Genomic DNA, 112692 nt, shown 5'->3' on the forward strand with positions numbered 1-112692 from the left:
GCGGTCATCAGGCCGTCCGCGTAGTAGCCCTGGTCCAGGACCAGGCGCTGGAAGACCGGTTCGCCGTTGAGCAGCAGCCGCTTGCCGTGGATCGCGACCGAGCGCAGACCGGCGTAGGAGCCGACGGAGTCGACCACCTCCCCGCCGGCGTCCAGTACCTCCAGGACGAGGTCGTACAGATGCGGGTCGGCGGGCGACCACACCCGGCGCCGGTCCTCGGGGACGGCCAGCACCAGGCGGGGGGCGAGCCCGAGGTCGGCCCGGGACTCGGCGGTGACGACGGGGCCGTCCGCGTCGCTCAGGGTGGCACGGACCCGGTGGCCGGGTGCGTTCGCGGTGAGCGGCAGCTCCACGTGGATGGAGCCGGAGGCCAGGTCGGGTGTGACGCGCGGGCGCCTGAGGGCGACCGAGCGGGGCACCGGCTCCATCCACACCGTCTGCCAGATGCCGGTCGTACGGGTGTAGTGGCAGTGCGAGTTGGCGTACCAGGTGGCCTGCTTGCCGCGGGCCTGGACGCCGTGCCGGCTGTCCCGGGCGCGCACCACGACGGTCAGCTCCCGGCCCGGGGCGGCCAGGTCGCCGAGGTCCGCGCTGAACGGGGTGAAGCCGCCCCGGTGCCGGGCCACCTCGGTGCCGTCCACCCACACCGTGGTGTCGTGGTCGACGGCCCCGAAGTGCAGCAGAACCCGGGCGTCGGTCCAGTCCTCCGGGACGCTCACTGTGCGCCGGTACCAGACCGCCTCGAGGAAGTCGGTCTCGCCGACGCCCGAGAGTTCCGACTCGGGGCAGAACGGGACGACGATGCGGCCGGTGAGCGCCCGGTCCCTCAGCCCGCGCTCCAGGCCGGTGTCGGACCGGTCGATCTCGAACTGCCACTCGCCGTTGAGATTCAGCCAGGCCGCACGGACGAACTGCGGCCTGGGGTACTCGGGTCGGGGCAGGTCCGTGGGATGCGGGACGGGCATGGTGCTCCTTGGCGTCCGGGGTGCTGTGCTGTGTGGTGCGAGCACATGGCACCATGAGATTTACATCGATGTAAATACCTGGGACGGAAGAGGACGGGACCGGGACCGTCCGCCCGGATCGGCTCGGACCGGGGTCGTGCCCGTCGGTATGATCCACGGCAGGCGGGAGGATGATCGGCGTGGCAGCCAGACCGAGGATCAAGGACGTGGCGGAGTACGCCGGGGTCTCACCCAAGACCGTCTCCAACGTGATCAACAACTTCGAGCACGTCTCGGACCGGACCAGGACCGCCGTGCAGGAGGCCATCGACGCCCTGGGCTACCGGGTCAACATCGCGGGACGCCAGCTCCGCCAGGGCCGTACCGGGATGATCACGCTGGCCGTTCCGGAACTGGACGTCGCCTACTTCTCCGAGCTGGCCAAGCACGTGACGGCCGAGGCGGACCGCCGCGGCCGCACCGTGCTGCTGCACCAGACCGGGGGAGCGCGGGAGCGTGAACTCGCCGCGCTGCACGGCTTCGACGCCCAGTTCTCCGACGGCGTCGTCCTCAGCCCGCTGTCCCTGCTGCCGCGCGACCTCGCCACCCGTGACCGGCGACTGCCCGTCGTCCTGCTCGGCGAGCGCTCCGCGGCCGGCACCACCGACCACGTGGGCATCGACAACGTCCGCGCCGCCCGCGAGGCCACCGAGCACCTGCTCTCCCGCGGGCGCCGGCGCATCGCGGTGATCGGCGGCTCGGTCCGCGGCCGGCAGGGCACCGACCGGCTGCGCACCGACGGCCACCGCGAGGCGCTGGCCGCCGCCGGGCTGCCCTTCGCGGAGGACCTCGTGGTGCCGGTGCGGGCGTACCACTGGCAGGACGGCGCCCGCGCGGCCACCGCACTGCTGGACCGGCCCGCACCACCGGACGCCCTGCTCTGCCTCAACGACCACCTGGCGCTGGGCGCGCTGCGCGCTCTGCACGAGGCGGGCCGGTCGGTGCCGGGCGACCTCGACGTCATGGGCTTCGACGACATCGAGGCGTCCCGCTTCAGCGTCCCCTCCCTGACCACCGTCGCCCCCGACAAGGAGGAGATCGCCCGCAGCGCCGTGTCCCTCCTGCTGGACCGCATCGACGACCCGGAGTCCGGCTCCCCCGAGGACCGGGTCGCGGGTCACCGGGTGATCGTGCGGGAGAGCACCGGCGGCTGAGGGGAGCCGCGGTGGGACGGCTGGGCGCCCGCGCGGCGGGCGACACCCGGGTCATCGGGGCCCCATGTCACTTCGGGGCCTGCCACCGTTCGTCACCCACGGGCGCGGCCGAGCACCGGCGTCACCCACAGGCGTACCCGAGCGCCGGCATCACCCAGGGCGTCTGTGAGCCTGTTGTCACTCGCGGGGCGTGCGCCGGGGCCGCGAACTCCCCGGTTTGTGAACCCGTTTGTCACTCGCGCGCCGAGCGGCCGGCCTCGCTGGGGGGCGTGTGAACCCAGTTGTCACCCACGGGTCGCGCACCGAGTCCGGTGTCGGCCACGGACACACGCTCCCGTCCTCGCTCACGGACGCGCGCGAGTCCGACGACGTGACCCGTAGACCCGCGGGCCCGGCCGGTGTTCACGGGCGCGCGGGCCTACGGGGGATCCGGCAAGCCCGACGTACGGGAGACCGGCAGGGCGCGACGTACCGGAAGACCGGCGGAGCCGCGAGTGGCGCCGGGGCCGCTGGTTCAGAGCACCCGACGCCTGCGTCCCAGCCACGTCTGGGCGATGACGACCACCGCCAGGAAGGCGCCGCTGACCACCTGCTGGTAGGCCGAGTCCAGGGAGCCGATCTGGTTGATGACGTTCTGGATGACCTTCAGCAGCGCCACGCCGACGAGCGAGCCGCTGATGAACCCGAACCCGCCGGTCAGCAGCGTGCCGCCGATGACCACGGCCGAGATCGCCTCCAGTTCCATGCCGGAACCGAGGATCGTCACCCCCGACAGCAGCCACGCCGCGTTCAGCGCGCCCGCGAGGCCCGCGCACAGCCCGGACAGCGTGTAGACGGCGACCTTGGTGCGGGCCACCGGCGCGCCCATCAGCGCCGACGCGTCCTCGTTGCCGCCGACCGCGTACACGTACTGACCGAAGCGCGTGCGCCGCAGCACCACCGCGCCCAGCACGAACAGCGCCAGCGTGATCCACACCGGCACGCCGACGCCGAGCAGCGAACCCTGCCCGAGCCTGGTGAAGAAGGCGCCCTTGTCCACGAGATACGTCCGCGAACCCTCGTCGGTCAGTGCCAGCAGGACACCGCGCGCACCGAGCATGGAGGCCAGGGTCACGATGAACGGGGCCAGCCCCGAACGCGCGATCAGCAGCCCGTTGAGCAGGCCGACGAGCCCGCACACCACGAGCGGCAGCAGCAGCGCCACCAGGGTCCCGTACTGCGAACCCCAAGCCGCGAGCACCCCACCGAGGGCGAACAGCGAGCCCACCGACAAATCGATGCCGCCGGTGACGATCACGAAGGTCATGCCGAGCGCCACGACGGCGAGGAACGCCGACGACAGCGCCATGTTCTCCAGGTTGTCACCGGTCAGGAAGGTGTCGAAGCTCAGCGAGGCGACCACCATCGCGAGCACCAGGGTGACCAGCGCGCCGTGCTGCTGGGCGAGCGCGCTCAGCCGCTCCGAGCGGCTCGCGCCCGGCGGCTCGTCGCCGGCATGGGGGGTGGGGGCGTCCTTCCGCATGGTGGCTTCCCCGGCGTCCGTGGTCATCGCTTCCCCCGTTCGCGTGCCGCGTACACGGCACCGACGATCACCACGGCCTGCGCGATCTGCGTCCACGACGGGGGCAGGTCGTGCTTGATGAGCGTGGTGGTGAGCAGTTGGATCAGTACGGCGCCCGCGACCGTGCCGCCGATGCGGACCCGGCCGCCGCTGAGCGGGGTGCCGCCGACCACCACCGCGGTGATGGCGGACAGTTCCATCAGGGTGCCCAGCGAGGTCGGGTCGCTCGCGGCGAGCCGGGCGGTCGCCAGCACGCCCGCGATCGCGGCCAGCGCGCCGGAGCACACGTACACCACGACCAGCACCCGGCGCACCGGCAGTCCCGCGAGACGGGCGGCCGGCCGGCTGTCGCCGATGGCCAGCAACTGCCGGCCGAACGTGGAGCGCCGCACGACGAACGCCACGAGCAGCGCCAGCGCCGCCGCGATCAGCACCAGATAGGGGACGCCCAGCACGTCCCCGGAGCCGAGGGACGCGAGGCCCGGGTCGTGGACGTCCTTGAGCTGGGGGAGGAGCACCAGGGCGAGCCCGCGGGCGGCGACCATCAGGGCGAGCGTGGCGACGATCGGCTGCACACCGACGAAGGCGACCAGCGCCCCGCTCGCGAGGCCGGCCACCACGCCGCCGACGACCGCGATCAGCGTGGCGATCCACGGTCCGTAACCGAGGTACAGCGACAGCAGTGAGGTGGACAGCGCCATCACCGAGCCCACCGACAGGTCGACGCCCTCGGTGCCGATGGCGAGCGCCATGCCGAGGGCCACGATCAGCACGGGCGCGACCTGCACGGCCTGGGTGCGGAAGTTCGCCGCGGAGGCGAAGTGCGGGGTGAAGACGAAGTTGAACAGCAGCAGGACCACCACACCGCCGTACACGCCGTAGTCCTGGAGCAGGCGCAGCGCCCGGTCCCGGTCCACCGTGCCCCGGGCGACGCTCAGTTCAGTCATCGTGGCCTCCGGCCGGTACGGCGGCGATGGCGCGCATCAGCTCGTCCTCGGTGACGGCGTCGCCGGTCAGCTCGCGTACCACCGCCCCGTCCTTGAGGACGATCACGCGGTCGCTGCCCTCGATCAGTTCCTCGGTGTCGGAGGAGATCAGCAGCACCGCCAGGCCGTCGTCGGCCAGTTCGTCGACGAGTGCCTGCACCTCCGCCTTGGCCCCCACGTCGATGCCCCGGGTCGGCTCGTCCAGCAGCAGCACCTTGGGCTGCAGGGCGAGCCACCGGGCGAGCAGCACCTTCTGCTGGTTCCCGCCGGACAGTTCGCCCACCTTCTGGTGCGGGCCGGCCGCCTTGATGCGCAGCCGCTTCATGAAGGTGTCGACGATCCGGTCGACGCGGGCGTCGTCGACCAGGCCGAACCGGGACAGCCCCGGCAGTGCGGCCAGCGCGATGTTCTCCCGCACCGACAGGCCCGGCACGATGCCCTCGGTCTTGCGGTCCTCCGGGAGCAGGCTGATGCCGGCCCGGATCGCCGCCGCGGTGGAGCCGGCGCGCACCGGCTCACCGGCCACCACGACCCTCCCGCCGTCGACGGGCAGGGCGCCCGCGATGGCCTTCGCGGTCTCGCTGCGTCCCGAACCGAGCAGCCCGCCGAGCCCGACCACCTCGCCCGGACGCAGGGACACCGACACGCCGTCCAGCTGATGACGGACGCTCAACCCCTCTGCTTCGAGCACCGGTTGGGCCGACGCGTCGTGGGAGCCGGAGAACTTGGTGAGCCCCTCCTCGCGCACCTCGCCGATCTCCCGCCCGAGCATGAGGGCGACCAGCCGCAGCCGGTCCAGCTCGGCGAGCCGGCCGGTGTGCACCACCCGGCCGTCCCGCAGCACGGTGACCGCGTCGCAGATCTCGTACAGCTCGTCCATGCGGTGACTGACGTAGATCACCGCGATGCCCCGCTCCCGCAGGGTGCGGATCACCCCGAACAGCGTGCGCACTTCGCGGGGTTCCAGCGAGGAGGTCGGCTCGTCCATGATCACGACCCGGGCGTCGATCGCCACCGCGCGTGCCAGCGCGACCATCTGCTGTGCGCCGACGCCCAGTTCACGCAGCGGGCGGCGGACGTCGACCCGGATGCCCATCCCGCGCAGGGTGTCCTCCGCCTCCCGGTGCATCCGGCGGAAGTCGATCAGGCCCAGCCGGCCGCGTGGCTCGCGGCCGAGGAACAGGTTGCGGGCCACGCTCATCAGCGGGACGAGGTTGACCTCCTGGTAGATGGTGGAGATCCCCGCCTGCTGCGCCTGGAGCGGCGTGGCGAAGCGGACCGGTGAGCCGTCGTAGGACATCTCGCCGGCGTCGGGCTGGTACACGCCGGTGAGCACCTTGATCAGGGTCGACTTGCCCGCGCCGTTCTCGCCCACCAGGGCGTGCACCTCCCCGGCGCGGGCGGTGAAGTCCACCTCGGACAACGCCCGTACGCCGGGGAAGGTCTTGCACAGTCCGGTGACGTCAAGCATCTCAGAAGGCCTTGCCCAGGTCGGACTTGGCGTTGGCCTCGGTGTAGGAGCTGTCCTGGATGACGATGTCCTGGGCGACCTTCTGGCCCTGGGTGAAGCTGTCCAGGGTCTGGAAGGCCAGCGGCCCGAAGCGCGGGTTGGACTCGATCACACCGGAGATCCAGCCGTCCACGATGCCCTGCACGGCGTTGCGGGTGCCGTCGATCGTCACGATCTTCACATCACCGGGCTTCTTGCCCGCGCTCTTGAGGGCGTTGACCGCGCCGAGGCCCATCTCGTCGTTCTCGGCGTAGATGCCCTTGATCCCCGGCTTGGACTGGATCAGGTTCTCGGTGACCGACTGGCCCTTCTCCCGGGCGAACTCGGCGGTCTGCCGGAACACGATCTTCAGACCCGGGGCCTTCTCCTTGACGCGGTCCTCGAAGCCCTTGGTGCGTTCGGTGGTGACGTTGTTGCCGGCCGCGCCGAGCAGGATGGCGATCTCGCCCTTGCCGCCGGTCGCCGCGATCATCTGGTCGGCCGCCCGCTTGCCCTGCTCGACGAAGTCGGAGCCGATGAAGCTCACGTAGTCCTTGCAGGCGGTGGCGTTGATCTTGCGGTCGACCGTGACGATCGGGATGTGCTTGGCGGCCGCCGTGCGCAGCACGGGCTCCCAGCCGTCCGAGTTGAGCGGCGCGATGACCAGGAGGTCGGCGCCCTTGGCGATGAGGTCCTGGACGTCGCTGATCTGCTTGGAGAACTGCGACTGGGCGTTGGCGGTGAGCAGTTTGACGCTCCGCTTCTGGGCCTCCGCCTTGATGGAGGCGGTCTCCGCGATCCGGAAGGGATTGGCCTCCTTCTCGGACTGGGAGAACCCGACGGTGGCGGACTTCAGGTCCAGCTTCTTGCCGCCGTAGGCGTCGATGGCGCAGGCCGGTCCTGAACCGCCGCTCGGGGAGGCGACGACCTGGCCGGCGTCCTTGTCCTGCGAGGCGGCCTTGTCGCCGCCGGAGTCGTCCTCCGACTTGGCGCATCCGGTCATGAGGGCCAGGCTCGTGACGAGTCCGGCGGCGATGAGGGTCCGCGTGCAGGTGCGGCGCAGTGGTGCTGTGGGCTTCATGGGAGTCCCCAAACGGCGTGGCCCCGGCGCGCCGTTGGCGCTCACGGGGGGTAGGACGGCTTGCGGTCAACTCGGCGTGCACGTCGTTCAGGGGAGGTTTTTACATCGTTGGAAGAGCGCTGTAAACCCTCCCGTCCGAAATCCCGGCCACGCGCCCGCCGTTCCGCCTCACCGCCGACCGAGCGTGCTCTCCCGCTCCACCAGCCGGAACTCGGCGACGAGTTCGCGTCCGCCGGGCTCCTCGCGCCCCGACAGACTGCGCAGCAGCGAGCCCACCGCCATGCGCGCGATGGCCTGTTTGTCCGGCGCGATCGTGGTGAGCGACACCGCGCCGAAACGGCCTTCGGCGATGTCGTCGAAGCCCACCACGGCGACGTCCCAGGGCACCCGCAGGCCCCGCTCGTGCAGCACCCGCATCGCACCGATCGCGATCAGGTCGTTCAGCGCGAACACCGCGTCCGGCCGCACGCCCGAGTCGAGCAGCTCGGCCATGGCCCGGGCGCCGTCGTCCCGGTCCCAGCCGCCGACCGGGACGACCAGGTCGTCCGGCGCCGGCACCCCGGCCGCCGCCAACTCCTCGCGCCAGCCCACGAGTCGCAGGTGGGCCGGGCGGTTGGCGGAGTCCGTGCGGGCGCCCAGGTAGGCGATCCGGGTGCGGCCCCGGCTCAGCAGATGGCGTACCGCGGCCCGGGCGGCGGCCACGTTGTCGATGGCGATGTGGTCGTGCGGGGCGTCGTACTCGCGCTCGCCGAGCAGCACCAGCGGAACGTCGTCGGACCGCCCCTGCAGGTCCTCGGCCTCCAGCTCCAGCGGGCTGAGGATGAGCCCGTCGATCACCCGGGCCCGGAAGCCCTGGCTGACCAGCACCTCCTGCTCGCGCCTGCCGCGGGTGTGGTCCAGCAGCACGGTGAACTCGTGTTCCGCCGCCGCGTCGACCACCGCGCCCGCCAGTTCGGCGAAGTACGGGTTGCCCAGCTCCGGCACGGCCAGCGCGATGATGCCCGTGCGGCCCTTGCGCAGGTGCCGGGCGGTCAGGTTCGGCCGGTAGCCGAGCTCGTCGATGGCCTGCTGCACCCGGGACCGCATCGCCGGTGTGACGTGCGGATAGTTGTTCACGACGTTGGACACGGTCTTGATCGAGACGCCGGCCCGCTCGGCCACGTCCTTCAGGCTGACCCGCAAGGGGATCTCCTCGGCATCGATGGGTGCTCCGAAGGGCGGAGCCATGTCATGACTCTGGACAGCGGCCGGGAGCCGTGCTCTCATGCCAACTGCCGTGCTTCCAACGTTGTACAGACTGAAGCAGAGAGCCGCCACCCTTCCTCAGCCATAGGGAGATCCGTGCGCACCAGATCACTCCGACATCGACTGTCACTCCTCCTAGCGGCCGCCCTCGGCGTGGCCGGACTGACCGCGGCACCCAGCGCCACCGCGGCGGACGACCCCGTCGAGGTCCACGGCCTCAAGGGCGAGTACTACACCCAGTCGGCCCCCGGAGCCTTCGACTTCGACCAGCTCAAGGCCACCGGATTCGACCCGAAACTCGACTTCGACTCCCTGGAGTCCCGCCTGAACTCGGCCACCGGCCGGTCGGACGACGTCAGCGTCCGCTGGACCGGCCGGGTCGTGCCCGAGAAGACCGGCGCCACCACCTTCTCGATCATCGGCGACAACGGATTCCGCCTCTGGGTCGACGGCAGACTCGTCATCGACCACTGGGTCGACGACTGGGACCGCGAACAGACCGGCACCCCGGTCGAGTTGACCGCCGGCAAGGCGTACGACATCAAGGTCGAGTACTTCGAGCACTACGGAGGCTCCAACCTCCACCTTCGCTGGACGCCGCCGGGCGGCACCAAGACCGCCGTACCGCAGTCGGCGTTCCTGCTGCCCGAGGGATACGCCTACGACGGCGCCATCGCCACCACCGTCCTCAAGGACGGCCGCACCCTGCGGCTCGACTTCGCCCAGGCGTTGGCCAAGCCCACCGCGGCGCTGACCAGCCACCTCGACGCCGTCATCGGCGGCGCCACCTGGCCGCTCGGCAGTGCCCGGCTGGACCCCGCCGACCCCAGATCCCTGCTGGTCTCCCTGAAGGAACCGGTCGTCGGCAACAAGACCGGCACGGCGCCCGGCCTGGCGGACGTCCGCTACGACGGCGAGGGCGGACTCACCGGCGAGAATGGCAACGTTGTCAGCGCGTTCTGGAGCAGTGGCGGCAACCACTCCACCTACGAACTGCGCACCAAGTGGGCCGACGACGTCACCCCGGCCAACGCCCACCGCGAGTACCCCCGGCCGCAGTTGACCCGGGACGCCTGGCAGAACCTCAACGGGAGCTGGCAGTTCGCCGCGGCCAAGCAGGGCGAGCAGCCGCCGGTCGGCCGCACCCTGGGTGAGCGGATCCTGGTCCCGTACCCCGTCGAGTCCCAGCTCTCGGGCATCGAACGGCACGAGGACCGCATGTGGTACCGGCGCACCTTCACCGTCCCGGCCGGCTGGAAGGTCGGCGACGCGAAACGGCTCCAGCTGAACTTCGGCGCCGTCGACTGGCAGGCCGAGGTCTACGTCAACGGCACCAAGGTCGCCGAACACAAAGGCGGCTACGACAAGTTCAGCGCCGACATCACCGACGCCCTGAAGCCCGGCCGCACCCAGGAACTGATCGTCGGCGTCTACGACCCGACGGACGCCTCGGGCGGCGAGAACCCGCCGATGGGCAAGCAGCGCCTGGGCCCGAGCGGCATCTGGTACACCCCGTCCTCCGGTATCTGGCAGACCGTGTGGCTGGAACCCGTCGCCTCCGACCACGTCGACCAGCTGAAGCTGACCCCGCACGTCGACACCGGCACGCTCACCGTCGAGCCGCAGGGCGTGCGCGACGGCGTACCGGTCACCGCGACCGCGTACGAGGGCAGGCGCCGGGTGGCCACGGTCACCGGCAGCACCGGCGGCCCCCTCACCCTGAAGATCCCGAAGGCCCGTCTGTGGTCGCCGGACGATCCGTTCCTCTACGACCTCAAGGTGAAGGTCGGCGAGGACCGGGTGGGCAGCTACTTCGGGATGCGCTCCATCGCCGTGGAGAAGGTGAACGGCGTGCCGCGCACGGTCCTCAACGGCAAGCCGGTCTTCATGATGGCCACCCTCGACCAGGGCTTCTGGCCCGACGGCCTGCACACCGCGCCCAGCGACGAGGCCCTGGCCTACGACCTGAAGACGCACAAGCGGATGGGCTTCAACTCCGTCCGCAAGCACATCAAGGTCGAACCCGACCGCTGGTTCTACTGGGCCGACCGGCTCGGCCTGCTGGTGTGGCAGGACATGCCGGCCATGACGGCCGGGGTGAACCCGTCGACCGCCGCCCGCGCCGAGTACGAGCGGGAGATGAAGCAGATGATCGACGAGCACATCAGCAGCCCGTCGGTCGTCATGTGGGTGGTCTTCAACGAGGGCTGGGGCCAGTACGACATCGGCCGCGTCGCCTCCCAGGCCAAGGCCTGGGACCCCACCCGCCTGGTGAACAACATGTCCGGCCTCAACCTGGGCGCGGACGGCGGAGCCGGCGACATCATGGACGAACACGGCTATCCGAGCCCGGCCCTGCCACCGCATCCGGACGGGCAGCGTGCCCTGGTCGCGGGCGAGTACGGCGGTCTCGGCCTCGCGGTGCCGGGCCACGCCTGGTCGGTGCAGCAGTCCTACGTGGACGTCGACCCCAGCACCTACACCGACGACTACCTGAAGAAGCTCGGCGAGGTGCACGCGCTGGCCTGCAAGGGCGGCAACGGCGCCGTCTACACGCAGATCTCGGACGTCGAGGGCGAGCTCAACGGCCTTGTGACGTACGACCGCAGGGTGACCAAGCCCGACGTGCGGCGCATGAAGGCGGCCCAGGACGCGCTGATCGACGACGCGTCCCGGGCGGTCGTGGCGGGCTGCGCCTGACCTCGGGGCCACGGCGGCCGTCGCCTCCCCGCGAACCGCCGTGGCCGCACCCGGGGTCGCCGCCGTGACCGTCCCCGGCCCGGTCCGTCCACCGCATCGACGGCGGGTGGACCGGGCCGGACGGGCCCGTACGGGCGAGGAATGGGCGGTTCCGCGCGCCTGCCCCGGCGTTCAGGGGGCAGACGGGGCAGGGAAGGAACCTTCCAGGAGAGGAATCCACCCATGCTCGGCATAGGCGCGGCAGTACTGTTCTTCATCTCATTCCTGATCAACGCGGCGGACCTCAGCACCAACGACACGTTCTCCTCGGTCAACGTCATGCTGCTGGGCCTGACCCTGCTGGCGCTGCACGTGGCGGGCATCGGCTCCACCTGGTCCCGCAGACGCTGAGCCCGACGTGGGAGCGGCCGGTGACGACCCGTCACCGGCCGCTCCGCGTTCTCAGGGCCGCCGCCCCCAGGCCATCACCATGCCGGGGCCCAGTTCGGCGAACCGGGGCGAGGCCAGGTAGTCCAGTGCCTCGTCGATGACGGCGCCGTCCACCCGGCCGGTGGCCTCCAGCTCGGGCCGCATCCGGCTCCACGTCTCGGACCAGAAGAGGGCGAGGGGGCTGCCCGCGACCATCGGCGGGCAGAAGAGCTCCGCCGCGACGTCGCACAGGCCCTCCTCCCGCAGGAAGCGCGGGTACGCCGGGACGGACGACGTGTCGGTGCCGATCGTCGATCTCAGCGCCTGCCACATGGCGTCCATGACCCGGCGGTAGGCCGACGAGGTGTCCAGCGGATCCGGTACCTCGACGGCATCGGCGAGCACCAGCCGGCCTCCGGGTTTCAGCCATCCCGCGAGCCGCGAGACGATCCCGCGCCGCCCGGGGAGGTGCATGAGCACGAACCGGGCGTGGATCAGGTCGAAGGCGCCGGGCCGGAGACTCCCGTCCGTGAGGTCGGCGGTGAGCACGCGCAGCCGAGGATCCGTCAGGGTGCTCAGACCGCTGGTGTCCCGGTCCAGCGCGACGACCTCCGCCGCTCCCGCCTCCTCCAGCAGCCAGCGGGTCACCGTGCCGGTCCCCGCCCCGACGTCCAGGCAGCGGGCTCCGGGGCCCACGCCGAGCGCCCGGAGCCGCCCGGTGGTGACGGGGTCGTACGCCAGGGCGGCGGCGTCGATGCGCTCGGCCTCCCGGGGATGTCCCGGCTCGAAGAGCGTCTCTCCGTAGTGGCCGTCGCCTGCCGCCCCGCCGGGCGGTGGCACACCGGTCACGGCCGGGCCTCCCGCCGCTCGGCCGAGCCGGCCTCGCACGGGGTGCCGAAGGTCCGGGTCGGGGTCCCCGGCCGTCCGGCGGGAGCGGTCTCACTCGGCATGCGGCGAGCGTCCGCCACGGTGCCGAGGCTGTCAATCGACACACCTGGCGGAATGCCGGACGTACCGCCGAACGGCTGTGTCGGTGCGCGGTCCGGGCGCGCACGGCCGACGAAGGTCCCGGCACCACGCGGCCGACGCCGGCCCGGGCGCGTACGGCGGCGGCGGTCCCGGTGCGCGCCCCGGCCGAGGCCAGGGGCGCGGACGCCGGTCGTCGGCCGCCTTCGCCCTCCTGATCGTCGAGGACCCGGCATCGGGCACGGGCCGGGGAATATCCCGACCGCGCGTGACCTTAGGCTGGACGAACGTAGAAGCAGCAGGGCGAGGGAGCGACCGATGACAGTGGGAACCCAGCGAGCCGTACTGGCCGGCGGTTGTTTCTGGGGCATGCAGGACCTGATCCGCAAGCAGCCCGGCGTCGTGTCCACGCGCGTCGGCTACTCCGGCGGTGACACGCCGAACGCCACCTACCGCGATCACGGCGACCACGCCGAGGCCATCGAGATCCTCTTCGATCCCGCGGCCACGAGCTACCGCGACATCCTGGAGTTCTTCTTCCAGATCCACGACCCGACCACGCGGGACCGCCAGGGCAACGACATCGGGCGCAGCTACCGGTCCGCGATCTACTACGCGGACGAGGAGCAGCACCGCGTCGCCGTGGACACGATCGCCGACGTCGAGGCGAGCGGACTGTGGCCGGGGAAGGTCGTCACCGAGGTCGAGCCCGTCGGTGACTTCTGGGAGGCCGAGCCCGAGCACCAGGACTACCTGGAGCGCTATCCGAACGGCTACACCTGCCACTTCCCGCGCCCCGGCTGGAAGCTGCCGCGCCGGGCCTCGTCCACGGCGAACTGAGGCAGGGGCACCGGCCGGGGGTCCCGCCGTCGGCCGGAAGTCCCTTCACCGGTGCCGGGGTCGGCTCGGCCGGCCGTGAGCCCGGACGGCGCCTTCACCGTCAGGCGGTGGGGGCCTGTTCACCGTCAGGCGGTGGGATCCTGCGTGTCGAAGTAGTGGCCCTTGCCGAGGTCGGCGAGGAGTCCGGGCTCGACCGGTTCCCAGCCGAGCAGTTCGCGGGTGAGGGTGTTCGACGCCGGGGCGTCGAGGCCGAGGAAGCCGCCCAGCCAGGTGAAGTGCCCGGCCGCCGCCTCCGGTGCCACGGAGGTCACGGGCACGCCCAGATGGCGGCCGATCACCTCGGCGACGTCCCGGATGGCGACACCCTCCTCCGCGACGCCGTGCAGCACCGATCCCGCCGGCGCCGCCTCGACCGCCAGGCGGAACAGCCGCGCGGCGTCGAGGCGGTGGACGGCGGGCCAGCGGTTGGCGCCGTCCCCGATGTATCCGGAGACCCCCTTGGCGCGGGCGATGCCGACCAGGGTGGCCACGAAGCCGTGGTCGCCGTCGCCGTGGCAGGTGGGGGAGAGCCGGACCACGCTGGAGCGAACGCCGCGCTCGGCGAGGCCGAGAACCGCCTGCGCTGTGGCCATCCGGGTCGAGACCGGGGACCCGTCGTCCACGGGCATGTCCCGCTCGGTCGCCACCCGTCCCGGCGCCAGTCCGGCCACCCCCGAGGCGATGACGAACGGCCGCCCGCTGCCGGCGAGCGCCTCACCGATCGTGTCGACCGCGCGCCGATCGGCCTCTGCGGCCCCCTTGAAGTCGCCGCTGAAGGCGATGTCGTGCTTGAAGGCCAGATGAATCACGCCGTCCGAGGCGGCGGCCGCGTCACGCAGCACACCGAGATCGTCGACGGTGCCGCGGACGACCTCCGCGCCGGCCGCCTCGAGCGCGGCGGCGGAGGCGTCGGAGCGGGCGAGGCCGACGACCCCGTGGCCCGCGTCGATGAGTTCGGGAACGACGGCGGAACCGATCCAGCCGGAAGCGCCGGTCACGAAAGTGCGCATGGGAGAACCCCAGACCTGTCGATGTCAGTGACTGACATCGACGTTAGCACTGATGTCAGTCACTGTCATCGCGTAGGATCCCGACCATGGGCAGATGGGAGCCGAACGGGCGGGAGCGCCTGGCGAAGGCGGCGCTGGAGCTGTACAGCGAGCACGGGTTCGAACAGACCACTGTGGCGGAGATCGCCAAGCGGGCCGGGCTCACCGAGCGCACCTTCTTCCGGCACTACGCCGACAAGCGCGAGGTGCTGTTCGCCGGCTCGGATGAGCTGGAGGAGCTGATGGTGCGGGCGGTCGCCGGGGCGCCCGCGACGGCGGCACCGGTCGAAGTGCTGGCGACGGCCCTCGACGCGCTCGCCGACGCCTTCGCCGACCGGCGCGAGCACGCGATGCGGCGGCAGGCCGTGATCGTGGCGAACCCGGAACTCCGGGAACGTGAGTTGATCAAACTCGCCTCCATGTCGGCCGCCCTCGCCGGTGCCCTGCGCGACCGCGGTGTCGCCGAGCCGGCCGCGAGCCTGACGGCGGAGGCGGGGATCGCCGTCTTCAAGGTCGGCTTCGAGCGCTGGATCGCGCCGGCCGAGGAGCGCGAGATGTCGCGGCTGCTGCGGGACTCGCTGGAGCAGTTGAAGGCCGTGACGGCGGGCGCCTGACGGGCGGCGCCCGGCGTCCGACCGGCTGGTGCGGCCGGCGCCGCGGGACGGCGGCCGCGGCCCCGGCGCTCGGCCTCAGAAGACCGGCAGTACCTCTCCCACCTCCCGGCCGCCGCCCAGCAGGGGCGCGCGGCCCACGCGGTCGATCACGGGTGCCGTGACACCGGCCAGGCGCAGGGCACGGGCCAGAACAGGTCCCAGGGCCCGGCCGCCGCCGTCCTCGATCTTGAGGGCCAGGGCGCGTCCGTCGGGCAGGGCGAGTCCCTGGACCGCTTCCGCGCCCACCTTCGCCAGCGTGCCCGGCAGTTCCCGCATCAGCCACGTGTCGTGACGGCGGGTGCCGGCGACGTACTCGGGGTGGGCGCGCATGGCGTCGGCGACCCGTCGCTCGGGCGTGCCGGGCTCGGCGAGGACGTAGGAGCGGAAGGCGCGGGCGAGGCCGGTCAGGCTGATCGCCATGAGCGGTGCCCCGCAGCCGTCCGTGCCGACCGCCGCCACCCGCTCCCCGGCCGCCTCCTCCACCGCCGTCCGGATGAGCCGCTGCAGCGGGTGCCCGGGGTCGAGGTAGGACTCCAGCGGCCACTCGCGCAACGCGGACGCCGCGAGCATCGCCGTGTGCTTGCCGGAGCAGTTCATGGCCACCGGATCACGCCGGGCGCCCGCCGCGAGGTACCTCTCCTGCTCCTCCTGGTCCAGGGGGAGGGCGGGCGGGCACCGCAGGTTCTCGGGGCTCAGCCCGTGCTCGTCGAGCATCGTGCGCACCAGGTCGCGGTGGAAGGCCTCGCCCGAGTGGCTGCCCGCCGCCAGGGCCAGCCGTTCGCCCGCGAGCCGCAGTCCCGCGCGCAGCATGCCCGCCGCCTGCATCGGCTTGTTGGCGGAGCGCGGGAAGACGGGGGACGTCACGTCACCGAGCGCCAGCTCCACCGAGCCGTCCGCCGCGAGCAGCACCAGGCTGCCCCGGTGCCGCCCCTCGACGAATCCGGAACGGACGACCTCGGCGAGGACCGGAGCGGTGCGGGGCTCGGCCACGGCTGTAGTGGCGGTGGCGGTGGCGGACTCGGACATGGGCGGTGACCTCCCGGACGCGGATCGGGGCGGCCCGCCCGCGTCCGGCCGCCCGGGATCGCCGGAGCCGCCGGCCGGCCGAGCGGGTCGTCCACGTGGGCTACCGCGTCACGGTACCGGCGAGTGATCTCCACGCAGCGGCCGGAGGTGCCGGGTGCCTCTCGGGTCGAGGTCGCGCAACGCCCGCCGTCCCCGCGCTCCGGTCGTGGCCGCGCCGCCCCTACCGTCCCCGCGCCCCCTACCGCGCCCGCGCTCCGGGCGCTCCGGTGCGCAGGCCGTCCATGACGAGGTCGAGGAGCCGGGCGGCGCGCGACCGCCAGTCGTCGTGCGGGTCGAGCTGCCAGAGGCCCGCGATGGCCAGAACGAAGTCGTCCGCCGTGATGCCGGGTCGGATCGTGCCGGCCTCCTCGTTGGCGCGCAGCAGCAACTCGGCCGCGGAGGTCACCGGAGTGTGCGTCGGCTTCGCCGGGCTGCCCGGCGCGCCCGTGACCTGGCGGATCGCGTCGGCCAGACCGGCCTTGGCCATGGCGAACTCGGCCAGCCGGTCCATCCAGGCGCGCAGGGCCTCCTCGGGCGGCCGGGTCCGCAGCAGTTGGGCCGCGCTGTCGGCGACCTGCTGTATCTCGTGCCGGTAGATCTCCAGGACGAGCGCCTCGCGATTGGGGAAGTTCCGGTAGAACGTGCCCTGCCCGACACCGGCCTTCTTGGCGATCGCGCTCAGCGGGGCGTCCGCGCAGCGCGTCAGCTCCCCGAGGGCCACCTCCAGGATGCGCTCACGGTTGCGCTGCGCGTCCGAGCGCCGGGGTGAGTCGTCTCGCGATGGCACTCGTCCTCCTCGCAGGCCCGTGGCCGAACCTCGCCCTTGCTAACCGGACAGCTGTCCGTTAGGTTTTCCAGGTAGCGGACAGCTGTCCGGTTGTCGCGTCCACGATAGCCGGGGCGGCGAACTCGCGGCAGTCCGCGTCCGTCCTTTCGGTCCAAGCGCCCCGCACCTCGCTTCGCCACCCTGCGGCAACGGCCCGCACCACGCACTCTCCGCACCGTCCGGCACTCCGTCGCCGGACCACCCCCCATCTTCCTGGAAATGCGAAAGAAGCTGCTCATGGCCTCATCGACGTCCAGTGTCATCACCTTGAAGATCAACGGCGAGAAGTACACACTGCCCGTCGACCACCGCACCACCCTGCTCGACGCCCTGCGCGAGCGCCTCGATCTCACCGGCACCAAGAAGGGCTGCGACCAGGGCCAGTGCGGTGCCTGCACCGTCCTGGTGGACGGGCGCCGGACCGTGGCCTGCCTGCAGCTGGCCGTGGCGGCCGAGGGCCGCGAGATCACCACCGTCGAAGGCCTGGCCGACGGCGATCAGCTCCATCCCGTGCAGCAGGCCTTCCTCGACCTGGACGGCTTCCAGTGCGGCTACTGCACACCGGGTCAGATCTGTTCGGCGATCGGGGTGATCCAGGAACACGCGGCGGGCTGGCCCAGCGCCGTCACCGGCGACATCAGTCCCGACTCGGGACCACCACCCCTGACCGCCGAGGAGATCCGGGAGCGGATGAGCGGCAACCTGTGCCGCTGCGGCGCCTACGTCTCGATCGTCCGGGCGGTGGCCCGCGCGGCCGGGGCCGACCCGGACACCGCCGCTCCCGCCGCCCCCGCTGCGGGTACGAAGGAGGCCGTGGCATGAGGGAGTTCGGCTATCAGCGGGCGTCCGACGTGGCCGGTGCCGTCGCGGTGCTCGGTGCCGACCCGGACGCGCGCTTCCTCGGCGGCGGAACCAACCTCGTCGACCTGATGAAGACAGGTGTGGAGCGGCCGGCCCGGCTCGTGGACATCCGCGAACTGCCGTTGGACGAGATCGAGTCGGCCGACGACGGCGGCCTGCGGATCGGCGCGACCGTCACCAACGGCGACCTGGCCGCCCACCCCGGGATCCGGCGCCGCTACCCGGTGCTCGCGCAGGCGGTGCTCGCCGGGGCCTCCGGGCAGCTGCGCAATATGGCCACCGTCGGCGGGAACCTGCTGCAGCGCACCCGGTGCGGCTACTTCACCGACATCACCAAGCCCTGCAACAAGCGTGTCCCCGGCAGCGGTTGCCCCGCCGTCCGGGGCCAGCACCACAACCACGCCATTCTCGGGGCGTCCGACCACTGCGTCGCCGTGCACCCCTCCGACATGGGTGTCGCGCTCACCGCGCTCGACGCCGTCGTCCACTTCGAAACAGCGGACGGACCGGGCGAGTCGCCGCTCACCGAGTTCTACCTGCCTGTAGGTGACACCCCGCACCACGAGACCGCTCTGCCGCCCGGCGCCCTGATCACCGGTGTCTCGCTGCCGCCCGCGCCGGTCGCCGCCCACTCCCGCTACCGCAAGGTGCGCGAGCGGGCCTCGTACGCCTTCGCCATCGGCTCGGTCGCCGCCGCGCTCGACATCCGGGACGGAGTCGTGCGGGACGCACGCCTGGCCCTGGGCGCGGTCGCCTCCCGCCCCTGGCGCGCCCACGCGGCCGAACGCGTCCTGACCGGTGCGCCCGCCGGCGCCGAGACCTTCGCCGCCGCCGCGGACGCCGAACTGACGGCGGCCCGGCCGCTGCCCCACAACGGATACAAGGTGACCCTGATGCGCAACCTCGTGGTGGCCGTCCTGACCGAACTCGCCGAGGAGGCCGACCGATGACCACCGTCACGACCGGCACCCCCGCGCGGGCGGCCTCCGTCGGCACCGCGCACACCCGCGTCGAAGGCAGGGACAAGGTCACCGGAGCCGCCCGCTACTCGGGAGAGATCCCCTTCACGGGCCTGGCGCACGGCTGGCTGGTGCTCTCCACGGTCGCCCGCGGCCGCATCAGCGCCCTCGACACCGACGCCGTGCTGGACATGCCGGGCGTCGTCGCCGTCCTGGACCACCGCAACGCCCCGCGCGTCAACACCGACTACGTCGGAATGCTGGGCACGCCCCCGGACCCCACCTGCGCCGTCTTCCAGCACGACCGGGTGCCGCACCTGGGCTGGCCGGTGGCACTGGTCGTCGCCGAGACGCCGGAACAGGCCAGGGAGGCCGCCGAGTCGCTCGTCGTGCACTACGAACAAGAGCCCCACGACGTCGACTTCGACGGCGAGCACCCCGACGCCTACCCGGTGGACGGCTTCATGCCGGCGGTGACGGAGAAGGGCGACCTCGAAGCCGAACTCGCCGCGTCCTTGCATGTCGTGGACGCCGAGTACACCACCCCCGAAGAGCACCACAGCATGATGGAGCCGCACGCCGCGACCGCCCGCTGGGACGGCGGCCGGCTCGAGGTCGTCGACTCCAACCAGGGCGCCACCTGGGTCGTCGGTGAACTCGCCAACCTCTTCTCGCTCGACCCGGCCTCGGTGCGGGTGCGCTCCGAGCACGTCGGCGGCGGCTTCGGCAGCAAGGGCGTTCGCGCCCACCAGGTCGCCGCCGTGATGGCGGCGACCGCCCTGCGGCGGCCCGTACGCGTGGTGCTGACCCGGCGTCAGATGTTCTCGCTGACCGGCTACCGCAGCCCCACCACGCAGCACGTCAGGCTGGGCGCCGACGCCACCGGCAGGCTGCGCGCCCTCGAGCACCGCTCGGTGAGCGTCACCTCCACCGTGCACGAGTTCGTCGAACCCAGCGCCGGCGTGGCACGCGTGATGTACGACGCCGACGCCCACCACACCGCCAACCGCGTGGTACGGCTCGACCTGCCGACCCCGACCTGGATGCGGGCCCCGGGCGAGGCACCCGGCTCGTTCGCGCTGGAGGCGGCGCTGGACGAACTCGCCGAGAAGTGCGGCCTCGACCCGATCGAACTGCGCCTGCGCAACGAACCGGAGCGGGGGCCGGTCTCCGGGCTGCCCTTCGCCGGCCGCAACCTGCCCGCCTGCTTCCAGGAGGGCGCCCGCAGGTTCGGCTGGGCGGACCGCGACCCGCGCCCCGGCCGGCGCCGCGACGGGCGCTGGCTGCTCGGTACCGGCACGGCCGCGGCCTCCTTCGGCGCCGGCGCCGCACCGTCCACCGCCACCGCGACCGCCCACCCGGACGGCACCTTCACGGTCCGTATCGCCGCGGCCGACATCGGTACCGGGGCCCGCACCGCGCTCACCCTCGTCGCCGCGGACGCGCTGGGCGCCGCCCCCGAGCGCGTCCGGGTCCGCATCGGCGACAGCGACTTCGGCCCGGCGATGATCGCCGGCGGCTCCATGGGCACCCGCTCCTGGTCCTGGGCGGTCACGACGGCCGCCGCCGAACTGCGCGAACGCCTTGCCCTGAGCACCGACATCCCGGCGGAGGGCATCACCGTACGGTCGGACACCACCGCCGCCATCGGCGCCCTCGCACCCGCCGAACGGCACTCCTACGGAGCCCAGTTCGCGGAGGTCGCCGTGGACGTCGCCACCGGCGAGGTACGCGTGCGCCGCATGCTCGGCATCTTCGCCGCCGGCCGGATCGTCAACCCGCTCACCGCACGCGGCCAGTTCCTGGGCGGCATGACCTGGGGCATCTCCATGGCCCTGCACGAGGAGGCCGTCCGGGACCGCGCCAGCGGCGGCCACGTCGGCGCCGACCTCGCCGGCTACCACGTGGCCACGCACGCCGACGTCCCGCGCATCGAGGCCGACTGGATCGAGGACACCGATCCCGACGACCCGGTCGGGATCAAGGGCATCGGCGAGATCGGCATCGTGGGCGCCGCGGCCGCCATCGCCAACGCCGTCTGGCACGCGACCGGCGTCCGCCACCGCAACCTCCCCATCCGGCCCGACCGCGTCCTCACGGCCCCCGGAGGAGCGCCGGATGCTTGATCTGGCCGAGGAGCTGAACCACTGGATCGAGGAGGGCCGGGAGTTCGCCGTCGCCACCGTGGTGGCCGTCGCGGGCAGCGCGCCCCGCGGACCCGGCGCCGCCCTCGCCGTCGACCGCGAGGGCACCGTCCTCGGCTCGGTCTCCGGGGGGTGCGTGGAGGGCGCCGTGTACGACCTGTGCCAGGAGGCGCTGGAGACCGGCGAGAGCGTCCTGGAGCGGTTCGGCTACAGCGACGAGGACGCCTTCGCCGTCGGCCTGACCTGCGGCGGCACCATCGACGTGCTGATCACGCCGGTGGGCGCGCCGGCGCCCGCCCGCAGCGCCCTGGCGACAGCTCTGTCGGCGGCCGCCCACGGTGAGCCGGCCGCTCTCGCCCGGGTCGTCCGGGGCCCGGCCGAACTCCTCGGCCACGCCCTGCTGGTGCGGCCCGACGGCACCCACGAGGGCGGTCTGGGCGGTCACCGGGAACTGGACCGGACGGCGGTGGCGGAGGCCGGGGCGCTGCTGGAGGCGGGGCGCACCGGCACGGTGGACATCGCCGAGGACGGCTCCCACTGCCCCGGCGGCCTCACCCTGCTGGTCGAGTCGAACGTGCCGCCGCCGCGCATGATCGTCTTCGGTGCGGTGGACTTCGCGTCCGCGCTGGCCAGGGCCGGCAAGTTCCTCGGCTACCACGTGACCGTCTGCGACGCCCGGCCCGTCTTCGCCACCCCGGCCCGCTTCCCGGACGCCGACGAGGTCGTCGTCGACTGGCCCCACCGCTATCTGCGGCGGACGGAGACCGATGCTCGTACGGTCCTGTGCGTCCTCACCCACGACGCCAAGTTCGACGTACCGCTGCTGAAGGCGGCGCTCGCGCTGCCGGTGGCGTTCATCGGCGCGCTCGGCTCGCGCCGCACCCACGAGGACCGTGAACGGCGGCTGCGCGAAGAGGGCGTGAGCGCACGGGAACTGGCCCGGCTGCGGTCCCCGATCGGACTCGACCTCGGCGCCCGCACCCCGCAGGAGACGGCCCTGTCGATCGTGGCGGAGATCGTCGCCGCCCGGCGGGGCGGGACCGGCGTCCCCCTCACCGGCACGGACACCCCGATCCACCGCGACCGCGCGGACCACGGCGGGGCGACGGCGGCCTGAACCGGAGCCCCGGCCCGCTCAGGCCGGTCCTGATGGCGCGCCGTCCGGGTTCCACCCCGGACGGCGCGCCCTCGACGGCCAGGCGGTCCCGCGCCCCGGCCGCGAGCCGCCGGCCGACAGCGGCGTCGCGCGGCGGCTACGGCAGCTTCACGAAGGGGGACAGGAACGCCCGGGCCCCAGGGGTGTCGAGGCGGTAGGTGACGTTCGTGGCGTAGCACGGGGTGTCGCCGGTGATGGTCGTGGAGGTGAGGATCCTCTTGCCGCCGAGCAGCGCGAAGTTGGGGCCGCCGGAGTCGCCGTAGCAGGCACCGCCGTTGCCCTGGGGCGCCGTCATGCCGAGGCGGACCCAGGCCTTGTCGAGGGCGTTGAAGCTCACGGGCGCCTTCATGCGGACCCCGCCGCCCGGATGTGTCTGGCCGCCCGGCCCCCGCGACGCCTCCTGTGTGCCGTATCCGGCGACGACCCAGTCGGTGGAGTCCAGCTCCTTCGACGTGAGGGTGTCCAGCTGGTTCGCGGCCGGGAGGGTGGCCGGGGTGAACGACCAGCGGGACGCGGCCTTCGCGGCGGGCAGTTCGATCACCGCGATGTCGTGCGGGTCGGAGGAGGGGCCCGGGTAGCCGGGGTGGGTGTGCGCGGTGCCCTCGACCGCGACGGCGTTCGCCTGGGCGGCCGGGTCACCGGGGTACCGCTTCGCGGCGGCGTCGAGCCCGGCCTGGACGTCCTGGTCGAGGGATACGTAGAACCTGACCCCGGCCGGCCAGTCGCTGGTGCAGTGGGCGGCGGTCAGGAAGGTGTTCGCGTCGATCATGGTGCCGGAGCACACCCAGTCGGCGCGGTCCGGGGTCGCAGGGTCGCCGTCGTCGTCCCAGGTGGCCACGAGGGCGCCGACCTCGGTGCGTTCGGGCGCGGGAGTGGCGTTGTACGAGTTGATCGCGGAGGACGGCAGCGCGGCGGCGAGGACGAGGGCGCAGGTGGCCGCGGTGACGGCGGTGGCGCGTATGGCGGTCAAGAAGAACCCCTTCACTGGGTGTGTGGGACAGGTGTTCTCCTGTGGGGAGGTAGAGAGCATTGAAGTGGCTGGGCCGCCCCGCCACAAGACGGCGCCGCGGCCGGCCTTGCGCGGCGGCCTGGACGACGAGGCCGGGGCCGCCGGTGTCAGCCGCTGTGCACGCCGACCTCGTACAGCGAGTAGCCCCATTGGGTCCCGCGCCCGGTGCCCGTGACGCGGACGTAGCGGGCCGGCGCGGGGGTGAAGCGTGCGGTGTCCAGTCCGCCGTCGCCGGTGGTGGTCGACCAGGCGGTCCGCCAGTCCACCCCGTCCGTCGAGAGCTCGATCCGGTACGACCTGCCGTACGCCCGCTCCCAGTCGAGCGTGACCCGTCCGACCAGGTGGGTCGAGCCCAGGTCGATCCGCAGCCACTGGCCGTCGCTCCAGTCACTGGCCCATCGGGTGTCCCGCCGGCCGTCCACCGCCCGGCCCGGCGCGTAGCTGGTGAACGGGTTCCACTCGGACGAACTCGCCGTGGCCGGGGCCCCGTCGGCCAGGTCGGCCGAGGCCTGGTGCCGTTCGGCCGCTCCCCAGGTGCCGAGATAGGACTCGGCTCCGCGGAACAGGTCGTTCACCGTGTCCTGGCCGCCCACCCGCCGGATGTCCTCGATCCAGTCCGGCACCAGGCCGTAGTGCGCGGCCCCGTCGGTGTTCAGGTCCCAGGTGCGCTCGCCCGTGGTCTGCCGGTCGATGAGGGAGCCGCCGTCGACGCTGCGGAAGGGGTAGACCACCTTGTCGGGGGCGTCGGCGCCACGGGGCCCGGGCCAGCCGCCGACGCCGTTCATGTCCGTGCCGTAGCCGTAGCCGACGCCGTACTTCTCCCGCAGCGCCTTCGTGCGGTTCGCCTCGGCGACGAACCCCTGCGAGCCGTTCATGTACTGGGCGACGAATCCGCCGAGACCGTAGACCCGCTCGGTCCAGTTCATGTCCATCCAGCTGTGCGAGGAGATCACGCCGGGGTAGGAGTCGGCCTCCAGGATGTCGAGCGCGCGGCCGGCGGCCTTGACGCTCATGTGGTCGATCTCCAGCATCATCTTGCGCTTCATCATGCCGCGCACGGCGTACTCGCCGAGGTCGGTGAGCCCGCGGACGTTGCACTGCGCGTCCGCGCCGTACGCGGGGACGCTCACCCCCGCCGGGAGCTTCGCCTCGGCCCCGGGCGCGGCCGCCGAGCCGATGGGGTTGTCGTGCTGCGGGCCGGCGCACTTCTCGGTCTTCCAGAACGTGCCCGTCGACAGGAACTGCCCCACGTTGATGGCCGTTCCGAGCCCGCCGGAGTCGAAGCGCACCCCGCACAGCGCGTTGTCGAACTTGTGGCAGAGGAACATGCTGCGCACCCCGAGCGCGTACAGCTCGTCCAGGCCCGCGTCGATGTCGTGCCGGTCGCACTGCGGGACGTCCAGGATCTGCTTGCAGCCGAACGGCTCGGAGGTCTCCACGCCCAGCACGACCGCGAGCTTGCCCTGCTCGATGACCTCGCGGGCCTGCGCGCTGTCGGTGACGATCCGGAACCAGCCCTTGCCGGGGCCGCCGTACATCCGGTCGATGTAGGACTGGAGGTCGTAGGTCAGCTTCGCCTGCAGCCGGATCGACGTCATCTCGTCGCAGCTGCGGTCCTTGAAGAAGTAGACCGAGCAGATCACGCCGTTGGTGACGAGGTCGTTGACGAGCACGCGCTGACCGCCGCGCCAGGCGCGCTCCACCCACGCGTAGTAGTTCTGCTGGTGGGTCAGCGAGTCATGGGCGGGCCAGTCCTTGAACGTCGGCCAGCCGACCGGGTCGTGCCTGCCGTCGCCGCCCCTGGTGATGAAGTCGAAGACGGCGAGTGAGCCGTCGGGGTAGTGCTCGGGGCAGTCCTTGAGCGCGTCGGCGATCCCGGCCTCGGAGAACACCTTGCCGCAGATGAGCCGGCCGCCGAAGGCCTCGTTGGCGAAGAGGTGGTCGTGGGCGTCGGCGAACCCCCGTACCCGGCCCTGGGCGTCGGTGCCCTTGAACGGCTCGCCGGTGACGTTGATCCGCGCGTCCGGAGCGGGTCGTGCCACGGGTGTCCACCAGTCGTTCCCGGCCGCCGCCGAACTCGGCGTGGGACTCAGGACGACGGCCAGCACCAGGAGCAGCACCGAAAGGACGCCCGCGTCCCTGCGATGGCGGTACGAGCCTCTGTGTACGGTCACGGCCCACGTCCCTCGGTCGGCGGGATGGCGCGGTGTTGTCCGGCAGGTATTGTCATGTACGACACAATCTGCCCCGAGGATCGCCACTGGCGCCCGGGACGTCAAGACGCCGGACGCACCCGCGAGCGCGGGCCGCGCCTGTCCAGCCGGTGCGCGAGCGCGGGCCGGGGCGAATAATCGACGGCATGGGGCGTCGACTCGCCGACGTGAGCGCTCCTGCCCGGCTGGCCGCGACGGACGAAGGCCTCGGGCAGGACGAACTGGCGCTGGCCGCCCGCAACCACGGCCTGCCGCTGGAGGCCCTGCGCTACGACCTGACCCCGCCGGGCCTGCACTACGTCCTCACCCACTACGACATCCCGTACGTGCCGGACGACACCGCCTGGCGGCTGACCCTGGGCGGACGCGTGCGGCGCGCCCTCACCCTCTCGGCCGCGGAGCTGCGCGCCCTTCCAGCGGTCACGACGCGCGTGACCCTCGAGTGCGCCGGAAACGGCAGAGCCCTGCTGTCGCCGAGGCCGGTGAGCCAGCCCTGGCTGCTGGAAGCGGTGGGCACGGCGGAGTGGACGGGCGTTCCGCTGCGCCTCCTCCTCGCCGAGGCCGGTGCCGCCCCCGACGCGGTCGACGTCGTCTTCACCGGCGCCGACCACGGAGTGGAACGCGGTGTCGAACAGGACTACGAGCGCGCCCTCCCGCTCGACGTCGCCACCGGCGCGGAGCCCGAGGTCCTGGTGGCCTACGCCATGAACGGCGCGCCCCTGCCGCCCCAGCACGGCAGGCCCCTGCGCCTGGTGGTGCCCGGCTGGTACGGCATGGCCCAGGTGAAGTGGCTGCGCGCCATCACCGTCACCGACCAGCCCTTCACCGGCTTCCAGCAGTCCGTCGCCTACCGGATCAGGCAGGAGCCGGAGGAACCGGGAGTGCCCGTCGCGTGCATCGCTCCCCGGGCGCTGCTGATACCGCCCGGCTTTCCCGACTTCATGTCCCGTACGCGGGTCGTCGCGCCGGGCCCGGTCCGCATCGAGGGACGGGCCTGGTCGGGGCGCGCCCCGGTGACGTCGGTGGAGGTCAGCACGGACGGCGGCGCGAGCAGCCACCCCGCCGATCTCGAACCGGACCGCGGACACCGCTGGGCGTGGCGCCGGTGGACCTACGAGTGGTTCGCCGAGCCCGGCGACCACGTGCTGAGCGTCCGCGCCCACGACGCCGCCGGGAACGGCCAGCCGCTGGAACAGTCCTGGAACCGGGGCGGCTTCGCCAACAACCTCGTCCAGCGGGTACCGGTGTTCTGCCCGGACCCCGCCGACACCGTATGACGGCCCTCGCACCTGATCGCCCGACGTATCACGGCCGCACCCCATCGCCCGGCGCAGCACGGCGACCTCCCGCTCGCCCCGCGCCCGGGCCCGTCACCCGCCGTGAAATCGCGTTCCCATGCGGGCGGCCAGGAAGGGGTATCCGGACGCGGCCCGAGCCGAGGAGGAGACAGCACCGATGAGCAGCACCTCGTTCCCGCTGCACGCACTGCACGACTACGCGCTGCCGGCGGACGGGGAACGCGGCGCACTGATCGGACCGGACGGCGCCGTCAACTGGCCGTGCGCGCCCGCTTGGCACGACGACGCCGTCTTCGCCTCCCTCATCGGGGGCGCGGGCGCTACGCCGTGACCCCGCGCGGCCGCTGGGTGCCCGGCGGCTACTACGAGGAGGGCACCAACGCCCGCGCACTCCCACACCTTGATCGGCTACACCACGACAAGGGACGCCACCCGGCCCGACCCCGTGTCCAGCGCGAGCGTTCCCGTGGTGGCGATGGCGAGGGCCACGGTCGTCACCACCGCTGAAGCTCGGTCAAGTTCGGCGACAGTCAGGCAGGGTGGGCGTCCGTCAGCACCCGCTCGGGGTGCGAGGTCGGCCGCCCGGTCCGCCTTCGAGCACCGTATGCATCGACCCTGGGGTGTGGTGTACCCCCGACGTGGTTGCGCTCGCCAACGTGTGATTCACCACAGTCAGTTATGTTGTGCACAATTTAATTGCTGGCTAGCGTCTGGAGTCGACACCACAGCACAGGGAGGCAACACCATGGATCCGGTCCGCTACGAGGATTACCGCCCCGCCGAACGTACGACCTACCAGCAGGAGTTGGATGCGGTGGTGGCACAGGTGGCGCAGCGCACCCGCACCTCGGTCGAGCGCGAGGCCGTCGGCCGCGCCGTCCGCACGGCCCACGGAAAGACCTACGGCCTTCTCAAGGCCACGGTCACGGTCGGTGACAACCGCGGCTTCTACGGTCAGGGCATCTTCGCCCGACCCACCGTGTACGACGCCGTCGTCCGCTACTCCAACGGCCTTGGTCATCAGCGCCCCGACCATCAGCTGGGCGCGGCGTGTGGGATGGGCATCAAGCTGTTCGGGGTCCCCGGCCCCTCACTGCTGGACGACGAACCGGACAGCGGTACTTTCGACCTCAACTTGATCAACAACGATGTCTTCTTCGCGAACACCGCCTACGACTACATGGTCATCGAGGACCTGTTCGCGGAGCTGCCGGAGGCCCTGGTGAACCCAGCCCGCCGCAAGACCTGGATGGCGGAGTTCCTGACCCGCCGGGGCACGCTCATCGGTCCCGACAGCTGGCTGTGGGACGAACTGTTCGCCATGCTGTCGTTCACCACCGTCCCGCGCAGGAACCTGCTGTCGTACACCTACAACAGCATGGGCGCCTTCCGGTACGGCGACCACATCGCCAAGATCCGGACCGTGCCCACGAACGAGTCCGTGGCCTCCCTGACGCACGAGATCGTGGACGTGCGCGCGGACAACGAGGCGTTCCGCCACACACTCGTTGCCGAGGCCGCGGAACGGGACCACTCCTTCGAACTCCAGGTGCAGCTCAACACCGATCTGGCCCGCATGCCGGTGGACAACACCTCCGTGAAGTGGCCCCAGGAACTGTCCCCGTGGGTGACCGTCGCCCGTGTGGCCCTCCCGCGCCAGGACATCGGCGGGGACGAGAACGTGGCGGCCGCCGACGCCACGTCGATCACACCGTGGCGCTCACGCGAGGAGCACCGGCCTGTCGGCGAGATCCAGCGGGTGCGGCAGGAGGTGTACCGGCGTTCGTCCATCGAACGGCACCGCATCAATGGACAGCAGCGGCGCGAACCGGTCAGCAGCGCGCAACTACTCGGATGAGCCGGCTCAGCGGCGTCCCGCGCCGCCTGCGCCGACCGCACGGGGACTGCGGCAGGGCGACAAGCGACCCGGCAACGGATTCTCGAGCCGCTCACGTGCTCTTCCCGGAGCGTGACGACGTGTAGCGGCGGGACCTCCCAAGTGGCGTGAACCGCCCGCACGGTGGGGCCCTGGGAGCGGCTGTGGGCGGCGTCGGCCCGGCTCGGTCGACGGCCTGCCTCCTTCAGGGGCGCGGCGGAGTCGTGCCATCGCCGTCGCATGACCGCAGCTGCGCCGCCCGCACACGCCAGACGGACTACCGCAACCACGCCAGTCGTTCTGGGGAGTGCGCCCTACCCCCTGCTCGGGAACGGCCATCTCGCCCAGCGGCGATCAGTCGTCCTGCGGAACGTTCGCGCTCATGATGCGGGGTGTTTCGACCGGATGGCGCCGGCAGCGTCTGCTGCACGGTCTTGAAGTGCGCCCAGCGCACGCTCGTAAGCGGGAAGGCCGCGGGTGCCCTGGCCACGTCCACGCCGGAACGGCGCACCCGTGCCAGGTCCTGCCCACGGCGCGGCGGGCGGAGCCGCTCGGTTTCGGCTGCGGAACCTGTTCCCCCGGAACCGGCTGCCCGAGGTCCTGCGGGGCGACGCGGCGGGATTCCCCGGGCCGCGCAAGAGGCGCAGGGCCTGCCGCGGGGGATCGGACGAGGCGGCCCTGCGCAGGAGGGTCAGCGGGTGGGGTCGAGAAGGATCTTGCGGACGCCGTCGGAGCGGCCTGCGAACAGTTCGTACGCCGCCGGGCCTTCGGAGAGGGCGAAGCGGTGGGAGACCACGACCTCTGGCTTGATCCGGCCGGCACGGGTGAGGGCGATCAGAGCGGGGAGTTCGTAGTGCACAGAGCACAGCCCGATGGCGAACTCCAGTTCCTTGATCTGCGCAAGTCCCATATGGAAGGGGAAGGCCTTGCTCTGGCTGACCCCGATGACGCTGACCCGGCCGGCCTGCCGGACGGCCTTGAGGGCGAGCTCGATGGTGGCGTCCGAACCCACGGCCTCCACCACGGCGTCCGGCCCGCGTCCGTCGGTCATGTCCCGTATGGCCGTCCGCGCGTGCTCGCCCTCGACCGGCTCGACACCCAGGGTGGCGGCGAAGGCGCGGCGCTCCGCGACCAGGTCCGCGCCCAGCACCCGCGCGGCGCCCATCGCGAAGGCGGACTGGGCGGCCATGAGGCCGACCGGGCCGAGGCCGATGACCAGGACGGTCTCGCCGGGCTGGATGCGGGCTCGGCGGCAGCCGTACCAGGCCGTGGGGGCGTTGTCCGTCAGGACGACGGCGGCCTCGTCGGAGATGCCCTCGGGCAAGTGCACCAGATTGACGTCGGCGTGTGGCACCGCCAGGGCCTGGGCCTGGCTGCCCGGGAGCTGCGGGCTCACTCCGTAGCAGAGGTCCGTGCTGGACGTGGCGCGCTCACACCGGGCGGTGAACCCGGCCGCGCACGACCGGCACTGGTCACAGCCGACAGAGGCGGGCACCAGAACCCGGTCGCCGGGCCTGAAGCGGGTCACCTGGCCGCCGGTGTCGACAACTACGCCGACGCACTCGTGCCCCGGCGTGTAGCCCAGTTCCGGGCTGAACGGGTTGCCGCGGTAGATGTGCAGGTCGCTGCCGCAGATGCCGGCCGCTGTCACCTGCACCACCGCGTCGGTAGGGCTGGTGACGGCCGGGTCGGAGACATCCCCGTAGCGGATGTCGTGACGGCCATGGTAGGTCAGTGCTTTCATCGTGTTTCTCCCCCTCAGGCCGGTCGGTCCGCGATCTTCAGCACCAGCTTGCCGTGGTTATCACCACGGAACAGTCGCATCAGGATCGCCTCCTCGACGGTGGGCCGCGGCTCTCCCACGGGACATGCGGCCAGGCGGACCTGGCCGTTGATTCCGCTCAACTCCGGCGGCTCCTTCGACGGTCGCGTCGGATCGGCGGCCGGCACGGTCGGCAGGACGGCGTCGGCGCGCACTGATGTTTGAACAGAGCATACCGGCCAGTCGGTACGGATGGTGAGCGTATGGGTGCCGTGCCGTCGGAGGCAAGAGGGAGCCCGGCGCGACATACGATTTATGCGCTCGGCCGCCTAGCTGGCCCAGAGCCCGTCAGTGCCGGTGGATCAGGTGGTGCGGCGGCGGCTCGGGGCGGCGCTCGCCGCTGGGCATGACCGGATGCCGGCCCAGCACGAAGACCCCGGTGAGCGCCGCCACCACCCCGGCCGCCTGCCAGGCCAGCGCGCCCGGCGTCGTCCGCAATTCGTCGTTGAGGAAGCCGATGCCGCAGGCGATGCCGCTCAGCGGCTCGGCGGCGCTCAGCGCGGGCAGGGACAGCCGCAGCGGCCCGGCCTCGAAGGCGCTCTGCACCAGCAGCAGCCCCACCACCGCCAGCGCCACCACGCCCCACGGCTGCCACGAGGCCAGCAGCCCGGTGAGCCCCTCGGCGCCGAAGATGCCGCCGCAGACCCGGGTGAGCGCGTCCTGCAGGCCGTACAGCGCGCCGGCCGCGGCGGCCAGGAGCGGCGGCCGGTGCAGCAGCCGCAGTCGCTGGGAGATGACGACGAGGATCCCGGCCACCCCCAGCACGCAGCCGATCACCACCCAGTGCCGCAACGCGCCGGCCTCGCCCTGACCGCTGTGCGGGCGCCCCGCCACCACGAAGGCGGCGACCCCGCCGCTGAGGGCCAGCGCCCCCAGCCACCCCGACCAGCCCAGCGGCTGGTCGCCCATCCACCGGGCCAGGGCCATCGCGAAGAGCAGGTTCATGGTGAGCAACGGCTCCACCTGGGCCAGGCTGCCCTGCGTCAGCGCCAGCGCGCCGAGGACCTGACCGAGCACCATGCAGCCGATGCCCGCCAGCCACAGCGGCACCCGCACCAGGTCCAGCAGCAGCCTGAACGACAACATCAGGGACAGCGGTTCGCGTTCGGCCGCGTGCTGCTGGAGCACGAAGCCGAAGCCCAGCAGACACGCGGCGGGAAGGCCGAAGAGGTACACCACGGCGTGCCATCCTCCCGCCCGGACCGGGCGAAGGCTCCGGACGGCGGGACGCAGGCCGGGACCGTCCCGGAAAGAACACCCGCATGGCTCATCGCCGTGCCGTCCGGCGCGCCGGTGCCGACGCATCAAAGCGCCGAACGGCCCGGGGCGGTCACCTCACCGGTTCGGCACGGGACGGACCCGACCGCGCCGCGCCCGGGCGTCTCCCGTGCCCGCGGGCCGGCGCCCGCGCACGTTTGAAAGCCGTGAGCTCCGGCTATCCCTCGATGGTCGTCGGCATCGACGGGCGCACGGCGCACGGACGCACGGGGACGGGCGGGGCGGAGAGCGTGCGCTCACGAGCGGCCGGCGGACCCCGTGATCCGCGCCGGGGCCATCACTCGAGGAGGTTCAGCTTGGGACGCGCCACGGCGGATCCGTACCCCGCCCCGTCCACCCTCCTGCCGGGCACCGCGCCCACCACGGGCGTGGCGCTCGTGACGGGCGCGTCCTCCGGGATCGGCGCGGCGGTCGCGCGGGCCCTGGCGGGGGAGCGGTGGACGCTGCTCCTCTCCGGACGCGACCGCGCCCGGCTGGACGCGGTGGCGCGCGAGACGTCCGGCGTCGCCATCCCCTGCGACCTGGGCGGCGCCGACGGCGCCCGGCAACTGGCCGAACACGCCCTGCGCCGGGCACCCGGCGTCGATCTCCTCGTCGCCGCGGCCGGAGTGGGCTGGGCCGGCCCGTTCACCTCGATGCCCAGCAGCGAGGTGGACCGGGTGCTCACCGTCGACCTGGCCTCGGTGGTGCACCTGGTCCGCCAGGTACTGCCGCACATGGTGGCGCGCGGCCGGGGCCGGCTGGTGCTCATCGGCTCCGTCGCCGGGTGCGTCGGGGTGCGCGAGGAAGCGGTGTACTCCGCGGCGAAGGCGGGCCTCGGCACCTTCGCCGACGCGCTGCGGTACGAGCTGAACGGCACCGGCGTCGGGGTGACCCATGTCGTACCGGGCGTGGTGAACACGCCGTTCTTCGCCCGGAGAGGGGTGCCCTACTCCCGCCGCCGCCCGCGGCCGGTCCCGCCCGAGCGGGTGGCCGCGGCGGTGGTCGAGGCCGTGCGCGGCGGACGCCACGAGGTGTTCGTGCCCGGCTGGCTCCGCCTCCCGGTCGCGGTCCGCGGCCTGGCACCGAAGCCGTACCGGCGCCTGGCGGCCCGGTTCGGCTGACGACCCGTACGGCGATCCGTCCCTGCCCGGTGACCGCCGGACGGACGGACGTGAAGGGAGACGCGTATGCGGGGCGGAGCCCGTCGTGGCCGGCTGCTCACCGCGGCCATCGCCGCCGTGCCCGTGCTGGCCGCCGCCCATGTCGTCCCGGCCGTCACCTGGCTCCCCGGACCGCGCCGCGCCTGGCTGCCCGCCCTCGCCGGCGCCGGCCGCACCGACCATGTGGCGCTGACCTTCGACGACGGCCCCGATCCCCGATCCACCCCCGCCTTCCTCGCCGCGCTGGACGACCTGGCGGTCCGCGCCACGTTCTTCGTGCTCGGCGAGCAGGTGCTGGCCCACCGGCGGCTCAGCCACGAGATCGTCCGGCGCGGTCATGAACTCGCCGTGCACGGCTGGACGCACGACCGCCCGTGGCGGCCCGCGCCGGTCAGGGAGACCCGGCGGCTGGCCCGGGCCGCGCGGGCCGTCGCGGAGGTGTCCGGCGCGAGCCCGCTGTGGTACCGGCCCCCGTACGGCATCCTGACCGGCGACCGGCTGCTGGCCGCGCGCCGCACCGGGCTGCGCCCGGTCCTGTGGACCGCCTGGGGCCGCGACTGGGCGGCCGGTGCCAGCGCTGACTCCGTGACGGCGACCGTCCTGCCGGACCTGCGGGGCGGCGGCACGGTGCTGCTGCACGACACCGACCGCCAGGCGGCACCGGACTGCTGGCGGGCGGCGCTGGCCGCGCTGCCCCGGCTCGTCGGCGCCTGCCGCGAGGCCGGTCTGACCGTCGGACCGCTGGGCGAACACGAGGTCGGGCATCCGGCGCGCACGGCCCGCGCCGGACGCTGATGAGGTCGCCCGGACGTCAGGAGCAGAGACGTTCCAGCGGGCCCACGACGTCACCCCGGAGCAGACCGCGGGCGGCCGAGGCGTGCCGGCCGGGCGCCGGGCCGCCGGAGGTGAGGCGGTCCAGGGACCGCACGAGCTGCCACGGGTCGGCGGCGTGCTCGGTCAGGCCGAGCGCCGCCATGCGGCGCACCCCCTCGGCGCCGTGGCCGGGGATCGGGCGGTATCCGACGACCGGCACGCCGACGGCCAGCGCTTCCAGCGACGTCTGCCCCGCCGCGTTGTCGACGACCGCCGCGCACGCCGAGAGCAGGCCCGGCATGTCGTCCACCCAGGACAGCGCGAGCGTCCCCGGCACCTTCGACAGCAGGCGGCGCAGACGCTCGTTGCGGCCGCACAGGACGACCGGCAGATAGCCCGCGCCGGACAGCAGCCGGGCCGTCCCGCCGAGCCGGCTGCCCGCCCCCCACGCGCCCGCGGACAGCAGCACGGGTGGGCGTCCGCCGCCCGTCGTGAGCCGCCGGCGCCAGGACGCCTCGCCGGTCGGGTGCGGACGGAAACGGTCCGCCAGCAGCGGACCGCAGGCGGTGGCAGGGCGCCCCAGACGGTGCCGCACCTCCCGGGCGATCTGCGGGGTGAGGCACAGATGCAGGTCGTTGCCCCGGTGCAGCCACTGCCGGTGGACGGCGAAGTCGGTGATGACCACCGCGCCGGGCACCGCCAGCCGCCCCCGAGCCCGCATCCCGCCGGTGAGCTGGGCGGCGAGGTGGAAGACCGACACGACCGCGTCGGCGCGCTCGCGCGCCACCTCCGCCCGCAGCCGGTCGCCGGCGAGCGCGGCGAGCGGCGCGCTGCCGGGCCGCGGCCCCCCGCCGCCGCGGAAGAAGGCGGCGTAGATGCCCCCGTAGAGGGCGGGGACATGCCGGATCGTCGCGCGGTAGAAGCCGCGCAGTCCGTCCCCGACACGGGCGGGCAGCAGCTCCAGCACGTCCCGGTGCACGGCCTCGTGCCCGCCCGCGCGCAGCCGCCGGGCCAGCTCGCGGGCCACCGCGTCATGGCCCGACCCCATGCTCGCGCTGACCACCAGCAGCCGGCTCACGGCAGCCGTCGCACCGGCGTGGCGGCCGCCGTCCGTCCGGCCGGGCGTACCCGCGGAGCGGGGCGGGCCGGAGGGCACGGGCACGGCCGGATGCGCGTATGCGGCATGGTCACCTCGGGGGAGCAGTGAGCGAAGGTACGACGGGTGTCCGGGACACCGGCCGCCGACGGGCGCCGACCGGTCTCCACCCTGCGCAGCCCTTCGCATGCGGGCGGTAGGGACAGGTTTATCACCGTGCACGGCGGATACGCCTTTGTTCGCTTTGGCCATCTTTGTCCGCCTACCGAGCGTGCGGTGGCCGCCCGCCGGGTTCCTCCCGCGAACGACAGGCAGTCGCATGAACGTGCTCACCGTCATCACGGCGCTGCTGTCCGCGCTGTCCAACGGGGCGGCGTCGGTCCTGCAGCGGCGGGCCGCGGTTGAGCCCGACGAGGTTTCCGGCCACGGAGCCCGCGCGGCGACGGCCCGTCTGGCGGGACTGCTGCGCCGCCCCTTCTGGTGGGCGGGAGCACTGGCCATGTCTGCGTCGGCGGTCTTCCAGGTGATCGCCCTCGACTCCGGGCAGCTCTCGTTGGTGCAGCCCCTGCTGGCCAGCGAACTGCTGTTCACCCTGCTCATCGGCGCGATCGTGTTCCGCCGCCGCCCCAGGGCGGCCACCTGGCGCTCCTTCGTGATGCTGGCCGGCGGACTGGCGCTCTTCCTGCTCAGCGCGTCCCCGGCGCCCGGCGGCGACCGCGCCTCCGACTGGCACTGGCTCGCCGTCGGAGGCGGGCTGACGTGCTGCGTCGCCGTCCTCCTGGCGGCCGCCCGGCGCATGCGCGGCCCCCTTCAGGCGGCCACCCTCGGCACCGCGACCGCCGCCTGCTTCGCGGTCACGGCTGCGCTGATCAAGGAGGTGACCGGCCGGTTCCCGGAGGGGGTCACCGCGGTCCTCACCACCTGGCACACCTACGCGGCCGCCCTCACCGGCCTGCTGAGTGTCCTGCTGCTGCAGTGGGCGCTGCGGGCCGGCACGCTGGCCGCCTCCCAGCCCGCCCTGACCCTCGGCGACGCCCTGATCAGCGTCATCCTCGGCGGTCTGCTTTTCGGGGAGAGCATCGCCCTGGGCTGGCGGATGCTGCCCGAGATCGCCGGCGTCCTCCTCATGGCGCTGGGCATCATCGGCCTGACCCGGTCGCCCGTGATGTCCTCCGGCCGCAGCTGGGACGCGGCGGAGCCGGAGCCCACACGGGCCCGGCGGGACGCCTGACCCGCGCGGCCGCTCTCGCCCGCGCGCGTGAGCGGCGACCGGCCGGACCGGGGGAGCGGTCGCCGCGCCGGCCGGGTGATCCGTGTCCCGGGGGCTCGCGCCGACGCGTGTCCCGGGCGGCGCCTCGAAGGACCGGACCGGTGCGAGGCGCCGTCGGCGCACGGCCGATTGTCAGTGCCGTCTGATTAATTCCGGCACAGCGAGATCGACATGGCCCGAAGTGGGTAATCGATCGTCAGTTCCTGCGGTAGGAGGCCGTTCTTGATGCAGATGATGCTCCCGCGTCACCAGAGGTCCCAGGGTGCCCGGCTCGGTCGCGGCGCCGCCGATCTCCTGCGCATCATCGCCGACCCGGGCACCACGGTCTTCCTGACGGTGCACGAGGGGGGACGCCGCAGGTACGCCTACTGGCAGCCGTTCGACCCGTCCACCGGCAGGGGCGGCGGATACGTGGCCCTGCCCGTGGCCGAGTGCGACGCGCTGCACGCCGCCGGCCGCATCGTCCTCGGCGACCCGCTCGTCGATCCCGGCAAGGTCACCTACCGCGTCAGATCCGCCCCGGCGCGGTCCGCTCGCGCGGGCGCCGTGCGTCAGGTGGTCCGGGCGGCCTGAGCGCCGGGCCGGCGCGCGGCGGATCCACCGGGTCGCCGTCGGGGCCCTGTCGCGGGTCGCTCGGCGGTGTGACATGTGCGACGGGCGTGGTTCCCGAGGCTCGCGCCAGGTGATAGACACAGCGGCGTCACAGTTCCTGTCCGCCAGCAGGAAGGTTGCTGCCGTATGTCCGCAACACGCCGTCAGGTACTGGCCCAGGCAAGTGCGGTGGGGGCGGGGATCGCCTTCACCGGGGCCCTGTCCGAGCTCTTCGCGGGCACCGCCGCCGCGCAGAGCCTGGGCGACACCGGCTACGGCCCGCTCGTGCCCGACCCCGACGGGCTGCTCGACCTGCCGAAAGGTTTCCGCTACACCGTGCTCTCCCGCGAAGGGGATCGGCTCCGTTCGGGAGAGGGACCGGTGCCCTCCAACCACGACGGCATGGCCGCCTTCGCCGGCCGGGGAGGCCGTACGCACCTCGTCCGCAACCACGAGAACCGGGTCACCGCGAAGATCCCCGTCCCGGCGGTCGGCGGTCTCACCTACGACCCGGCGGGCAAGGGCGGCTGTACGGCCCTGACGCTCGACGCCGGGCAGCGTGTGCTGTCCGAGCGGGTGGCCATCGCCGGTACGGCCGTCAACTGCGCCGGTGGCCGCACTCCCTGGGGTACCTGGCTGACCTGTGAGGAGACCGAGGACCGGGCCGGCACCAACGGCTACACCAAGGACCACGGCTTCATCTTCGAGGTCCACCCCACCGACCCGCACCGCACCGGCGCCGTCCCGCTCACCGCGATGGGCCGCTTCCAGCACGAGGCGATCGCCGTCGACCCGCGCCACGGCGTCGTCTACGAGACCGAGGACGCCTTCGACAAACCCTTCGGCCTCTTCTACCGCTTCCTGCCGGAGAAACCGCTGGGCGGTGTCGGCTCCCTGCGGGCGGGCGGCCGCCTCCAGGCGATGCGCGTACCCGGCGTCCCCGATCTGTCGACGATCCAGGAGACCGGCGCACGGTTCGACGGCATCGAATGGGCCGACGTGCCCGACCCGTTGGCCGCCGCCACCCCCACCCGGCTGCAGGACTACGGCCCCGGCGGCATCACCCACGCGCAGAAGCTGGAGGGCTGCTACTGGGGCGGCGGTTGCGTGTACTTCGTGTCGTCCTTCGCCCGCAGCGCGGACGGCTCGGCGGCCGACCACTACGGGCAGATCTGGCGCTACGACCCGGCGCTCCGCCGGCTGACCCTGGTCGTCGTGTTCGGCCCGGACACCGATGTGCGGCTGCCCGGCGAGTCCCCTGACAACATCTGCCTGGCCCCCAGCGGCGGCCTGATGGTCTGCGAGGACGGCAACGGCGCGCAGCACGTCTTCGGCGTGACCCGCGAGGGCGAGGTGTACGCGATGGCGCGTGGCCGCCAGAACGTCGGGACGGCACAGGAGCCCGAGTGGGGCGAGTTCGCCGGAGTCACCTTCGCCCCGGACGGCCGCACGATGTACGTCAACTGCTACACGCCCGGCACCACCTTCGCGGTGACCGGGCCGTGGCGCCGGCAGCAGCGGTAGGTCCGCCGTCATGGCGGGGCACTCGCCCCGCCATGACGCGGACGCCGGCACACCCCGTGGGCCGGCGCCGCTACCGCGCGATGCGGTGCCGCCGGCCGCCGCGGCGCAGGCGCACGGCGCCGTAGACGAGGTCCACGAGCAGTACGGCGGCTCCGATGATCAGCAGATAGAACAGGCCGTGGGCGGCGAACCCGATGATGCCCAGGACGAGGGCCACGAGGATCAGGAGCAGAAACAGACTCATCGACTCTCCAGGTGGCTGCGGCCGTTCGGCAGCGGCCAATTCGACGGCGGTGGCTCCACGGCGCGGTTGGGGGCGGGTGTTCAGCGGCGGCCGAGGCGGCGTTCGCCACCGGCACCCGGGGCGTAGTCGAGTTCGTAGTGCGCGAAGACGGCCGGCTCCTGCGACGCCGGCAGCTCTCCGTCGGTGTCGATGGCGGGAGCCTTCCTCACGGCGTCCTTCGGGAAGGCGACCCGCAGATACCCCGGACCGACGGTCGCGCCGGTGAGCGGCACGAACGCCAGCCGGCGGCGGGTGGGCAGCCCAACGGACACCGTGGCGAAGAACGGCTCGTCGGTGGCGGTGTCGACGTAGACCGACTCCAGGGCGCCGATCTTGCGCCCGCCGGGGTCTACCACGTCGTGCCCGCGCCACTCACGGATGTCGCCCGCCTCGAACATCATGTACCTCCACAGACCTGGTACCCGCGTAAGGGCGCCTGATGTCCCGCCGGCACGCGGGCCGACGTTACGTTTGTCCCAGCAGCCGCCGAACACCCTGGAGAGCAACGGTGCCCGTACCCCTCGGTGAGGACGTGGTGGCGCTGCTGCGCCGCCCCAGCACCTGCTACATCGCCACGACGATGCCCGACGGCTCGCCCCAGCTCACCCAGACCTGGGTCGACACGGACGGCGAGCACGTCCTGATCAACAGCGTGGAGTCGCACCAGAAGACCCGGAACATCGCCCGTGACCCGCGGGTGGCCGTCGCGGTCTCCGACCCCTCGGATCCGGCCTCCTACGTCCAGATCCGCGGCCGGGTGGTGCGGGTGACCACCGAAGGCGCGGTCGACCACATCGAGGCGCTCTCGCGGAAGTACCTCGGCGGCCCGTACCCGTGGTTCGGCGGCCGGGACCAGGTCCGGGTGATCTACGTGATCCGGCCCGAACGCGTCAGCGGCCCACGCGGCTGACCGCCGCGCCGGGTCCCCGGGCGCGGACCGGGCGTGTGCGCTGGTCAGCGGCCGTTCACGGGCCGACCGGGCCGAGTGCGGGCAGAATCGACGGTGTGGACGTGCAGCAGCCACCGGAGAAGACGCCCGACGGACACTTCGTCGTCATCGGCGGGTGGCGCCGGCGGGCGACCGACCCGTCCCTCCCCGAGGAGCCCGCCGCCCGCCTTCGACGCCATCTCATGGCGGCCCGCCGCGCGGTACGGCCCGCGACCTCCGCGGGCGACCGGCGTGCGGAAGAGTCGGCACGCGTACGCGTGCGACGCGCGAAGGTCGCCCTGGGCGAACGCGGCACACCCTGGTGGGAACAGTCCGGGGCCGAACGCCGCCGGCGCCGGCGGGACGGACCTCGCGCGGCTCGACGAGGACGGCCCGCGGTGACCCGCTCAGGCCTGGAGGCGCTCCCGGTCCCCCATCACCACGACGGGGTGGTCGCCGGGATCGAGGGTGCGCAGCAGGGTCCGCATGCCGGACTCCGGGACCGTGACACAGGCCGACGTACCGTCGCCGTGGTCCAGGTGCAGCCAGATGCCGCCGCCCTTCTCCACCCCTTCGGGCCGGGACCAGTCGTAGGGCGGGGCGCCCACCAGACGGTTGTAGTTGATGGCGATGACGTAGTCGAAGTCGTGGGCGTGGGCCTCGTCATCGGTGATCGTGGACGCGAAGGCGTGGTCGTCGTGCCAGTACGGCAGCCGGCTGCCCGGATTCCCGAGCGTGCCGCCCGCGTCCGTCAGGCCGAACACGCCGACGGGAGTGCGCTCGTCGTCCATGCGGTGGTCCGTCGTCCAGCCCAGCCTGCCGTTGTGCGCGGGCCAGGCCCCCGTCCGCTCCCAGTCCGTGGCCCGCCTCTCGTAGAGCACGAGGAGGCTGTCGGGCGAGTCCCGGCGCTCACCGTAGACGACGACGACCTGGCGGGAACCGGCCGGCACCTGCTGCCACATCAGGTCCCCGACCCCCGGGAGGCGAGAGCCCACGGACGCCGGGGGAGAGGCCGACATCGCCGGGTTGTTCGTTCCCGGCGCGCCACCCGGGCCCGTCGGCTCACCGGTGCCGCACGCGTCCGTCGCCGCCAGCAGGAGGCCGCAGGCCAGCGCCGCGCATATGGCGTGCCGCGCACCACCGTTCCGCAGCCGCCGAGCAGTGGACCCCGGGACGGACCCGGTAACAGTGGATTTCCGCATGATCAGGATCCTGGGGCGCGTGAACCCGGCACGCATCCACACAACGGCAACCGGCCTAACCCGGCACGCCCGGCGCCAGGGCGGTACCGACGGGCCGGGCCGCATCACCTTACGCTCATGTGAGAGGCGTGTGAGACAGATGTGCATACCGAATTGATTGACACCGACTGATCAGGGAACCCGGGCCACGTCAACCGGCCGGTGCGGACTGCACGTCAGCGCACCGGCGGCTGTGGTCCACTCGCAGGGGAGAAGTCGTGACACCACGCCTCGGAGCGGAAGAAGAGTTCCATGTACTGGACGTGGAGAGCGGCCGACTCGTACCACGCGCCGCAGAACTGATCGAGCGCCTCGGCAGACCTGGCTTCACCACGGAGCTGCAGCGGTCGGTCGTGGAGAGCAACAGCGGCGTGCACGGCACGCTCGAGGAGCTGTACGCCGACCTCTCCTCGACCCGGCTCCGCCTGGACTCGGCGGCCGCCGGGCTCGGCCTCGCCGTCGTGGCCGCGGGTACCGTGCCGCTGGCCCGCGTGCGCCCCCTGGACGTCACCGCCGACGCCCGCTACCAGCACATGGTCGACGACTACCGCATGGTCGCCGACGAACAGCTCATCTGCAGCGCGCAGATCCACGTCGACGTCCCCGACCGGGACACCGCCGTCCGCGCCATGTGCCTGGTCTCGCCCTGGCTGCCACCGCTGCTCGCGCTGTCGGGCAGCTCCCCGTACTGGCTCGGGTCCGACACCGGGTACGCCAGCTGGCGGACCATGCTGTGGCAGCGGTGGCCGACCGCCGGCCCGGCCGGCTGCCACCGGGACGCCGCCGACTACGACAGGTCGCTCGAGGAACTGATCCGGTCGGGCGTCATCAGCGACGCCGGCATGGCCTACCACGACGTCAGGCCGTCGGCCCACCAGCGCACGCTCGAACTGCGCATCTGCGACGCCTGCCCGCGGGTGGAGACCGTGGTGCTCGTCGCGGCCCTCTTCCGGGCCATGGTCCGCGACGCCTGCGACCGCCTGGCACAGGCGGACGGCCCCCTGTGCGACGGCCGCCACGACTGGCTGCGGGCCGCCGCCTGGCGGGCCGCGCGATCGGGCCTCGAAGGCCACCTCGTCGACCCCGTCAGCCGCCGACCGGTGCCGGCCGGCACCGTGCTGACCGGCATGCTGACCCGGCTGCGCCCGGCACTCGAGGCGTCCGGTGACTGGGACACCGCGCACGCGCTCCTGGAGGAGGCGCTGGCCCTCGGGAGCACCGCGCACCGGCTGCGCCGCGTCGCCCGGACCGGCGGCCTGCTCGCCGGCGTCGACATGCTGACGGCCGAGACCCGCGGCGAGCGGCCGACGGGCCGGCCGGCGGCGAGGCGGGCCCAGCCCGCCGCTTGGTGGGACCCCGTCGGAGCGCACGTCCCCGGCCACGGCACCGCCGCTCCGGCCCGCAGCGCCTGAGCCGCCCGTCCTCCGGCCGGCCCGCGCGCTCGGCCTCCGTGCCCGATCAGGAGCCCCGGCCGGTCAGGACGCCCCATCCCCCGACCCAGGAGAGTCAAGTCCCCATGCACACCTCGCAGCACCCCCCGGCCCCCGAACACCACCGCCCCGGGCGCACCGCACGCACGCGTGCGCCCGGGGCCCGGCACAGGCGTGGCACACGCCCGCCCGAGCCCGCCGGCCTCACGGGCAGGGGACGGAGGAACGGCTGATGTGCGGAATCAGCGGAGAGATACGCCTCGACGGCGAGCGGCCGGACGTCGCCGCGGTGGAGCGGATGACCGACCGGCTCGCGGCCCGCGGCCCTGACGGCCGCGGTATGTGGTCCCAGGGGGCCGTCGCGCTCGGCCACCGCAGGCTGAAGATCATCGACCTCTCCGACGACGGCGCCCAGCCCATGACGGACCCGCGCGCCAGGATTGCGGGTGTCTTCAACGGCTGTGTCTACAACTACCGCGAACTGCGCGACGAACTGAGGGCGCTCGGCCACCAGTTCTTCTCCGACTCCGACACCGAGGTCGTGCTCAAGGCCTACCGGCAGTGGGGCACCGACTGCGTCCGGCACTTCCACGGCATGTTCGCCTTCGCGCTCGTCGAACTGGACAGCGGACGGGTCGTCCTCGGCCGGGACCGGCTCGGCGTCAAACCCCTGTACCTGACGCAGACCGCCGACCGGCTGCGGTTCGCCTCCTCGCTGCCCGCCCTCCTGGCGGCCGGCGACGTCGACACCTCCCTCGACCCGGTGGCCCTGCACCAGTACTTCAGCTGGCACGCCACCGTGACCGCGCCCCACACCGTCCTCAACGGCGTACGCAAGCTGCCCCCGGCCACGGTGCGCGTCATCGAGGCCGACGGCACCCAGCACGACCACCGCTACTGGCAGCCGTCCCACACCCGCCGGCCCGAGTTCGCCGCCCTGGGCGCCGAGGACTGGACGGACGCCGTGCTGGACGCGCTGCGCACCGCCGTGCGCCGCCGGATGGTGGCCGACGTGCCCGTGGGCGTACTGCTGTCCGGCGGACTGGACTCCAGCCTCATCGTCGCCCTGCTGGCCGAGCAGGGACAGAACGATCTCGCGACCTTCAGCGTCGGGTTCGAGGCCGAGGGCGGCGAGGAGGGGGACGAGTTCCACTACTCCGACCTGGTCGCGCGCCACTTCGACACCGCCCACCGCCAGCTCCTGGTGGCGTCGGACCGCATCCCGGGGGCGCTGGAGTCGGCGGTGCTCGCGATGAGCGAACCGATGATGAGCCATGACGTGGTCGCCTTCCACCTGCTGTCCGAGCAGGTCGCCAAGGAGGTGAAGGTCGTCCAGAGCGGCCAGGGCGCCGACGAGGTGTTCGCGGGCTACCACTGGTACCCGGCGATGTCCGGCGTTTCCCGGCAGCAGGCCGCCCAGGCGTACATCGACGCCTACTTCGACCGGTCCCACGGCGAACTCGCCCGCATCCTCGAACCCGGAGTGCTGGCCGGGCGGGACGTCTCCGCCGAGTTCGTGCGCGCCCACATGGCGGCCGAGGGCGCGGAGACGGCGCTGGACGCCGACCTCCGGCTGGACACCCAGGTCATGATGGTCGACGATCCCGTCAAACGCGTGGACAACATGACGATGGACTGGGGCCTCGAGGCCCGCGTCCCGTTCCTCGACCACGAACTGGTCGAACTGGCCGCCGCCTGCCCGCCCGAGCTGAAGCTCGCCGACGGCGGGAAGGGGATACTCAAGGCCGCCGGACGCAAGGTCCTCCCGGCGGAGGTCGTCGACCGGCCCAAGGGCTACTTCCCGGTCCCGGCGATCAAGCACATGGCGGGCCCGGTGCTGCAACGGGTCCGCGAGGCCCTCACCGCCCCGGAGGCGAAGGAACGCGGCGTCTTCCGTCAGGAGTACGTCGCGGAACTGCTCGACGCACCCAACGCGCACCGCACCAGGCGAGGAGCGAACACACTGTGGCAGGTAGCGCTGCTGGAGATATGGCTGCAGACGCACGGAATCCGCTGACCGCGACCGGCCCGGACGCGTGGGTGCCGGTGCCGCCCGGCACGGGCACCGCCACCGCGCCCGAGTCCCGCGGCGGTGAACGGCGGCCCGCGGAGGCACCTCCGGCGGCCTCCGCGAGCATGCTCGCGGAGGCCGGGGCCGACCCGGCCGGGGGCGCCACGGCGGCGGCCCGTCCGGCGCCGGAGCCGGTGCTCCTCGCCGACGCCGCCGCCGCGCACGACGTACCGCAGCGGCTGACCGCGCACGGCTGCTGGTACCCCTCCGTGGATCCCGGTGGCCGCAACGTCGCCTTCATCTGCGACCGGACCGGGGTGCCGCAACTGTGGACCGGCCCGGTCGACGGCGAGGAGGCACGGCTGCTGGACGCCGACCCCGACCCGGTCACCGAGGTCTCCTGGTCGCCGGACGGCCGCTGGATCGCCTACACCACGGCCCCCGGCGGCGGTGAACTCACCCGGGTCCTGTGCGTACGCCCCGACGGCACCGGGCGCCGGCTGCTGGCCGGCGGCGAGCCCGGCGCCTCCGCCTACCTGGGCTGCTGGACGCACGACGGCTCGGCGATCGCCGTGACGCTCACCGAACCCGCGCCCGCCGGACAGAGCCGGCCCGCACCCGACGGTCCGGTCGCGGACCTCCCCGAACCCGCCCACACCGGCGGCTGGGCGGAACGTGACGGCCGCGCGGTCCTGCTGGGCGGAACGCCGCTCGGTGCCCCGCGGGGAGGCGACACGACCGTGCTCCAGGAGCCCGGCACGTCGCCGTCGCGGGAACCCGGTCCCAGGGCCCTGGCGGCCTACCTCGTGGACCCCGAGGGCGCGAGCGCGCCGGTGCTCGTGGCGAGCGAGGCGGGCGCACCGACCCTGCGCGTCTGCGCGCTCAGCCGGGACGGCAGGTTCGCCCTGCTGCGCCGGGGCCCGCGCGGCCGGCGCGAGGCGCTCGTGGTCCGCCGCCGGGACCGGGCCGTCACCTGCGCCGTCCGGGTCGCGGACGGCGATCCGTGGATCGGGGGCTTCGCCCCGGACGGCCGCACCGTGTGGCTGCGCAGCGACAGCGACCGGGAGTTCGCGGCGCTCCTGGCGGTACGGCTGGGCCGGCGGGGGCAGCGGCTGGCGCAGTGGCCGGTCGCCGCCCGCCCGGACTGCGACCTGGAACTGCTGAGCCTGCACCGGGACGGGCGGCACGCCGTCCTGTCGTGGAACGTGCGCGGGGTGAGCGAGCTGGAGATCACCAAGCTGCCCGCGAGCGTCCCCCAGGGGGACGGTCCGGCCGCCCTGCGGCGCGCCGCCGCGCCCTCGGCCTGGACCTCCCGCGGCATCCCGCTGCCCCACGAGGTGGTCACCCGGCTGGCGCCCGCCCCCGATCCCGACGGCCCCGTCGTGGCCCTGTCGGGATCGCGGCGGCGGCCCGGCGTGTGGTGGCTGCCGCACGCCTCGGCCCTGCGCACCCCCTGGTCCTCGCGCGACGAGGACGCGGTCCCCGACGCCGGCCACGCGCCCGTGCAGCCCTTTCCCGTCCGCCCCGTCGCCCGGGACGGGCTCGCCCTCGGCGGCTGGTACTACAGGGCGCCCGGCCGCTCCCCGGGCGAGGCGGCCCCTTGCGTCCTGCATCTGCACGGCGGCCCCGAGGAACAGGAGCGCCCCGTCCTGCAGCCCCTCTACCATGAGCTGCTCGGCCGTGGACTGGACGTCTTCGCCCCCGACGTACGCGGCTCGTCCGGTTACGGCCGTTCGTTCGTGGACGCGGATCTCGGCACCAGCCGGTTCGCCGCGATCGAGGACGTGGCCGCCTGCGCGGCCCACGTCGTCGTGGCGGGCCTGGCCGACCCCCGGCGTCTGGCGGTGATGGGCCGCTCCTACGGCGGCTATCTGACGATGGCCTCCCTGGTCTGGCATCCGGAGCTGTTCCGCACCGGCGTGGCGGTCTGCGGGATGTCCGACCTCACCACGTTCTTCGCCGGTACCGAACCGTGGATCGCCGAGTCGGCCGCCCACAAGTACGGGCACCCCGAACGCGACCACGAACTGCTGCGCTCCCTGTCACCGATGAGCCGTGTCGACGCCCTGCGCGTACCGGTGCTCGCCGTGCACGGCGAACACGACACCAACGTGCCGGTGGGGGAGTCGCGGCAGTTCGTGCGAGCGGCGAGGGAACGCGGCCTGGAGGCCGAGCTCCTGATGCTGCGTCAGGAGGGGCATGACTTCCGTCGGGCCGACAACCGGCGCCTCTTCCGCAGGTCCGCCGCCGACTGGATCCAGCGGCACCTGACGAGCCGGCCCGCCTGACCCGCCCCATCGCGACAGGCCGTCGCGTCGGGCCGCCGCCCGGCTCACGCGATCGACGGGTCGGACTCCTCCTCGACGGTCCAGGAGACACCCTCGGGAAGGGCCTGGGACGCCTGGCCGACTCCGCGCAGCGGGAACACGACGAGCGCGGCCGCCGCCAGCGCACACAGGAGCCAGTCGAGCGCCCAGGGCATCCCGTCGGGGCCGAAGTACAGGACGGGCGTGGTGATCAGGGCCGCGAGCAGGGCCCCGCCGAGGACGGGGCCGTGCACGGCCTTGGCGAACCCGGTGGTGCGGGGCAGGCGCCGGACCGGGCGCCCGGACACGACGGGCCGGTGGGAGCCGTGGAGATACGGGCGTGCCTCGTCCGGGTCCGCGAGACCCATGACCACCTCGCCGGTGTCGGCGACGAACGCGGCCGGCAACTCGTCCTCGATGAGCTTCCACCGCTCCGGCCAGCACAGCCAGCCCTCCTGCCCGCCGAGGCACAGGGCCGCGCGGCCCACCTCCTGGGGAGGGGCGGCGAGCTTCAGCTCGCGGCCGTCGGCCTCGAGGACGAGCCAGTGGTACTGCGTGACGTTCAACTCGCCCGGCTTGGAACCACGTTCGCTGTACCGCATCCTCACGGGCCGCCCGGCCCGGGCCCGGACGGCGTGCAGCTCTCCCCGGGCGGCGTCGTCCACCAGCACCCGCAACTTGCCCCGGACGGCGGCCTGGCTGACCTGGCGGCGCGCGAAGAGGAGCGTCTTCACCGTCAGCACGAGCACGAGGATGATCACCACTCCGGAGAGCACCCCGCCCGAACCGGCGGCCAGCCGGCTCAGCACCAGCGGAGTCACCAGGAGAAGGACGGCACCCGTCGTACGGCCCGGCCGGCGCGCGGGGAGGGGCAGCCGGCGGGGCAGCGGCGGCACCTGCTCCGGCGCCGCCGGCCCACCCGGGCTGAGCCTCGGCGCCGCGCGGCTGGTGAGCGCCCATCCGCCGGCTGTGACCAGGCCCGCCGCGAGGGCCGACAGGATGTCCCAGCGCGGCGCGGGAGCGTCGTAGCGTACGAAGACCAGGGACAGGGCCACGGTCGCACAGGCCAGGGCGGCGCCGCCGAGGGCGCGGGTGATCAGGGTGGAGCGTCGCATGGGCGTCCTTCACCGGGTACGTGGAGCCGGGGTGGGGGCACCGTCTCGCGAGGCCGAACAGGCGCGGGCGCACCAGTTTCTTACATGATCGGCAACGAAGTAAAGGCATGGCCGGCCGGGCGGTCCGGCCGGCTTCCGGTGCCGGGCCCGGCTCAGGGGCGGGGCGCGGCGCCCTCGTCGACGGGCAGCGGGACCGGCTCCTCCGCGAGCGGTGCCGCCGGGGCCGCGCCGACATGTGCCGTGTCCCGGCGGCCACTTCGCGAGCGGGTGCGGCGCAGTGCCAGCAGGAGCACCGGCATCAGCACGCAAGTGACCGCCGCACTGTGCCAGAGCAGCGCGTCGAGCCGCCCGGCCGCCAGATAGGCGCCCGCGGCGACCGCGGCGAGCGCGCACACGCCCCGGTCCACGATGCTCTCCACCGACAGCAGCGTGGCCCGCGGCGCGTCAGCCGGGATGGCGTCGTTGACGAGCTTGCGCTGCACCGGATAGACGAACCCGGTGATCGCCGCGAACGCGCACAACAGCGCCACCACGGCCCAGGGGCCGCCGACGGTGGTGCCCGCGAGCGTCGCGGCGAGCGCCACGCTCAGCAGGGACACCCAGACCACCGGCGGCAGCCGGCGGCCCAGCCACTGGGGCCGGGCCGAGGTCACCGCCTCCGCGACCGTCATCGCCGCGAGCACCCCGCCGTGCGCGCTCTCCCCGATGCCGTGCTCCAGAAGCACCGGCTGGAACAGGTTCACCTGGCAGATCCGGGACAGCGTGAAGACGGCCACGCCCTGCACCATGAGCAGGGCCAGCCACGGTGACGACCGCAGGGCGCGCAGGGCGGCCCGAGTGTCGCGCAGGAGGCTGCCGTCACGCCCCGCCCGGGCGCCCGGGCGGACCTGGCCGCCCCCGGACGCGGCGAGCCGTGGCAGGGCGAGCGCGCAGCCGAGGGAACCGGCCGCGCTCGCGGCACTGAGCACGTACGGGGTCTGCGGGGCCAGCGTCATCAGGGGCCCGACCAGTGGCCAGCACATCACCTTGGCGGCGAGCCCGAGGGCCCGGGCCGTCCCCTCGGCCCGCAGATAGTGGGCCTGCGCCCCCTCGGCCCGAAGACCGTCGTACAGATAGGCGCTCGCCGCCCCCGACGTCAGCGAACGCCCGGCGGCGATGGCGAGGAAGTGCACCAGGAAGCCCGTGTACGAAGGGGACAGAACCGGCGCCAGGTTGGCCGCCGTCATGACCACCGCGCCGGCGCTCAGGCAGTTGCGGGCGCCGATGCGGTCGGCGACGACTCCGGTCGGTATCTCGAAGAGGCAGAAGGCGATGTAGTAGATGCTCTGGATGCCGAAGATCTGGTCGTCGGACAGACCCGCGTCCCGCTGGTAGGCGTAGAAGACGGGCATCCACCACAACAGGTTGAACAGCAGCTGGAACCCGTTGTTCAGGCGGATGACGCGCCGGGCGGCCGGACTCGCCACCGGTGCCGGTGAGGTGAACCGCGGGGACGGCATACCGGGCCTCACCGGGAGTAGGGGCGGACCTGGACCAGACGGAACGCCCCCTCGGCCGTCATGAGCCACTCGATGTCCAGGGCGCCGTCGGGGTCGTCCGCCCCGAAGTGCGACTGCAACAGCCGTCCGGCCAGGGCCAGTCGGGCCAGGGCGGCACGGGTCGCGGCCGGCAGGTCCTCGCCCGACGAGCCGACGTCGACCGTGCGCCCGCCGCCCTCCACGGTGTTGTAGAGGTACTGCTGCGGCAGGATCGTGCCGTCGACCACCCGCTCGGGGGAGCCCGGCGCGCAGTTGATGTACACGTTGCGGAAGTCCTCGCGGCGGGTCGGATTGCAGGTCACCAGCACACCCCCGAGACCGGCCGGCACGTACTCCTGGACGATCACCCCCATGTAGGTGTCGTCCAGCGGGATACCGGCCTGGTGCCGCAGTCGCACACTGCGCGGCGACACCAGCGACGCCCACACCTGCCGTACGGCGTCCATGAGCTGGTCAGTGCCGCGCACCGTGGTGACCGAGTCGTAGATCCCGGCGGCGGAGAAGCCGGGCAGGTCCTCGGCGTTGGACGAGGAGCGCACCACCAGACGGCGCCCGTCGTCCGACAGCGGCGCCACCGACGCGGTGATCGCGCGTTCCACCTCGTCGGGCACCGGCGTGGTGCGCGTCAGCTGCTGGAGGCTGAGCGCGAGGGAGTCGATGACGTCGAACGCCTCCAGCTCCAGCGCCATCTTCAGCTTGCCGATGCCCTGTTGCAGCGCGGGCGACGAGGTGAGGAAGAGATGGTGCAGCCGGAACGGGAGCGCCACGCCCTCGGGTGCGCGGACCGTCTCCGCCACCCGTGCCGCCGCCGCGGCCCGCAGCCGCTCCCGCGACGCGCCGGGCTCGCCCAGCCGGGCGGCGAGGTGGCCGAGCAGATCGGGCCGCGGCGGACGTGGACGCGCGTAGAACGCGGTCAGGTCCGCGGTGCGGCTGTCCAGGACGTGATGCAGCTCCCCGAGGCTCGCCGCCTTGGTGCCGTAACTGTCCCGGTCGGCGCCGCGCAGCCGGTGCAGCGCGAGGGCCGGCGCGTCCTCCAGGAACGGCGCCTCCAGACGGATCCGCTGCTGGTGCCAGGCGGGCCTGGTCAAGGCCGGTTTGCGGGACAGCCGTTCCAGAGTGACGGCGTCCTCCTCGGCGCGGTATCGCACCCACGCGCCGTCGAGCCCGTCGCGCCGCACGACGTCGTCGAGATCGCGGACGATCGCGTTCGGGATGCCCCAGCCCGAGGCGAGGACGTTGGTGTGGGAGAGCGGCGTGATGGGAGCCGTGTTGATGATCCCTGCGACGCGCGGCACGTCGTCGGGCGGGCAGGGCATCGCGACGATGTCCGACCAGCCCAGCTCTCCGGCCGCGCCCTCGTACTCCGCCAGGGTGCGGAAGTAGCGCAGCCGGCCCCGCGCCTCGCCCGGGTTGAGGCAGGTCCGGGTCCGGTTGCCGAACAGCTCGTGGCTGAGGATGCGCGGTACCCGTGTCTCACTGACGTGGGACAGCTCGTGCTCCTGCCCGTGGTTCGCGGGCTTGAGCAGCAGCGGCAGGCGTCCGTCGACCCGCCCGCGCACATAGCCGTAGAACTCCTCCAGCAGCGCGCCGTGCATGGTGTCGGCCTCGGTCGTCTCCAGCACCAGGAAGGGCCGTTCGGCGCCGTCGGCCTCCTCGTCGGTGTGCAGGGACAGCACGCCCAGCAGGAAGCGGCGTTCAGGGTCCGTGTAGACGGAGGCGTTGAACGCGTCGAGGTCCGCGTCGAGTTCGTCCAGCGTCAGGCCGAGGACACGGGTCGCGATGTAGTTGACGTGGAAGGGGTGGACCCGGGTGTCCAGCAGGTGCCAGGTGTCCTTCGCGCGGTCCACCACGACCTTCAGGTAGGGATGCCCGGCCAGCACCCCGGACAGGGTGCGGAACAGCGGCAGCGAGAGGTTGGCCCCGACGACCGTGCGGTCGCCGGCCGCGTCGGGCACGCCCGTTCCGTCCAGTGCGAGGGTCATGCCCGCACCCCCTCGCCGGCGTGCGCGGGCAGGAGGCGCGGCAGGGCGTCCACCAGCGCGGTGAGGTCGCGGACCACCGACTGCGGCCGGTCGGCCGACAACAGGCAGAGCCCCGCCATGGTGTTGGCCCCGGCGGCCGGGTCGTAGACCGGTACCGGGGTGCCCTGCGGCAGCGAGTTCTCGTGGACGACGGACAGCGAGCTGCCCGTCCCGATCGGCGCGCCGCGCAGGACCGCCGCCGGGTCCCACAGATGACGGCGGGCCCACGGAGCGCCGTCGCCGTCCACCGCGAGAACCACCAGGGAACCGGCCGCACCCTCGGCGTCCTCGCCGGTCAGCGCACGCGCCGGCCACGCGGGTGAGCGGCCGAGCAGCTGATCGGTGAACAGGCCCACCAGGTCGAGCCCGAAGACCTCCGCGATCTGCGGCACCGTCATCGCGCCGCCGAACCGCGCGGCCGTCTCGATGACCCACATACGGCCGTCCGCGCCCAGCTTGATCTCCGTGTGGGTCCCGCAGTTCTCCAGACCCAGGGCCTCGACCGCCCGCCGGGCCAGTTCCACGATCCGGGCCTGGGCGTCGCCGCCGAGCGCGGCCGGGGTGATACCGGCGCGTTCGGTGAACGGCGCCACCGTCGGCATCCGCCCGCTCACGCACACCGGGCGGAACACGCCGTCCACGACCACGCCCTCGACACTGACGTAGTCACCCCAGCCCGAGCCGTCGAACCACTCCCCGGCACAGCCGCTGACGATCTCCTCGACGATGAAGTCCTCACCGGCGCCCGCCACATGCAGCTCCGCGAACCCCAGCAGCGCCGACTCCGCCATCACCGCCCGGGACCGCTGCCAGGCCTCCCGCGCCTGCTCGGGCGCCTCGATGATCTGGTGCGCCGTCGAACCGGCGCTCCAGGCGGCCTTCAGCAGCAGGGGGTACGACAACTCGGCCGCCGCGGCGTCCAGTTCGGCGGCGTTCGTGACCGAGCGGAACCTCGGCTGAGGTATCCCGCGGCGCTCCCAGGCGGCGCGCATCAGCCGCTTGTCACGGGCCAGCGCCGCCGCGGGCCCCGCACCACGCAGCCCGAGCCGCCGGGACGCCTCGGCGACCGCGACCACCGCGTACTCGGAGAACGTGACGACGGCGTCCGCGCCGACCTCACGCGCCCGCCCGGCGATCAGCTCGACGAGGCCCGAAGCCGGCAGGTCCCCGGCCGTGACGACCGACTCGCACAAACCGCCGGCGTCCGCCGCCACGGCGGCGGGCAGCTCGCTGAGTGCCAGCAGGTGCACCGCGGACCTCGCGGCCACCCGCGTCAGAGCGTGCCCCACCGGGGGACCGCCCTTGGCATGCACGTACAGCACCCTGCTCACGAATACTCAACTCCTCTGATCGCGCTGTCGGTTGAGGCGCGTCACGCGCCAAGTGCGTACGGCGGGACCGCGGCTGCGCCGTACGCGCCCGCCGTCTCACCGCCTCCTTCAAGCGAACCAGCCCCGACCCCCGCCCGAGGGCCCGTGATACGCGAACGGCTCAGGCAAATGCCCGACTGCCGAAGGCGTTCGCCGTCCTGCGCGGGGACGGTGATGCGCTAGGCCGATGCGGCTCCGGAGGCGCCGCGTCCAGCCACCCCGGCATGTCCACCGCGCTACGGGATACGCATGATGTGTTACGTAAAGTGACGGTAGTAGACGGTTGAAGGAGTTGGGCCGTGGACGAGGCCGATTTCAAGGCGCTGCTCGAGACCCTTCCGGTGACCTGGTGGGAGGCCGACGGCGGACTGACCGTCGTGGACAGCGGGGGCGGTGCGTTCGGCGACGAACGCACCGCCCGGCGCTTCCTGGCAGCCCTCTGCGCCGACCGCGGCGGCACCCCGCTTCCCTCCGGCGCCGGTCCGTACCAGGCGTCCTTCGAGGGCCGGACCTTCGACGTCAACTGGCCGGACCGGGACACGGGCCCGGACCGGCACGGCAGCAGGGGGGTGGCGGTCGAGGTGGGCGGCCGCGCGGAGGGGAACCCGTACGCCTCGTTCGCCGACCTCACCCCGGCCGCGGCCTTCGTGCGCGACGCGGGCGGCCGCTACCTGTGGGCCAACCACGCCTACGCCCACCTGTACGGCACCACGCGCGACGCCGTGATCGGCCGTCACCTCGCCGACGTCGACGAACCCGACGACGTCGAACGGTTCCTCGCCCTGGACCGCGAGACCCTCTCCTGCGGCACCCCCGTCCGGCACAGCCTGACCTACCGGCGCTCCGACGGATCACCGGGCCACGCCGCCGGGTACCGCTTCCCCGTCCGCTGGGGCGCGGCACGCTGCGTGGCCGGCATCTACGTCGACGTCACCGAGCACGCCCGGGCACTGGACCAACGGCACCGCGCCGAGGAGGACTTGAGCGCTCTGCGCGATCACAGCGGCCTGCCCTGCGTCCGCCTGTCCGCGGACGGACTGGTCGAGGAGGCAGGCACGGCGGTCGCCGAACTCCTGCGCGTCCGCCTCTCCGACCTCATAGGTCGGCCCGCCGACACACTGCTGGCGGACACCCCGGAACGCACCGGCCTGCACCGGATCTGGAACGACCTCGTCGGCGGCCGGCGCCGAAGCGCGCGCACCTGCGCCGTACTCGTCGACGCGGACCACCGGCAGCGCCGGGCCCTGATCCAGTTGAGCGCCGTGTGCCGCGTCCCGGAGCGGGTGGCCGGCGTGTGGGCCGTCCTGACGCACCTCGGTCTGCCCCACGAGGCCCGACCACCCCTGACCGCCGCCCAGGTCCGCATACTCGCCCTGCTGGCCGCCGGGCGCAGCAACGCGGAGATCGCCAGGACGCTGCACCTGTCCCGGCAGACCGTGGACTACCACCTCAGCCGCCTGCGCGAAATCCTGGACGCCGCCACCCGCCCGGCCCTGGTGGCCCGCGCCTACGTACTCGGCATCCTCGCCCCCCAGGCCTGGCCCCCGCGGTCCGCCACGGCGGCTCACCCGCTGAGCGCGGTCTGAGCCCGTCCGTCCGGCCCGTGATCCGTACGGTCACCGCCACCGGCCGGGTGCGCCGGCCGGTCGCCGCTCAGCGGGCCCGCAGACCCGCCGTGGTGGTTCCGGTGCGGTCGCGCAGCAGAGCGCGCAGGGTGGCGGCGTGCTCGTAACCGACTCTGCGGGCGATGGTCTCCAGGGACAGGTCCGTCGTGCGCAGCAGATGCGTGGCCTGTTCGACGCGCAGATCCTGCACGAACCGCACCGGCGTCGTGTCGAGCACCCGGCGGACGGTGCGCTGGAGCGTGCGCTCGCTGACCCCGAGGGCGCGCGCCGCGGCGGCCAGGCTGTCCGGCGTGTCGAGGTGCAGACGGGCCCACCGCTCGAAGGCGGCGACCAGCGGGTCACTCTGGGCCAGGGCGCTCGGGATGGTGTAGGCGGACTGCGAGGGCCGTTCGTCGACGACGAGGTAGCGGGCCACCAGGTCGGCCAGGGCCGGACTGGCCGAGCGGACGACGGCGAGGGCGAGGTCGACATGCCCGAACGCGGCTCCGGCCGTGGTCACCCCCTGGGACGTGATCACCATGCTGCTCTCGTCGAGCGCGACGTCCGGATAGCGGCGGCGGAACACGGGCGCCAGCCACCAGGTGGTCGTCGCCCGGCGGCCGGCGAGGACGCCGGACTCGGCGAGCAGGAAGGTGCCCGTACAGGCGGAGGCGAGGGGTTCGCCCCGGCCCCGGCGGCCGGCGACCAGTTCCCGGACGCCGGCCAGGTCGGGTCCCGCCACCCGCTCCAGGAGGGCGTCGGGGCGGCGCTCGGCGAGCGCCGGAACCAGCAGCAGACCGGCGGTGTCCGCGGCGGACGCGGGCTCGGCCGTGACGACATGCCCGGCGCCCGTGCGGACCTGACGGCTGAAGCCGATCGTCGTCACGTTCCAGGCGGGTGGCGGCTGGGCGAGTTCACCGCGCATCGCGTTGGCCGCCTCCAGGACGTCCAGCACGGCACAGAGCCCCGAGTCGAACACGCCGTCGTACACCAGCACCGAGACGTCCATGGCGGAAACGCTAACAGGCGCGCCGTTTCCGGCATCGGGGTCGGCGCAGCCGGAGGGCCGGCGGCGGCGCGGGCAGCGTCGTCGGAGGAGGGCGCGGTCGCACCGCCGACAGCGGCACGCCGCGCGCCCCGGCCCGCCCAAGTGGCTGCCGTGGCCAAGTATTTGGCCCCCGCGCGGCCCGCCGTCCCGGGACCGGCGGGCCGACGCCTCGGTGGACGCCGACGCGGGGTAGTCGGAACCTACGCGCCCGCCGATGGAAACGGAAGCCCCAATTCCGTTCGATCTTCGACGTCCGTGACGACTCCCGGTCGGGCGTACCGCGGGCGGACGCCGGGCGGGTGTCGGAAACGATGCCGGGCGTGTCGTTTACGACACTGGGGCCCGACGGGACACCGGCCTAGCGTGGATGGTGTCCCCGCAGGGAGGACCCGAGAACGGCCGGCGTCGCAGCCCGCGTCCGCATGCCGCGCGGTCACGCCGGAACAGCCGCCCAGGCGCCCCTCACCCGAGGCGCCGGACAGAACCAAGGAGCCCGTCATCATGAACAACATCGGTCTGCTCGCCCGTATAGAGGCCAAGCCGGAGCACGCCGACGACGTCGCCCGCCTGCTGGCCGAGGCCGTGCACCTCGCTGAGGAGGAGAAGCGGACCCTCACCTGGTTCGCCTTCCGTGAGGACGCCACCACGTTCGGCGTCTTCGACACCTTCGACAGCGAGGACGACCGCACCGCGCATCTGCGCGGCCGGATCGCCGCCGCCCTCATGGGGGCCGCGGACACTCTGCTCGCCGCGGCGCCGGACATCCGGCCCGTGGACCTGCTCGCGGTCAAGTTGTCCTGAGCGCCCCGTCGCCCCCGCACCCCACCGTTCCCCAGGCTCAGGAGGCCCACCGCCCATGACACCGACGACGCCCGCCCCGGCCGCGGCGCTCCAGGCACCGCACGGCACGGCTCCGGCCGCCCGTTCCCGCACCCACACCTGGGAGCCGCCCACCGGCTACGCCGACGGCGCCGGCCGCTCGGGGCTCGAGGTGCTCCGCATGTGCCTCGACGGCCGCCTCCCCCAGGCGCCGATCTGCGGGACGCTCGGCTTCCGCCTGGTGGCGGCGGAGCCGGGCCGGGCCGTCTTCGAGGGCGACCCCGCCGAACACCTGCTCAACCCCATGGGCACCGTGCACGGCGGCTTTCTCGCCACGCTCCTGGACTCGGCCCTCGGCAGCGCCGTGATGTCCACGCTGCCCGTGGGGCGGGCCTACACCACCGTCCAGCTCGGTGTGCACATGGTGCGCCCCGTCCTCGCGGGCACCCCGACGCTGCGCTGCGAGGGCACGGTGGTCCACGCCGGCCGCACCACCGCGACCGCCGAGGCAAGGATCACCGGCACGGCCGACGGAAAGCTCTACGCGCACGGCACCACCACCTGCGCTGTCCTCGCGCTGCCGGAGGGAGGCTGACCGCCCGCCTCGCGGGGCCGCGACCCTCCTGAGGTGAGCAAGCGCTTGGTAAGGTGCTGGGGAAGTCCGCGGGACAGGAAGGACGCACCATGCCGTCGTCGCAAGCAGAGGCCTTCTACGAGCGGGAGGCCGCCGACCGGTTCCTTCCCACCGCCTACACCCGGGGCCCCTGGGACGCCGGGGCGCAGCACGCGGGACCGCCGGCCGCGCTGCTCGGGCTCGCCGTGGAACAACGGCCCGGCGGCCGGCCGGACATGCGGATCACCCGGCTCACCTACGAGATCACCCGGCCCGTCCCCATAAAGCCGCTCACCGTCACCACGCGCGTACTCCGCGCCGGACGCGGCGTCGAACTCGTCGAGGCAGCCCTGACACCCGACGGCGGTACGGAGGTGATGCGGGCGACGGCCCTGCTGATGCGGACGGCGCCCGAGTCGGTACCGGAGGTGTCGCCGGGCCCGCAGGTGCCCGGGCCCGGAGCCGTGGCCCCGCAGGCGTTCTTCCCCGTCCCCTGGGACCAGGGGTACCACACCGCCATGGACGTGCGTTTCGCCGCGGGCTCGTTCCTCGAAGCCGGCCCGGCCACGGCCTGGATGCGGATGAGGGTGCCCCTGGTCGCGGGCGAGGAGATCGCACCGCTCAGCCGGGTGCTGACCGCCGCCGACTCGGGCAACGGCGTCAGCTCGGCACTCGACTTCCGTCGCTACGTCTTCGTCAACGCCGATCTCACGGTCAGCCTGCACCGCCACCCCGAGGGCGAGTGGGTCTGCCTGGACGCGCGGACGATGGTGGACGGCGTGGGCATCGGTCTCGCCGAGTCCGCCCTGCACGACGAAAAGGGCCCGCTGGGCCGTGGCACGCAGAGCCTCTACGTGACCGAGCGCGGCTGACCGGCGGTCACGGGCGGCTCACCGGGCTGCCGGGCTGCCGGGCCGGAAGCCGGGGGCCGCCTTTACGTGCTGGTCGTACCGGGTGGGAGGATGCATGGTATGGACATCCGTCGAAGGAACCACGTGACGGTCACCGGCCCGGCCGCCGCGCCCGCCCTGATCCTGGCGCACGGGTTCGGCTGCGACCAGAACATGTGGCGCCTGGTCGTCCCGGCACTGGCGGAACGGTACCGGGTGGTGCTGTTCGACTACGTCGGCTCCGGCGGTTCCGACCTGTCGGCCTGGAACGAGGCGCGGTACTCCGCACTCGACGGCTACGCCCAGGACGTGGTCGAGGTCTGCGAGGAGCTGGACCTCGACCGGGCGGTGTTCGTGGGCCACTCGGTCAGCGCCATGGCCGGGGTGCTGGCGGCCCGGACCGCGCCGGAGCGGATCGGGGCCCTGGTGATGGTCGCGCCGTCGCCCCGCTACATCGACGACGAGGGCTACCGCGGCGGCTTCGACGCGGACGACATCGACGAACTGCTGGCCTCCCTGGAGTCGAACTACCTGGGCTGGTCGACCACCATGGCCCCGGTGATCATGGGCAACCCGGAGCGGCCGGAGCTGGGGCAGGAGCTGACCAACAGCTTCTGCGCCACCGATCCCGACATCGCCCGCGTCTTCGCCCGCACCACGTTCCTCTCCGACAGCCGGGACGACCTCAAGACCGTGACCGTTCCCACGCTGATCCTTGAGTGCGCCGAGGACGTCATCGCGCCGCGCGAGGTCGGCGCCTACGTGCACGCGGCGATCCCCGCATCCCGCCTCGTCACCCTCGACGCCACCGGCCACTGCCCGCAGTTGAGCGCCCCCGAAGCCACGGCGGCGGCGATCCTCGACTTCCTGGGGGAGCGGCCGTGATCTGCCGTACGGACAGCCACTCCGAGCCGCCCGACGGCAACGGCCGGGGTGGCGAGGAGGACGTCGACCCGGCCTTCACCGCGCTGCTCGAGGACAGTGCCGAGGACCTCTACGAGTCGGCGCCCTGCGGCTATCTGTCCACCCTGATGGACGGCACGGTCGCCAAGGTCAACAGCACCTTGCTCGACTGGCTGGGCCTGCGGCGCCAGGACGTGGTGGGACGCAGGCGCTTCACGGATCTGCTGACGGTGGGCGGCAGGATGTACCACGAGACGCACTTCGCGCCGCTGCTGCGCATGCAGGGCGAACTGCGGGGCGTCGCACTGGAGATGAAGACCACCCGGGGCAGCAGGCTGCCGGTACTGGTCTCCTCCGCGGTCAAGCACGGCAGCGAGGGCGAACCCCTGCTGATCCGTACCACCGTCGTCGACGCCTCCGACCGGCGTGCCTACGAAGAGGAACTGCTGCGCCGCCGCCAGGACGCCGAACGCGCCCGCGCCGAGGCCGAACAGGCGCGCATCGAGGCCGAGGAGGCGAGGAAGCAGGCCGAGGCCGACCGGGAACGCCTCGCGGACGCGCTCGCCGTGCTGCAGCAGTCCCTGCTGCCCGACACCCTGCCGGCCGTCCCCGGACTGGAGACCGCCGTCCACTACCACACGGCGTCCCCCGACCAACTCGGCGGCGACTTCTACGACTTGTTCCCCATCGACGGAGACCGCTGGGCCTTCTTCCTCGGGGACGTATGCGGCAAGGGCCCCCAGGCCGCCGCCCTCACCTCACTGACCCGCTACACCCTGCGCGCCGCCGCCCACCACACCCCCGAGCCCGCCGCCGTGCTGACGACCCTGAACACCGTCCTGCACGACCGGTACACGGCCGGCGGCGACCCCCGGTACTGCACCTGCGTCTTCGGCATCCTCGAACCCGGCGCCGGCGACGGGCACACGACCGTCGAGCTGGCCTCCGGCGGTCACCCTCCGGCGCTCGTCATGCGAGCCGACGGCCGTGCCGAGTTCCTGTGCACCCCCGGCGGCCTGCTCGTCGGCGCCCTGCCCACCGCGCCCTTCACCACCGCCAGGACGACCCTGGCCCCCGGTGACACGCTCCTGCTCTACACCGACGGTCTCACCGAGGCCCGCACCGGTCCCACCCGCGACAGTCTCTACGGCGAGGAGGGCCTGCTCGCCTTCGCCGCCGACCACGCGTCGGCCGCCCCGCAGGCGCTGATCGCCGCGCTGACCGAACTGCTGAAAGGTTTCGGCGACGGCCTCGACGACGACACGGCCCTGTTCGCCATCGGAGCCCCCGCGCCCGAAGCCCCCGACCCGGCAGCCCACCCCCGCCCGGTAACGAAGCACCCACGATGACCCCGCTGACCATCACGCACCGTGACGCCACCGCCGGCCCCGTCCTGCACGTGGCCGGTGAACTCGACCACGCGCAGGCCGCCGTCCTGCGGCGCGAGGTCGCGTCCCTCGCCCTGAAGCCGGGCCAGTGCCTGGACCTCGACCTGTCCGGCCTGGAGTTCTGCGACTCCACCGGCATCACCGTCCTGCTCGCGGCACGCCAGTACGCCGGGGCGGCGGACGCCGGCATCGTCCTGACCGCGGTCCCGCACCACCTTCTGAGAGCCCTCACGATGGTCGGCCTCGACCAGGTCTTCACCCTCCGCCCGGCCCCGCCGGCCGGCTGACCGCGGCGCCACCCGCCCTGGCGGTGGAGTCTCCCGGCGGCCGTCGTCGACCCGCCGCCGACTACGGGCGGCCTCCCGAGTCCGCCGCCGTCCCGCCGTCTCGAACGGCGGCGGAGAGCTGATCGCGCAGCCAGCCGGGATCGGGGTTGACGTACGGGCGGCCCGCCAGGACGACGGTCGGCACGGTCTCGTCGCCGCCGTTCACCGCCCTGACCGCCGCCGCTCCCGCCGGGTCACGCCAGATGTCCACCCAGTGCAACCGGCCGGCGTCGCGGCCCAGCCGGAATCGCAGCCGCAGGCAGTACTTGCAGCCGGGCCGCCAGAAGACGACCGGTCGGCCGTCGGCCGTGCTGCGACTCCGTGCCTCCCGCGCACTGACCGACCGCGGAAAGACCACGGGCGAGTACACGACCGCCAGCAGCAAGAACCACAGCAGGACCGGTCGGGCCGCGCCGGGGCCCCTGCCGAGGAACAGCCCGGTCGCGATCACCGCACCGCAGAGCCCGAGCAGCAGCGGCACAGTCCAACTACGAGTCATGGACATGCAGGCTATCGGGCGCCCGGACGATCCCGGAACCCGGCCGCCCTCGGCTTTCCGGGCGCCAGGCGGCCCGGCCCGCGTCGCACGCGGCGCCGCGGCCTGACTCGTCACCGCTCACTCCCGCGGCGGACAATGGGATCTCCGCGCCGAGCGAGGTGGTGGTGACGATGCCCGTATGGCACCTGCGCGACTATCACGACGACGATCTCGACCAGGCCATCCAGATCTGGGACCAGAGCCGCGGGGCCGACGAGGACCGGGTGTTCCCGGTCTCCGAGGTCATGGCCGCGGCCAAGTCCGGCCAGACGGCGGTCGTCGCCGTGGTCGGTGACGAGCTGGTGGGCATGGCCGTGGCGCAGTCCTACGCCAGGCGGGGATGGATCCTCCTGGTGGCACTGGCCTCCCGCTGGCGCGAGCGCGGCATCGGCAGCGCGCTCGTCGCCGAGCTGGAGCGGCGGCTGCGGGCAGCCGGGGTCCGTCACATCAGCGCGCTGCTGCCCGCCCACGCCGCGGGAACGAAGGCCCTGGCCAACTCCGGATACCAGTCCCGCGACGACCTCACGTACTACGAGAAACTCGAACCGCCGGGGGCCGCCGACGCCGACGTCCTCGCGGCCCTGGGCGGCCGCATGCTGCCCGAGGGGCTGTGGGACGCGATGGCCGGCATGGAGCGGGAGAAGCAGGTCATCGAGCGCCGTGTCGTGCTGCCGCTGACCGAGCCGGTGCTCGCCGACCGCTACGGCGTCGTCCCGCCGAAGGCGGTCATGCTGTTCGGCCCGCCCGGCACCGGAAAGACCAGTTTCGCCAAGGCGGTGGCGTCGCGGCTCGGCTGGCCGTTCGTGGAGCTCTTCCCCTCCCGCCTCGCGGCCGACACCGGCGAAGGACTGGCCGCGGCCCTGCGGGAGGTGTTCGCGGAACTGGCGGAACTGGACTCGGTCGTACTCTTCATCGACGAAGTCGAGGAGATCGCCGCCGTGCGGTCCGGGAAGGCGGTCGATCCGGGGCACGGAGTCACCAACGAGCTGCTCAAGCTCATCCCCGTCTTCCGGGAGCACGACGCACGCCTGCTGGCCTGTGCGACCAACTCGGTTCGCTCTCTCGACCCGGCGTTCCTGCGACCGGGCCGGTTCGACTACGTCATCCCCATCGGCCCGCCGGACCCGACCGCCCGGTCGGCGATCTGGGCCCGCTATCTCAGAGCCGCCGCCACCGACGCCGTCGACCTCGCCCGGCTGGTGGAGGCCAGCAAACTGTTCACCCCGGCCGACATCGAATACGCGGCGCGCAAGGGAGCCCAGGCGGCGTTCGAACGAGAGGTCACCCGGCGCGAGAGCGGACCCGCCACCACCGACGACTACCTGACCGCCATCGCCGACACCCGGCCGACGCTCACCGCACGGGCGATCGAGGAGTTCACCGAGGACATCGACAAACACAGCCGGCTCTGAGACCGGTACCGGCGGGGCGTGTCGCGCCGGAAGAACGCAGCGGGGCAGCGTAGGGGCGCACCCCGGCTCACCCGGTCGAGCGCTCCGCGCTGCGGTAGCGGGCGGCCAAGGCGGCGCCCGAGCCGTCGCGCAGGGCGAGTTCCGCGTCGGCCAGCCCGGTCAGGGGCCCGGGGTCGGACAGACCGGGCACGCACACCACCTCTCGGCTTCTTAGGGCGGCGAGGGAGGCCGCCACCACGTCGGCGGCGGGCATGCCGCCCTCGTCGTGGACCCGGGCTTCCCCGGGGACGGGAGCCTCGCCGGTGCCGAGGTGGAACTCGGTGGCGGTCAGCCCGGGGCAGACGACTTGCACCCGCACCGGCGAGTCGCCCAGCTCGGCGGCGAGGGTCCTGGTGAACGTCACCATGTACGCCTTGGTGCCTCCGTAGACGGCGCGGTGGGGGAGAGGCCCCGGGGGCAGGGCGCCGGCGAACGCCAGCAGCGAGGCGACGTTGACGACGGCGCCGTGGCCGCGCGCCATCATGCCGGGAAGGGCCGCGCGGGTCAGCACCGTCGGCGCCACGACGTTCACGTCGATCACCTTGGCGAGCAGGGCGGGATCGGCCTCGGCGAAGGGCCCGTACCCGTTGATCCCGGCGTTGTTGACGAGGAGCGCCACGTCGTCGCCGGCCACCCGCTCCGCGACCCGCGCGAGGTCCGGGGAGCGGGCGAGATCGGCCACCATCGGATCCACCGCGGCCCCGGCCTCCTCGCGCAGCCGCCCTGCCAGCGCGTCGAGCCGCTCGGCGCGCCGGGCGACGAGCACCAGGTCCCAGCCCCGCCGGGCCAGCGCGGCGGCGTACTCGGTACCGATACCGGACGACGCCCCGGTCACCACGGCCCGACGGGCCGGTTTGTCGGATGCCATGCGCTGATCCGTCGTCAGCGGCCGGACGTGAACGGCGCTGTCGTGCCGCTGTGCCGTGACTTCCTGGACTCGGCCTTTCCGGCGGCCGCGGTGGCGGCCAGCGCGAGGAGGGTGGCGACGGCTTGCCCTTGGGGGGTGCTCGTGGCGCGTTCTGCCATCTCGTGGCGCATGCGCATGTCGACGATGTCGGGGTGCGTCTCCATTGAGGACCCGTGAGCAGTGGTCATTGCCTTCACCTCGGAACGAGTGACGGGTTTTCGGGCGCCGGGTACCCATCAGACCCGGCGAAACCGGACTTTCCGATCGGCCGCTGTGCGTGCCACGTCACAGGGCCGGTGGCCGCACGAGGCCGCGGGCTCCACGCGTGTTCTATTCTAGGTAGACCTACCTACCTAGTCTGGATGGCGATGGGCGAGACCGACATGAGAACGACGGCCCGTGGAAGGCGCCGCCCCGCGCGGGAGCGGCTGCTGGAGGCGGCGGCCCGGCGCTTCTACGCCGACGGTGTGGCGGCGACCGGCATCGACACGATCACCGCTGAGGCCGGCGTCGCGAAGATGAGCCTGTACAACAACTTCTCCTCCAAGGCCGAACTGGTCCGCGCCTATCTCGACGCCCGGCACGAGGAGTGGCTGGGTCTCTACCGGGCGCGGCTGGAGTCGGCGCGGGGGCCGCGGGACGGGGTCCTCGCGGTCTTCGACGCGTACGCGGACCACGCCGCGTTCGCGTACGAGCGGGGCTTCCGCGGCTGCGGTCTGCTGAACGCCGCCGCCGAGTTCCCCGCCGGTGACGAGGGCCGGACCGTGGTCCGCGCCCACAAGGAGGAGGTCGAGCGACTGCTCGCCGGGCACCTGGACGAACTGCTGCCCGGCCGCCCCGACGAGGCCCGCGCGACGGCCGAGCACCTGTCGTTCCTCCTGGAGGGCGCGATGGCCCGCGCCGGTCTGGAGGGGGACGACGCGCGCCTGCGGAACGCCCGCGCGCTCGCGGCCGGCCTGCTGGACCGGCTGTGAAGGGCGCTGGACGCGGCAGGTCCGCGGGGACCGGGGCGCTGTGCGTGCTGGCCGCCTCCGTGCTGTGGGGCACGACCGGAACGGCCGCCACCTTCGCTCCAGGAGTCGGCCCACTGGCCATCGGCGCCGTCGCCATGGGGCTCGGCGGGCTCCTCCAGGCCCTCGCCGCCGCGCGGCCGACCGTCCGCAACGCGCCGCGCCTGCGCGCCCGACGCGGGACGGTACTGCTCGGCGCCGTCTCGGTGGCCGTGTACCCCCTGGCCTTCTACAGCTCCATGCGACTGGCCGGTGTCGCCGTGGGCACCGTGGTGTCGATCGGCACCGCCCCGCTGGCCTCGGCGGTGATCGAGCGGGTCGTGGACCGCCGCCGGCTCACCCGCCGCTGGATGCTCGCCGCCTTCCTCGGCCTGCTCGGCACCGCCCTGCTGTGCGTCGCGGAAGCCGCTCACGCCTCCGACGGCGCGGGACGGCGGTCCGTGGCGGGCATGCTGCTCGGGGTCGGCCTGGGACTCGTCGCCGGGACCTACGCCCTCTACTCCTGGGCCGCGCACCGGCTGATCACCAGCGGGATCCCCTCGCGCGCGGCGATGGGCGCCGTGTTCGGCCTCGGCGGCCTGCTCCTGGTCCCCGTCCTGCTGGCGACCGGCGGCCCGCTCGTTCACTCGTGGCCCAACGCGGCCGTCGGCGTCTACATGGCGCTGGTGCCGATGTTCGCCGGCTACGTCCTGTTCGGCTGGGGGCTCGCGCACGTCCCGGCCAGCACGGCCACCACCCTGTCCCTGCTCGAACCGGCCGTCGCCGCCGTCCTCGCCGTCCTGGTCGTGGGCGAGCGCCTCCCCGTGGCCGGATGGACCGGCATCGTGCTCGTCATCATGTGCCTCGCCGTTCTCACCGCGCCGACAGGCGCCCGCGACGTGGCGCGGGACGAAGTGGCACAACCGACCGGCGCACCCGTGCCGGCGGCGCGGGCGCACCCGGCCGAGGGCTGATCGGCCGAGCACCCGGAGGTTCACCGAGGCCGGGCGCTCGGACGCACCCCGGCGCGCTCGCGCCCCCGGTACCGGCTACGGCGTCAAGGGCTGGGCACGGGCGATGAGCAGGGCGACGTCGTCGTGGCCGGTCGAGTGCCGCAGCCGCCGCAGGAGCCGGTCGCAGGTCTCCTCCACGGTGCGGCCCGGCTCCGCCAGCAGGCGCAGCAGGGCGTCGAGACGGACGTCGATCGCGTCGTCGCGGGTCTCGATCAGGCCGTCGGTGTAGAGAACCAGCTGGTCGCCGGGCCCCAGGGTGAGGGTCGTGGTGTCGAAGGGCGCGCCGCCGACGCCCAGCGGAAGACCGGTGGGCAGGTCCAGCAGCTCGGGCGGCCGGCCGGCCCGGATCAGGGCCGGGGGCAGGTGCCCGGCGGAAGCCAGGTGGAGCCGTCTACGACGGGGGTCGTAGACGGCGTAGAGGCAGGTCGCGATGTAGGGGTCGAGACCCAGGGTGATCCTGTCGAGGTGGGTGAGGACGCGGGCGGGGTCGAGGTCCAGGTCGGCGAGGGTGGAGGTGGCCGTCCGCAGGCGGCCCATGGTGGTGGCGGCGTCGATCCCGCTGCCCATGACGTCGCCGACGGTGAGGACGGTCCGGTCGCCGTCGAGGGGGATCACGTCGTACCAGTCGCCGCCCACCTGGCTGAAGGCCTGGGCGGGCCGGTATCGCGCGGCCACCTCCAGGCCGGGATGGCGGGCCGGGAGCCGCGGGAGCAGGCTGCGCTGGAGGGTCTCGGCCGCGCTGCGGATGTGCTCGTGCAAAACGGCGTTGTCGATGCTCAGCGCGGCGGTGGAGGCGAGCTCGCAGGCCAGGGCGAGATCGTCCTCGTCGAACGGCTGCGGATTGCGCGCGCGGGCCAGGCCCATGACGCCGATGATGTTGTCGCGGGCGATGAGCGGGATGGCCATGTCGGTGTGTACACCGGCCCGGGCGAGCAGACCGGCCTTCTCGGAGTCGGCGGCGATGCGGTCGTGGCCGCCGCTGCCCACATGGGTGATCAGCTGCGGCCTACGGGTGCGGACGCAGTGGGCCGCCGGATGGTCGGCGTGGTACGTGGTGAGGGAGCCGGGCGGGACGATCGCCTCGGCGGCGTCGGTGGGGTAGGCGGTCTTGACCGCGAGGGCGCGGAACTGGGCGGGGCCCTCGCCCAGCTTCGTGTGGCCCGTCTGCAGGACGGAGTCCAGGAGGTCGACCGCGACCATGTCGGCCAGGCCCGGCACCACGACGTCGGTCAGTTCCCGCGCCGTCCGCTCCACCTCCAGGGTCGTGCCGATGTGGGCCGAACCGTTCGCCATCAGCCGCAGCCGCTGCTGCGCCCGGTCGGCCCTCCGGCCGGCCTCGTAGCGGTCGGTGACGTCGATGACCACGTTGGCGATGCCCAGCACGTGCCCGTGCGTGTCCTCCAGGCGGTAGAGCGAGACCGCCCAGGCGTGGTCGTTGTCCGGGTCGGCGGCGGTGCGGCCCACCACCTGCCGGTCCACCATGGGAACGCCGGTCGCCAGGACCTCCCGCATCGCGGACTCGGCACTCCGGAACGGATCACCGGGCAGGACGTCCCGGTACCTCCGGCCGAGGTGTTCCGCCTCGGGCCAGCCGTGCATCTGTGCCATGGCCGGGTTGACGGCCAGGTACCTCAGTTCGTTGTCCAGGACGGACAGCCCGACCGGCGCCTGGGTGACCAGCCGGGTGGACAGGGCCACCTTGCGTTCCACCTGTCGCAGGGTGGCCCGGTCGGTGGCGAGCCCCAGGGCGTAGTGATCGCCCAGGTTGTCCGTCAGCCGCATGTTGCGGAACTCCACCATCCGGGTACGGCCGTCCTTGTGCCGGACGGGGAACGCCCCCGCCCAGCCCCGGCCGGACTCCATCACCTCGGCGAAGAGCGTGATCGCCGCGTCGCGGTGCTCGGGGTGCAGGAGCAGTGGCGCCGCGTACTGCCCGACCGCTTCCTCCCCGGTGTAGCCGAACAGCTCCTCGGCCTGCGGGCTCCACATGTCGATCCGGCCGTCGGCCTCCACCAGCACCGCCGCGACACCCAGCAGGTCCAGCAGCCCGCTCGGCTCCGCGACGGTGCTCTCCGCGCGGTCCGTCGCCCACTGCGGGCGCTGCTCGGCTCGGCTCATCGGCCCCGCTCCCTTCCCTCGCCGCAGGGGGTGTCCCTCTCAGCAGAGCACGTAAGGAGGCTGCCCGCCGCCTCCACCGCCGCGCCCGAGGCGCGGCGGTGCGCGCCGCCCAGCGGGGCCGGGCCGGGGGACGGCCCTCGCGCCACGGAGCGACCACGGCACATCCATCATGCTCACAGCCCGAACAGCTTCGCCGCGTTGCCGTGGCACACCGCCCGGAGCCACTCCTCGCCGAGACCGAGCCGCTCCAGGGCGTGCAACTGGTGCGCGTACGCGTAAGGGATGTTGGGGAAGTCGGAACCGAGCAGGACGCGGTCGCCGAGCCGGGCGAGCCGGGGCAGGGCCCGGCGCGGGAACGGCATGAGCTCCTCGGTGAAGTCGGTGAACGCCATCGTCGTGTCCAGCCGCACCTGCTCGTACCGCTCGGCGAGACCGAGGAACTCCTCGTACTCGGGCATGCCCAGATGGGCGACGATCAGCCGCAGCCGAGGATGCCGTGCCAGTACCCGTGCGATCGGCCCGGGGCCGGTGTGCCTGCCCGGTGCGGGCCCGGAACCGCAATGAATCACCACGGGAACCCCGGCCTCGGCCAGCACCCCCCAGGCCGGCTGGAGCAGCGGGTCGGCCGGGTCGTACCCCCCGACCTGCACATGCGCCTTGAACACGCGGGCGCCCGCCTCGACGGCCTGACGGACATAGATCTCTGTGCCCGGCTCGGGGAAGAGCGTGGCGGTGTGCAGGCAGTCGGGGGTGCGGCGGGCGAAGTCGGCCGCCCAGCCGTTCAGCCACCGGGCCATTCCGGGCTTGTGCGGATAGAGCATCGCCGTGAAGGCCCGGACACCGAACTCCCGCAGCAGGGAGGTCCGTTCCTCCTCCGCCCTCCGGTAGGCGATCGGCCACTCGAGCCCGGCGGTGAGTGGTCCCTGAGTGTCGAAGTAGTCCCAGACCTTGTGCAGGACACGCTCGGGCATGAAGTGCGTGTGGACGTCGATCAGCCCGGGAATCCCGAGCCGGCCCCAGAAACGGCGGACTTCCCCGGCCTCGTCCCCACCGGCAGTCACGTCACTGGTGGAGCCTCGTGAACCGGTCGCCGCGGCCGGCTTGTGGTGATCATTCATGCCGCCCACCATCGGCCATGCCCACGGCGCGGGTCCACCCCTGCCGCCACCTGAACCGTCAGGTCGTGCCGTCCCCGCCAGCGGACCGGAGAGGCACCCGAATCTCACATCGTGGTACTTGCTTTTCAGAAAGCAAGACTAGTGAGAGCGTTTACATCGCCCGTACAGTTCGCACGGTCTTTCGGCGAGGGGATGCGTGCGGGATCCGGGCCTTCGGCAACCGATCTCCACCTCGCGCGCGAAAGACCGAGCAATGCCCGCACCAGCCACCGGCTCCGCCCAGACACCCGTCAATCCGCGGTCCCGCGTCCTCATCGCCAGTCTCATCGGCACGACGATCGAGTTCTACGACTTCTACGTCTACGCGACCGCCGCCGTCCTGGTCTTCCCCTCCCTCTTCTTCCCTGGCGGCGACCCGACCACGGCGCTGCTGTCGTCCTTCGCGGTCTTCGGCGCCGCGATGGTCGCCCGCCCGATCGGCGCCATCTTCTTCGGACACCTCGGCGACCGCCTCGGCCGCAAGCGGACACTCGTCGTCTCGCTGCTGACGATGGGCCTCGCCACGCTGCTGATCGGCGTGCTCCCCACCTACGCCCAGGCCGGCTGGATCGCCACCGCGCTGCTCGTCCTCATGCGGCTCGCGCAGGGCTTCGCGCTCGGCGGCGAGTGGAGTGGTGCCGCGCTGGTCGCGACCGAGAACGCGCCCCGCGGCAAGCGCGCCCTGTACGGCACCTTCCCGCAACTGGGAGCCCCGCTCGGCTTCATCATCGGCAACGGCCTGTTCCTGATCATCGGAGCCCTGCTCCCGTCCGCGACCGGGAGCGATCCCACACAGCCCTCCGACGCCTTCCTGAGCTGGGGCTGGCGCATCCCGTTCCTGTTCTCCGCCGTGATGGTCGCCATCGGCCTGTGGGTGCGCTCGCGGCTCGTCGAGTCCGCGGTGTTCGCGAAGACCCGCGAGGCGGGAAAGGTGCGCAAACTCCCGCTGGCCGCCGTGGTCCGCGGCCACTGGAAGCAGCTGATCCTCGGCACCTTCTTCATGCTGGCCACGTACGTGCTGTTCTATCTGATGACAACGTTCTCCCTGAGCTACGGCCGCACCCCCGAGAGCGCCGCCGTGCCTGGCCTGGGCTACAGCTACACCACGTTCGTCCTGATGATGATCTTCGGCGTGCTGTTCTTCGCCGTGTTCACCCTGGTCTCCGGCCCGCTCGCCGACAAGTACGGCCGGCGGACCACCCTGATGTGGATCACCGCCGCGATCGTGGTCTTCGGGCTGGTCTGGGTCCCTCTGATCGGCCTCGGCACCCTCGGCGTCGTGCTCTGGCTCGTGCTCGGCTTCACGCTGATGGGCATGACGTTCGGCCCGATGGGCGCGCTCCTGCCCGAACTCTTCCCGACGAGCGTGCGCTACACCGGATCCGGCATCTCGTACAACGTCAGCTCGATCCTCGGGGCGGCCGTCGCCCCGTTCATCGCGGTGGCCCTGTGGCAGGCCGGCGACGGCTCACCCTGGCTGGTCGGCGTCTACCTCTCCGCCATGGCGGTGCTGACGCTGATCGCGCTCTTCCTCGGCGAGGAGACCAAGGACGTCTCCCTGGACGACGGCGAGACCGGATCGGCGGACGACGGCATCCCCGCCACGGCCGGCTCCTCCGTGGCCGCCCCGTAGCCGCTTCCCCTCGCTCACCCTTCGGTCCCCGGCCCCGCCTCCCAGCGGGCCGGGGACCGTCGTACGCCCGCCCACCGCGTTGGATTGAGGGTCCGCCGCGCGGGCAAGCGGACGTCACGACGGCGGAGCACGGGCAGGTCGCCACGTCCGTCGAGGAGACCAGGGAGAGTGGGCAGGGATGACGCGGGAAGCGATCGCGGCGTCGGGAGAATCGTCCGGGCCGGCCGACCGGGGCGACGCCCCGACACCGCCGCTGCGGCCGGGCGGGTACGACCCGGGCGACTACGCCGCCCTCGTCGTGCGCTGCGCCGAGGAGGCCGGTGTGCCGGCGCTGCTGCTGATGGGCGTGCTCCACAACGAGGCGTACAAGCCGCACCACCCGCTGCTTGAGCGGCTGTGGCACTGGTGGAAGCCCGAAGCCTCCTTCGGTGTCGCCAACATGCACCGGGCCACGTTCGAACAGGTCCGGCGGGCGCACGGCCTGACGGGCCGGTGGAAGGACCTGCGCGACGATCCCGCGTTCGCCGTGCGGGCGGCGGCGCTGCACCTGAAGGACCTCGACCGGCGGCTGCCGCGGCGGCATGTGCGCCGCTACCGCCGGGACGAACTCCTCGCCCTGGGTTACAACGCCGGTGAGCGCAACATGCTGGCCTTCGCCCGCGGGGTGCCCCCGGGCCCCATGGCCCGGTCCTACCTCCGCCGCCTGCGGGCCAACCGCCACCGGTCCGCCGAGGCCCTCGCCCAGTTCGCCGGCCGGGGTGCCGGGGCTTCCGGGGCCATGGCGGGGGCACCGACCAGTCAGAATCGGGCAAACGGGGTATAGGGAGCATGCCCGCCTGGGGTGCGGGTAACGGGATGTGAAAGTCACTCCGACAAGGAGGCGCATCCCATGACGCCGACTCAGGATGTCGTCGAGCTGATCCTCGAGGATCACCGGACGATGGAAGATCTGCTCCGCCTGATGCGCAGCACGGAGGCCGACCGCCAGGGCGCGCTCCACGATTTCGCGCACCTGATGATCGCGCACGGTGAGGCCGAGAGGGCCTCGGTCCACCCCGTCCTGCTGTCCTTCGAGGACGCCGACACCGTCGAGCACGTCGAGGCCGCGCACCAGGAAGCCGTCAAGGTTCTCTTCGCACTCCTCCAGGTACGCCGGATCGGCTCCGTCGAATGGGACTGGAGGCTGCAGCAGTTGGCCTCCGTCACCGCCCGCCACACGGATGCGGAGGAGCGCACCCTGGTCAACCGGGTGCGGCAGAGCCTCAGTCGGCAGTGCCGGGAGGAACTCGGCACCGGTTTCGCCAGGACGGAGGCCGAATTGCTGACGGCGCGATGCGGCAGTGTCGCCAACGTCCACCGCATGATCCACGACGCCGCACCCGCGTGATGCCCCGTCTGCTTCGTGAAGACCCGGCGACCGGACCGTCCCGGCCGCCGCGGAGAAGAGAACCACGACAGCGGGAACCACGACAGGAGGCCGTCATGAACTGGACTCTGGACACCTTCCTCACCCAGGTCAACGAACGCGCCGGCTACGACAGACCCCAGCAGGGGGCCAAGGCCGTGCGGAACGTCCTGGAGGTCCTCGGCGCCCACCTGGTGGGCGACGACCGTACGGACCTGGCCGCGCTCCTGCCCGGAGGCTGCGGAGCACTGCTGACCGCGAGCGAGCCGGCCAGCCAACCCCTGACGCCCGCGTCGTTCGTCGAGGCCGTGGCCGACCGCAGCCACGAGGACCTCGCCGAGGCCAGACGCGAGATCGACGCCGTACTGCCCACGCTCGCCGAGGTGGCGGACCACGCCCTGCTGCGCCGCCTCCTCACGCAGCTGCCCCCGGGCCACGCGGGCCTGTTCGGCCGCACGGACCCTGGATGACGTGCCTGGGCGGCCCGCTCGCCGGCCCAGTCATCGCGTGCTGCGTGCCGGGCCGCCCGGTCAGTCGCCGGCGGCCTGGACGATGTCCCGCGGATCCAGCCCGGTGAGCTGCGCGATGCGCGGCGCGGGGATACCGGCGGTGAGGGCGCGGTGGACCAGCGACTGCCAGTCCTGGGTGGTGTCCCGGAAAGTCAGCAGCTCGGACTCCAGGTCCGTCACGGACCGGGGCGCACAGGCGTGCTCGACCCGCAGTGTCTCCTCCTCGCTGAGGGGGACCGGCAGCCGCTCCGCCTCCTCGGGAATGAGCACCTCGGCTCCGGCGGGCAGGATCCTGACGTGCTCGGAGGAGGCGGGGATCCCGTGGGCGTGCAGCCAGCCCAGCACCGCGGGGCTGTCGGAACACTCCAACTCGCCGACCGCGGACAAGGCCGCACCCAGACGCGGATGACGCTCCGGGAGAACGAACAGCAGGGCCTCGTCGGCCATGGACGGCACCTCTCTCACACCAACTGGGCAGGGACCCCATCCCTATCCCCTCCCCACTCGGTCTGCCCGCATCGCCATCACTCACTCACTCGGGAGACTGGCGGACCGTTCGCGTGTGCGCATCGCAGGTCGCCACCTGGCCGCCGAGGCTCAGCCCAGGGTGGTCCGGTGCGGTGGCGGCCCATACAGGTCAAAATGCGAGGACGACCTCTTTCAGACGGCAGACCGCCCCGCCGCCGACGGCGGGCCGCTGCCTGCCGAGACGAGGACCCCTCCCTCGTCCTGTGCCGAAGTAGTTGAAGCGCGTTCTCCGCCGACGGCGACCGGAGCGTGCTCTTCCTCGAGGTCACAGCGCTTCGTCAAGGAAAGACGGTGCTGCCCGGAAGACATCCGACGCGTTGCGTCGGGTGCCGTGTCATTGCGAGGCTCCCCGGCATGGAACCCAGGAGCGAAGGCACGCGGAAGTTGTCTCCAGGCGGGATTCTGACGGCTGTATGTGCAGCTTCTCTGACCCTTCCCACCCTCCTCGCGGTGCCGAGCGCGGCCGCGCCCCGGAGGGCTGAGGTCGCCCCGTCCTGCGTAGCGATGTACCAGAGCTGGCGGTACACGCAAGCCGCCAACGACTGTGCCGACCCGGCGAGTGTGATGGTCGTCTACCAGGACGGTTCGGCAGGCCTGTGCTCCACGCTCGCGCCACTCACGGTCAGGACGGTCGGTGAGGGATACCTCGGCCAGCACGGTCGCGCCGACCACCTCGAGACGTGTGAGCCTTCGTGACGGTGTCCTGGTTTCAGGCAGGCCGGCCGGCCGACCCGATCAGCGGAACCACGTCCTGACGGGCGTCAGCAGGGGGAAGCGGGGAAGCGGGCGTTGATGCGTTCCTGGGCCTCATGCTCCGTCGCCACCGCGGGCGGCGAGCCCTCGAGCGGGCGCCGCGCCGTCTCCTTCATCAGGTACACGCACACCATGCCGACCAGTCGCCGTGCGCGCCGGGTGCGGTCGCCGGCCGGCTACAGATCGAGGACCACCTCACTGGTCGGGGCGCTGCAGCAGACGAGGACGGTGCCGGCCTCGGGGGGTTCCAGAGGCTGGGTGGTGTACGTGACGTCGCCGGCCATGAGGTGGGTGACGCAGGTGTGGCAGACGCCGGTGCGGCAGGACCAGCGGGTGGGGATGTCGCAGGCCTCGGCAAGCTCGAGGAGCGAGGCATGGACCGGTGACCACGGGGTGCTCATCGCGCTGCGCGCGAAGGTGACGAGCGGGCCCGTGCCGGCAGGTCCGGGCGGCTGGTGCGGCCGGACCGCGGGAGCGGCTGTCACGCCCGGATTGACGGCGGGCAGGGCGCCGAACCGCTCGGTGTGGATGCGCTCGGCTCGCAGGCCGTGATCGCGCAGGAAGCCGCTGAGGTCGTCCATGAAGGCGAGCGGTCCGCACAGGTAGGCGTCGGCGTCGGCGGGGATGCCCATGGCCCCCAGTGACTGTGCGGTGGGACGGCCGCGGGTGAATCCGGGTTCGCCGGGACGCGAGGCCGTGGCCGCGGTGTAGTGGACATGCTCGCGCGCGTCGGGGAGCCGCGCCAGCAGCGTGTGGGTCTCCTCCGCGAAGGCGTGGTGGGCGCGGTCGCGGGCGGTGTGGATCCACCAGACGGCACGTGGATCCGTCGCGTCGGCGAGTTGGTGCAGCATGGCCAGCAGAGGGGTCGCGCCGATGCCCGCGGAGGCGAGGACGATCGGCCGTGTGCTCGGTGCGAGCACGAATGACCCGCGCGGGCTCGCGACCTCCACGAGGTCCCCCGGGCGGAGCACGGCATGGATGTAGCCGCTGAGCCTCCCGTGCGGCTCGTGCTTGACGCTGATGCGGTAGGAGCGGGCCGTGGGCGCGGAGGAGAGCGAGTAACTGCGCACCACCGGTCCGGCATCGCCGATCGGGACCCGGACGGATAGATACTGGCCCGCGCGGGCCCGGGGCAGGGGAGTGCCGTCAGCGCTGTCGAGGTAGACCGAGGAGATGGCGGGGGTCTCGGGCACGATACGGGCCACGCGCAGGAGCTTGAAGCCGGGCCACCCCGGGTCCTCCGCGGGATGCTGCGCACCGGCGTGCTCGCCCGGTTGCCGCCCGGGTGGCGGGGCGTCGGCGAGTTCGCGGAAGGACTGCTGCCATCCGGGACTCAGCGCGGGGATGTTCAGTGCCCTGCGCAGCTTCGCGGGATCACGGTCGGGGAGGTAGAGCAGCGCGTCGGTGTCGGCGACGCTGAGTTCCTCCGGGCCCCTGCGGACGAGCAGGATGTCGTCACCGGCCTGGACGTGCCCCTCGGTGATCACTCGCAGGTAGAAGCCGGGACGGTGGTGGGCGACCAGGAGGGCGGCCATGGCGGGTTCACCCAGGCGCATGCCGACTCGATAGCAGGTGACACGAGGCTGGGTGACTTCGAACTCGGCTTCGCCGATGCGATACCGGTCGCCGATGCACACTTCACGGTCGGGCAGACCGTCGACGGTGAAGTTCTCCCCGAACATGCCGAAGACCAGGTCGTCACGGCCGAGCTCGTCCCGCCAGTACCGGTAGGACTCCAGCTGGTAGACGAGTACGGCGCGCATCTCGCCACCGTGACCCGCCAGGTCCCCTTGGCCGTCACCCTCGATGTTCAGCCGCCGAACCATTCGCGGCCCCTGAACGGCGGATTTCCAGGCCCCGGTGTGAACGGTTCTGCCCTGCCAGGAGACGTCTTCGGGCTTGCCGATGTTGACGGACAGCAGCGTCGCCATGGCGGACCTCCTGCGGAGCGGCAGGCCGGGGGCAGTCGCTGACGGCGCTGGGTGCGCGCCGCGACCGATCCTAGTTCCGGCTCGTGCATCCCGCCATCGACGCGTGCGCGGCGCGAGACGTGCGCCCGGCATGAACTGTGCCGACGTGCCGAGCCACCGCTGACACCACGGCCGCGTGAGGCGCTCGTGGCGGGTCAGGCGCAGCCGTGCCGCCAGTTCCAGCCGACGAAGGTGTGCCGCAGCACCACGTCGAATCGGCAGGTGACGGTGCCGTCGGCATGGAGGTCCACGTACGAGTGGTGGCTGTTGGCGTACCAGTTCCCGGTCGCGTCGAAGATGCCCCGGTAGGTGAAGTCCGCGTGCGCCTCGGAGCGGGAGTCCGCGCAGCCGGCGGTGCAGTCGGTGCCGTGCGCCGCCGATGCCGCGGACCAACCGGCGTTCCAGGGCTCCCGGTTGTGCTGCTCGGTGGCATCGGTGGCGGCGCCGACGACCCGGCTGCCGCCGGTGGTCCAGTCGGACGTCGTGTACAGACCGGTCATCCGGATGTTGCAGCAGTCGTACATCTCGTTCCAGCTCGACACGTGGTGGGAGCCGTCCGTCGTGATGGCCGCGGTGGGCCGTCGTCCCTCCGGGATGCCCTTCCTGGCCCGGTCCACCGGCATCAGCCGCACCGCGCCGAGCCGCGGGGCGCAGTCCGCTCCGACCGAGACGTCCTGCTGGACCGCCATGCCCGCGGGAGGCTCCGGCAGTGAACTCGTCAGCCGCAGCGGTCCGCACGGACGGGCCGCGGGCCCCGCGTCCTTCTCGACGGCCACGGCGGTGGGGCCGCTCGCGACGAGCCCAGCGGCGGCGAGCATCACGAAGAGGGGGTACCGAGTGCGCAAATCCCGTTCCTTCCGGTGGAGTCGCCCTTCTGGGCGCTCTCGGGCGGTCTCGGACGGGAAACCTAACGTCAGGGCCCGCAGCTCTGCGGCCGTCACAGGAAACTTGGCAGAAAGGTGTGGACGCGCCGGACGGCCATCCCGGTGATTCCGGCCTCCGCCCTGTGAGTAACGCGCCGCCGCAATGGCCGAATTGGACCCCGCCCTGATCGGCCACGCCCGGTCGACGCCGGTCCGTCGACGGTACCCCGTCCGCGGCCCGTCAGCGGATTCGGAGGCCTTTCGGAGGCCCCGATACCCAGGACGCGATCGCGCAGGACGGGGAGTTCGGAGCGGACCCCGGCGACCCGGGCCATGTCGAAGTCCACCGTCAGTGTCTCCTCCTCGGTGCCTGCCGCACCGAGGACGGTTCCCCACGGGTCGACGACCACGCTGTGTCCGCCGCATCCCAGCCGTCGTACGACCAGGCGCCGGCCGCCCACAGCTCCGGCAGCACCACCAGATCGTCACCCTTGCGGCCGCCGGCCAGGGAAGCTGCTCTGTGGCGGCGCTCGTCGGCGGAGTCCGACGAGTCCACGGACAGCTGTATCAGCGAAGCGCGCACGGCTGTCACCTCCGGGACCGTTCCCGCGTGGTCCGAGTGAACCCGTCTAGTCGGTGTTCACCGTTCGGTCCGCTTCGTCCTGGGCGAGCAGCGACAGCAGCGAGGCCACGGTCAGCCCGATCCCGGCCTCCGCCGGGTGGCGCAGGACCCTGGTCGGGTCGATCCGGTAGGTGTTGCTGCGTCCCTGCCGGGTGTGGGAGAGGTATCCGTCCTGCTCCAGGTCGGTGATGATCTTCTGCACCGCGCGCTCGGTGAGCCGGCAGTGGGCGGCGATGTCGCGGATGCGGGCGTTGTGGTTGTCCGCGATGGCGGCCAGTACGCGGGCATGGTTCGTCAGGAACGTCCATCCGCTGTGTGGCTCGGGCACTCCATCCATGTTTCGAGTTTACGGTGCGATGCTTCACGCATCCAAAAACACGTACTTTTTTTCAGGCATCGATTGGCGTACTTTGGATCTCGAGCAACGCGTCGAACGGATGACGGAGGGAGCCATGTACGAGCCGGCCCATCACGGAAAGCCCCTCATGACGCGGGGCTGCACCTCGGCGGGCGCGGACGACGCCCGTGGTCCGGTGCCGCCCGGCCTGGTGGTCGCCACCTACGCGTCGAGCGGATGCCGCACCCGGGTGACGGTCCGCGGGGAACTCGACCTCAACGCCGGCCGGTATCTGCACCGTCAGTTGCACACCGCGCTCGCCGACTCGGCCTGCGGCCTCGACCTGGACCTGAGCAGGCTCGGCTTCTGCGACTGTGCAGGCCTCAGCGTCCTGTTGGAGCTGCGGCAGCATGCCCTCCGCCAGGGCAAGACGATCACGATCCGTGCCGTCGGCCCAGCCGTCGACCGGCTGCTCGACCTCGTCGGGGCCCGGGAGCTGTTCACCGCCCCGCACTCCTGCCACCCGAGGCAGTCTCGGCCGGCCGCGGAAGAGCGCCACCCGGCCGTCGGTCACTGCTCGCCGGGCTCACCCACCACCGTGAGCAGCTGTTCCCGGCCGGCCAGGGCGTCCAGGGAGAGCGTCCGGTAGCCGACCTCGTCGAAGAGCACGGTGATGCGGTCCCCGTCCTCGCTCAGCACGGTGCCGCGGCCCCACTGGGCGTGCCGCACCGGGGCGCCGGCCGGATACGCGCCGGCGTGCGACGGCCGCTCGGCACGCGCTCCGCCATCGCCACCGGACTCCTGCTCGTCGCACACGTCGCAGTTGCCGCACGCCGACTCGTACTGCTCGCCGAAGTAGCCGAGGAGGAAGCGCCGCCGGCAGCCGGTCGCCTCGGCGTACGCCCGGGCCATGTCCACCCTCGACCGGTCCATCCGCTTGTGGGCCTCCGCGCTGTCCGCGGCCCGGCGCACCGCGCTCGAAGGCTTCATGCCGGACGCCGGCCGGATGGCGCCCGAGCCGTCCGTGACCACGGCACCCGCCTCCTCCAGCAGGTTCACGGCCGTGGTGACCCGGGTGCGGGACATGCCGACGTCACGGCGCAGTTCATCGAGGCCCCGGGGGTCACCGGAGCTGTCGTGGACCGCCCGCGCGACCGCGCCCACGGATTCCGGCCTGACCGTGCGGCTGCTGAAGTACGCCTGCATCCCCGTGTCCTCGGCCCGGTAGTGCAGTACGGCGAGGGCGGGCCGTCCGTCGCGGCCGCAGCGCCCGATCTCCTGGTAGTAGGCGTCCAGGGAGCCGGGGAGGGAGGCGTGCAGCACGAACCGGACGTTCTCCTTGTCGATGCCCATGCCGAAGGCCGAGGTGGCCACCACGACATCCGAGTCGCCCGCCAGGAACGCCTCGTGCACGCTCCGGCGTTCGGCGGCGCGCAGGCCCGCGTGGTACGCCTCGGCGGCGAACCCGAGCGAGGCCAGCTCCGCGGCGTACGACTCGCTGTCCTTCCGTGTCGCCGCGTAGACGATGCCCGGCTTCGGAGCGGCGGCCGCCTCCTCGACGACCACGCGCCGGCGCTCGGCGTCGTCCAGATGGCGGCGTGCCTCGAGTCTGATGTTGGGGCGGTCGAAACCGGTGACGAGCTGCCGCGGCCGGTCCATGTCCAGCCGTTCGACGATGTCCTGCCGTACCGGAGGGGCGGCGGTCGCGGTGAGCGCGAGCACGGGCGGCCGGCCCAGACGCCGTGCCGCCTGGCCGAGACGCAGGTAGTCGGGCCGGAAGTCATGCCCCCAGGACGACACGCACTGGGCCTCGTCCACCACGAAGAGGCTGGGGCGCACCTCGGCCAGCCGCCGCACGACCTGGTCGTTGGCCAGTTGCTCCGGGGACAGGTAGACGTACCGCACGGCGCCGTCCCGGATCGCTTCCCAGGCGGCGTCGGCCTCGCCCGCGCTGAGGTCGGAGTTCACGGCTACGGCGCCCGGACCGCTCTCGCCACCGGGCAGCCCGGCTATCTGGTCCCGCTGCAGCGCGAGCAGGGGCGACACGACCACCACCGGCCGGGGCAGCAGCAGAGCGGGAACCTGGTACACGGCGGACTTGCCGGATCCGGTCGGCATGACGACGAGGGCGTCCCGCCCCTCCAGCACCCACCGCATGGCGGTGAGCTGCTCCGGACGCAGCTCGTCCCAGCCGAACACCTCGGCCGCCGTCTCCCGCAGCCGCAGGGTCGGCCGTCTGCCCCTGCGTCGTCCTTCATCGCTCATGGCGCGGAGCCCATCCCATCCGGCGATCCTCGGTGCGCCGCTCGACGCGGCGCTGCTCCGGGTCACCTGGTGCGGTCCCCGCAAACGCGGGGCCGGCGACTGGGCGAGGTCATGACATTGGTGTCCGGCCGCACCAGCTGCCCGCTGCCCGGCCGTCCGGCGCGCCGGTATGACCGGTGACCCGGCCGCGCGCGGCCCTACGGCTGACCGGGTGGGCGGTCGGTGGACCGGTAGGCGTCCCAGTCGGCGCGGCCACCGGCGCCCAGGACGCCGAGATCGGCCGCCAGCTCGGAGGGGGAGTGGCGTCGCAGCTCGCGTCGGGTGATCCGGGCGACGACTGCCGGGAAGAGCGGCCGCAGCGGCTGGCACCAGCGCAGCCACGGCGGGGCGTAGACGGAGTGGGCGCGACGGGCGATGCCGGAGGCGAGCCGGTCGGCGACCTGGTCGGGAGTGTGGACGCGGCGCGCGAAGCGGGGCTGGTTGCGGCGCAGGGCACTCAGGACGGGGTGCTCGTCGATACCGGCGACCATGTCGGTGCCGGTCCAGTGCAGGTAGGCGACACCCACGCCGATGTGATCGGGTCCGACCTCGCCGCGCAGCGCCAGGGCGAACGATTCCGCACCGGCCTTGGAGGCGCAGTAGGCGCTCATCATGGGAGCGGAGCCGAAGGCGGCCGTGGAGGCGATCTGGAGGAAGTAGCCCCGGGTGCGCGCCAATTGAACGAGGAAGGCTCTGGCGGTGTTGGCGGCGCCGACGAGATTGACGTCGACGACCCGCTGCCACAGCTCCGCCGGAGTGTCGGCGAACGGGCCACCGGCCGCGATACCGGCGTTGGCCACGACCACGCTCGCCGGGCCCAGCTCCCGCTCCACCCGGCCGGCGGCGCTCTCGAGCGCGGCACGGTCGGTGACATCGGCCTCGACGCAGATCGTCCGGTTCGGCAAGGAGCCGGCCGCCCGGTGAAGAGTCTCCGCCTCGCGCCCGAGCAGGGCCACGCTCATCCCGGCGTCGGAAAGGCGCCGCGCCAGGGCCTCACCCACTCCCCGCGCGGCCCCGGTCACGACCGCGACCCGCCCGCGCAGCGGTGCGTCGGTGCCAGGGCGGCGCCCGGCCGCGACGAAGATCTCACGCACTGCCGGCCCTCGTTCCCATAGGCGGAGACGGACGGCGCCGCCCCGGCTCCCTTACCCGCTCGAGACGGTCGGGTCCGCGCCGCTTCGTCCGTCCGGGGGAAGCGGCGGCGTGCGTTCCGGCGTCCGGGGTCAAGGCCGCACCAGGCGGCGCAGGGCCAGTCGAGCGAGTGGGGCATAGCCCAGCACGACCAGCCACGGGCCGTGCATCGTCAGGCTCGTCGTGCTGCCGTGCGCGTGCCCCCGCACGTCGTGACGCAGGCGGAGCCCGGCCGCTCCCAGCCGGACCCGCCAGGTCCAGGTGCGGTGGTCGTCGTCGACGGAATCGACGACGAAGGCGACACGGAGGCCCACCACCGACTCCACCGTCCCGCTCATGCCGGCGGTCAGCCTCCGGCCGGCGGTGTGCACAGCCCTGATCTGCGGCGACCACGACGCCCACTGGTCGACGCACGCGTAGCGCCGCCAGACCGCCTCGGGGCGGGCCGGACCCGTGGCCCGCAGGGTCAGCCGCCCCATGACGGATCCGCGGGGTACCGTGCCCGGGAGACCACCCCTGCGCGGCTCGTCCTCATCCGGTCCGATCCTGCAAGTACTCGGTGAGCGCCTTGCCCGGCCGGAACGAGGCCGCGCCGTCGGCGACGTGAAAGCTGCCGAAGCTGCCCAGGGTGACCGTCTCATGGGCCTTGAGCGCCTCGGCGATCGTCCCCGCGTGCTCCACCGTGCCGAAGAGAATGTCGAAAATCCGTCCGATGTCGTCCGCGGCGAGACCACCGCCGTCCGCGCGTTCGGCCTGGCGGCGGGCGGTCAGTTCGGTGAGCTTCGACTTGTCCATGCGCACATTCCTCATCGTGTCCCGGTGGTGGTGCTCAGCGCTTCCACCATCGCGGGGCGCCGGCCCGACCGCATCTCCCGGCGGGCGCACGGGTGCGCCGGGACGGGGCACGTCCCGGCGGGAAGTGCCGCGAACGCCTGGCGCGCCGCCTGAACGAGTGCCGATTCCGCGTAGATGAGGGTCCGTGACCACGGCGACGCCTACCATCCCTCAGAAGTGTCGGTAGCAAAGGGGGACTCATGCTTTTGACAAAGCTGGCGGCCGCGGGAGCGGGCGCGGTGCTCGCGGTCAGCCTGAGTGGTGCACCGGCGAACGCCACGCCGGTGCTGTCCAACTTCGTGAACCAGGCCACGGACCGTCCGTGCCTGGACTTCCGGGCCGACTACGGCCCGTACGTCTTCAACTGCAACGGCACCTCTTACCAGAGGTGGTACTGGAACGACGACTACGAGTACACCGCGTTGCGCCAGCAGGCGACCAGGCTGTGCCTCACGTTGCGCAACGACCAGCTGACCATGAAGCCCTGCGCCGCCGCCGACGACGCGGCACTCTGGCAGATCGACGAGACCAAGCCCGCGCTGATCAGGAACATGGTCAGCCGAAAGTGCCTCGCGCGCATGGCGAACGACCGCGTCTCGACCGCGACCTGCACCGGAGGCCCCTCGCAACGCTGGTCGCTCAGGTTCTCCTGATTCCGTCCGGCAGCTTCGGACGCCGCTCCGGCGCGGGCCCACGCACGGGGCCGTCGCGACCGGGCGAGGCCTGCTCAGAAGTGGGGAAGGCGGGGCCGGCACAACTCACCGGCCCCGCCTCCTCGATGCGGTTCATCCCGGCCAGGCACCGGTCAGCCGGCGAGTGGCGACCGCGCCCGCACGGTCCACGGCAGCCTTGACGCCCGCGAAGATCGCACCCTGCAGCGTCGCGGCGAGCAGGACCTCGCTCCAGCCGCGGTCCTCGTCCGTGGCGTCAGGGGCGTCCTCGTCATGACCGAGCACTTTCCACGCCTGTTTGAACAGGCCACCGGCCAGCATGCCGCTGACGGCGCCCAGCGTGAGACCGACCGGCTTGTAGGCGATCTTGGATGCCTTCACCGCGTCACCCCTTCCGACGGCACATCAGCCACACCACGGCAACCGCTCCCGCGGCGGCGAGCACCAGACCGCGGTTGTCCCGCGCCATCCGCGCGCCCTGGACCGTCCTGGCCCGCACCGGCTCGGGCACCTTCTCGTCCCAGACCTGGCCGGCCTGGGCGGCCTTCAACCGTGCCTGCCCGGCCACCTGCGCGGCCTGTTCCCTGACCGGGTCGGGCAGCTTGTCCTGCACCCGTGACACCGCCTGGGCGGCCGCGGTCCTGGCCTGCTCGGCCCTGAGCACCGCCTGCTCCTTCAACTCGCCCGCCTTGACGGCCGCTTGGTCCTTGACCTCCGCGGCCTTCTCCTTGGTACGGGCCTTCACGTCCGTCTTGGCCGCGAGCGCCTCCACCGTGTCTCCGAGTTCCTGGCGAGTGTGCTCCACCTGCTCGCGCAGTTCCTCGGGGGTCTCGGCGGTCGGCTCGTCGTGAGGCGGCTGGGTCATCGGTGCGCACTCTCCTTGATCTCGGCCACGTCGGCCTTCACGTTCTCGATCGTCGCCTCGGGCGCGGGCGGCGCGGCCTCGGCGAACTCCTTCTTCCCGGTCAGCGCCATCACCGCCACGATCACCGCGAGGACCGCGGTCACGATGAGGCCCGCTGCCCACACCGGCAGCGCCACCGCCAGCCCGGCGATCGCGGTGGCCACCATGGCCTGAAGCATCAGGAACCCGACCAGGCCGGCGCCGCCGAACAGCCCGCCGCCCTTGCCGTACTTCCTGCCCTTCTCCTTCATCTCCGCCTGGGCCAACCGCAGTTCGCCACGCACCAGTTCCGTCAACTGCTGCGAGGCGCGCTGCACGAGTTCACCCACGGGCTCGGACCCCGCCGTCTCATGGCCCGGGCCCTGACGCGGCTGCGTACTGGACGACAAGGCGATCACCTCCTCCGTACTGGTTCCGTCCTCCGGAAAGCGCACCGCGGCGCCCCCGGTGAGCGCGCGGGTACCCCGAACGGGCCAGTTCAGGGCACCTGATTCGCTGGGTTGCCGCGCACGCGGGTCGGCAGGCACGACACGGGCCGCCGGCGGCTCCCGGCAGGAGGCGGCTACGGCAGCAGCCACCGCACCGCCAACCGGGGGCTGCGACGGACGAACCAGGCGGCGGCCAGGCCGATCGCGGCTCCGGCTGCGACGTCACTGGGATAGTGGGCCCCGCTCTGCACGCGCTCGAACGCCACCAGGGCGGCGGGAACCGTACACAGGAAGCCCGCCGGCGGGAATGCCGGAAGGACGGCGGCCGTGAACGCCGCGGCAGCCGCGGTGTGTCCGGAGGGGAACGAGGAGGACTCGGGCCGGTCCTCCACCTCGTCGTGCGGAATCCATTCCTTCGGTGGCCGAGGCCGGTCCGACAGCTGTTTGCACAACCCGTTGGAGACCAACTGCGCCACGATCAGCGCCGCCAGACCGGACCCGGCGGCGCGGCGCCCGCGCCGGCCCCCCGCGGCGGCCATGACGGCCGCGGCGCCGCACCACAGCTTGGTGTTCTCCGCGCACTCCTCCACCGCCGACAGCGTCCGGTGCACACCCGGTGTGGCGCACGCGGCGATTCGCTGGGTCAGCCGCCGATCAGTCCTACGCAACCCTGCCAACAGCATCATGAACAGCAGGTATCCCCGGTACCGGCGCTCCATGCCGGGGTGTTCGCGGCGGGTGGTGGCCGGTCTTGGACGGCTGAGGTGACGGTGAGACGGATCCGACACAGGGGTATCCGGCGTCACCCTTGTCGACGCGGGTATACGCGCGAGGGACAAACGGGGTGCAGAAGGTGGCCGCGATGGAATCATTGCCTGTGGGCGAGGACGGCATCACGCCGGGCGAGTGGGCCGTACAGACCACGGTCGCCCTGGACGGCGACGGAACGGACATCGCTCAGGCCCGCCATCTGGCCGTCGGCTTCCTCACCCGTGTCCAGACCGAGCACGGGATCCCCGTCTCCCAGCGCGCCATGGATCTGGCCCAGTTGGTGGTCAGCGAGTTGGTCACCAACGCCCGGAAGTACGCCCCCGGTCCGGTACTGCTCGACCTGCGCGTCACCGGCGACACGGTCGAGGTCATGGTGTGGGACTCCGACCCGGAGCTGCCCATGGCCAGGGCCGCCGACGCCGACCGGGTGGGCCAGCACGGCCTGGAGATCGTCATGGCCGTCGCCCAGGGCTTCGAGGCGCAGCGGGAGCCGGTCGGCAAACGCGTCACGGCCCGCATCGCTCTGCTCGACGACCCCGGCGGTGCCGTCTCCGGACGCCCGCCCCAGTAGAACGACTGGGGCGGGACGTGAGAACGGCCCTGACCCGGCTCCCGCGAACCGTCTGCGCCGCATGTGCCGGCCGGGAGGACAGCGCGCGGCGCCCGGCGCCCGGTGCCGGTCGCCGTCACAGCCAGCCGTTGCGGCGGAAGACCCGGAACAGCAGTCCCGCCCCGACCACCATCACGCCGAGCGCGCACGGGTAGCCGTAGCGCCAGTCGAGTTCGGGCATGTGGGCGAAGTTCATGCCGTAGATGCCGGCGACCATGGTGGGAACGGCGAAGATGGCCGCCCACGCGCTGATGCGGCGCATGTCGTCGTTCTGCCAGGTGCCCACCTTCGCGAGATGGGCGTCCAGGACGGAGCCGAGCAGGTCGTCCAGGGCGCGGACCTCGGCGTCGGTGCGGGCGAGGTGATCGGTGACGTCGCGGAAGTACGGCACGACCTGCCTCGGCCAGCCGTCCCGCGGCGTGGTGAAGGGCTCCATGACCGGCACCAGCGGCTGGACGGCGTCGCGGAACTCCACCACCTCACGCTTGAGCGAGTAGATCTGTTCGGTCAGGTCGTCGCGGGCGGGCGAGAACACGCACCGCTCCAGTTCCGTCAGGTCCGTGCGCACTTGCACGGCGGCCTGGGCGTAGGCGTCGACGATCACATCGGTGACCGAGTGCAGGACGCCGACGGGTCCGAGCCGGGCCATTTCAGGCTGCTCCGCGAGCCGCCGCGCGGCCTCCACCGTGGGGTCGTCCGCACCGTGCCGTACGGTCAGCGCGAAGGACGGACCGAGGAAGATCATCACCTCGCCGGTCTCCACGTCCGCGGTGCGTTCGACGAACCACAACGTCTTCACCGCGACCGCCAGCACGTCGCCGTACCGCTCCTGCTTGGGCCGCTGTCGGGCCTGCACCGCGTCCTCGATGGCCAGAGGGTGCAGCGGCAGATACTCGCTCAGCCTCCGCAGCTCCTTCTCGCTGGGCTCGTCCATACGAACCCAGGCGAACTCATCCGGCTTCAGCACGGCCAGCCGGTCCAGGGCGGCCTCGCAGCCGCCGTCCGCCTGTCCGCAGTCGATGGGCTCGCCCTCGCCGGTCTTCTCCTGGTAGATCACGCACTCCATGCTCTTGCGAGTGCTTCCGCCTCCCCATTCCATGCGCCCGGACCCGAAATCGCCGACGGGACCCTGCCCCCGTTGTGACCGGCCGCCCTTCCTCGCGCGCCTGGAATCTGACGCAAGATCCTGTTGTCGGCCGGGAACGGCGTCGATCAGGCTCGCGGCCATGAGACCTTTCCGACAGCTCGCGTGGGGCGCCGGCCTGGCCGCGACCACGGTCACCGCGCTGGTCACGCCCGCGTCCGCGGCCACGACCGACCTCGGCACCCTCTCCGGCGGGACGCAGAGCAGCGCCGCCGGCGTCAACAGCGCGGGCCTTACGGTCGGCTGGGCCCGTGTCTCCGCCGCCACCTACGCCACCCGATGGAACGCGCAAGGCACGATCACCCGGTTGACCAGCCCTCAGGACAGCACCGGAAGTCAGGCGTTCGCCGTCAACGACGCAGGTGTCATCGTCGGCGACGCGACCGGCTCCAACGGCAAGGTGCCGGTGCGCTGGAACACCGACGGAACGGTCACCGATCTCGGAGCACCACCGGGTGGCAAGGGCGGGGTGGCGCGGGCGGTCAGCGGCAACGGAGTGATCGTCGGTGAGACCTACGACGCGAGCAGCGGCCTCACCCGGGCCGCGCGCTGGAACCCCGACGGCAGCAGGGCCGTCCTGCCCGCGCTGCCCGGCGACAGACAAGCCTGGGCCCTGGGGGTCAACGCCTCCGGCGTGGCCGTCGGCGTCTCCTTCAGCCCCAACCTCCGCCCGCGCCCGGTGCGATGGAACGCGGACGGCACGGTGCAGGAGCTGCCCGCGTTGCCCGGGGACACCGCCGGACGGGCCAACGGCATCAACGACAACGGTGAGATCGTCGGCATGTCCGGCGTCAGCACTCCGATGGGACCGACCCGGCGGACCCCCGTACGGTGGAAGGCCGACGGGACGGTCACCGCGCTCCCGGCGCTCGGCGGCGACGACGGCGGCGAGGCCCACGCCGTCAACGGTCTCGGAGCCGTCGTCGGAGAATCCACGCACGGCGGACTCGGTCCGCGCGCCGCGCAGTGGGGTTCCGACGGCACCGTGACCTCGCTCGGCGCCCCCGCCAACAGCAAGAACGCGTGCGCGCCGGCCTCGGTCAGCACCGGCGGCACCACCGTCGGCGAGTGCGGCATCGACGACCCCGAGGACGCGAGTCTGTTCCACGCCGTCCGCTGGAACTGACAGCGGATGTGGCGCACCGCTCCGGCCCGGCCGAGCGGTGCGCCACGGATGTCTCCGGCCCCCCCCGCACCGTGAACACCGGACTGCCGGTCCTGAGGCTGTGGCGCATGGACTCGCCGGTGTTGAATATGGCTCCATGAGCGGGAGCGGGAGCGGGAGCGGGCGTGCGGCGAGCCGGACGGCGGTGCTGGTCTGCCAGGGGCGCGCGGCCGCGCACGGGAGGGCTGCCACGGACCACTTCGCGGATCCGGTGGCGGTGGGGCTGCTGCGCGTCGCGGAACGCGAGACGGTGGACGACGTGCGCGCGAAGATTCCACCGGAGGGCCGGCAGGAGCGCCTCGCTTACGAGAGTGTGCGGGCGTGCGCCGAGGTGGTCGTGCCGCGGACGGTCGCGATCGACGAGGCACTGCGCGCCCGCATGACCGGCCAGCTCGTGATCCTCGGTGCCGGCCTGGACACGCGCGCGTGGCGTCTGCCCGGACTCGCGGGGACGGATGTGTGGGAGGTCGATCATCCGGCCTCCCAGCAGGACAAGCGTGCCCGCCTCGCCGAGGCCGCGCCGGCGCGGCGAGGGCCGGACAAGGACGGTCCCGTCGCTGCCGGGCCGGCGGCCGTCGCCCGTTCCGTGCGGTTCACGCCGGTCGATTTCGCCGTCGACGATCTCGGCGCGGCGCTGGACGCCGCGGGGCACGACCCGTCCGCGCCGACGACATGGCTGTGGGAGGGCGTCGTCCCCTACCTCACCCGCGACGAGGTGCACGCCACGGTCACCGCGCTCGCCGCCCGGACGGTTCCGGGCAGCGCACTCGTCGTGAACTATCAGGCGCCGTCGGCGAGGGCGGCCGCGGGGCGGCTGCTGGCACGCGTGCTCGGCGGTTCCGTCACCTCGGGCGAACCGTGGCGCTCGCTGTGGAGGCCCCGGCGGATGGCCGCGCTGCTCGCGGAGTACGGCCTGCGAGTGGTGTCGGACGACGACCTCCTCGCCCTCGCACAAACGCTCGGCAGCCCGGCGCGGAGGTGGACATCCTTGCGCTCAGGGCGCGTCGCCGTGGCGGAGAGCCGCTGACGGCACGGCCGCCGTGACCGGCTCGCAGCGGGGCAGGGAAAGGCGAATCGCCGACGGGGCGATTCGGCGTCTATGGCCACCGGCCGAACCCGGCTTTCACACGGAAACTGATAGAATGTGAGGCATGGCGCAGCAGGTCAAGCGGGCGTTCAAGTACCGCTTTTACCCCACGAACGAGCAGGCAGCAGAGCTGTCCCGCACGTTCGGCTGTGTCCGCCTCGTGTACAACAAGGCGTTGGAGGAGCGCACACGGGCCTGGTACGGCGAGCAGCGCCGCCTCTCCTACGTGCAGTCCTCCGCTGCGCTGACGAAGTGGAAGAAGACCGAGGAACTGGCCTTCCTGGCGGAGGTGTCCTCCGTCCCTCTTCAGCAGGCGCTGCGCCACCTTCAGACCGCGTTCGCCAACTTCTTCGCCAAGCAAGCGAAGTACCCGCGCTACAAGAGCCGGAAGAAGTCCCGCGCGTCGGCCGAGTACACCCGCAGCGCCTTCAAGTGGCGTGACGGGCGACTGACTCTGGCCAAGATGGCCCAGCCGCTGGACATCCGCTGGTCGCGCCCGCTGCCCGTGGGTGCGGAGCCGACCACGGCGACCGTGTCCCGCGACGCGGCAGGACGCTGGTTCGTGTCCCTGCTGTGCGAGGACACCATCACCCCGGCCCCCGCCACCACTCAGGCCGTCGGCATCGACGCCGGGATCACCTCCCTGGTGACCCTGTCCACCGGCGAGAAGATCACCAACCCGAAGCACGAACGCCGCGACCGCGCCCGCCTCGCCCGCGTACAGCGGGGGCTGTCGCGGAAGGCGAAGGGCTCGGCCAACCGGGAGAAAGCCCGGCGTCGCGTCGCCAAGATCCACGCGCGGATCGCCGACCGGCGCCGCGACTTCCTGCACAAGCTGTCCACTCGGCTCGTCCGTGAGAACCAAACGGTCGTGATCGAGGACCTCACCGTCCGCAACCTGCTGAAGAACGGCAAGCTCGCGCGAGCCATCTCGGATGCGGCCTGGACGGAAATTCGCTCCATGCTGGAGTACAAGTGCGCCTGGTACGGGCGCGAACTCGTCGTGATCGACCGCTGGTTCCCGTCCAGCAAGCTGTGCGGGGTCTGCGGCACGGTCCGCGGGAAGCTGCCGCTGAACGTCCGCGAGTGGACGTGCGACTGCGGCGCCGTGCATGACCGCGACGTGAACGCGGCACGCAACATCCTGGCCGCCGGGCTGGCGGCGTCTGCCTGTGGAGACGGTGTAAGACCTCAACGGGAGTCCTCCCGGACGGGGCGGTCGTCGGTGAAGCAGGAACCCCAGCGGGCGACCGCTGGAATCCCCCGCCTTTAGGCGGGGGAAGAAGTCAAGGACAGGCGCGAGGCGCTGAAGGTGCTGGTGCGGCCGTGAACCGGCGGTCCGGGGTCAGCGGAGCGGCCGTCGCGCCGCGCTGCGGTAGACGGAGATGCCCAGGGCGAGCAGCCAGTAGCTGAGGATCGCGCCCATCAGGGCGGTGGTGCCCCAGCCGTTCGCCGCGTAGAAGTGCGCGGGGGTGTTGCCGAAGAACAGGGACGGCACGAAGGCGAGGTTGAGCCCCGCGAGTACGAAGGCGGAACGGCCGGTCCACCGAGGGAGCAGGTTCGTACGGGAGATTCCGTAACCCACGGCGGTCAGGAAGAGCGCGAGCACGAGGCGCCCGATCGACCCGTAGAGGATGTAGGTGCCTTCGACCGCGATGGTCGGGTCGATCGGGTGGTCGGTGGCGATGACCGCGCCGGCTTCCAGCCCGCTGGAGACCAAGGTGATCGTCGAATAGACCAGTCCGGCGGCGAAGATCATCGTGCCGACCCATTCGTGGGCGGGGCTCGCCCTCTTGACGAGTTCACGGAAAGCGGTGACGAACACGATCAGAAACGCCAGCGCAAGGATGCCGATCAGCAGCCTGGCCAGGACGTTCGAGTCCGGTGGCGGGCCGGAGTAGACGAAGTACAGGGGTACTTCGACGATGAGAGCGGCCGCGGTGGCGATGCCCGCGAGGCCCGTCAGTCGCCTGGCGTCGGTTTCGTTCATGGATGTCCCCCTGGGCCCGTGTGGCAGGGCCTGTGTCGGTCGGTTGCCGGTGAGATGAATGCTGCCGCCCTCGCCGCTCATCGTCGCTGGGCGTGGACCCCGGATCAGGGGTGGTCCTACCGACACCCCGACTCCGCGAAGGGGCCCACCTCGACATGACCGAGTGGTGAGGCGGCCCGGCCGGCCGCCGGCGGCATCGACGGCGTGACCGCGTGGACCGGGGCGAACAGCTCCTGCACGCTTCATCGTTCGAGCGGGCGGCCGCCGCGTACGCGAGCACCGTCCGGACTACGCGCGGGACGCGGTGCATTGGGCGCCCGGACCGCACGTCCCGGCCCGCGTGTGCTCGACCTCGGCGCCGGAACAGGAAGCCGACCGGCACACTGATCGCGCCGGGCGCGGAAGCCACGGCCGTTGAGCGCGGCGCGGCGATGCTGACCGGACACCGCTCTCCCGGAGCGCTACCGCTCCGCCCTCGGCGACCGCCACCCCGCCACCCCGCTGCCGTGGGCCGTGCCCGCGGGACGCCCGCGGACGGTGACATCGAGGTGCACCGCCAGGACCAGGGCCATGGCGTGCCCGGCGCCCGGCGCGTCCGAGCGTCGTAGGCGTCCCCCTCGGCCCTCACCGGCTGACGGCAAGTCAGGCCAGAACCGTGCAGCCACTCCGGACCCCTGCCCCAGCGGTGTGTGCGGTGTCACGTACCCAAAGCGCCGACCAAGTTGTCTGCATCACAGCGCAAATGTCCCTTTAGCGTCCATTCTCGAAGCGGCTACCGACCCCCGAAGTGGAGCCAGCCGGCATTGCCTTGGGCGTTGAGTCCCGAAGTGGCGCCCGGCACACCACTGGCGACGTTCCTCCTATTTCCCCCTGGAAAGGTGCCCACCATGGCCGCTTACCTCTGTCCTCCTGCCGTGATACACGGCGAGCACGCAGTGAAGACCAGCCAGATCGTGGCGGAGGTGCGCGACCGGCACCCGCACGCGGCGTGGGCGCCGCGCGTCGACGGCATCGCGGCCAGTACGGGCATCGAGACCCGCGGATGGATGCTCCCGCTGGAGACCGCCGTGGCGCCGGGCGACGGCGGGGGCCTGCGGGCGTTCGGCGTCGGGCGGGCTCAAGAGGCGCTGGCACGCGACGGGTTCACCGAGCAGGACGTGGACCGCGTGATCGCCGCCCTCGAGGCGGTACCCGCGCCGCAGACCGTCCAGGAGCGCACCGCGCCGGCCTGGGAGGCCGTGCAGGCCTACGGCGAGCGCGCGGCGCGCGGTGCCCTGCAGATCGCCGCGCTGGACGCCGCCGACGTCGACTGCCTGATCACCAGTCACTCCACCACTCCGGCGCTGCCGGGCCTCGACATCGCCCTGTCCAACAAGCTCGCGCTCCGCCCCGACGCGATGCTGCTCCCGGCCACGCAGTGGGCCTGTGTCGCGGGGACCCGCTCTCTGGCGCTGGCGGCCGAACTCGTCGCCGCGGACCCCGACCGGGTGGTCCTGGTCGTGATCTCGGAGGCGCTGAGCACGACCTACCAGCCCGCGGACGACACCCTCGAGTCCCTGATCGTCCGGCTGCTCTTCGCGGACACCGCGGTCGCTGCGGTGGTCACGGGCCGTCCGCGGCGCGAGGCGGTGCTGCGGCTCGACGGCGCCTGGCACCACACCCTGCCCGGCACCCAGGACCTGCACCGCCTGGAGACGCGGGCGGACGGCACCCACTTCGTGATGGACCGGCGTGGGCCGCGCGCCGTGCAGGAGACGGTCACCGCGATGTGGGAGTGGCTGCGCAGCCGGTACCAGGACGACCCCGACTCGTGGCACCCGGACATGCTGCTCGCGCACCCTGGCGGGACCCGGGTGCTGGAGTACATGGAGCAGACGATGCCCGAAGCGTGGCCGTCGGGGCTCCTGGACTACAGCCGGGACAGTTACGCCAGCGGCAACCGCGGAGGTGCCGCGGTGTTCGACATCCTGCGACGGGCGTACGACGCGGGGCAGAAGGCGGGCGACCGCGCCGTCCTGTACGCGGCGGCACCCGGGCTCACCGCCACCGCCCTGGACGGGGAATGGCTGTAGCCCGAGTCCCGTGGATGGTGCGGGCGGATGTGCCGGGCGGCGGGCCCGGGACCCACTCGTCGTCCGTTCGCCGTACAAAGTGTCCAGATAGTGGGCAATCCGGCAGGGCTCTTGGTATCGCGTTAACACAGGAGTAACACTGGGAGAGTTGGCCGACCTGGCACGTTCAGCCGGGGCGGCCGCAGTCCCGCGCGCGGCAACGGCGCCGAGCGCCCCTCACCGGTCACCCGCCGGTGTCGGCCATGTCTGAAAGGGACCCTGTGACCTCGCGACCCGACCCCAAGACCTCGCTCGACCTGCTCCGTGCCGAGATCGAGCGCCGCAACCCGGCGGAACCCGAGTTCCACCAGGCCGCCCGCGAGGTGCTGGAGACCCTCGCCCCGGTGCTCACGGCGCGTCCCGAGTACGCCGAGCCGGGGCTCGTCGCGCGGCTGGTCGAGCCGGAGCGGCAGATCATGTTCCGGGTGCCGTGGCATGACGACCACGGCCGGGTCCACGTCAACCGCGGCTTCAGGATCGAATACAACAGCGCCCTCGGCCCCTACAAGGGCGGCCTGCGCTTCCACCCGTCGGTGAACCTAGGGATCATCAAGTTCCTCGGCTTCGAGCAGATCTTCAAGAACGCGCTGACCGGGCTCGGCATCGGCGGCGGCAAGGGCGGCAGCGACTTCGACCCGCAGGGCCGCAGCGACGCGGAGGTCATGCGCTTCTGCCAGTCCTTCATGAGCGAGCTGTACCGGCACATCGGTGAGTACACCGACATCCCGGCGGGCGACATCGGCGTCGGCGCCCGCGAGATCGGCTACCTCTTCGGCCAGTACCGGCGGATCACCAACCGCTGGGAGGGCGGCGTGCTGACCGGCAAGAGCGCCGGCTGGGGCGGCTCGCTGATCCGTCCGGAGGCGACCGGCTACGGCAACGTGCTGTTCGCGGAGGCCATGCTGCGCGCCCGCGGTGAGGACCTGGAAGGGCAGACGGCGGTCGTCTCCGGCTCGGGCAACGTCGCGATCTACACCATCCAGAAGCTGGCCGCCCTCGGCGCCAACGCGGTGACCTGCTCCGACTCCAGCGGCTACGTCGTCGACGAGAAGGGCATCGACCTGGCGCTGCTGCGCCAGATCAAGGAGGTCGAGCGCGGCCGGGTGAGCACGTACGCCGAGCGCCGGGGCGCCTCCGCGCGGTTCGTGCCCGGCGGGCGGGTCTGGGAGGTCCCGGCGGACGTCGCCCTGCCGTCGGCGACCCAGAACGAACTGAACGCCGTGGACGCCGACGCCCTGATCCGCAACGGTGTGAAGGCGGTCTCCGAGGGCGCGAACATGCCGACGACACCGGAGGCCGTGCAGCTGTTCCAGCGGGCCGGCGTCGCCTTCGGCCCCGGCAAGGCGGCCAACGCCGGCGGGGTCGCGGTCAGCGCGCTGGAGATGACGCAGAACGCGTCGCGCACGTCGTGGAAGGCCGACCAGGTCGAGGACGAGCTGGCCCGCATCATGACCGACATCCACACCACCTGCGCCGAGACCGCCGAGCGCTACGGCGCCCCCGGCGACTACGTGACCGGCGCGAACATCGCCGGCTTCGAGCGGGTCGCGGACGCGATGCTCGCGCAGGGCGTCATCTGATCGTCACGGCGTCACGGTCACGGCGTCCCCGGTCCGGGGACGCCGTCCGGGCACGCCGAGGCGGGCGGAGGTGCCGGGTGCGTGCGGCACGCGCGCGTCACCTCGCGACCTCCGCCCAGATCACCTTGCCGGTGTCCGTCCACCGCACCCCCCACCGGCTGGTGAGCCCGTGCACCACGTGCAGGCCGCGACCGCCGTCGTCGAGGAGGCCGCCCCGGCGCAGCCGCGGCCTGCCGTTGCCGGTGTCGCCCACCTCGCACAGCAGACCGTGACCGGACCTGATCAGCCGCACCGTGACAGGGCCGGTGGCGAAGCGCACCGCGTTCGTGACCAGCTCGCTGACCAGCAGCAGCACGTTGTCCCGGGTGTCGTCCCGGGTGCGCCACTGGCGCAGCAGCGCGGAGACCCGCTCGCGGGCACGGGCGGGCGCGTCGTAGCGGGCGGGCAGCCGCCAGGTCGCGGTGTCCTCCTTGCGGTAGCCGATCGTGCGCGCGAGCAGCAGGGTCACGTCGTCGCGCTGACGCGCGGGCGCCAGTGTGGAGACGACGCGCCGCGCGGCCTGCTGCAGAGTGTCCCAGGGGTGCACCGCGGACACGACCTCCGCCAGCCTGTCGATGCCCTCGTCGATCGACACGGCCGGATCCTCCACCAGGCCGTCGGTGTAGAGGGCGAGCAGGGAGCCCGGGGGCGCGCCGAACGTGTGCACGTGGAACGGCTCCCGCAGCGCGAACTCGGCGCCCAGCCCGGGGTGCGGGCGGACCGCGAGCGGGGCCGCGTGCCCGTCCGGAGACACCAGGATCGGGGGAAGGTGACCGGCGCTGGACAACGCCACTTGGTGGCTGACCGGGTCGTAGAGGGCGACGCAGCAGGTCGAACCTAGGGCGCTGTATCCGGCCGCCAGCCCGGCCTCCGAGTCGTCCAGCAGCGTCACGGTCTCGTCCAGGTGCTCCAGCACCTCGTCCGGCGCCAGCCCCGCCGAGAGCAGGGCTCGGGCCTCCATGCTCAGCTGGCCCATGGTCGCAGCGGCTCCGAGGCCGTGCCCGACGACGTCACCGACCACCAGCGCGGTACGGCCGTCCGGCAGCGGAAAGCTGTTCACCCAGTCGCCGCCGACGCCCGCGCTGTCGGGGGTGGCGGGCTGGTAGACGCTGGCGATCTCGACGGTGTCGCCGCCGGTCCGGGGGAGCAGCCGGCGCTGCAACGCGAGCACCTGCGTGTGCTCGCGCTGGTGCTGACGGGCCAGGTCGACGTGATGGGCGGTCCTGGCCACCAGTTCCTGCAAGTCGAACAGCTCGCTGTCGCGGAACGGGCAGTCCGCCCGCCGCCAGACCTCCGCCACGCCCAGCACGACGGGCGGCGCGCCGTCCAGGACCAGCGGTATGCACGCCACCCCCGCCGACCGGTCGCCGGGCACCAGGGCACGCACCACCCGCGGAGTACCGAGCACCCGTTCGACCGCCTCCCGGTCGGGTATCACGATGGCCTGCGGGGCGTCGTCCCGCTGTACCGCCTGCGCCAGCAGACGACTGGCGTCGCTGGGAAGATCGTTGCCCGGAGTCACGTACCCCTCGGGCCAGGCCCGGTCCGGCACCAGCGCCGCCCGCCGCAGCCGGATGCGTCCCCGCGCCTGCTCGCTGACCCCCTCGCCCGTCCACACGGCGAAGTCGAGGTCGACGGCGGCCACGTCTCCCCAGGCCAACAGGGACTCCGCCAGCGACTGCGCGGTCTCGCCGATGTCCAGCGAGGTGCCGATCGCGGTCTCGGCGGCGTACAGGTGCAGCCTGGTGGCCATGGCGATCACGGAGACGGTCAGGCCTTCCTGCGGCACCGCGGCGGGCAGGATGCTCAGTGAGACCACCAGCTCCGAACCGTCGCCGCGCCGCAGACGCTGGATCCGGGCGACGTGCGCCTCACCGGTTTCCAGTACCTGCCGCAACCGCCGCGTGACCGTCGGTACGTCCCCAGGGGGCAGAAGATCGACGAAGGGGCTCCCGGTCAGGGCGTCCAGACCCGCGAAGACGGGGGCGTCCAGATTGCAGCGGGTGATCCTCAGCTCCCTGTCCAGGTTGACCGCGCCGAGAATCTGATCCTGGGGGCCGTCCCCCGCGTCCTCGGGCACGCGTCGGCCGACGGCGCGGTCATCCGGGGCGTCGGCAGGACCGGCCGGCGCCGCACGTCCGCCGCGCGGGATGTAGCGCCCGAGAGCGCTGCTGACCAGTTCGAACGGCGAAGAGGACGAAGGGGACGGTGTGGAGTCCATGCGGCTCTCTCAGCAATCCCCGGCGCGGCGCCGGGGCCGTACGCGAACCCGTGCGACGGGGCCCCGAGATCCCTGATCGCACACTTCATTGAATAACACAGGGAGTCGCTTCGCCCACATCGGATCGTTTCGTGCCGGTGATGGGGTGTGTGGCGAGGGTGGGGATGGGTAATCGAACCCACCGGAACCACTGATTCCGCTTTAGGGATCCACCGCTAGAGGACGCTGGAGGACAGACCGTGAGCAAGCTGATACGGCGTTGTGCCGTCACGGGCGTTTCCGCTGTAGCCGCTGTGGGCGCACTCGTCGCCGTGGGCGATCCCGCGAGCGCGACCACGACTGCGCAGGCATCACCCGTTTCCGCCCGGACGGTGGCCGCCGACCATCACCCGTCACGGCCGTCCGCCGCACACCGGCAGATCGATCCCTGGGTCGCCGGCCAGCTGGCACAGTTCTACCCCGACGCCGCCCGGCGGCTCGCGGTCTACGACCCCTGGGTCAAGGACCAGATCGCGCAGTTCACCGCCGACAAGAAGTGACCGGGCGCCCGTCGAAGCCGGACACTCAGACCCCTGGGTCGGCTTCGACCGGACCGGGCCGAAGGCCGCGCGCCGCTTCCAGTTGCGCGGCGAAGGCCAGCCCGAGGAAGAGGGCGATCGAGGTCAGGTAGGCCCACAACAGCAAGGACATGAAGGCGCTCAGCGGGCCGTAGACGGTGTCGAAGGAGCCGCTGATGTCCAGGTAGAGGCTCAGCAGCCAGGTCAGCGTCATCCACAGCACCAGGTAGACGGCCGCGCCGAAGGCCAGCCAGGTGTACCCGGGCTGCTTGCGGCGCGGTGAGCGGCGGAAGACGGTGCTCGCGGAGATGAGCGCGAGCAGCAGACCGAAGGGCCGGCGCAGGACGTCCCAGGCCGCCAGGGTGCCGCTGTCGAGGTGGTAGACGGTCACCGCCGCCGAGGCGAGGTCGTCCCCGGCGACCATCACGACGAACCCGAGGCCGAGCGGGAGTCCCGCGCCGACGGACATCAGCAGGCCGCGCAGGTACTTGAGGTGGAACGGGCGGTCGCGTTCGTTGCCGTAGATCCGGTTGGCGCCGCGCTCGATCTGGCACATGGCGGTCGTGACGTTCACCAGGGAGAAGGCGGCACAGAGCCAGAGGGCGGCGGCGGCGCCGTCACCCGCGGATGTCCGGCCGCGGGCGAGGGCGTCGTCGACGACGCCCTCGCTGGGGCCGCGGGTGATCCGGTGGATCGTCAGTTCTGCCAGCCGGCCCACGTTCTCGGTGTGCACGACGGTCGAGAGCCCGACGAAGGCGATGGTCAGGGGTACGAGGGCCAGCACTGTCTGCAGGGCGAGCGCCCGGGAGTGGCTGAAGCCGTCGGCGTACCGGAAGCGGACGAACGCGTCCCGCAGGAGCGACCAGCCGCCGTAGCGGCGCAGCGCCGCCCATGCCTCGTCACCGGACAGTTCCTCGCCGCTCATGTCCCGTGTCTCGGGAACCTGCGTGGCAGTGCCCATCGCCCCCCCAATGCTCGTCGGCCGCCGACGGCGGCTCTGTCCGTCTACCCGGAAGCGTGGCCGCCCCAGCGCGCGATTCCGGGGCAGCCCCGAGCCCTCGACCGCCGAGCCCGTCACGGAAGGCCGGCGACAACTGCGCAGAAGGTCCGGCAAACAGCGGTTCTTCGGATGGTTCACCCTGCTTCTCAGCGGCCGAACCGACCGCGCCACCTTCGGAGGCGATCTCCGGCGCGAGCGTATGTCGGCCAAGCTGACTGACTACGCCGGTGGCCGTGGACGAATCGGCGCAGACGCTCTCCGCTGACGAGCGCGAGCACCTGCGGGCCGTCGGCGAGGTGCCCGACTGGTTCCTGGCCGACGTCGAACGGCGGTACCGGGAGTGCCGTAAGCGCCGTTGACGGCGGCCGGCGGCCCTGTGACGGGCCCGTTGCGAGGTACGGCGGCGGCCACCGGACCTGACACGGATCCATCCGGGACCCAGGCGGTCGCCGCCCAACTACCTTGTCCCGCATGACAGTCACCGGGATCGACATCACAGAGGACCTGATCCGGGATCTGCTGCGCGAGCAGCAACCCGACCTGGCGGACCGCCCCCTGAAGCTGGGAGCGCTCGGCTGGGACAACCAGGTGTGGCGGCTCGGTGACGACCTCGCCGTCCGGATGCCCTGGGCGACGGAGTCCGCGGACGCGCTGCTGCGCAAGGAACACGCCTGGCTGCCCCTCCTCGCCCCGCACCTCCCTCTTCCGATTCCCGTTCCACAGCGCCTCGGTGAGCCCTCCGAACGCTTCCCGCGGCCCTGGCTCGTCACCACCTGGGTACCGGGCGAGCCCGCCGACCGCGCCCCCGCGACGCGCCCCGCCGAGGCGGCCGTCACCCTGGCCCGCTTCCTCACCGCCCTCCACCGCCCCGCCCCCGACGGAGCGCCGGCGGGCCGGGACCGCGGCGGCCCGCTGGCCGAAACCGCCCAGCGGTTCACCGAAGCGCTCGCCTCGGCCACCGAACTGGGGCTGATCCGCGACCCGGAAGCCGTCCGCGCGGTATGGGAAGACGCCGCCGCCGCGCCCGACTGGGCAGGCCCGCGTCTCTGGCTCCACGGCGACCTGCACCCGGCCAACATCCTCACCGCGAACGGCACCTTCTCCGGCGTCATCGACTTCGGCGACCTCTTCGCCGGCGACCCGGCCTGCGACCTGGCCGCCGCCTGGATCCTGCTGCCGGACGGCGCCGCCGACCTCTTCCACGAGACCTACCGGCCGGGCCCGGACACCGCGACCCTGCGCCGCGCCCGCGGCTGGGCGGTGCTGCGCGCCCTCGCGGGCATCCACATCGGGGACGCCGGTGTCCACGGCCGCCCCGGTGGCAAGCCGACCTGGGGCCCGCCCGCCCACGCCGCACTCGCACGTCTCACCGCGGCGGTCCACCGGTGATCACGCGGCCCGGCAGGACCACACCGGTTCCTGCCCAAGTCTGGTCGTATGTCGGCCGGTTCGTACCCCCGATCTTGTCCATGCTTTGACAACTCGTTCCCTGGACGTTCAACCGACCGACCCCGTCCAAGCTGTGTGCCGTCCGTAAGGTCCCTGAGCGTTGCGGAAGAAGGGACTCATGGACGCACTCCTCGCAGTCCGGGCGCGCGGGATCACCAAGTGTTTCGGCGACGTGGTCGCGCTCGACGGCGTCGACCTGGACGTGACGCAGGGTCAGATCCACGGCCTGGTCGGACCGAACGGCGCCGGCAAGACGACTCTGCTGGGTCTTCTGCTGGGGCTGGCCGCCGCCGACAGCGGTCGCCTCGAGATCCTGGGCACACCGGTCGGACGGGCGCTCACCGCCCCCGACGCAGTCGCCGGCTTCGTGGACGGGCCCGGCCTCTACCCCTCGCTCACCGCCCGGCAGAACCTTGCCGCGCTGGCCGCCCTCCGCGGGAGCGGCGCGCGGACGACGGGGATCGACGACGCGCTCGACCAGGTCGGTCTCACCGATGTCGCCGACGACCGGGTGCGCGGGTTCTCCCTCGGCATGCGCCAGCGGCTCGGACTTGCCGCCGCCCTGCTCACGCAACCCCGGCTGCTCGTGCTCGACGAACCCGCCAACGGCCTCGACCCGGCAGGCAAGAGGCATGTGCACGGTGTCCTCACCCGGCTCGCGGCGGACGGAACCAGCGTCGTGCTCTCGAGCCACCGCATGGACGACCTCGAGGCGCTGTGCTCCGAGGTGACCATCATCGCCACCGGCCGGGTCGTCTTCTCCGGCCATCTGGACAAGCTGGCCGCCGAGAAACGCGAACTCGACTACCGCCTGGTGACCTCCGACCTCGAGGCCGCCCGCCGCCTGGCCGCCGACACGCGGGGGATCCACGTCGCCGACGACGCCACCACGCGGTACGGCGCCGAAGTCCTCGTCGTACGCGCGCGGGTGCCCGCCCTCGACGAACTGGTGACGGGGCTCGTACGGGCAGGCATCGCGCCTCGCGAACTCACTCCCGTGGTGTCACCGCTCGAAGCCGCCTTCCTCGCCCTGACCGAGCAGCACCGGGAGGAGCCGGCCCGATGACCGCGACACTCGTACCTGGCAACGATGTCCGGCCCAGCCCCGTTCCGCTGTCGCGCGGCTACCGGTTCGAACTGGTCAAACTGGTCTCGCAATGGCGGACGCGCCTGCTGGTCCTCGCCTGCTGGATCACGCCGGCGCTCTTCGTGACCGCGGTGAGCCGGCAGAGCACGCTCCCCGTCGACACCCTCTTCGGCCGCTGGATGCACGCCACGGGCTGGGCCGGGCCGCTGGTGGTGCTCGGCTTCGCCGGCACCTGGGCGCTGCCGCTGCTGACCTCGCTGGTGGCCGGTGACGTGTTCGCCGCCGAGGACCGCCTGGGCACCTGGCGCCACCTGCTCGTGGCGGTCCGGTCCCCGCGGCGGATCTTCGCGGCGAAGGCACTGGCCGCCCTCACCGTCATCCTGCTGCTGGTGGCGGGGCTGGCCTGTTCCAGCGCGGCCGGCGGAGCCGTGGCCGTCGGCAACCAGCCGCTGGTCGGCCTCGACGGCCACCTGCTGACACCGTCGGAAGCCGCTGGCCGGGTCGCGCTCGCCTGGATCTGCGTGCTCGCCCCGACGCTCGCCCTCGCCGCGATCGGACTGCTCGGCTCCGTCACGCTGGGACGGTCCCCGATGGGACTGCTGCTGCCCGCGCTGTTCGCGCTCGCCATGCAGCTCGCCCAGCTGCTGCCGCTGCCCGTCGCCGTACGCCTCGCCCTGCCCGGCTACGCCTTCATCGCCTGGAACGGCCTGTTCACCAGCCCGGCAGAGCTTCAGCCGCCGCTGATCGGGATCGCGGTCAGCCTCGCCTGGGCCGTGGTCGCGACGACGCTGGCCTGCCTGCTCTTCGTACGCCGCGACTTCACCAACGCCGCCTACGACGGCTCGGGACACCGTGCCGTGATCGCCGGGGTGCTGCCGCTGGCCGGGCTGGCCGCCGCGACGGTGCTGGTCGTCGCCACGACGACCTCGGCCACCGGCTCCGGGATCCGGCAGGACAAGGTGCAGCGCTCCCTCGCCACGGAGTTCGCCCATCTCTACCGCCTGCAGACCGGGCAACTGCACCGCCCCGACGTCACCGAGGCGCGGCTGAGGACGACCGCCACATGTGACAAGGGCAGCGTCAGGGTCGCCGCCGAGGGGCCGGGCAACGACTGGCGCTGCGTCGTCTCGTGGCATCTGCCCGGCGTCGAGGCCACCGGCTCGGCCGTCTACCAGCTCGACGTCACCGCGGACGGGCGGTTCGTCGCCGACGGCGACGGACCGAAGGAAGTGAACGGCTACTTCCTGGTGCGCACCCCGACCGGGGACGCACCGAACCCGCTCTGGCAGTTCGACGGCAACGTCGACCTGCTGTCCACCTCGAAGGGATGAACCCATGCAGGTAACACGCCACCGCAGGCGTGTCCACAAGAACGGTGTCGCTCTCCTCGGCAGACGCGTCGGCCGCCGGACCCTGCTGACCGCCGGCATCACCGCTGTCGCCGTCACCGCCGCGGGCACCGCTTTCGCCCAGACGCACCAGTTCGGCACCGACCAGGTCGGCCAGGTCACCGACCGCGGCCAGGTCGTCTCCAGCGACCAGTACATCGCGCCGTACGGCGAACGCCTCGTCATCGACAACGGCAAGGTCATGTCGTCCTCGGTGAGCCCGGACGGCACCCATCTCGCCGCCTCCGTCACGGACGGCGGTGCGGCACTGTCCGTCGTGGACCTGAAGAAGTGGACGGTGCAGCAACTCGTCGGCACCGCCGCCGCGTCCAGCCCGCGCATCGGCAGCAACGAGGTGGGCCAGGAAGGCCCCACCTACTCGCCCGACGGCTCACAGCTGTGGCTCGGCCAGACCGACGGCTACACCAGGTTCACCGTGAACCCGGACGGCAGCGTCGCCAACCCGACGGCCGTGAAGATACCCGCGGACGGCACCAAGCACGCGCTGGTCGGGGAGGCGGTGTTCTCGCCCGACGGCTCCACCGTGTACTCCGCCGTCAACGGCCAGAACCGGGTGGTCGCCCTCGACGCGGCGACCGGGGCCGTCCGCCGGAGCTGGGCCGTCGGCAACGCCCCGCGTGACCTGGTCCGGGTCGGCGACAAGCTCTACGTCAGCAACGAGGGCGGGCGCCCGGCCGAACCCGAAGACGCCACGCTCAACTCCTACGGCACCCAGGTACCGGCCGACCCCAGGACGGGTGCCACCACCACCGGCACGGTCGGCGTCATCGACCTGACGCACCCGGACGCCGCCCCGACCAGCATCGACGTCGGCCTGCACCCGACCGCCCTGTACGCCAAGCGCGGGGCGCTGTTCGTCACCAACACCGCCACCAACGACGTGTCGGTCATCGACACCCGCCGCGACAAGGTCGTACAGACCATCGCGACCCAGCCCTGGCCCGAGGCCTCGGTCGGCTACGAGCCCGACGCGGTGACGCTCACCGACGACGGGCATCTGCTGGTGACGCTCGGCCGCGCCAACGCGGTCGCCGTCTACCGGTACACCACCCCGCAGGAGCCGGTCAGTTACGTCGGCCTGCTCCCCACGGACTACTTCCCCGCGGAGATCACCACCGTCGGCGACCAGGTGCTGGTCTCCAACGCGCGCGGTGTCGACGCCCGCCGCCCCACCAGCGCCGCCGGGCACGCCACCCACGACACGACGTCGAGCCTGACGCGGTTCGAACTGCCCGACGACAGCGTCATCAGGTCCCGGACACCCAAGGTCTTCCAGCAGAACGGCTGGAGCCGGGGCTCGGTGCAGCTCGCCAAGGGCAAGGGGCACGAGAAGCCGGTGCCGGTCCCGCAGCGGCTCGGCGACCCGTCGACGATCAAGCACGTGTTCCTGGTAGTCAAGGAGAACCGGACCTACGACCAGGTCTTCGGCGATGTCCCGCAGGGCAACGGCGACCCGTCGCTGGCACAGTTCGGTGAGAACGTGACCCCGAACCAGCACGCGATGGCCGAGCAGTTCGGGCTGTACGACAACACGTACGACATCGGCACGAACTCCGCCGAGGGCCACAACTGGCTGATGCAGGCCGACAATCCGGAGTACACGGAGTCCTCGGCCGGTGAGTACAAGCGCAGTTACGACACCGAGGACGACGCTCTCGGCCACCAGCGCACCGGATTCATCTGGTCCGGCGCCCAGGCGGCGGGCAAGAGCGTGCGAAACTTCGGCGAGTTCCAGCAGTTCCTGTCGAAGCCCGCGGACGCGAGCTGGCAGAACCTGTACTGCGACGCCAAGAACATGGACTCGACGGGGCAGGACACCGCGTACACCCTGAACTCGTCCTCGCCGATCCCGTCGCTCAACGACGTGTCCGTGCACGGCTTCGCGAAGTTCGACACCAGCGTCCCGGACATCTACCGGCACCAGATCTGGAAGCGTGACTTCGAGAAGAACGGGCCGGCGAACCTCAACATGTTCTGGCTCTCCAGCGACCACACCGGTGGCCCGGCGAACGCGGCCGCCCAGGTCGCCGACAACGACCTCGCCACCGGCCGGATCGTCGACGAGATCTCGCACAGCAAGTACTGGAAGGACTCGGCGATCTTCGTCGTCGAGGACGACTCCCAGGCCGGCCTCGACCACGTCGACGGCCACCGCGCGCCGATCCAGATCATCAGCCCCTGGGCACAGCACGGCACCGTCGACAGCCGCTACTACTCCCAGATCACGGTGATCCGGACCATCGAGCAGATCCTCGGGATCCACCCGATGAACCAGAAGGACAGCGCGGCCACCCCGATGCGGGGGGCCTTCACCAAGAAGGCGGACCTCACACCGTTCACCGCGCTGCCCAACCGGACCTCCCTGACCGGCGGCCTGAAGACCCCGCCCGCCTGCGGCGTGGACACACCGGCACCGCAGGACCCCGCCGCGGCACCCGCGCCGTCGGCGAGGGTCCCCGCGGACAAGCAGTCACTCGCCGCGAAGTGGGACCGCTGGAAGTCCAGGCAGCGCCTGACCGGGCCCAACGCGGTGCCCGACTACGCGAATCCCGCGCAGATGAACCACTTCACCTGGTACGAGACGCACAACTGGAAGAAGCCGTACCCCGGCGAGACCAAGCTCTTCGAGCCGGACGACGTACCGGGCGCCTACATCCCGTCGTCGGAGTCCGACGGCTGACAAGCACCCGCGGCACGAAGGGCCCCCGTCCGGCATCACCACCGGGCGGGGGCCCTGCCGTGGCCGGCGGCGCGGCTGCGGGGTGGTCCGCGAGGTGGAGGGGCGAGTCGGTCCAGCGGGGGAGCGGGGGTGCGCCTGAGGGGCGATGCGTAGTGGTCCGCGGGCGCCGGACGATGAGGGCCCAGCGGAGGGAGACGTCGTGGAGCGTGGGGACCGGATCGGGCGTGCGGCGGGGTACGCGGCGGCAGCGGCTCTCGTGCCGTACCTGGTGATCAAAGTGTCGTGGGTGGTCGGTTCGTCACTGGGACTGCTGCCGGTGGGGCGAGGCTTCAGCCTGGGCGGGTGGCTGGCGCTCAACACCGTCACGATCGGTATGGCCGCCGCCGGGATCACGCTGGGGCTGGCGCTGGTGCGGCCCTGGGGGATGCGGATCCCCGGCCGGCTGGTGGGCTTCACCGGCTGGGTGGGCTCGGGGTTCCTGGTGTCGATCTTGCCGTTCGTGGTCATCAGCGCGCTCGTGAACTCCGGTGCGCATGAGGAGAGTTCAGGAGGCTCGGCGAGCTCCGGAGGCGACGGGGCGATGCCGGGCTGGGAAGCGGTGCTGCTGCAGTGCAGCTTCGTGGGCACCGGGATCGCGCTGGCCATCGCGCTTCCCGCCTACCTGCGACGGCGCTGGCCCCACGCACTGCGCGGGCCCGAGCGCCCCCCGACTTCTCCAGGGCCGCTGTGGCCCGCCATCACCGGCGCCGTGACCGGCCTGGTGTGGCTCTACTGGGCGGCCGGCGGCCCCCTGGGCATCGCGCACCGCGATGAGCGGCCGGCCGACTGGCATGTGCTGGTCGGGGTCAGCGCGTGCTGGGCTCTCGCCGCGTCCGCCGCCGTACCGGCCCTCGTCCGGCGCCGCCCGACCCGGCAGCCGTATCCGCTCCTGCTCGCCCTCGCATGGCTCGGGTCGGGTTCGATGTTCGCGTGGAGCGGCTGGCGGCTGCCGGCCACCGTCTACGTGGCGCTGGCGCGTCCGAGCGACGTCAGCTACCCGGAGAACGTCGCCCTCGCCGTGACGCTGCACCTCATGGCCGTGCTCACGGGGGCGGGGATCATGCGGACACTGGTACGCGACCGCAGCGGCCTGAGCGTGCCCGACGCCGCCGAGGAGCCCGCCGAGCGGGTGGGCCGCCGCCCGTGAGCCTGGCGAGTCCGGAACCGGTGCCGCTTGTCAATCCGGTGCGGCCCGGCTGACCGGACAGGTGCGAAGCCAGTACGAGCGGGCGGCGACGGTGAGTGCGACCCCGACATCCCCACCGCGGACGGCCAGGCCGACGCCTTCGCCGCCATCCCCGACGACGGTATACGGCACCCAGGGGTGCTGATGTACGCGGACGGTTTCGGTATCCGGCCCGTGCTGCGGGAGCTGGCCCGCGAATTGGCCGGGCACGGGTGCTACGTGCTCGTTCCCAACCTCTTCTACCGGCACGGCCCGGCACCGGTGATCGAACTGCCCGAGTACCTCGGGGAGGATGCCCGGCCCGCGGTCTTCGCCCAGTTGATGCCCCTGATCGAGGCGCACACCGCCGAACGTGTACTGAGCGATGCCGGAGCCTACTTGGAGTTCCTCACCACCCGGCCGGAGGTCGGCGCCGGCCCGGTCGCGGTGACCGGCTACTGCATCGGTGGCCTCCTGGCGATGCGTACCGCCGCCGCCCACCCCGGCCGGGTCGCGGCCGTCGCCGGCTTCCACGGCCCCGTGGGCACCGACGGGCGCGAGGCACTGCACTGCCTCCTGTCCACGCTCACCGCCGAGGTACACCTCGGCCACGCGGAAAGCGACATGACGCCCGAGGCTCTCGTCGAACTCGACCAGGCCCTGGACGCCGCGGGCGTCGAACACACCTCCGAGATCTATCCCGGCACCGCCCACGGATTCACCATGTCCGACACCGACGCGTTCGACCCCGCGGGGCTGCGGCGCCACTGGGACCGCCTGCTGCCCCTCCTCGACCGCACCCTGGCCGGCCGCTGAGGCTCCGGCAGGGGACCGGGACCCGCGACTTCAGCTCGGCATCTCCTGAACCGAGTTCGGGTCACATCCCCGACGACGACCGCCGGGTGCGCAGCTTCTCGAAGAGACGCTGGGCCTGGGCTCGGCGGCGGGGATCGGCCGCGGTGCGGCGAGCTTGTTCGATCGTGCGCCGACCCTGCGGGCTTTGCGCGAACTGCTTGAGCCGCTGGAGAACGCCTGGCATGTCGCTCCTCTCGCCATGGGCGCCCGGCTTCGGCCGGGCCCCGTGGAGTCCGACTACCCGGTCAACGGCCGTCCAGCCTCAAGGAGCCGAGAGAGAGCCGCGTCCGACAGCCAGTTCGTGAGGAGCCACCTAGTCCCTGGGCGGCTTGACGGTGATGTCGAGGTAGAAGGTGTCGATGCTGCGCACCGCCGCTTCGAACTCCTCGAGGTTCACCGGCTTGGTCACGTAGGCGTTGGCGTGGTGGTGGTAGGCACCGGTGACGTCGTCGGGAGCGGCGGACGTGGTCAGCACGACCACCGGAATGGTCCGCAGGTCCGCGTCCTCCTTCACCACGGCGAGGAACTCGCGGCCGTTCATCCGCGGCATGTTGAGGTCCAGGACGATGAGGTCAGGGCGCTCGTTGTCCGGGTCGCGCAGATATTCCAGGGCCGCCATGCCGTCGGAGACCTGGGTGAGGTTGCGGGTACCGCGCTCGGCCAGGGCGTCCTGGATGAGCATGGCGTCGGCGACGTCGTCTTCGACCAGCAGGACGTCGTACGGGCGGGTAGCGGCGGCGGCCATGTGTCACAAGCTCCGGGATTCGGGGGAGGGAGGGGTGGGTGTGCTGTTGGTGATGAGACCGGGCCAGCGGCGACGGGCACCCTGCCGGCTCATGCTCAAGGCCTGGCCGATCTCGGGGTAGCCCGCCCCGCTCGCTGCCGCCGCGTGCGCCGCCTGGTCCTCCAGACGTCTGACGGCGAGCCTGACGTCGCGCAGCACACGCAAGCGCGCGAGAGCCTGCCGACGGGCGTCACCGGCCGTGTCCACGAGGTCGGCGGGCGGGTGGGGGGCGTCCCGCGCGAGTCGCCGGGTGAGCTCGTCCACGACCTGGCTCACCAGCGCGGCCGTCTCCCCGGACCACGGCGGAGTGGGTGCGCGACCAGGCATGACGCCACTCTACGGTGATGTTCCCGACAGGGACAACATGCGTTGTCGAGCCGTGGGTACAGTGTGGTTGCCACATGGCAACAGCGGCCCACTCGTCGAGGAAAAGATGCAGACCGCCATAGAAACCGAGCCGTCCGACAGAGGCGTTCTCTCCAGCTGGACGACGCGGCGCTGGCTGCGTACCGGAGTCGCCACCACCCTGGCGGTCCTGGCGGTCCTGGGCTCACTGGGGGGCTGGGCGATGTGGCGTACGTCGCAGATCACCTCCGAGCTGGTCGACCGGCGCTCGCCCGCCCTGATCGAGGCCATGCGGGTGGAGCAGGCCCTGGTCAACCAGGAGACCGGGATCCGCGGATACGGCCTCTCCGGCCGCTCCGACTTCCTCCAGCCCTACGCCCGCGGCGTGACCGACGAGAAGACCGCCCTCAGCCTGCTGCGCCCCCTGGTCAAGGACGAGCGGGCCGCCGCCGCCGACCTGGCGGAGGTCGAGAGGCTCGCCGGCACCTGGCAGCGGCGCATCGCCCGCCCCATCTCGGGAGCCCCGGCCGACGAGGCCGTGAGACTCGCCACGGAGCGGGCCGCGGAGGGCAAGTCCGACTTCGACGCGCTGCGGCGTGCCATGGCACGTCAGCAGGACCATCTGCAGAGTGAGCGGGCGACGGCCACGCGGACGCTGAGACGGGCGGAGACGCTGCGGAACTGGATGTTCGCCGTCATCGCCGTCGTCATCATCCTGGTGGCGGTCCTGATATTCGAGGGGCTGCGTCGCGGCGTGACCGGTCCGCTCACCCGGCTCGGGTCGGCGGCCCGCGAGGTGGCGCAGGGCCGATTCGACCGCTCACTCGCCGGTACCGGACCCGCCGACCTGCGGCAGCTGGCCTTCGACGTTGAGGCGATGCGGCAACGGCTGGTGGAGGAACTGGAGTTCAGTGAGCAGGCGCGCAGGCTTGTGGACGAGCAGGCGGAGGACCTGAAGCGTTCCAACACCGAACTGGAGCAGTTCGCGTACGTGGCCTCGCACGACCTTCAGGAGCCACTGCGCAAGGTGTCCAGTTTCACCCAGCTTCTGCAGCGTCGCTACGGCGGCCAGCTGGACGCGAAGGCCGACCAGTACATCGCCTTCGCCGTCGACGGCGCCAACCGCATGCAGACGCTCATCAACGACCTCCTGGCCTTCTCCCGGGTCGGCCGGGTTCACAACGATCACCAGACCGTCGATCTGGAATCGGTGATGAGCAAGGTCCTGGACGACCTCAGCGTGACCATCGAGGAGACAGGCGCCGAGATCACCCACGACCCGCTTCCCACCGTCGTCGGGGACACCACCCAGCTGGGCATGCTCTGGCAGAACCTGCTCTCGAACGCCGTCAAGTTCCGCGGCCCCGACCGGCCGCCCCGCGTCCAGGTCCAAGCGGTGTGCGACGCGGGGGAGTGGAAGTTCTGGGTGACCGACAACGGGATCGGCATCGCACCCGAGTTCCACGAGAAGGTCTTCGTCCTCTTCCAGCGCCTGCACACCAAGGACGCCTATCCGGGCACCGGCATCGGCCTGGCGATGTGCAAGAAGGTCGTGGAGTTCCACGGCGGCACCATCGGCATCGACGCCGAGCACACCCAGGGCACCCGCGTCGTCTTCACCCTGCCCGCCACCGGACCCTCGTCCGCGGCCCCGCAGAGAGGGGCCCAGCAGTGACCGATCCCGCCGCGACCCGCGATGCGCGGTACGCCATCCTGCTCGTGGAGGACGACGACGGAGACGCCCTTCTCGTCGAGGAGCTCCTCCACGACACCGACCTGCCGCACACCCTGACGCGCTGCCGCACGGCCGCCGAGGCTCGTGCGACACTGGCCTCCGACGCCGTGGACTGTGTCCTGCTGGATCTGCACCTGCCCGACGCGTCCGGACTGGAGTCGGTCCGGGCGATCCAGTCGAACACCCACGCCGCGATCATCGTCCTGACGGGGCTGGACGAGCCCCGCGCCGGCGTCGACGCCCTCGCGGCCGGCGCCCAGGACTACCTGATCAAGGGCAAGGTCGAACCCGACCTGATGCAGCGCGCCCTGCGCTACGCCGTCCAGCGAAAGCAGGCCGAGCGCGCCAATGCCGCTCTGCAGATCGGGCGTCTGCGCGCGGAGGAGAACGCACGCCTCGAACGTGGTCTGCTCCCCGAGCCCCTCCTGTCCTCCGCCACCGTCACGGCGTCCAGCCGCTACTACCCCGGCCGCGCCCAGGCACTGCTGGGGGGAGACTTCCTCGACGTCGTCCAGACCGACGACGGTCACATCCACGCCGTCATCGGGGACGTCAGCGGCCACGGTCCCGACGCGGCGGCACTGGGCGTCTGCCTGCGCATCGCCTGGCGGGCCCTGATCCTCGGCGGACACCGCGACCAGCATCTGCTCCATCTGCTGGAGCAGATCCACATCGCCGAACGGGCCGGCAGCGACCTCTTCACCACCTGCACCCTCATCACCCTGAACCCGGAGGCGGGCACGGTCACCCTCCATCTGGCCGGCCACCATGAACCCCTCCTCGTCACCGCCGACGGCGCGCGAGTGGTGACCGCGGCCCACGGGGTCGCTCTGGGGATCGTTCCCGGACAGGGCAAGTGGCCTTCCACCACCATCGCCCTGCCCGCCCGCGGCGCGCTCGTCGCCTACACGGACGGCCTCATCGAAGGCTTCGCCGCCGACGACTCCACCCGGCTCGGCGTCGAGGGCCTGCTGGACATCATCGGCACCATCGACACGCCGGACCCCGGCTCCCACCTGGACCAGCTCATCGCCCGCAGCCGCACGCTCAACGCCGACCGGCACACCGACGACCTCGCCGTCTTGCGCCTGGACTGGAACAACACGCACACCGGCCGCACACCGAGCGCGTGGCGCACGGTGCCGTAGCTCCCGGAACCGGCAGAGCGGGGCGAAGAGGGCCGAGTCAGGCCGTGAGGGCTTCGCGAAGGCTGGCGCAGCAGGGCACGAGGGTGTCGATGCCGACGATCTGCAAGGTGCGCAGCACGTACGCCGAGGCATTCGCCAGGCGCAGCCAGCCGTCCGCCGCGGTGAGGTCGCGGTGGGCGGCGAGCAGGACGTTGATGCCGCTGGAGTCGATGAAGGTCACCCGCTCCATGTCGACGATCACGCGGGGCCGCTCGCCGAGACCACTGGGATCCAGGGCCTGGACGAGGCGTCCGGTACTGCTGTGGTCGATCTCGCCGGCCGCGGTCACCACGGTGATGCCGTCGAGAGTGGTGGACACCACCTCCAGCAGCTCGGGCTCGTGCGTGTGCTCGGCGTCGGTCTCCGTCACGGCGTTCCTCAGCATCCTCGAGATCAGACAGTGCCAGGCATGGTTTCTCCGGAAGAGTGCCCGGCAGTCGCCCAGGCCTATCCCCCTGAGTACCGCCCGCCGGTGGAGGAGGCGACGCCCGCGGTGGAACCGATCCCGACATATGCCCGCGTAGTGCCCGGTGTGATGTCTCGGCTTCCCCGGGTACCAGACCTGACGTACGGGGTAGCAGCAGCAGCGAGCGGATGGAACGGACCTTGTCTGGTGAGGACAGCATGACGCTCCACGACGACGGCCGTCCACATGCCGCGGCAGCCCTGGACGGACAGAGTTCCTGCATCGCCGAGGCCCGCCGCTTGGCCGCCGGCTTCCTGTCCCGGATGCGTACCGAATACCGGACCCCCGTCTCCCCGCGGGCCGTGGAGCTGACACAGCTGGTGGTGAGCGAGCTGGTCACCAATGCCCGCAAGTACGCCTCCGGGCCGATCCTGCTGGATCTGCGGATCGCCGACGATCTGGTGGAGGTCCAGGTGTGGGACGCCGATCCCGCGCTGCCGGTGGTACGGGACGCCGACGCGAGCCGGGTCGGGCAGCACGGCCTGGAGATCGTCAAAGCCGTCTGTCAGAGCGTCGAAGCCGTTCGGGAAACGGTGGGGAAACGCATGACCGCTCGGCTGGCTCTCGCGGACCCCTCCGGCAACGATTCCGCTCGCCTCTGGTAGGTGAGCGATCACCGCGAAGTCGCCCCTGACCGCCATGCCTGACCCTTGAGGGGCCGGCGGACGGACGGCCGGGGCGGCAGTTCGGTGCGAGCCGGCGGTCAACGCCCCCTGTGCTCTTCGCGTGCCTGCTTGAAGGCATCGGAAATGGTCTCCGCGGCGCCGGAGAGGGCCCCCTTGGCCGCCCCCTGGGCGCCGGACTCCGTCATCTTTCCCTTGAGCTCGGTAAGGCCGGCCGGCTTGCGCGGCCCGGATTCCAGATCGAGCCGGTTGCACGCCTCGGCGAAGCGAAGGTAGGTGTCGACACTCGCGACGACGATCCGAATGTCGATCTTGAGTATCTCGATACCGACGAGAGAGACCCGCACGAACGCGTCGATCACCAGACCGCGGTCGAGAATGAGTTCCAGAACGTCGTACAGGCCACTGGAACCGCCTCCGCCGCCGCCCTGCTGTGTCGCCACGGTCATCGAGACCAACCCCTCATCGTCCGGTTTCGGCATGGTCTTGTCCGCAGAGCCCGTCAGCGGCGCGATGGCCTCGCCGGCCCACGCCGCGACCCGAGCTTCAAGGTGCGGATGCCCCCACCACCTGCGCTAAAACACCAGTGCGAGGGGGGCGAGCGGCCCGTCCCCGCACGGGGCCCCGCCGGACTCACGCCGCATACCTCCGCGAGGTGCACTGCGTGCGCCGCCTGCCGCAAATCGCTTGTGGACCGATATGGAAATCCTCCGTCGAAGCAATCGAAGACGTGGGCCAAAAGGATTCGGGACCGGGCCAGTGCGGTAGTCCGGTATTCCATTCGACCGGTTCAGGCAGTGCATCGGAGCTCGGTGATCAACCGCGGCTCGGCAATCACTCCGACAAGCCGGTCTCGGCGATCGAGGTCCAGATTTCGGAGCCCGCGATGAGGAGGCCCGGCAAGCCCGCCGTACCGGGGGTTAACCCCCGGTCGCCCGGGGGGAATGCCTCGCACGCGGAGGGTGGCTGGCAGGCTTTTCCAGGTCGTCGGCCGACAGAAGACTTCCGGACATGACGACTTCTCCCGATGTCTCCTTGACGTCCCAGCCCGCACCTGCCGACACGTTGAAGCACGGCGCCGGCGGCGGCAGTGACTTCGCACGGCTCTCCCAACGGATAGCCGAGGCCGGCCTGATGCGTCGGCGTCCCGGCTACTACGCGGCACGCATCGGCCTGGTGGTCGTGCTGTACACGGCGGGCTGGGGGGCCTTCTTCGCTCTGGGCGACACCTGGGGCCAACTGGCCGTCGCGGCCTTCCTGGCCTTCGTGTTCGGGCAGGTGGCCCTGCTCGCGCACGACCTGGCCCACCGGCAGGTCTTCCGGCGACGCCGGCCCAGCGAGATCATGGGCAGGCTGTTCGGGAACCTGGGCGTGGGCATGAGCTACGGCTGGTGGATGAACAAGCACACGCGCCACCACGCCAACCCCAATCACGAGGACCTCGACCCCGACGTCGCCCCCGACATCCTGGTGTGGTCCACCGAACAGGCACGCTCCAGCCGTGGTGTGGCGCGTCTGATCGGTGGTCACCAAGCCCTGCTCTTTCTCCCGTTGCTGACCCTCGAAGGCTTCAACC

Annotated in this window: 106 protein-coding genes and 3 pseudogenes (2 of these 109 running past the window's edge); 57 read left to right on the plus strand and 52 right to left on the minus strand. The window is 72.4% G+C overall.

Features of this window, described 5'->3' with window-relative positions; translation table 11 throughout:
* Positions 1-965: the 5' portion of a sugar-binding domain-containing protein gene (locus AB0924_RS15595; protein ID WP_366911655.1), read on the minus strand. It extends 862 nt beyond the left edge of the window; only the first 965 of its 1827 coding nucleotides appear in the window; it begins with the start codon at positions 963-965; the stop codon falls past the left edge of the window.
* A 170-nt stretch (positions 966-1135) separates the two neighbouring features.
* Here AB0924_RS15595 and AB0924_RS15600 point away from each other — a divergent pair, with 170 nt between their 5' ends.
* The gene (locus AB0924_RS15600) at positions 1136-2158 is read left to right on the plus strand and encodes a LacI family DNA-binding transcriptional regulator (protein ID WP_358934103.1); all 1023 of its coding nucleotides are present in this window, start codon (positions 1136-1138) and stop codon (positions 2156-2158) included.
* Between the two features lie 514 nt (positions 2159-2672).
* Here AB0924_RS15600 and AB0924_RS15605 read toward each other — a convergent pair.
* From AB0924_RS15605 to AB0924_RS15625, 5 genes are all read right to left on the minus strand, one after another.
* The gene (locus AB0924_RS15605; protein WP_366911708.1) at positions 2673-3680 is read right to left on the minus strand and encodes an ABC transporter permease; all 1008 of its coding nucleotides are present in this window, start codon (positions 3678-3680) and stop codon (positions 2673-2675) included.
* A 23-nt stretch (positions 3681-3703) separates the two neighbouring features.
* Positions 3704-4666, minus strand: coding sequence for an ABC transporter permease (locus AB0924_RS15610; RefSeq protein WP_358934106.1), 963 nt, complete (start codon positions 4664-4666; stop codon positions 3704-3706).
* A complete protein-coding gene (locus AB0924_RS15615) occupies positions 4659-6176 on the minus strand; it encodes a sugar ABC transporter ATP-binding protein (RefSeq protein ID WP_358934108.1) in 1518 nt (505 codons plus the stop codon). The genes AB0924_RS15610 and AB0924_RS15615 overlap by 8 nt, the downstream gene beginning before the upstream one ends.
* A 1-nt stretch (position 6177) precedes the next feature.
* The gene (locus AB0924_RS15620) at positions 6178-7275 is read right to left on the minus strand and encodes an ABC transporter substrate-binding protein (protein ID WP_366911657.1); all 1098 of its coding nucleotides are present in this window, start codon (positions 7273-7275) and stop codon (positions 6178-6180) included.
* A gap of 168 nt (positions 7276-7443) precedes the next feature.
* Positions 7444-8457 (minus strand): LacI family DNA-binding transcriptional regulator, encoded by a 1014-nt coding sequence (locus tag AB0924_RS15625; protein ID WP_366911709.1) that lies wholly within the window; start codon positions 8455-8457, stop codon positions 7444-7446.
* Between the two features lie 159 nt (positions 8458-8616).
* On the opposite strand from AB0924_RS15625, the gene AB0924_RS15630 reads away from it, so the two are divergent.
* The gene (locus AB0924_RS15630; protein ID WP_366911658.1) at positions 8617-11220 is read left to right on the plus strand and encodes a PA14 domain-containing protein; all 2604 of its coding nucleotides are present in this window, start codon (positions 8617-8619) and stop codon (positions 11218-11220) included.
* A 222-nt stretch (positions 11221-11442) separates the two neighbouring features.
* Entirely contained in the window at positions 11443-11610 is a 168-nt protein-coding gene (locus AB0924_RS15635; RefSeq protein ID WP_358934114.1) for a hypothetical protein, read from the plus strand.
* Positions 11611-11661: 51 nt separating this feature from the next.
* On the opposite strand, the gene AB0924_RS15640 is transcribed toward AB0924_RS15635, so the two are convergent.
* A complete protein-coding gene (locus tag AB0924_RS15640; RefSeq protein ID WP_358934116.1) occupies positions 11662-12477 on the minus strand; it encodes a class I SAM-dependent methyltransferase in 816 nt (271 codons plus the stop codon).
* A gap of 435 nt (positions 12478-12912) precedes the next feature.
* On the opposite strand from AB0924_RS15640, the gene msrA reads away from it, so the two are divergent.
* Positions 12913-13434: a peptide-methionine (S)-S-oxide reductase MsrA gene (gene msrA / locus AB0924_RS15645; protein WP_199213184.1), complete on the plus strand. Its 522-nt coding sequence runs from the start codon at positions 12913-12915 to the stop codon at positions 13432-13434.
* Between the two features lie 125 nt (positions 13435-13559).
* Here msrA and AB0924_RS15650 read toward each other — a convergent pair whose 3' ends face one another.
* A complete protein-coding gene (locus AB0924_RS15650; protein WP_358934119.1) occupies positions 13560-14483 on the minus strand; it encodes an SDR family oxidoreductase in 924 nt (307 codons plus the stop codon).
* An 86-nt stretch (positions 14484-14569) separates the two neighbouring features.
* Here AB0924_RS15650 and AB0924_RS15655 point away from each other — a divergent pair, with 86 nt between their 5' ends.
* Entirely contained in the window at positions 14570-15136 is a 567-nt protein-coding gene (locus tag AB0924_RS15655; RefSeq protein WP_358934121.1) for a helix-turn-helix domain-containing protein, read from the plus strand.
* A 75-nt stretch (positions 15137-15211) separates the two neighbouring features.
* Here the strand turns inward: AB0924_RS15655 and AB0924_RS15660 are convergent, their stop codons facing one another.
* Both AB0924_RS15660 and AB0924_RS15665 read right to left on the minus strand, forming a co-directional pair.
* Positions 15212-16201, minus strand: coding sequence for an asparaginase (locus AB0924_RS15660; protein WP_366911659.1), 990 nt, complete (start codon positions 16199-16201; stop codon positions 15212-15214).
* Positions 16202-16439: 238 nt separating this feature from the next.
* On the minus strand, positions 16440-17027 hold the full coding sequence (locus AB0924_RS15665) for a TetR/AcrR family transcriptional regulator (protein WP_366911660.1): 588 nt from the start codon (positions 17025-17027) through the stop codon (positions 16440-16442).
* A gap of 276 nt (positions 17028-17303) precedes the next feature.
* On the opposite strand from AB0924_RS15665, the gene AB0924_RS15670 reads away from it, so the two are divergent.
* Genes AB0924_RS15670 through AB0924_RS15685 form a run of 4 tightly spaced genes read left to right on the plus strand, consistent with a single transcriptional unit; the run spans position 17304 to position 22147 of the window.
* Entirely contained in the window at positions 17304-17888 is a 585-nt protein-coding gene (locus tag AB0924_RS15670; RefSeq protein WP_358934160.1) for a 2Fe-2S iron-sulfur cluster-binding protein, read from the plus strand.
* Positions 17885-18877, plus strand: a complete 993-nt coding sequence (locus tag AB0924_RS15675; RefSeq protein ID WP_366911661.1) for a xanthine dehydrogenase family protein subunit M — start codon at positions 17885-17887, stop codon at positions 18875-18877. The genes AB0924_RS15670 and AB0924_RS15675 overlap by 4 nt, the downstream gene beginning before the upstream one ends.
* Entirely contained in the window at positions 18874-21012 is a 2139-nt protein-coding gene (locus AB0924_RS15680; RefSeq protein ID WP_358934129.1) for a xanthine dehydrogenase family protein molybdopterin-binding subunit, read from the plus strand. Before AB0924_RS15675 ends, AB0924_RS15680 begins: the two co-directional genes overlap by 4 nt.
* Complete coding sequence (locus AB0924_RS15685) at positions 21005-22147, plus strand: XdhC/CoxI family protein (protein ID WP_358934132.1); 1143 nt, start codon at positions 21005-21007, stop codon at positions 22145-22147. Before AB0924_RS15680 ends, AB0924_RS15685 begins: the two co-directional genes overlap by 8 nt.
* Before the next feature lie 136 nt (positions 22148-22283).
* Here AB0924_RS15685 and AB0924_RS15690 read toward each other — a convergent pair whose 3' ends face one another.
* Positions 22284-23156 carry a trypsin-like serine protease gene (locus AB0924_RS15690; protein ID WP_358940224.1) on the minus strand — a complete coding sequence of 291 codons (873 nt, stop codon included), beginning with the start codon at positions 23154-23156 and terminating at the stop codon, positions 22284-22286.
* A 146-nt stretch (positions 23157-23302) separates the two neighbouring features.
* Positions 23303-25369, minus strand: a complete 2067-nt coding sequence (locus tag AB0924_RS15695) for a discoidin domain-containing protein (RefSeq protein WP_366911662.1) — start codon at positions 25367-25369, stop codon at positions 23303-23305.
* A 185-nt stretch (positions 25370-25554) separates the two neighbouring features.
* Here AB0924_RS15695 and AB0924_RS15700 point away from each other — a divergent pair, with 185 nt between their 5' ends.
* The 3 genes and pseudogenes from AB0924_RS15700 (at position 25555) to AB0924_RS15710 (ending at position 28564) form a co-directional block, all read left to right on the plus strand.
* Positions 25555-26685, plus strand: a complete 1131-nt coding sequence (locus AB0924_RS15700) for a sulfite oxidase (protein WP_358940222.1) — start codon at positions 25555-25557, stop codon at positions 26683-26685.
* A 178-nt stretch (positions 26686-26863) separates the two neighbouring features.
* Positions 26864-27084, plus strand: a pseudogene (locus tag AB0924_RS15705) (trehalase-like domain-containing protein); the annotation flags it as partial.
* Positions 27085-27451: 367 nt separating this feature from the next.
* Complete coding sequence (locus AB0924_RS15710; RefSeq protein ID WP_358940221.1) at positions 27452-28564, plus strand: catalase family protein; 1113 nt, start codon at positions 27452-27454, stop codon at positions 28562-28564.
* A gap of 709 nt (positions 28565-29273) precedes the next feature.
* Here AB0924_RS15710 and AB0924_RS15715 read toward each other — a convergent pair.
* The 3 genes from AB0924_RS15715 to AB0924_RS15725 all read right to left on the minus strand — a co-directional run bounded on the left by AB0924_RS15715 (position 29274) and on the right by AB0924_RS15725 (position 31583).
* Positions 29274-30326, minus strand: a complete 1053-nt coding sequence (locus AB0924_RS15715) for an alcohol dehydrogenase catalytic domain-containing protein (protein WP_366911663.1) — start codon at positions 30324-30326, stop codon at positions 29274-29276.
* A 14-nt stretch (positions 30327-30340) separates the two neighbouring features.
* Positions 30341-30559 (minus strand): hypothetical protein, encoded by a 219-nt coding sequence (locus AB0924_RS15720; RefSeq protein WP_366911664.1) that lies wholly within the window; start codon positions 30557-30559, stop codon positions 30341-30343.
* 133 nt (positions 30560-30692) lie between these two features.
* Positions 30693-31583 carry a DMT family transporter gene (locus AB0924_RS15725; protein ID WP_366911665.1) on the minus strand — a complete coding sequence of 297 codons (891 nt, stop codon included), beginning with the start codon at positions 31581-31583 and terminating at the stop codon, positions 30693-30695.
* Positions 31584-31978: 395 nt separating this feature from the next.
* On the opposite strand from AB0924_RS15725, the gene AB0924_RS15730 reads away from it, so the two are divergent.
* On the plus strand, positions 31979-32785 hold the full coding sequence (locus AB0924_RS15730) for an SDR family oxidoreductase (RefSeq protein WP_358940217.1): 807 nt from the start codon (positions 31979-31981) through the stop codon (positions 32783-32785).
* 66 nt (positions 32786-32851) lie between these two features.
* Positions 32852-33619: a polysaccharide deacetylase family protein gene (locus AB0924_RS15735; protein ID WP_366911666.1), complete on the plus strand. Its 768-nt coding sequence runs from the start codon at positions 32852-32854 to the stop codon at positions 33617-33619.
* A gap of 16 nt (positions 33620-33635) precedes the next feature.
* On the opposite strand, the gene AB0924_RS15740 is transcribed toward AB0924_RS15735, so the two are convergent.
* Entirely contained in the window at positions 33636-34685 is a 1050-nt protein-coding gene (locus tag AB0924_RS15740; protein WP_366911710.1) for a galactosyldiacylglycerol synthase, read from the minus strand.
* A gap of 367 nt (positions 34686-35052) precedes the next feature.
* On the opposite strand from AB0924_RS15740, the gene AB0924_RS15745 reads away from it, so the two are divergent.
* The 3 genes from AB0924_RS15745 (at position 35053) to AB0924_RS15755 (ending at position 38118) form a co-directional block, all read left to right on the plus strand.
* Positions 35053-35964, plus strand: coding sequence for a DMT family transporter (locus AB0924_RS15745; RefSeq protein ID WP_358940215.1), 912 nt, complete (start codon positions 35053-35055; stop codon positions 35962-35964).
* Positions 35965-36228: 264 nt separating this feature from the next.
* A complete protein-coding gene (locus AB0924_RS15750; protein ID WP_358940214.1) occupies positions 36229-36576 on the plus strand; it encodes a hypothetical protein in 348 nt (115 codons plus the stop codon).
* Positions 36577-36741: 165 nt separating this feature from the next.
* Entirely contained in the window at positions 36742-38118 is a 1377-nt protein-coding gene (locus AB0924_RS15755) for a PhoX family protein (protein WP_366911667.1), read from the plus strand.
* Positions 38119-38188: 70 nt separating this feature from the next.
* On the opposite strand, the gene AB0924_RS15760 is transcribed toward AB0924_RS15755, so the two are convergent.
* On the minus strand, positions 38189-38362 hold the full coding sequence (locus AB0924_RS15760; RefSeq protein ID WP_358940212.1) for a hypothetical protein: 174 nt from the start codon (positions 38360-38362) through the stop codon (positions 38189-38191).
* Positions 38363-38442: 80 nt separating this feature from the next.
* Positions 38443-38799, minus strand: a complete 357-nt coding sequence (locus AB0924_RS15765) for a PRC-barrel domain-containing protein (RefSeq protein WP_358940225.1) — start codon at positions 38797-38799, stop codon at positions 38443-38445.
* Between the two features lie 110 nt (positions 38800-38909).
* On the opposite strand from AB0924_RS15765, the gene AB0924_RS15770 reads away from it, so the two are divergent.
* Positions 38910-39311 (plus strand): PPOX class F420-dependent oxidoreductase, encoded by a 402-nt coding sequence (locus AB0924_RS15770; RefSeq protein WP_366911668.1) that lies wholly within the window; start codon positions 38910-38912, stop codon positions 39309-39311.
* Positions 39312-39406: 95 nt separating this feature from the next.
* Positions 39407-39697, plus strand: a pseudogene (locus AB0924_RS15775) (hypothetical protein); the annotation flags it as partial.
* Positions 39698-39736: 39 nt separating this feature from the next.
* On the opposite strand, the gene AB0924_RS15780 reads toward AB0924_RS15775, so the two are convergent.
* A complete protein-coding gene (locus AB0924_RS15780) occupies positions 39737-40291 on the minus strand; it encodes a L,D-transpeptidase family protein (RefSeq protein WP_358940210.1) in 555 nt (184 codons plus the stop codon).
* 497 nt (positions 40292-40788) lie between these two features.
* Here AB0924_RS15780 and AB0924_RS15785 point away from each other — a divergent pair, with 497 nt between their 5' ends.
* From AB0924_RS15785 to AB0924_RS15795, 3 genes are all read left to right on the plus strand, one after another.
* Positions 40789-41982: a YbdK family carboxylate-amine ligase gene (locus AB0924_RS15785; RefSeq protein WP_366911669.1), complete on the plus strand. Its 1194-nt coding sequence runs from the start codon at positions 40789-40791 to the stop codon at positions 41980-41982.
* A 250-nt stretch (positions 41983-42232) separates the two neighbouring features.
* Positions 42233-44017: an N-acetylglutaminylglutamine amidotransferase gene (locus AB0924_RS15790; RefSeq protein ID WP_358940208.1), complete on the plus strand. Its 1785-nt coding sequence runs from the start codon at positions 42233-42235 to the stop codon at positions 44015-44017.
* Positions 44018-44136: 119 nt separating this feature from the next.
* Positions 44137-46299, plus strand: a complete 2163-nt coding sequence (locus tag AB0924_RS15795; protein WP_366911711.1) for a prolyl oligopeptidase family serine peptidase — start codon at positions 44137-44139, stop codon at positions 46297-46299.
* A 44-nt stretch (positions 46300-46343) separates the two neighbouring features.
* Here AB0924_RS15795 and AB0924_RS15800 read toward each other — a convergent pair whose 3' ends face one another.
* From AB0924_RS15800 to AB0924_RS15815, 4 genes are all read right to left on the minus strand, one after another.
* Positions 46344-47432, minus strand: coding sequence for a hypothetical protein (locus AB0924_RS15800; RefSeq protein ID WP_358939213.1), 1089 nt, complete (start codon positions 47430-47432; stop codon positions 46344-46346).
* Between the two features lie 152 nt (positions 47433-47584).
* On the minus strand, positions 47585-48931 hold the full coding sequence (locus AB0924_RS15805) for an MFS transporter (protein ID WP_366911670.1): 1347 nt from the start codon (positions 48929-48931) through the stop codon (positions 47585-47587).
* Between the two features lie 8 nt (positions 48932-48939).
* Positions 48940-50952: a PEP/pyruvate-binding domain-containing protein gene (locus AB0924_RS15810; protein ID WP_358939217.1), complete on the minus strand. Its 2013-nt coding sequence runs from the start codon at positions 50950-50952 to the stop codon at positions 48940-48942.
* Entirely contained in the window at positions 50949-52322 is a 1374-nt protein-coding gene (locus AB0924_RS15815) for an ATP-grasp domain-containing protein (protein ID WP_366911671.1), read from the minus strand. Before AB0924_RS15815 ends, AB0924_RS15810 begins: the two co-directional genes overlap by 4 nt.
* Positions 52323-52660: 338 nt before the next feature.
* Between AB0924_RS15815 and AB0924_RS15820 the strand changes: the two genes are divergently transcribed.
* On the plus strand, positions 52661-53947 hold the full coding sequence (locus tag AB0924_RS15820; RefSeq protein WP_358939222.1) for a PAS domain-containing protein: 1287 nt from the start codon (positions 52661-52663) through the stop codon (positions 53945-53947).
* A gap of 67 nt (positions 53948-54014) precedes the next feature.
* Here the strand turns inward: AB0924_RS15820 and AB0924_RS15825 are convergent, their stop codons facing one another.
* Complete coding sequence (locus AB0924_RS15825; protein WP_358939224.1) at positions 54015-54974, minus strand: helix-turn-helix domain-containing protein; 960 nt, start codon at positions 54972-54974, stop codon at positions 54015-54017.
* 540 nt (positions 54975-55514) lie between these two features.
* Here AB0924_RS15825 and AB0924_RS15830 point away from each other — a divergent pair.
* The 6 genes from AB0924_RS15830 (at position 55515) to AB0924_RS15855 (ending at position 59913) form a co-directional block, all read left to right on the plus strand.
* On the plus strand, positions 55515-55814 hold the full coding sequence (locus AB0924_RS15830) for an antibiotic biosynthesis monooxygenase (protein WP_358939226.1): 300 nt from the start codon (positions 55515-55517) through the stop codon (positions 55812-55814).
* Between the two features lie 55 nt (positions 55815-55869).
* Positions 55870-56427 (plus strand): PaaI family thioesterase, encoded by a 558-nt coding sequence (locus AB0924_RS15835; RefSeq protein ID WP_358939229.1) that lies wholly within the window; start codon positions 55870-55872, stop codon positions 56425-56427.
* Positions 56428-56516: 89 nt separating this feature from the next.
* Positions 56517-57317 carry a thioesterase family protein gene (locus tag AB0924_RS15840; RefSeq protein WP_358939231.1) on the plus strand — a complete coding sequence of 267 codons (801 nt, stop codon included), beginning with the start codon at positions 56517-56519 and terminating at the stop codon, positions 57315-57317.
* 99 nt (positions 57318-57416) lie between these two features.
* Positions 57417-58220 carry an alpha/beta hydrolase gene (locus AB0924_RS15845; protein ID WP_358939233.1) on the plus strand — a complete coding sequence of 268 codons (804 nt, stop codon included), beginning with the start codon at positions 57417-57419 and terminating at the stop codon, positions 58218-58220.
* A complete protein-coding gene (locus tag AB0924_RS15850) occupies positions 58220-59587 on the plus strand; it encodes a SpoIIE family protein phosphatase (protein WP_358939302.1) in 1368 nt (455 codons plus the stop codon). Before AB0924_RS15845 ends, AB0924_RS15850 begins: the two co-directional genes overlap by 1 nt.
* On the plus strand, positions 59584-59913 hold the full coding sequence (locus AB0924_RS15855) for an STAS domain-containing protein (protein ID WP_358939235.1): 330 nt from the start codon (positions 59584-59586) through the stop codon (positions 59911-59913). Before AB0924_RS15850 ends, AB0924_RS15855 begins: the two co-directional genes overlap by 4 nt.
* Before the next feature lie 61 nt (positions 59914-59974).
* On the opposite strand, the gene AB0924_RS15860 is transcribed toward AB0924_RS15855, so the two are convergent.
* Entirely contained in the window at positions 59975-60451 is a 477-nt protein-coding gene (locus tag AB0924_RS15860; protein ID WP_366911672.1) for a glutaredoxin domain-containing protein, read from the minus strand.
* Positions 60452-60621: 170 nt separating this feature from the next.
* Here AB0924_RS15860 and AB0924_RS15865 point away from each other — a divergent pair, with 170 nt between their 5' ends.
* On the plus strand, positions 60622-61902 hold the full coding sequence (locus tag AB0924_RS15865; RefSeq protein WP_358939240.1) for a GNAT family N-acetyltransferase: 1281 nt from the start codon (positions 60622-60624) through the stop codon (positions 61900-61902).
* A gap of 67 nt (positions 61903-61969) precedes the next feature.
* Here the strand turns inward: AB0924_RS15865 and AB0924_RS15870 are convergent, their stop codons facing one another.
* Positions 61970-62809, minus strand: a complete 840-nt coding sequence (locus tag AB0924_RS15870; protein ID WP_358939242.1) for an SDR family oxidoreductase — start codon at positions 62807-62809, stop codon at positions 61970-61972.
* A gap of 14 nt (positions 62810-62823) precedes the next feature.
* Positions 62824-63036 (minus strand): hypothetical protein, encoded by a 213-nt coding sequence (locus AB0924_RS15875; RefSeq protein WP_366911673.1) that lies wholly within the window; start codon positions 63034-63036, stop codon positions 62824-62826.
* A 180-nt stretch (positions 63037-63216) separates the two neighbouring features.
* Between AB0924_RS15875 and AB0924_RS15880 the strand changes: the two genes are divergently transcribed.
* Positions 63217-63822, plus strand: coding sequence for a TetR/AcrR family transcriptional regulator (locus tag AB0924_RS15880; protein ID WP_358939246.1), 606 nt, complete (start codon positions 63217-63219; stop codon positions 63820-63822).
* Positions 63819-64811 (plus strand): DMT family transporter, encoded by a 993-nt coding sequence (locus AB0924_RS15885; RefSeq protein ID WP_366911674.1) that lies wholly within the window; start codon positions 63819-63821, stop codon positions 64809-64811. Before AB0924_RS15880 ends, AB0924_RS15885 begins: the two co-directional genes overlap by 4 nt.
* 75 nt (positions 64812-64886) lie before the next feature.
* On the opposite strand, the gene AB0924_RS15890 is transcribed toward AB0924_RS15885, so the two are convergent.
* Together AB0924_RS15890 and AB0924_RS15895 are read right to left on the minus strand one after the other, a co-directional pair.
* On the minus strand, positions 64887-66968 hold the full coding sequence (locus tag AB0924_RS15890; RefSeq protein ID WP_358939250.1) for a SpoIIE family protein phosphatase: 2082 nt from the start codon (positions 66966-66968) through the stop codon (positions 64887-64889).
* A 173-nt stretch (positions 66969-67141) separates the two neighbouring features.
* A complete protein-coding gene (locus tag AB0924_RS15895; RefSeq protein ID WP_366911675.1) occupies positions 67142-68086 on the minus strand; it encodes an amidohydrolase family protein in 945 nt (314 codons plus the stop codon).
* Between the two features lie 253 nt (positions 68087-68339).
* Here AB0924_RS15895 and AB0924_RS15900 point away from each other — a divergent pair, with 253 nt between their 5' ends.
* The 4 genes from AB0924_RS15900 (at position 68340) to AB0924_RS15915 (ending at position 71633) form a co-directional block, all read left to right on the plus strand.
* Complete coding sequence (locus tag AB0924_RS15900) at positions 68340-69758, plus strand: MFS transporter (RefSeq protein ID WP_358939255.1); 1419 nt, start codon at positions 68340-68342, stop codon at positions 69756-69758.
* A gap of 178 nt (positions 69759-69936) precedes the next feature.
* Complete coding sequence (locus AB0924_RS15905) at positions 69937-70581, plus strand: lytic transglycosylase domain-containing protein (RefSeq protein ID WP_366911676.1); 645 nt, start codon at positions 69937-69939, stop codon at positions 70579-70581.
* A 66-nt stretch (positions 70582-70647) separates the two neighbouring features.
* Entirely contained in the window at positions 70648-71145 is a 498-nt protein-coding gene (locus AB0924_RS15910) for a hemerythrin domain-containing protein (protein ID WP_358939259.1), read from the plus strand.
* 95 nt (positions 71146-71240) lie between these two features.
* Positions 71241-71633: a DUF2267 domain-containing protein gene (locus AB0924_RS15915; RefSeq protein ID WP_358939261.1), complete on the plus strand. Its 393-nt coding sequence runs from the start codon at positions 71241-71243 to the stop codon at positions 71631-71633.
* A 60-nt stretch (positions 71634-71693) separates the two neighbouring features.
* Here AB0924_RS15915 and AB0924_RS15920 read toward each other — a convergent pair whose 3' ends face one another.
* Complete coding sequence (locus AB0924_RS15920; protein WP_358939263.1) at positions 71694-72119, minus strand: DUF6003 family protein; 426 nt, start codon at positions 72117-72119, stop codon at positions 71694-71696.
* Positions 72120-72554: 435 nt separating this feature from the next.
* Here AB0924_RS15920 and AB0924_RS15925 point away from each other — a divergent pair, with 435 nt between their 5' ends.
* Complete coding sequence (locus AB0924_RS15925) at positions 72555-72896, plus strand: alpha-amylase (RefSeq protein ID WP_358939265.1); 342 nt, start codon at positions 72555-72557, stop codon at positions 72894-72896.
* Positions 72897-73129: 233 nt separating this feature from the next.
* Here the strand turns inward: AB0924_RS15925 and AB0924_RS15930 are convergent, their stop codons facing one another.
* From AB0924_RS15930 to AB0924_RS15950, 5 genes and pseudogenes are all read right to left on the minus strand, one after another.
* Positions 73130-74884 (minus strand): MOSC and FAD-binding oxidoreductase domain-containing protein, encoded by a 1755-nt coding sequence (locus AB0924_RS15930; protein ID WP_366911677.1) that lies wholly within the window; start codon positions 74882-74884, stop codon positions 73130-73132.
* 194 nt (positions 74885-75078) lie between these two features.
* A complete protein-coding gene (locus AB0924_RS15935; protein ID WP_366911678.1) occupies positions 75079-75768 on the minus strand; it encodes a hypothetical protein in 690 nt (229 codons plus the stop codon).
* A 290-nt stretch (positions 75769-76058) separates the two neighbouring features.
* Positions 76059-76205: pseudogene (locus tag AB0924_RS15940) on the minus strand (nitrilase-related carbon-nitrogen hydrolase); the annotation flags it as partial.
* Positions 76136-76369 carry a hypothetical protein gene (locus AB0924_RS15945; protein ID WP_358939309.1) on the minus strand — a complete coding sequence of 78 codons (234 nt, stop codon included), beginning with the start codon at positions 76367-76369 and terminating at the stop codon, positions 76136-76138. The pseudogene AB0924_RS15940 and the gene AB0924_RS15945, both read right to left, overlap by 70 nt.
* Before the next feature lie 46 nt (positions 76370-76415).
* Positions 76416-76745, minus strand: a complete 330-nt coding sequence (locus tag AB0924_RS15950; protein WP_358939273.1) for a helix-turn-helix domain-containing protein — start codon at positions 76743-76745, stop codon at positions 76416-76418.
* A 148-nt stretch (positions 76746-76893) separates the two neighbouring features.
* Here AB0924_RS15950 and AB0924_RS15955 point away from each other — a divergent pair, with 148 nt between their 5' ends.
* Positions 76894-77394 carry an STAS domain-containing protein gene (locus tag AB0924_RS15955; RefSeq protein ID WP_366911679.1) on the plus strand — a complete coding sequence of 167 codons (501 nt, stop codon included), beginning with the start codon at positions 76894-76896 and terminating at the stop codon, positions 77392-77394.
* Here the strand turns inward: AB0924_RS15955 and AB0924_RS15960 are convergent.
* The 4 genes from AB0924_RS15960 to AB0924_RS15975 form a co-directional block, all read right to left on the minus strand.
* Positions 77316-79010 carry a RecQ family ATP-dependent DNA helicase gene (locus AB0924_RS15960; protein ID WP_366911680.1) on the minus strand — a complete coding sequence of 565 codons (1695 nt, stop codon included), beginning with the start codon at positions 79008-79010 and terminating at the stop codon, positions 77316-77318. The two genes, AB0924_RS15955 and AB0924_RS15960, sit on opposite strands and share 79 nt — an antisense overlap.
* A 197-nt stretch (positions 79011-79207) precedes the next feature.
* Entirely contained in the window at positions 79208-80134 is a 927-nt protein-coding gene (locus AB0924_RS15965; RefSeq protein WP_366911712.1) for an SDR family oxidoreductase, read from the minus strand.
* Positions 80135-80272: 138 nt separating this feature from the next.
* Entirely contained in the window at positions 80273-80659 is a 387-nt protein-coding gene (locus tag AB0924_RS15970) for an SRPBCC family protein (protein WP_366911681.1), read from the minus strand.
* 52 nt (positions 80660-80711) lie between these two features.
* Positions 80712-80975, minus strand: coding sequence for a hypothetical protein (locus tag AB0924_RS15975; RefSeq protein WP_358939281.1), 264 nt, complete (start codon positions 80973-80975; stop codon positions 80712-80714).
* Between the two features lie 239 nt (positions 80976-81214).
* On the opposite strand from AB0924_RS15975, the gene AB0924_RS15980 reads away from it, so the two are divergent.
* On the plus strand, positions 81215-81667 hold the full coding sequence (locus AB0924_RS15980) for an RICIN domain-containing protein (RefSeq protein ID WP_358939283.1): 453 nt from the start codon (positions 81215-81217) through the stop codon (positions 81665-81667).
* A gap of 132 nt (positions 81668-81799) precedes the next feature.
* Here the strand turns inward: AB0924_RS15980 and AB0924_RS15985 are convergent, their stop codons facing one another.
* From AB0924_RS15985 to AB0924_RS16000, 4 genes are all read right to left on the minus strand, one after another.
* Positions 81800-82066, minus strand: a complete 267-nt coding sequence (locus tag AB0924_RS15985) for a DUF4235 domain-containing protein (protein WP_359556582.1) — start codon at positions 82064-82066, stop codon at positions 81800-81802.
* Between the two features lie 4 nt (positions 82067-82070).
* On the minus strand, positions 82071-82550 hold the full coding sequence (locus AB0924_RS15990; protein WP_358939288.1) for a DUF3618 domain-containing protein: 480 nt from the start codon (positions 82548-82550) through the stop codon (positions 82071-82073).
* A complete protein-coding gene (locus AB0924_RS15995) occupies positions 82547-82918 on the minus strand; it encodes a phage holin family protein (protein WP_366911713.1) in 372 nt (123 codons plus the stop codon). The genes AB0924_RS15990 and AB0924_RS15995 overlap by 4 nt, the downstream gene beginning before the upstream one ends.
* Positions 82919-83151: 233 nt before the next feature.
* On the minus strand, positions 83152-83685 hold the full coding sequence (locus tag AB0924_RS16000) for a phosphatase PAP2 family protein (RefSeq protein ID WP_366911682.1): 534 nt from the start codon (positions 83683-83685) through the stop codon (positions 83152-83154).
* Positions 83686-83879: 194 nt separating this feature from the next.
* Here AB0924_RS16000 and AB0924_RS16005 point away from each other — a divergent pair, with 194 nt between their 5' ends.
* Positions 83880-84359 (plus strand): ATP-binding protein, encoded by a 480-nt coding sequence (locus AB0924_RS16005; RefSeq protein WP_358939292.1) that lies wholly within the window; start codon positions 83880-83882, stop codon positions 84357-84359.
* A gap of 115 nt (positions 84360-84474) precedes the next feature.
* Here AB0924_RS16005 and AB0924_RS16010 read toward each other — a convergent pair whose 3' ends face one another.
* Entirely contained in the window at positions 84475-85464 is a 990-nt protein-coding gene (locus tag AB0924_RS16010; RefSeq protein ID WP_358939294.1) for a magnesium and cobalt transport protein CorA, read from the minus strand.
* A 160-nt stretch (positions 85465-85624) separates the two neighbouring features.
* Here AB0924_RS16010 and AB0924_RS16015 point away from each other — a divergent pair, with 160 nt between their 5' ends.
* The 3 genes from AB0924_RS16015 (at position 85625) to AB0924_RS16025 (ending at position 89067) form a co-directional block, all read left to right on the plus strand.
* Positions 85625-86668: a hypothetical protein gene (locus tag AB0924_RS16015; RefSeq protein WP_366911683.1), complete on the plus strand. Its 1044-nt coding sequence runs from the start codon at positions 85625-85627 to the stop codon at positions 86666-86668.
* 136 nt (positions 86669-86804) lie between these two features.
* Positions 86805-87734, plus strand: coding sequence for a class I SAM-dependent methyltransferase (locus AB0924_RS16020; protein ID WP_366911684.1), 930 nt, complete (start codon positions 86805-86807; stop codon positions 87732-87734).
* A gap of 124 nt (positions 87735-87858) precedes the next feature.
* On the plus strand, positions 87859-89067 hold the full coding sequence (locus AB0924_RS16025) for an RNA-guided endonuclease TnpB family protein (protein ID WP_366911685.1): 1209 nt from the start codon (positions 87859-87861) through the stop codon (positions 89065-89067).
* Between the two features lie 72 nt (positions 89068-89139).
* Here AB0924_RS16025 and AB0924_RS16030 read toward each other — a convergent pair whose 3' ends face one another.
* Positions 89140-89784, minus strand: a complete 645-nt coding sequence (locus tag AB0924_RS16030) for a hypothetical protein (protein ID WP_358939576.1) — start codon at positions 89782-89784, stop codon at positions 89140-89142.
* An 887-nt stretch (positions 89785-90671) separates the two neighbouring features.
* Between AB0924_RS16030 and AB0924_RS16035 the strand changes: the two genes are divergently transcribed.
* Both AB0924_RS16035 and gdhA read left to right on the plus strand, forming a co-directional pair.
* Positions 90672-91856 carry a type III polyketide synthase gene (locus tag AB0924_RS16035; protein ID WP_366911686.1) on the plus strand — a complete coding sequence of 395 codons (1185 nt, stop codon included), beginning with the start codon at positions 90672-90674 and terminating at the stop codon, positions 91854-91856.
* Positions 91857-92116: 260 nt separating this feature from the next.
* On the plus strand, positions 92117-93475 hold the full coding sequence (gdhA, locus tag AB0924_RS16040) for an NADP-specific glutamate dehydrogenase (protein WP_366911687.1): 1359 nt from the start codon (positions 92117-92119) through the stop codon (positions 93473-93475).
* 97 nt (positions 93476-93572) lie between these two features.
* Here gdhA and AB0924_RS16045 read toward each other — a convergent pair whose 3' ends face one another.
* A complete protein-coding gene (locus tag AB0924_RS16045) occupies positions 93573-95735 on the minus strand; it encodes a SpoIIE family protein phosphatase (RefSeq protein ID WP_366911688.1) in 2163 nt (720 codons plus the stop codon).
* A 239-nt stretch (positions 95736-95974) separates the two neighbouring features.
* Here AB0924_RS16045 and AB0924_RS16050 point away from each other — a divergent pair, with 239 nt between their 5' ends.
* A complete protein-coding gene (locus AB0924_RS16050) occupies positions 95975-96274 on the plus strand; it encodes a hypothetical protein (protein WP_358939568.1) in 300 nt (99 codons plus the stop codon).
* 25 nt (positions 96275-96299) lie between these two features.
* Here the strand turns inward: AB0924_RS16050 and AB0924_RS16055 are convergent, their stop codons facing one another.
* Entirely contained in the window at positions 96300-97253 is a 954-nt protein-coding gene (locus AB0924_RS16055) for a YihY/virulence factor BrkB family protein (RefSeq protein ID WP_366911689.1), read from the minus strand.
* A gap of 272 nt (positions 97254-97525) precedes the next feature.
* On the opposite strand from AB0924_RS16055, the gene AB0924_RS16060 reads away from it, so the two are divergent.
* The 7 genes from AB0924_RS16060 (at position 97526) to AB0924_RS16090 (ending at position 105937) form a co-directional block, all read left to right on the plus strand.
* Positions 97526-97651: a hypothetical protein gene (locus AB0924_RS16060; RefSeq protein ID WP_358939564.1), complete on the plus strand. Its 126-nt coding sequence runs from the start codon at positions 97526-97528 to the stop codon at positions 97649-97651.
* A 112-nt stretch (positions 97652-97763) separates the two neighbouring features.
* A complete protein-coding gene (locus tag AB0924_RS16065) occupies positions 97764-98681 on the plus strand; it encodes an aminoglycoside phosphotransferase family protein (protein ID WP_366911690.1) in 918 nt (305 codons plus the stop codon).
* A 178-nt stretch (positions 98682-98859) separates the two neighbouring features.
* Positions 98860-99807, plus strand: a complete 948-nt coding sequence (locus tag AB0924_RS16070) for an ABC transporter ATP-binding protein (protein ID WP_366911691.1) — start codon at positions 98860-98862, stop codon at positions 99805-99807.
* Positions 99804-101159 carry an ABC transporter permease gene (locus AB0924_RS16075; protein ID WP_358939559.1) on the plus strand — a complete coding sequence of 452 codons (1356 nt, stop codon included), beginning with the start codon at positions 99804-99806 and terminating at the stop codon, positions 101157-101159. Before AB0924_RS16070 ends, AB0924_RS16075 begins: the two co-directional genes overlap by 4 nt.
* A 4-nt stretch (positions 101160-101163) precedes the next feature.
* Positions 101164-103917, plus strand: a complete 2754-nt coding sequence (locus AB0924_RS16080; protein WP_366911692.1) for an alkaline phosphatase family protein — start codon at positions 101164-101166, stop codon at positions 103915-103917.
* Positions 103918-104116: 199 nt separating this feature from the next.
* On the plus strand, positions 104117-105103 hold the full coding sequence (locus AB0924_RS16085; protein ID WP_366911693.1) for a hypothetical protein: 987 nt from the start codon (positions 104117-104119) through the stop codon (positions 105101-105103).
* Between the two features lie 108 nt (positions 105104-105211).
* The gene (locus tag AB0924_RS16090) at positions 105212-105937 is read left to right on the plus strand and encodes a dienelactone hydrolase family protein (protein WP_358939580.1); all 726 of its coding nucleotides are present in this window, start codon (positions 105212-105214) and stop codon (positions 105935-105937) included.
* A gap of 61 nt (positions 105938-105998) precedes the next feature.
* On the opposite strand, the gene AB0924_RS16095 is transcribed toward AB0924_RS16090, so the two are convergent.
* The 3 genes from AB0924_RS16095 to AB0924_RS16105 form a co-directional block, all read right to left on the minus strand.
* A complete protein-coding gene (locus AB0924_RS16095; RefSeq protein ID WP_358939553.1) occupies positions 105999-106160 on the minus strand; it encodes a hypothetical protein in 162 nt (53 codons plus the stop codon).
* Positions 106161-106289: 129 nt separating this feature from the next.
* Positions 106290-106721, minus strand: a complete 432-nt coding sequence (locus tag AB0924_RS16100; RefSeq protein ID WP_199213247.1) for a response regulator — start codon at positions 106719-106721, stop codon at positions 106290-106292.
* A gap of 3 nt (positions 106722-106724) precedes the next feature.
* A complete protein-coding gene (locus AB0924_RS16105; RefSeq protein ID WP_366911694.1) occupies positions 106725-107087 on the minus strand; it encodes a hypothetical protein in 363 nt (120 codons plus the stop codon).
* 106 nt (positions 107088-107193) lie between these two features.
* On the opposite strand from AB0924_RS16105, the gene AB0924_RS16110 reads away from it, so the two are divergent.
* The gene (locus tag AB0924_RS16110) at positions 107194-108780 is read left to right on the plus strand and encodes an ATP-binding protein (RefSeq protein ID WP_366911695.1); all 1587 of its coding nucleotides are present in this window, start codon (positions 107194-107196) and stop codon (positions 108778-108780) included.
* Positions 108777-109988 (plus strand): fused response regulator/phosphatase, encoded by a 1212-nt coding sequence (locus tag AB0924_RS16115; protein WP_366911696.1) that lies wholly within the window; start codon positions 108777-108779, stop codon positions 109986-109988. The genes AB0924_RS16110 and AB0924_RS16115 overlap by 4 nt, the downstream gene beginning before the upstream one ends.
* Positions 109989-110025: 37 nt before the next feature.
* Here the strand turns inward: AB0924_RS16115 and AB0924_RS16120 are convergent, their stop codons facing one another.
* A complete protein-coding gene (locus AB0924_RS16120) occupies positions 110026-110397 on the minus strand; it encodes an STAS domain-containing protein (protein WP_358939545.1) in 372 nt (123 codons plus the stop codon).
* A gap of 254 nt (positions 110398-110651) precedes the next feature.
* Between AB0924_RS16120 and AB0924_RS16125 the strand changes: the two genes are divergently transcribed.
* The gene (locus tag AB0924_RS16125; RefSeq protein ID WP_358939543.1) at positions 110652-111098 is read left to right on the plus strand and encodes an ATP-binding protein; all 447 of its coding nucleotides are present in this window, start codon (positions 110652-110654) and stop codon (positions 111096-111098) included.
* Positions 111099-111196: 98 nt separating this feature from the next.
* Here the strand turns inward: AB0924_RS16125 and AB0924_RS16130 are convergent, their stop codons facing one another.
* Positions 111197-111565 (minus strand): gas vesicle structural protein GvpA, encoded by a 369-nt coding sequence (locus AB0924_RS16130; RefSeq protein WP_366911714.1) that lies wholly within the window; start codon positions 111563-111565, stop codon positions 111197-111199.
* 562 nt (positions 111566-112127) lie between these two features.
* On the opposite strand from AB0924_RS16130, the gene AB0924_RS16135 reads away from it, so the two are divergent.
* Positions 112128-112692, plus strand: partial view of an acyl-CoA desaturase gene (locus AB0924_RS16135; protein WP_366911697.1) — the 5' portion only. It continues 512 nt past the right edge of the window; 565 of the gene's 1077 nt are visible here — the first part of the coding sequence; it begins with the start codon at positions 112128-112130; its stop codon lies off the right edge, out of view.

The sequence above is a fragment of the Streptomyces sp. NPDC047869 genome, assembly GCF_040704065.1.
GTDB lineage: Bacteria > Actinomycetota > Actinomycetes > Streptomycetales > Streptomycetaceae > Streptomyces.

Coding starts and splice junctions, on each gene's coding strand:
- AB0924_RS15855 (WP_358939235.1), top strand. CDS start 59,584: ATGACCCCGCTGACCATCACGCACCGTGACGCCACCGCCGGCCCCGTC.
- AB0924_RS16075 (WP_358939559.1), top strand. CDS start 99,804: ATGACCGCGACACTCGTACCTGGCAACGATGTCCGGCCCAGCCCCGTT.
- AB0924_RS15910 (WP_358939259.1), top strand. CDS start 70,648: ATGACGCCGACTCAGGATGTCGTCGAGCTGATCCTCGAGGATCACCGG.
- AB0924_RS16125 (WP_358939543.1), top strand. CDS start 110,652: ATGACGCTCCACGACGACGGCCGTCCACATGCCGCGGCAGCCCTGGAC.
- AB0924_RS15715 (WP_366911663.1), bottom strand. CDS start 30,326: ATGAAAGCACTGACCTACCATGGCCGTCACGACATCCGCTACGGGGAT.
- AB0924_RS15920 (WP_358939263.1), bottom strand. CDS start 72,119: ATGGCCGACGAGGCCCTGCTGTTCGTTCTCCCGGAGCGTCATCCGCGT.
- AB0924_RS15710 (WP_358940221.1), top strand. CDS start 27,452: ATGGATCCGGTCCGCTACGAGGATTACCGCCCCGCCGAACGTACGACC.
- AB0924_RS15805 (WP_366911670.1), bottom strand. CDS start 48,931: ATGCCGTCCCCGCGGTTCACCTCACCGGCACCGGTGGCGAGTCCGGCC.
- AB0924_RS15955 (WP_366911679.1), top strand. CDS start 76,894: ATGACGCGGGGCTGCACCTCGGCGGGCGCGGACGACGCCCGTGGTCCG.
- AB0924_RS15755 (WP_366911667.1), top strand. CDS start 36,742: ATGTCCGCAACACGCCGTCAGGTACTGGCCCAGGCAAGTGCGGTGGGG.
- AB0924_RS15860 (WP_366911672.1), bottom strand. CDS start 60,451: ATGACTCGTAGTTGGACTGTGCCGCTGCTGCTCGGGCTCTGCGGTGCG.
- AB0924_RS15600 (WP_358934103.1), top strand. CDS start 1,136: ATGATCGGCGTGGCAGCCAGACCGAGGATCAAGGACGTGGCGGAGTAC.
- AB0924_RS15670 (WP_358934160.1), top strand. CDS start 17,304: ATGGCCTCATCGACGTCCAGTGTCATCACCTTGAAGATCAACGGCGAG.
- AB0924_RS16010 (WP_358939294.1), bottom strand. CDS start 85,464: ATGGAGTGCGTGATCTACCAGGAGAAGACCGGCGAGGGCGAGCCCATC.
- AB0924_RS15930 (WP_366911677.1), bottom strand. CDS start 74,884: ATGGCGACGCTGCTGTCCGTCAACATCGGCAAGCCCGAAGACGTCTCC.
- AB0924_RS15700 (WP_358940222.1), top strand. CDS start 25,555: ATGGGGCGTCGACTCGCCGACGTGAGCGCTCCTGCCCGGCTGGCCGCG.
- AB0924_RS16095 (WP_358939553.1), bottom strand. CDS start 106,160: ATGCCAGGCGTTCTCCAGCGGCTCAAGCAGTTCGCGCAAAGCCCGCAG.
- AB0924_RS15925 (WP_358939265.1), top strand. CDS start 72,555: ATGGAACCCAGGAGCGAAGGCACGCGGAAGTTGTCTCCAGGCGGGATT.
- AB0924_RS15980 (WP_358939283.1), top strand. CDS start 81,215: ATGCTTTTGACAAAGCTGGCGGCCGCGGGAGCGGGCGCGGTGCTCGCG.
- AB0924_RS15660 (WP_366911659.1), bottom strand. CDS start 16,201: ATGTCCGAGTCCGCCACCGCCACCGCCACTACAGCCGTGGCCGAGCCC.
- AB0924_RS15810 (WP_358939217.1), bottom strand. CDS start 50,952: ATGACCCTCGCACTGGACGGAACGGGCGTGCCCGACGCGGCCGGCGAC.
- AB0924_RS15880 (WP_358939246.1), top strand. CDS start 63,217: ATGGGCGAGACCGACATGAGAACGACGGCCCGTGGAAGGCGCCGCCCC.
- AB0924_RS15795 (WP_366911711.1), top strand. CDS start 44,137: ATGCTCGCGGAGGCCGGGGCCGACCCGGCCGGGGGCGCCACGGCGGCG.
- AB0924_RS16030 (WP_358939576.1), bottom strand. CDS start 89,784: ATGAACGAAACCGACGCCAGGCGACTGACGGGCCTCGCGGGCATCGCC.
- AB0924_RS15865 (WP_358939240.1), top strand. CDS start 60,622: ATGCCCGTATGGCACCTGCGCGACTATCACGACGACGATCTCGACCAG.
- AB0924_RS15680 (WP_358934129.1), top strand. CDS start 18,874: ATGACCACCGTCACGACCGGCACCCCCGCGCGGGCGGCCTCCGTCGGC.
- AB0924_RS16020 (WP_366911684.1), top strand. CDS start 86,805: ATGAGCGGGAGCGGGAGCGGGAGCGGGCGTGCGGCGAGCCGGACGGCG.
- AB0924_RS15740 (WP_366911710.1), bottom strand. CDS start 34,685: ATGGGGTCGGGCCATGACGCGGTGGCCCGCGAGCTGGCCCGGCGGCTG.
- AB0924_RS16015 (WP_366911683.1), top strand. CDS start 85,625: ATGAGACCTTTCCGACAGCTCGCGTGGGGCGCCGGCCTGGCCGCGACC.
- AB0924_RS15675 (WP_366911661.1), top strand. CDS start 17,885: ATGAGGGAGTTCGGCTATCAGCGGGCGTCCGACGTGGCCGGTGCCGTC.
- AB0924_RS15635 (WP_358934114.1), top strand. CDS start 11,443: ATGCTCGGCATAGGCGCGGCAGTACTGTTCTTCATCTCATTCCTGATC.
- AB0924_RS15765 (WP_358940225.1), bottom strand. CDS start 38,799: ATGTTCGAGGCGGGCGACATCCGTGAGTGGCGCGGGCACGACGTGGTA.
- AB0924_RS15835 (WP_358939229.1), top strand. CDS start 55,870: ATGACACCGACGACGCCCGCCCCGGCCGCGGCGCTCCAGGCACCGCAC.
- AB0924_RS16105 (WP_366911694.1), bottom strand. CDS start 107,087: ATGCCTGGTCGCGCACCCACTCCGCCGTGGTCCGGGGAGACGGCCGCG.
- AB0924_RS16025 (WP_366911685.1), top strand. CDS start 87,859: ATGGCGCAGCAGGTCAAGCGGGCGTTCAAGTACCGCTTTTACCCCACG.
- AB0924_RS15975 (WP_358939281.1), bottom strand. CDS start 80,975: ATGGACAAGTCGAAGCTCACCGAACTGACCGCCCGCCGCCAGGCCGAA.
- AB0924_RS15800 (WP_358939213.1), bottom strand. CDS start 47,432: ATGCGACGCTCCACCCTGATCACCCGCGCCCTCGGCGGCGCCGCCCTG.
- AB0924_RS16100 (WP_199213247.1), bottom strand. CDS start 106,721: ATGGCCGCCGCCGCTACCCGCCCGTACGACGTCCTGCTGGTCGAAGAC.
- AB0924_RS16070 (WP_366911691.1), top strand. CDS start 98,860: ATGGACGCACTCCTCGCAGTCCGGGCGCGCGGGATCACCAAGTGTTTC.
- AB0924_RS15685 (WP_358934132.1), top strand. CDS start 21,005: ATGCTTGATCTGGCCGAGGAGCTGAACCACTGGATCGAGGAGGGCCGG.
- AB0924_RS15825 (WP_358939224.1), bottom strand. CDS start 54,974: ATGGACGTCTCGGTGCTGGTGTACGACGGCGTGTTCGACTCGGGGCTC.
- AB0924_RS15760 (WP_358940212.1), bottom strand. CDS start 38,362: ATGAGTCTGTTTCTGCTCCTGATCCTCGTGGCCCTCGTCCTGGGCATC.
- AB0924_RS15970 (WP_366911681.1), bottom strand. CDS start 80,659: ATGGGGCGGCTGACCCTGCGGGCCACGGGTCCGGCCCGCCCCGAGGCG.
- AB0924_RS15845 (WP_358939233.1), top strand. CDS start 57,417: ATGGACATCCGTCGAAGGAACCACGTGACGGTCACCGGCCCGGCCGCC.
- AB0924_RS16130 (WP_366911714.1), bottom strand. CDS start 111,565: ATGACCGTGGCGACACAGCAGGGCGGCGGCGGAGGCGGTTCCAGTGGC.
- AB0924_RS15735 (WP_366911666.1), top strand. CDS start 32,852: ATGCGGGGCGGAGCCCGTCGTGGCCGGCTGCTCACCGCGGCCATCGCC.
- AB0924_RS15890 (WP_358939250.1), bottom strand. CDS start 66,968: ATGAGCCGAGCCGAGCAGCGCCCGCAGTGGGCGACGGACCGCGCGGAG.
- AB0924_RS15610 (WP_358934106.1), bottom strand. CDS start 4,666: ATGACTGAACTGAGCGTCGCCCGGGGCACGGTGGACCGGGACCGGGCG.
- AB0924_RS16005 (WP_358939292.1), top strand. CDS start 83,880: ATGGAATCATTGCCTGTGGGCGAGGACGGCATCACGCCGGGCGAGTGG.
- AB0924_RS15615 (WP_358934108.1), bottom strand. CDS start 6,176: ATGCTTGACGTCACCGGACTGTGCAAGACCTTCCCCGGCGTACGGGCG.
- AB0924_RS15780 (WP_358940210.1), bottom strand. CDS start 40,291: ATGTGGCAGCAGGTGCCGGCCGGTTCCCGCCAGGTCGTCGTCGTCTAC.
- AB0924_RS15605 (WP_366911708.1), bottom strand. CDS start 3,680: ATGCGGAAGGACGCCCCCACCCCCCATGCCGGCGACGAGCCGCCGGGC.
- AB0924_RS15900 (WP_358939255.1), top strand. CDS start 68,340: ATGCCCGCACCAGCCACCGGCTCCGCCCAGACACCCGTCAATCCGCGG.
- AB0924_RS16065 (WP_366911690.1), top strand. CDS start 97,764: ATGACAGTCACCGGGATCGACATCACAGAGGACCTGATCCGGGATCTG.
- AB0924_RS15950 (WP_358939273.1), bottom strand. CDS start 76,745: ATGGATGGAGTGCCCGAGCCACACAGCGGATGGACGTTCCTGACGAAC.
- AB0924_RS15905 (WP_366911676.1), top strand. CDS start 69,937: ATGACGCGGGAAGCGATCGCGGCGTCGGGAGAATCGTCCGGGCCGGCC.
- AB0924_RS16035 (WP_366911686.1), top strand. CDS start 90,672: ATGGCCGCTTACCTCTGTCCTCCTGCCGTGATACACGGCGAGCACGCA.
- AB0924_RS15960 (WP_366911680.1), bottom strand. CDS start 79,010: ATGAGCGATGAAGGACGACGCAGGGGCAGACGGCCGACCCTGCGGCTG.
- AB0924_RS15875 (WP_366911673.1), bottom strand. CDS start 63,036: ATGACCACTGCTCACGGGTCCTCAATGGAGACGCACCCCGACATCGTC.
- AB0924_RS15830 (WP_358939226.1), top strand. CDS start 55,515: ATGAACAACATCGGTCTGCTCGCCCGTATAGAGGCCAAGCCGGAGCAC.
- AB0924_RS15895 (WP_366911675.1), bottom strand. CDS start 68,086: ATGAATGATCACCACAAGCCGGCCGCGGCGACCGGTTCACGAGGCTCC.
- AB0924_RS16055 (WP_366911689.1), bottom strand. CDS start 97,253: ATGGGCACTGCCACGCAGGTTCCCGAGACACGGGACATGAGCGGCGAG.
- AB0924_RS15750 (WP_358940214.1), top strand. CDS start 36,229: ATGCAGATGATGCTCCCGCGTCACCAGAGGTCCCAGGGTGCCCGGCTC.
- AB0924_RS16045 (WP_366911688.1), bottom strand. CDS start 95,735: ATGGACTCCACACCGTCCCCTTCGTCCTCTTCGCCGTTCGAACTGGTC.
- AB0924_RS16110 (WP_366911695.1), top strand. CDS start 107,194: ATGCAGACCGCCATAGAAACCGAGCCGTCCGACAGAGGCGTTCTCTCC.
- AB0924_RS15990 (WP_358939288.1), bottom strand. CDS start 82,550: ATGACCCAGCCGCCTCACGACGAGCCGACCGCCGAGACCCCCGAGGAA.
- AB0924_RS15840 (WP_358939231.1), top strand. CDS start 56,517: ATGCCGTCGTCGCAAGCAGAGGCCTTCTACGAGCGGGAGGCCGCCGAC.
- msrA (WP_199213184.1), top strand. CDS start 12,913: ATGACAGTGGGAACCCAGCGAGCCGTACTGGCCGGCGGTTGTTTCTGG.
- AB0924_RS15790 (WP_358940208.1), top strand. CDS start 42,233: ATGTGCGGAATCAGCGGAGAGATACGCCTCGACGGCGAGCGGCCGGAC.
- AB0924_RS15620 (WP_366911657.1), bottom strand. CDS start 7,275: ATGAAGCCCACAGCACCACTGCGCCGCACCTGCACGCGGACCCTCATC.
- AB0924_RS15915 (WP_358939261.1), top strand. CDS start 71,241: ATGAACTGGACTCTGGACACCTTCCTCACCCAGGTCAACGAACGCGCC.
- AB0924_RS15650 (WP_358934119.1), bottom strand. CDS start 14,483: ATGCGCACTTTCGTGACCGGCGCTTCCGGCTGGATCGGTTCCGCCGTC.
- AB0924_RS15870 (WP_358939242.1), bottom strand. CDS start 62,809: ATGGCATCCGACAAACCGGCCCGTCGGGCCGTGGTGACCGGGGCGTCG.
- AB0924_RS16080 (WP_366911692.1), top strand. CDS start 101,164: ATGCAGGTAACACGCCACCGCAGGCGTGTCCACAAGAACGGTGTCGCT.
- AB0924_RS15745 (WP_358940215.1), top strand. CDS start 35,053: ATGAACGTGCTCACCGTCATCACGGCGCTGCTGTCCGCGCTGTCCAAC.
- AB0924_RS15655 (WP_358934121.1), top strand. CDS start 14,570: ATGGGCAGATGGGAGCCGAACGGGCGGGAGCGCCTGGCGAAGGCGGCG.